Source organism: Streptomyces luteolus (assembly GCF_029968015.1).
Classification (GTDB): domain Bacteria; phylum Actinomycetota; class Actinomycetes; order Streptomycetales; family Streptomycetaceae; genus Streptomyces; species Streptomyces luteolus.
The window spans coordinates 172,046-284,116 of sequence record NZ_JASCIS010000002.1 but is presented as its reverse complement, the minus strand read 5'-3'; the positions used below and the strand labels follow the sequence as shown (position 1 = coordinate 284,116).

Sequence of the window (112,071 nt, the reverse complement as noted above, 5' to 3'; positions counted from 1 at the left end):
GACTCGGCGTGTGTGGACCGGCCGATGAGCGGCCGCTCGCCGATGACGGCGCGCGCGGCCGGCACCGGCAGGTCGCCCTGGCCGAGGTGCAGGACGTCCGCCCCGATGGCGTGGGCGACGTCCGCCCGGTCGTTCACCGCGAGCAGCTTGCCGTGCCGCTTGCAGGCGTCGGCGAAGACCTGGAGGTGCTCCAGCTCCTCGCCGGCCTCCATGCCCTTGTCGCGCAGCTGGACGATGTCGACGCCGCCGGTGAGCGCCGCGTCCAGGAACTCGGGCAGGTCGCCCTGGGCCTTGCGGGCGTCGGTGCAGAGATACAGCCGGGCGTCGGCGAGGGCCTCGCGGGGTGCGCGGGACATGGAAGGACTCCCCCCGTTTCGGTGGCGTACGGGCCAGGCAGGTGCCGTGGTCCGTACGCCGTCGGTTGTCGGACCGGGCGCTGCGGCGCGCCGGCCCTCGGCCCGGGTCGCCGTCGACTGACGGGCCCGGAGCCGGCGGCCAGGCGCCTCACGCCCGGGTTGCTCGGTTCAGGTGCTGCGCCGATTTCTCGGATCAGCCCAGATTTCGGATCGGCCCAGATGCTCGGATCAGACGGCGAGCGCCTGGGCGCGGCGCTTCACTTCCGTGCCGCGATTCTCGCTCAGGGCCTGCGCCGGGGTGCCCGGCAGGGTCGGGTCGGGGGTGAAGAGCCACTCCAGCATCTCTTCGTCGTTGAAGCCGTCGTCCCGCAGGAGCGTCAGGGTGCCGCTGAGGCCCTTGACGACCTTGTCGCCGTCGATGAAGGCCGCGGGCACGTGCAGCGCCCTGTTCTCGCCGCGACGCACGGCGATCAGCTGGCCTTCCTTGACGAGCTGCCGGACGCGCGTCACCTCGACGCCGAGGAGCTCGGCGATCTCGGGGAGGTTGAGCCAGGCAGGGACGAGAGCATCGATTTTTGCGTCAATCTCGGTCACAGGGACAAGCGTGCCATCCCGCACTGACAGTCGGTACCCGGCGCCTCCGACACGGCCTCCACAAGCCGCCCGACCAGGCGCGCCCCACCTGCCGTACGTCCCCCGGTTTCCCTCGGCCCGGCCCGTCAGACCTTCGCCGACTTCAGCGGAACGGCCGGGTCCGCCACCATCTCGGGGTCGAGCGCCACCCCGGACTCGATCAGCTTGCGCCCCTGCGCCAGGTCCCGGGGCCGCCCGACGGCGAGCAGCCCGACCAGCGCACCCTCCCGCAGCCAGCACACCGACCAGGCGGGACCGTGCGGATCGCCGCGCCACACGGTGGCGTCGGCCCCGCCGTGGTCGCCCGCGTACTGGACGAAGCGGCCGAACTGCTCGGACCAGAAGTACGGCACCGGGTCGTACGGGGCGGGCTCCGCGCCGACGATGTGCGCGGCAACCGTGCGCGGGCCCTGCAGGGCGTTGTCCCAGTGGTGCACGAGCAGCCGCCTGCCGTAGCGGGCCGAGGGGAAGGAGGCGCAGTCGCCGACCGCGTACACGTCGGGGGCCGAGGTGCGCAGCGAGGCGTCCGCGACCACCGCGCCGTCGGGCCCGGTCTCGACGCCGGAGCCGGCCAGCCAGCGGGTGGCGGGGCGGGCGCCGATGCCGACGACGACGGCGTCCGCTGGCAGCCGGGTGCCGTCGTCGAGGACGACCGCGCCGGGTTCGACGGTCCGCACGCGCGCGTGGGTCCGGAGTTCGGCGCCCGCGTCGGCGTACCACTGGGCCATGGGGGCGGCGACCTCGACGGGCAGCGCCCCGGCCAGCGGGCCCTCGGCGGCCTCGACGACGGTGACCGCGCAGCCCGCGTCACGCGCGGCGGTGGCGAACTCGGCGCCGATCCAGCCCGCGCCGACGACCACGACGTCATGCTGCTCGGCGAGCACCGGGCGCAGCCGTTCCGCGTCGTCGAGGGTGCGCAGCAGATGCACGCCGGGGACCCCTTCGGCACCGGGCAGCTGGACGGGCTCCGCGCCGGTGGCGACGACCAGGGTGTCGTAGCCGATCGGGCCCCGCGCGGCGTCCAGTGCGTGGTCGGCGGGGCGCAGGCCGGTGATCTCCTCGCCGAGCCTGAGCTCCACGCCGAGCGCCTCGAAGTCGACGTCGAACGCGGAGCCCTCGGCCTTGCCGAGCAGGACGGCCTTGGAGAGCGGCGGGCGGTCGTACGGCTGGTGGGGTTCGGCGCCGATCAGTGTGATCGAACCGGTGAAGCCCTGTTCGCGCAGGGCCACGGCGGTCTGGACGCCGGCCATGCCCGCGCCGACGATCACGACGCGGTGCTGCCCCTCGGGGTGCTCGCCCTGCTGCGGGTCGCTCTGCCTCTGCTGCTCGCTCACCCGGTCACCCTAATCAACTGACGCTCCGTCAGGTACCGCTCCGGCCAAGCCCGCGGCGTGACGTGCTGCACACCTGGGCCCGCCCCTGACCCGTCGGCTCCCTTCAGCCAGGTGCGGCCCGCGAGCTAGGGTGGCGGGAGTAGACCACTCGCGGGAGCCCGGACGCACCGGGCTGAGAGGGAGGCTCAGCGCCTCCGACCGTACGAACCTGATCCGGGTCATGCCGGCGAAGGGAGGGGCTGGAAGCCCATGCAACCACGCACAGCCACGTCCGATGTGCTCATACTCGGCGGCGGCGTCATCGGCCTGGTCACGGCCTGGCGGGCGGCGCAGCGGGGCCTGCGCACCGCGGTCGTCGACCCCGACCCCGGCGGCGGCGCGGCCCAGGTGGCCGCGGGCATGCTCGCCGCCGTCACAGAACTCCACTACGGCGAGCAGACGCTGCTCGCCCTCAACCTGGCCTCCGCCCACCGCTACCCCGACTTCGCCGCCGAGCTCCAGGAGGCGAGCGGCCGCGAACTCGGCTACCGCGCGTGCGGCACCCTCGCCGTCGCGCTCGACGCGGACGACCGGGCCCACCTGCGCGAACTGCACGCCCTGCAGCGGGCGTCGGGGCTCGACTCCGAGTGGCTCTCGGGGCGCGAGTGCAGGCGCCTCGAGCCGATGCTCGCGCCGGGCGTGCGCGGGGGCCTGCGGGTCGACGGCGACCATCAGATCGACCCGCGCCGCCTGGTCGCAGCCCTGGTCACGGCGTGCGAGCGGGCCGGCGTGACGTTCCACCGGCAGTGGGCGCGGCGGCTGACCGTGGCGGGTGGGCGGGCGCGCGGCGCCGTGCTCGCCGACGGCACCGAGCTCGCCGCGGACCAGGTGGTGCTCGCCGCGGGCAGCCTCAGCGGCCGCCTCGACGGCGTCCCGCCGGACGTCGTGCCGCCGGTCCGCCCCGTCAAGGGCCAGGTGCTCCGCCTGACCGTGCCGAAGGCGTACGCCCCGTTCCTGAGCCGGACGGTGCGCGCGGTGGTCCGCGGCGGCGCCGTGTACCTGGTGCCGCGGGTCGACGGCGAGCTGGTCGTCGGCGCCACCACCGAGGACCTGGGCTGGGACACGACGGTCACCGCGGGCGGCGTGTACGAGCTGCTGCGGGACGCCCACGAACTGGTGCCGGGGATCACCGAGCTGCCGCTCACCGAGACCCGCGCGGGCCTGCGCCCCGGCTCCCCCGACAACGCCCCGCTGCTCGGCCCGACCGAGCTGCCCGGCCTGCACCTGGCCACCGGCCACTACCGCAACGGCGTGCTGCTCACCCCGGTCACCGGCGACGCGATGGCGCACGTCCTGACGACCGGCGAACTGCCCGAGGCGGTACGCCCGTTCACGCCGCAGCGCTTCGGCGCGCGCGAGGAGCTGGAGGAGCTGACCGTATGAGCACCCGCCGCACGACCGCTGACCGTATGAGCACCCACCGCACGACCGCTGACCGTACGAGCACCGACCGCACGGGCACCGACCGCACGACCGCTGACCGTACGAGCACCGCGACCCGAGTGTCCGTGAACGGCGAGGAGCGTTCCTTCACCTCCGGCACCACGCTCGACGCCCTGGTGGCGAGTGTCAGCTCCGCCCCGTCGGGGGTGGCCGCCGCCGTCAACGAAACCGTCGTCCCGCGCGGTGACTGGCCGCGCACCGCACTGGCCGAAGGGGATCGGGTCGAGATCCTCACCGCCGTCCAAGGAGGCTGAACCATGGCAGACGATCCCCTGGTCATCGGCGGTACGAGCTACTCGTCACGGCTCATCATGGGCACCGGCGGCGCACCCAGCCTGGACGTGCTCGAACGGTCCCTGGTGGCGTCGGGCACGGAGCTGACCACCGTGGCGATGCGCCGCGTCGACCCGAACGTGAAGGGCTCGGTCCTCTCCGTCCTGGACCGTCTCGGCATCCAGGTGCTGCCCAACACGGCGGGCTGCTTCACCGCCGGCGAGGCCGTCCTGACCGCGCGCCTGGCCCGCGAGGCGCTCGGCACCGACCTGGTCAAGCTGGAGGTCATCGCCGACGAGCGCACCCTCCTGCCCGACCCGATCGAGACCCTGGAGGCGGCCGAGACCCTGGTCGATGACGGCTTCACGGTGCTGCCGTACACGAACGACGACCCGGTGCTCGCCCGCAAGCTGCAGGACGTGGGCTGCGCGGCGATCATGCCGCTCGGCTCCCCCATCGGCTCGGGGCTCGGCATCCGCAACCCGCACAACTTCCAGCTGATCGCGGAGCACGCACGCGTGCCGGTGATTCTGGACGCGGGCGCGGGCACGGCGTCCGACGCGGCGCTCGCCATGGAGCTGGGCTGCGCCGCGGTGATGCTGGCCTCGGCGGTCACGCGCGCCCAGGAGCCGGTGCTGATGGCGGAGGGGATGCGGCACGCGGTGGAGGCGGGCCGGCTCGCGCACCGCGCGGGGCGCATTCCGCGCCGCCACTTCGCGGAGGCGTCCTCGCCGACCGAGGGAATGGCCCGACTCGACCCGGAACGTCCGGCCTTCTGACCCTTCGTCCACGTGCGGTCCCGGCGCCACGGAAATCCGCGGGTCACAGCTGTGCTGCAGTCGTCCCCGGTTTTCCACAGGCGTTCGGGGCTGTCCGTGCCCACTCGTAGACTCTCCCGCGTGGACACGACCCTTCAGGACCCTCTCGTCGGGCAGGTGCTCGACGACCGCTACCGCATCGACTCGCGCGTGGCGGTCGGCGGGATGGCCACGGTCTACCGGGCCGTGGACACCCGCCTCGACCGCGTGCTCGCGCTCAAGGTGATGCATCCGACGCTGGCCGCCGACGCGTCGTTCGTGGAGCGCTTCATCCGCGAGGCGAAGTCGGTCGCGCGCCTCTCCCACCCCAATGTGGTGGGGGTCTACGACCAGGGCACGGACGGGGCGTACGTCTACCTGGCGATGGAGTACGTGGCGGGCTGCACCCTGCGTGACGTGCTGCGCGAGCGCGGCGCCCTGCAGCCGCGGGCCGCGCTCGACATCCTGGAGCCGGTCCTCGCCGCGCTCGGCGCCGCACACCGCGCGGGCTTCGTGCACCGCGACATGAAGCCGGAGAACGTCCTGATAGGGGACGACGGCCGCGTCAAGGTCGCCGACTTCGGCCTCGTACGCGCGGTGGACACGGTGACCAACACCACGGGCGCCGTCCTCGGCACCGTCTCGTATCTCGCACCGGAGCAGATAGAGAACGGCACGGCGGACCCCCGGGTGGACGTCTACGCCTGCGGCGTCGTGCTCTACGAAATGCTCACCGGCGCCAAGCCGCACACCGGCGACTCCCCCGCCCAGGTCCTCTACCGCCACCTGAACGAGGACGTACCCCCGCCCTCGGCCACCGTCCCCGGACTCCCCGTGGACCTGGACGAGCTGACCGCCGCGGCCACGGCCCGCAACCCCGACGTACGCCCGCACGACGCGGTGGCGCTGCTCTCGCAGACCCGCCAGGCGCGCGCGGCGCTGACCGACGAGCAGCTGGACGCGCTGCCGCCGGGCGCCCTCGCGGAGGCGCACGACAACGCGGACGACCGCACCAGCGTGATCCCGCGCGCCCTCGGCACGGTCCCGCGCCCGCTCCCCGCCGAGCAGCAGCAGCTGCCCGAGCGGGCGGACGGCGGCGACGAGGACCGCATGAACCGCACCAGCCGCCTGGAAATGCCGCCGCCGGCCGAGCCCACGCGCGCTTCCGTCGGCGGCCCCGGCAACCGGCGCCGGCCCAGCCGTGCGGTGCTCGCGCTGCTCGTGGCCCTGCTCACCCTCGGGGTCGGCGTGGGCGTCTGGTACATCAACTCCGGGCAGTTCACGCGCGTGCCCGCCCTGCTCACCAAGACCGAGTCGGAGGCCCGCAAGACGCTCTCGGAGGCCGGTCTCGACGTCCGCGAGGTCGAGCGGAAGTACAGCACGAACGACAAGCGCGGCACGGTCATGGCCACCGACCCGAAGGCGGGCAGCCAGATCCGGGACAACGGGCGGGTGACGCTGACGATCTCGCTCGGCCCGCGCATCGTCACCGTGCCGGACATCAAGAGCACCCAGCTGGAGAAGGCCAAGAACGACCTGCGGGACCGCGGGCTCGAACCGGGCATGGTCACCCGGCAGTTCAGCGACGAGGTCGAGCGGGGCGCCGTGATCAGCACAGACCCGGCGGCCGGCCGCAAGGTCAAGCCCGGCACGGCGGTGGCGATCACTGTCAGCAAGGGCAGCCCGGTCGACATCCCGGACGTCGTCGGGGACTCCCTGGACGACGCCCGCGCCGAGCTCCAGGAGGCGGGCCTGAAGGTGGAGGTCGCGCCGGAGCGGGTCTTCTCCGAGGAGGACAAGGGCACGATCGCGAGGCAGCGCCCCGGCGAGGGCGCCCAGCTCGCGCACGGTGACACGGTGACGCTGACGGTCTCCAAGGGCCCGGACATGGTCGAGGTCCCGGACGTGAGCGGCCTGAGCAAGGACGAGGCCAAGGAGAAGCTGGAGGCAGCGGGCTTCAAGGTCGACGTCCAGCGCTGGTTCGTCGGCGACACGGTCTGGGACCAGTCGCCGGGCGCGGGCGAACAGGCCCCGCGCGGCAGTGAGGTCACCATCCGGACGCGCTGACGGGACGGGCTCCTGCCCGTGCCACCCTTGTCGGCGTGAGCAGCACCGTTGTCAGCAAGAGAACCCGCAATCCCGTCGGCGGCCATGTCCCCGTGGCCGGCGGCCTGGCCAAGGTCGGCCTGTCGTACGCCCGTGAGATGGGCGCCGAGACCGTCCAGGTCTTCGTCGCCAACCCGCGCGGCTGGGCCACCCCCGTCGGCAACGCGCAGCAGGACGAGGAGTTCCGCGCGGTCTGCGCCGAGGAGGGCATCCCGGCGTACGTACACGCCCCGTACCTGATCAACTTCGGTTCGCACACCGAGGCCACCGCGGAGAAGTCGGTCGAGTCGATGCGGCACTCGCTGCGCCGCGGCCGGGAGATCGGCGCGCTCGGCGTCGTCGTCCACACCGGCTCCGCGACCGGCGGCCGGGACCGCTCGGTCGCGCTCAAGCAGGTACGCGAGACCTTGCTGCCGCTGCTCGACGAGCTGACGCATGACGACGACCCGTTCCTGCTCCTGGAGTCCACCGCCGGTCAGGGTGCCTCGCTGTGCGCCCGTACCTGGGACTTCGGCCCGTACTTCGAGGCCCTGGACGCCCACCCGAAGCTGGGCGTCTGCCTGGACACCTGCCACATCTTCGCGGCGGGCCACGACCTGGCCGGGCCGAGCGGCATGCACCAGACGCTCGACCTGCTCGTGGACACCGTCGGCGAGGGCCGCCTGAAGCTGATCCACGCCAACGACTCCAAGGACGAGGTCGGAGCACACAAGGACCGGCACGCCAACATCGGCGCCGGACACATCGGCGAGGACCCGTTCCGCGCGCTGTTCAGCCACCCGGCGACCGCCGGCGTACCGCTGGTCATCGAGACGCCGGGCGGCAAGGAAGGGCACGCGGCGGACGTGGCGCGGCTGAAGGAGCTGAGGGACCGGTAGGCCCGCACGGCTCGCCGCCTCGGTCGAGCAACACCTTGAGGAATACCCCAGGGGGGTATACGGTTCCTGTCAGTGGCAGGAACCGCTACCTGACGTTGGGGGCTTACTCATGGAGCACATGGAGCACGAGACCCACTCCGAGCACGAGACCCACTCCGAGCACCGGGGGGCGCACCGGGGGCACGAGGCGCACCACCACGGCCACGCACCCGACCAGCCCCACCAGCACGGTGGCGGCAAGGTCAGCTGGGCCATGGCCGCCAAGGCGACGCTGCACTGCCTCACCGGGTGCGCCATCGGCGAGGTGCTCGGCATGATCATCGGCACCGCGCTCGGCTGGGGCACCGCCCCGACGATGGCCCTCGCGATCACCTTGGCCTTCTTCTTCGGCTACTCGCTGACGCTCTGGGCGGTCGTCCGGGCCGGCGTCGGACTGCGTACCGCGATCGGGGTGGCGCTCGCCGCGGACACCCTGTCGATCACGGTCATGGAGGTCGTCGACAACGGCGTACTGCTGCTCGTGCCCGGCGCGATGGAGGCACATCTGTCGGACGCCTTGTTCTGGGGCGCGCTCGCCTTTGCGTTCGCGATCGCCTTTGTGGTCACCACTCCGGTGAACAAGTGGATGATCGGCCGCGGAAAGGGCCACGCGGTGGTGCACCAGTACCACCACTGAGCACGAGCACGGCCGCCGACCCGACGGCCCGGGGCCGCTACAGCTCCGGGCCGTCGCCCGGTTCTTCCTGGTACGAATAGCGCTGCTCGCGCCAGGGGTCACCGATGTTGTGGTAGCCGCGCTCCTCCCAGAAGCCGCGGCGGTCGGCCGTCATGTACTCGATGCCGCGCACCCACTTGGGCCCCTTCCAGGCGTAGAGGTGCGGCACCACGAGGCGGAGCGGAAAGCCGTGTTCGGCGGTGAGGAGTTCCCCGTCGCGATGCGTAGCGAAGATCGCCTTTTCGGATGTGAAGTCATCGAGGCGAAGGTTCGAACTGAATCCGTATTCGGCCCAGACCATGACGTGGGTGACATCGTTGGCAGGGGGCGCGATCTCGACAAGCGTGCGAGTCGGAACGCCGCCCCATTCGGCTCCGAGCATCGAGAATTTGGTGACGCAGTGCAGATCGGCCACGACCGTGGCGTACGGCAGAGCCGCGAATTCCTCGTGCGTCCAGCAGTGCTTGTCGCCGTCGGCGGTCGCGCCGAAAACCCTGAACTCCCAGCGCTCCGGGCGGAACTTGGGCACCGGGCCGTAATGGGTGACGGGCCAGCCCCGCTGCAGCCGCTGCCCCGGAGGAAGTTCCGACTGCTCCATTTCGCGGCTTTCCGGATGACCCATGCCTCCATGATGACAGCCCCGGAAGGGTGGCCGTGACCAGGTCTGCACCGATTCGGGCAACTCCTACTAAGCATGCACTTACTGGACGGCCACCGGCGCCGGTGCAAGGATTCGGCGCACCTGCCCCCGATACGTACTTGGAAGGAGCCTCTGCGATGCAGGGCGACCCCGAGGTCATCGAGTTCCTCAACGAGCAGCTGACCGCCGAGCTCACGGCCATCAACCAGTACTTCCTGCACGCGAAGATGCAGGAGAACTTCGGCTGGCCCAAGCTCGCGAAGTACACCCGGTCCGAGTCGTTCGACGAGATGAAGCACGCGGAGGTGCTGACCGACCGGATCCTCTTCCTCGACGGGCTGCCCAATTACCAGCGGCTCTTCCACGTCCGGGTGGGCCAGACCGTCACCGAGATGTTCCAGGCCGACCGGCAGATCGAGGTCGAGGCCATCGACCGCCTGAAGCGCGGCATCGAGGTCATGCGGACCAAGGGTGACATCACCTCGGCGAACATCTTCGAGTCGATCCTCGAGGACGAGGAGCACCACATCGACTATCTCGACACTCAGCTGGAGCTGGTGGAGAAGCTCGGTGAGCCGCTGTACATCGCGCAGCTGGTCGAGCAGCCGGAGAGCTAGGCAGCCCGGCGGGAGCCTAGGCGGCTTCGGCGTCCATGAGTTCCGCCGTGGGCGCGAATGCGGGCTCGCCCTGGTCGACCAGGTCACGGCGGGGGCAGGAGCCCCGGCCGAGCAGCGACTGGATCCGGCGCACGCAGGAACCGCAGTCCGTGCCGGCCTTGCAGGCCGACGCTATCTGGCGGGGGGTGCAGGCGCCGCCCTCCGCGTGCTTCTTCACCTGTTCCTCGGTCACCCCGAAGCAGCTGCAGACGAACACGCGGTACACCTCCCCGGAACTCGCGGTCGGGATCGATAGTCGTTGCCGTCCCGATTAATCGGTGAGGCTAACCTAACCTTACCCGTCAGAGGGAATACGCAAAAGCAGAGTGGGGGGGGGGGGGGGGGGGGGGGGGCCCCCGCCCGGGGGGGGCGGGGGGGGCGGGGGGGGGGGGGGGGGGCGGGCGGGGCCCCCCCCCCCCCCCCCCCGCTCCGGGGCTCCGCCCCGGACCCCGATCGCCCTTCGGGCTCGTCCTCAAACGCCGGACGGGCTGGATTTGGGCTCGCTGCCCCTCTCCGGTGGCAGCCGGGCTGGGTTTGGGCTCGCTGCCCCTCTCCATGTGGCAGCCGGGCTGGGTTTGGGCTGGCTCTCCGTGTGGCAGCCGGGCGTGTGGCAGCCGGGCTGGACTTGAACTCGCTCCCCGTGCGTCGGACCGGCTGGGTTTGGGCTCGCTTCCCGTGCGCCGGACCGGCTGGATTTGGGCTCGCTCCCCGTGCGCCGGACCGGCTGGATTTGGGCTCGCTCCCCGCGTCGGACGCGCGAGCTCTGGCCGCTGCTTTCGCTCAGTGCCGGCGCAGGGCTGGTTTCGTCGGTCTGGGGCTGAAGGCGCAGCCAAATCCAGCCCGTCCGGCGTTTGAGGACGAGCGCGTTCAGCGCGATACGGGGTCCGGGGCGGAGCCCCGAAGCGGGTCGGGTGTCTGGGGGCGCAGCCCTCGGAGCTGTCCGCTGAGGCCACGCGGCGCCGGCCGCGCAAGCGGGAAGGGGCGGGGAGAGGGGCGTAAGGGCGCACGCAAGACCCCCGCCCCCCCCGGCCCCCCCGACCCCGCGGACGCGAAAGAGCGCCGAGTCGCGGGACCGTCCGCAACTCGGCGCTCTGGCTGAGGAGTTGATGGAGTCGTCGATCATCGACGTTCCGTTGTTGCCGTCCGACGGCGCAAGGCTGGCGCGACAGGACGTTCGCGCCGCCGGACGGAGTCTGTGGTGCTGGGACCGCGGCGGATGCGATGGAGCCCGGTTTCCCCTCCCTCAGGTCGAGAAGGGCCCGTCGCACCTTTACCACCGCACTGGCTCGCACACCGCCGCGGTCTTAGCTGTCCGCCGGAGCGGACGCCCTGCCCTGGACCACCCCTCATCCGGGTCCCTGGCGAGGGCATACCCGTACGATGCCTGACCTCCCGTCAAACACCGTACGGAGCCTTACGAGCCGAAGCTCGCTCAGTCCTCGCGCAGGGCGCGGACGGCCTCCTCGACGCGCTTGCCGTAGTCGGCGTCGGCGGCGTGGAAGTGGGCGAGGTTCTTCTCGATGACGTCTTCGCGGGTGACCTGCGAGAGGCCGCCGGCGATGTTGGCGACGAGGCGCTTCTTCTCCTCCTCGGACATCAGGCGGTACAGCTCGCCCGCCTGGAAGAAGTCGTCGTCCTTGGTGTGCGCCGGGGCCTCGTGGGTGCCGGTGTAGCCGGACACGGCCAGCGGGGCGGCCAGCGGCTGACCGGTCTCGACGGGGCCGTCGTACGAGTTGGGCTCGTAGTTCTTGGCGCCGCGGCCCTGGGCGTTGGCGGCCATGAGGCCGTCGCGGCCGTAGTTGTTCGCCTGCGTCGCCTTGGGGGCGTTCACCGCGAGCTGGGTGTGGTTGACGCCCAGGCGGTAGCGGTGCGCGTCCGCGTAGGCGAACAGGCGGCCCTGCAGCATCTTGTCGGGGGAGGGGCCGATGCCCGGAACGAAGTTGTTCGGGGAGAACGCGGCCTGCTCGACCTCGGCGAAGACGTTGTCGGGGTTGCGGTCCAGGACCAGGCGGCCGACGCGCTGCAGCGGGTAGTCCTTGTGCGGCCACACCTTGGTGAGGTCGAACGGGTTGAAGCGGTAGTCCGCGGCCTCGGCGGCCGGCATGACCTGCACGTACAGGGTCCACGACGGGTTCACGCCGCGCTCGATGGCCTGCAGCAGGTCCGTCTGGTGCGAGTTGGCGTCCTGGCCCGCGAGCTCGGCGCCCTGCTCGGCGGAGAGGGAGCGGATGCCCTGGTTCGTCTTGAAGTGGTACTTGACGAAGAAGGCCTCACCCTGGGCGTTGGTCCACTGGTAGGTGTGGGAGCCGTAGCCGTTCATGTGGCGGTAGGACGCGGGGATGCCGCGGTCGCCCATGAGCCAGGTGATCTGGTGCGTGGCCTCCGGGGCGTGGGCCCAGAAGTCCCAGACGTTGTCCGCCTCCTGCTTGCCCGTGAAGGGGTCGCGCTTCTGGGAGTGGATGAAGTCGGGGAACTTGATCGGGTCCTTGATGAAGAACACCGGGGTGTTGTTGCCGACGAGGTCGTAGTTGCCCTCTTCGGTGTAGAACTTCAGCGCGAAGCCGCGCGGGTCGCGGACGGCGTCCGCGCCGCCGAGGCTGTCCGCCACGGTCGAGAAGCGCAGGAACGTCTCGGTCTTCTTGCCGACCTCGGAGAGGAAGTCGGCGGAGGTGAAGCCGGTGACGTCGTCGGTCACCTCGAAGTAGCCGTAGGCGCCCGAGCCACGGGCGTGCACCACGCGCTCCGGGATGCGCTCGCGGTTGAAGCGGGCGAGCTTCTCGAGCAGGTGCTGGTCCTGCAGGAGGATGGGGCCGCCGACGCCGGCGGTGGCGGAGTTCTGGTTGTCGGCGACCGGGGCGCCGGACTCGGTGGTAAGCACGCGCTGCGGCATGTTGTCGGGTGACCTTCCGTGCGGGAGCTGCTGGGCGGAGGGAATCCGCTGAGCGGAGAGATTCCGCGGATGCCGCGGAAAGACTTTTCCGCTGTGTGGTGGAGCGTAAGTTCGGGCCGAACCGAACGTCAACAGTTTGTTGAAGAAAGACGAATTCCCGGTTCCCCGCTGGTTCGCCAACCGGTTCCTGGCATGCCTGACCGGGCCCTGGTGGAACTCGTCCAGGGCCCTGCGCAGGCGGCCCGAGGCTTCGGGCCGTACGAGATATGTCCGGGCAGCGCCCGCGCCTGGGCGCGACAGGACAGGTGTCAGCGCGGGCGCCGCCCGGGGTTCTGGGGGACCGGCGAGGTCCCGGCGGGGCAGGGTCAGGCGACCTGCTGGCCCGAGAGGCGCTCGACGGCGCGCAGCAGCGCGGAGTGGTCGAGGCCGCCGTCACCCTGGGCGCGCAGCGAGGCGACCAGCTGGGCCACCACGCCGCCGACCGGCAGCGAGGCGCCGACGTTGCGGGCGGCGTCGGTGACGATGCCCATGTCCTTGTGGTGCAGGTCGATCCGGAAGCCCGGCTTGAAGTCCCGGTTCAGGAAGTTGTCCTTCTTGCGGGTCAGGACCGTGGAGCCGGCCAGACCGCCGTTGAGGACGTCGAGCGCGGCCTTCAGGTCCACGCCGGACTTCTCCAGGAAGACCACGGCCTCGGCGCAGGCCTGGATGTTGACCGCGACGATCAGCTGGTTGGCGGCCTTCACCGTCTGGCCGGAGCCGTGCGGACCGCAGAGCACGATGGTCTTGCCGAGGGTGTCGAGGATCGGCTTGGCGGTGTCGAAGTCCGCCTGCTCGCCGCCGACCATGATGGACAGGACGGCCTCGATGGCACCGGCCTCACCACCGGAGACGGGCGCGTCGATGACGCGGATGCCCTTCTCCTTGGCGTTCTTGGCCAGGTCCACGGAGGTCTGCGGCGTGATCGACGACATGTCGATGATCAGCGCGCCGGACTTCGCGTTCTCCAGGATGCCGTCGGGGCCGTACGCGATGGCCTCGACCTGCGGCGACGCGGGCACCATGGTGACGACGACGTCGGCGTCCTTGACCGCCTCGGCGATCGACTTGGCCGCGGTGCCGCCGGCGGCGGTGAGGCGGTCCAGCTTGTCCTGCTCCAGGGTGAAGCCGGTGACGTCGTAGCCCGCCTTGATCAGGTTCTCGGACATGGGGGAGCCCATGATGCCGAGGCCGATCCATGCGATCTTGGGAAGGTTGGACATGAGGGTGCCTCTTTCAAAAAGCTTGATACGGGGGTGAGTTGCCGCCCGCCGCACAGTCGGGCGGCAACTGGCTCCAGGGGAGGAGTAGCTCAGCGAGCCGCGCGGGCCTCGGCCGGCAGCCAGCCGAAGGCCTCGGCGCTCGGCTTGTCGCCGGGCTTGTACTCCAGGCCGACGAAGCCCTCGTAACCGGCCTGCTTCAGCTGGTCAAGGAGGGACTCCAGGGGCAGGTCACCGGTGCCCGGAGCGCCACGGCCCGGGTTGTCGGCGATCTGCACGTGGCCGGTCTTCTCGGTGTACTTGGCGATGATCTCGTCGAGGTCCTCGCCGTTCATGGACAGGTGGTACAGGTCCATGAGGAACTTGGCGTTGCCGAGTCCGGTGGCGGCGTTGACCGCGTCCACGATCTCGATCGCCTTGGGGGCGCTCACGATCGGGCACTTCGGCGACTCCGGCGCGTTGAGCGCCTCGATCAGCAGGATCGCGCCGACGCGGTCCGCCTCGGCGGCGGCCAGCTTCAGGTTCTCCAGGGCGAGCTCGTCCTGCGCGGCCGGGTCGACACCGTCGACGCGGTTGCCGTACAGGGCGTTGAGCGCCTTGCAGCCGAGCGACTGCGCGAAGTCCGCGGCCACCTTCAGGTTGGCGCGGAACTTGTCCGACTCCTCGCCGGGGATGGACAGCGCACCGCGGTCCGGTCCCGGCAGCTGGCCGGCATAGAAGTTCAGGCCCGTGAGCTGCACTCCGGCATCCTCGATCGCCTTCTTCAGGGCGTCGAGCTCAGCCTGCTCGGGCGTCGGGGAGTCGACCCAGGGCCACCACAGCTCGACCGCGGTGAAGCCCGCCGCGGCGGCGGCCGCGGGGCGCTCCAGAAGCGGGAGCTCGGTGAAGAGGATCGACAGGTTCACATTGAAGCGCTGGTCCGTGTAGCCCATGAGGGGTCTGGCGCTCCTTCCGTATAGCGGAAGTTACTTTCTACTTGATGGAAAGATTGCCCGCAGGTGGGGACGGCTGTCAAGACCGGCAGTGCAAAGAGGCCACCGGCGGTGCGCAGAACGAGGGGACTGCCGGAAATAGCCGGGCGCGCAGTAGGTTGACCGGGTGCGATTGAGAGTGGAGTTCACGACCGAGCCCTTCGACCTCGACGAGGCGCCGGCCCATGCGGTGGTGGCCCGGGACGTCATCCAGGCGGCCGAGCTCGACGCCGTCGACGTGGGTCCCTTCGGCAATACCGCGGAGGGTGGCGCCGACGAGGTCCTGACCGCGGTGGACGCGCTGCTGCGCAGGTCCCTGGCGGCCGGCGCCACCCGCGTCTCGCTGCAGATCAACGTGGTCGGGGAGGGCGAGCGGTGACCGAGCCCCGTGACCACCCCTTCGTCACCGCGGTCAAGCCGCTGGTCGACGCCATGGGCGGCGAACTGCTCAGACCCGACGAGGCCGACGGCGACGACGTCGTCCTCAGCTGGGAGGGCGAGGACGTCCTCGCCGTCCGGCTGCCCCAGCTCGCCGACTCCCTCGACCACATCCTGGCCGCCCAGGAGCGCCGCTACGGACAGCCGCTCGCCGAGCTCGACCGCAAGGCCAAGCAGGAGGTCGTACGGATACTGGAAGGGCGCGGCGCCTTCTCCGTACGGCATGGGGTGGAGACCGTGGCCGGCGCGCTCGGGGTCTCCCGGTTCACCGTCTACAACTACCTGAACAGGGAGAACGCCGCGAAGGCGGATTAACGACCGTTACGCCCTGTAGAGCAGCCGTCGCCCGGTGAACGGGCGGCGGCTTCTTTGTTCAAGATATTTCAACAAAGTGTTGACGCGGTGTTGTTGAGGGTCTTAGCTATTCGCAGCCCGTCCAGCACAGCCACGGAAGGCAATCCCGTGACTTCGAGCACCACACCGGGACTCTCCCGGTTCAACGCTCTCGAGGAGGCTGCGGCCACCGCAGAACTCCACGAGGTGTGCAGCAGTCCGGCCTGGGGCAGCAAGATCCTCGCCCAGCGCCCGTACGCATCGGCCGACCTTCTCTTCGCCGCGAGCGACGCCGCCATGGCCGAGCTGACCTCCGCGGATCTGGAGGAGGCCATGGCGGGGCACCCGCCGATCGGCCGCCCGAAGCCGGGTGACCCGACCTCGGCCCGCGAACAGCGGGGCATGGCCGGGGCCTCCGAGGAGCTCAAGGCCGAACTGCTCGAACTGAACCTGGCCTACCAGGAGAAGTTCGGACACGTCTTCCTCATCTGCGCCACCGGCGCCACGGCCGAGTTCATGCTCGACCAGATCAGGACCCGGATCGAGAACGGGCCCGAGCAGGAGCGCGAGATCGTCCGCACCGAACTGGGCAAGATCAACCGCATTCGGCTCACCCGCCTCGTCGAGGAGCCCGCAGAGGCCCAAGAGGCCGCAGAGGAAGGAAGCAAGGCATGAGCACCGCCACCACGGCATCGGTGTCCACGCACATCCTGGACACCAGCAAGGGCCGCCCCGCAGAGGGCGTCGCGATCCAGCTGTCCGCCCGCAGCGGCGGCACGGCTGAGTTCGTCGCGCTCGGCGGCTCCAAGACCGATGCCGACGGGCGCTGCAAGGACCTGCCGGCCCTGCCGGAAGGCACCACCCACGTACGACTCGACTTCGAGACCGAGGCGTACTTCCTGACCCAGCACAACCAGCAAGCCGAGGCGCAGCAGGACGCCCCCGCGAATCGGGACAGCGGTGCGTTCTTCCCGGAGGTGGCGATCACGTTCGCCGTCAAGCCGGGCGAGCACTACCACGTACCGCTGCTGCTCAACCCGTTCGGCTACTCCGTTTACCGAGGGAGCTAGCAGACATGCCCACGATTCTCGGCCAGAACCAGTACGGCAAAGCAGAGAACCGCGTCGTCAAGATCACGCGGGACGGCGACACCCACCACATCAAGGACCTGAACGTCTCGGTCGCCCTCTCCGGCGACCTGGAGGACGTGCACCTCTCCGGCTCGAACGCCAACTGCCTCCCGACCGACACCACCAAGAACACGGTGTACGCGTTCGCCAAGGAGTACGGCATCGAGTCCGCCGAGCAGTTCGGCATCCACCTCGCCCGTCACTTCGTGACGTCGCAGGAGCCGATCAAGCAGGCGCGCATCCGGATCGAGGAGTACGCCTGGGAGCGCATCGAGACCTCCGAGGCCAACTCGAAGTTCATCGGCTCCGACGAGGTCAAGCACTCCTTCGTCCGCAAGGGCCAGGAGACCCGCGTCAGCGAGATCACCTACGACGGTGAGAACTGGCAGGTCATCTCCGGCCTCAAGGACCTCATCGTCATGAACTCCACCAACTCGGAGTTCTGGGGCTACATCAAGGACAAGTACACGACCCTCCAGGAGGCGTACGACCGCATCCTGGCCACCCAGGTGTCGGGCCGCTGGCGGTTCAACTGGACCGACGACGAGCAGCGCATGCCCAACTGGGAGAAGTCGTACGACCAGGTCAAGAAGCACATGCTGCAGGCCTTCGCGGAGACCTACTCGCTGTCGCTGCAGCAGACCCTGTACCAGATGGGTTCGCGCATCATCAACAGCCGTTCGGAGATCGACGAGGTCCGCTTCTCGCTCCCGAACAAGCACCACTTCCTGGTGGACCTGGAGCCGTTCGGCCTGAAGAACGACAACGAGGTCTACTACGCGGCCGACCGTCCCTACGGCCTCATCGAGGCCACGATCCTGCGGGACGGCGTAGAGCCCCAGATCCCGGTCGACATGACCAACCTCTGACGCGGGACGTGCACGCCCCCGTCCGTCCGCAGCGGACGGGGGCGTGCCACACCGGAGGGAACGCACCGCCATGGCACAGCCTGCAAAAGGGCCGGTAGAAGGCCCGTGTTCCACCCCATCGGAGACCGGCAGCACGGCGACTGCCGACTGCCACCCGGTGGATGAGAAGCTCCACCCGTCGCGGCTCATCCCCGCCGCCCTTCAGCACATCGCCGCCATGTACGCGGGCGTCGTCACCCCTCCGCTGATCATCGGCCAGGCCGTCGGCCTGGACACCGCCGCGCAGACCCGGCTCATCGCCGCGGGACTGCTCATCGCAGGGCTCACCACCGTCCTGCAGACCCTCGGCGTCAAGAACTTCGCCGGCAACCGGCTGCCGTTCGTCAACGCCGCCTCCTCCGCGGGCATCGCACCGATCCTCGCCATCGCGGAGACCAACGCCCAAGGCGAGCAACTCCCCGCCATCTACGGCGCGGTGATGGTCGCCGGCGTCTTCTGCCTCGTCGTCGGACCGTTCTTCGGCCGGCTCCTGCGCTTCTTCCCGCCGCTCGTCACCGGCGTCGTCATCACCCTCATCGGTGTGACCCTGATGCCCGTGCCCGTCGGCTGGGCACAGGGAGGCGACAAGGAAGCCGCCGACTACGGCGACATGAAGTACCTCGCGCTCGCCGCCTTCACGCTCGTCGTGATCCTGCTCTTCCAGCGCTTCGGACGCGGCTTCGTCAAGCAAGTCGCCCTGCTCATGGGCCTGTTCATCGGCACCCTCGTCGCGATCCCGTTCGGCATGGCGGACTTCTCGTCCCTGGAGTCGGCCCCCGTCGCGGCCCTGCCCACGCCCTTCGACTTCGGCGTACCGACGTTCCAGCCCGCGGCGATCCTCTCGCTCTGCATCGTCATGCTGGTCCTGATGACCGAGTCCGCCGCCGGCATGATCGCCGTCGGCGAGATCTGCGAGCGCAAGACCGACGGCAGGACCATCACCCGCGGCCTGCGCACCGACGGCATCGCCACCCTCCTCGGCCCCGTCTTCGGCGGCTTCCCCACCTCGGCCTTCGCGCAGAACGTCGGCGTCGTCTCGCTGACCCGGGTGCGCAGCCGGTACGTCGTCGCCGTCGCGGGCGGCGCGCTGATCATCCTCGGCGCGTTCCCGGTGCTCGGCGCAGTCGTCTCCCTGGTGCCGATGCCGGTCCTCGGCGGCGCGGGCATCGTCCTGTTCGGCTCGATCGCCGTCAGCGGCATCCGTACGCTCTCGGAGGCCGGACTCGACGACAGCTCCAACATCATCCTGGTGGCCGTCTCGCTCGGCGCAGGCATCGTCCCGCTCGCCGCACCGACGTTCTACGCCGACTTCCCCGCCTGGGCGCAGACCGTGCTCGGCTCCGGCATCAGCGCGGGCGCGCTGGTCGCCGTCACGCTGAACCTGTTCTTCCACCATCTCGGCACCCGTGGCCGCGCCCCCGCGCCCGCGGCACTCAAATCCTCCTAGGGTCCTGCCGTGCCCCTCCCCGCCGTCCGCCCCCGGGCGGCGGGGGCACCACCACCGCCACACACAGAAGGAAGCGCACCATGGCACCTTCGGCAGCCCCTCAGCGCATCGTCATCGAGAACGCGGCGATCGCCACCGTCGACAGCCAGGACTCCGAGTACGCCTCGGGCCACCTGGTCGTCGCCGACAACAGGATCGAGTCCATCGGCGCGGGCCGCGCACCCGAGGGCTTGGAGAACGTGGTCCGGCGTATCGACGCCACCGGCCACCTGATCACGCCGGGTCTGATCAACACGCACCACCACTTCTACCAGTGGATCACCCGCGGCCTGGCCACCGACCACAACCTGTTCAACTGGCTCGTCGCCCTCTACCCGACGTGGGCGCGGATCGACGAGCCGATGGTCCGCGCCGCCGCGCAGGGCTCCCTCGCGATGATGGCCCGTGGCGGGGTCACCACCGCGATGGACCACCACTACGTCTACCCGCAGGGCTCCGGCGACCTGTCCGGCGCGATCATCGGCGCCGCCCGCGACATGGGCGTACGCTTCACGCTCGCCCGTGGCTCCATGGACCGATCCGAGAAGGACGGCGGCCTGCCCCCGGACTTCGCCGTCGAGACCACCGAGGGCGCGCTCGCCGCGACCGAGGAGACCGTCAACCAGCACCACGACTCGTCCTTCGACGCGATGACCCAGGTCGCCGTCGCGCCCTGCTCCCCGTTCTCCATCTCCACCGAACTCCTCCGTGAGGGCGCCGCGTTGGGCCGCCGGCTCGGTGTGCGCATGCACACCCACGGCTCGGAGACCGTGGAGGAGGAGAAGTTCTGCCACGAGCTGTTCGGCATGGGCCCCACCGACTACTTCGAGTCCACCGGCTTCCTCGGCGAGGACGTGTGGATGGCGCACTGCGTCCACATGAACGACTCCGACATCGCCGCCTTCGCCCGTACGAAGACCGGTGTCGCGCACTGCCCGTCGTCCAACGCCCGCCTCGCCGCCGGCATCGCCCGCGTCCCCGACATGCTGAAGGCCGGCGTGCCCGTGGGCCTCGGCGTGGACGGGACCGCGTCCAACGAGTCCGGTGAACTCCACACCGAGCTGCGCAACGCGCTCCTCATCAACCGGCTCGGCGCCCACAAGGAAGCCGCGCTCAACGCCCGTCAGGCCCTGCGCCTCGGCACCCACGGCGGTGCCCAAGTCCTGGGCCGCGCCGACCAGATCGGCTCGCTCGAAGCGGGCAAGCTCGCCGACTTCGTGCTGTGGAAGATCGACGGCATCGGCCACGCCTCGATCGCCGACCCGGTCACCGCGATCGTCTTCGGCGCGGCGGCCCCGGTCACCGCGTCGTTCGTCAACGGCAGGCAGATCGTCGAGGCGGGCCGCCTGCTCACGGCCGACGAAGAGGCCATCGCCCGCGACACCCGAGCCGAGGCCCAGCGCCTGGCCAGGATCGCGGCGTCGGCCTGACCCAGAGAGTCCGGCTGAGGGGGACGGCCCTCGGCCGGTCGCCGTGGACCCGAGCGGGGCCCACGGCAGCCGGAACCGGTGGGCGCGGCGCCATCGCCACGCCCACCGGGGACGGTGAACCGTCCTTCGTACGACCCGACTTGAACAACCGAACTGTCCGACTCGACCCGTACGACCGCACAGCGACCGCACATCGCAACCCCCTCGCCACAACCGCACACCGCTCAGCAGCACCCCCCCCCGCAGCACCAGCCGTTTGCACACCATCCGTACGACCTCCTAGACCCCGCGTCGCTGGCGACGCGTAAACAGACCGGAGGAACCGCCGTGGCAGCAACGCCCAGGGTTCAAAAAGCAGTCGCCGTGCCAGAGGACGAAACCGTCCGCGACCAGATGCCCGAAAAGCACCCGGTCGACGAGACGTTGCCCCCTCTCAAGATGATGACCAGCGGCCTTCAGCACGTGGCCGCCATGTACGCGGGTGTGGTCGCCCCGCCGCTCATCGTGGGAGCCGCCGTCGGGCTCTCCGCGAAGGAGCTCACCTTCCTCACCGGGGCCAGCCTGTTCACCGCGGGTCTGGCCACGTTCCTGCAGACCCTGGGCATCTGGAAGATCGGTGCCCGGCTGCCGTTCGTCAACGGTGTCACCTTCGCGGGCGTCGCGCCCATGGTGGCGATCGTCAACCAGACCCCGGACAAGAAGGACGCGCTGCCGATCATCTTCGGCGCCGTGATCGTCGCCGGTCTGCTCGGCTTCCTCGCGGCACCCTTCTTCTCCAAGCTGGTCCGGTTCTTCCCGCCGGTCGTCACCGGCACCGTGATCACCCTGATCGGTATCTCCCTGATGCCCGTCGCCTTCGGCTGGGCACAGGGGCCGGATCCGGCCGCCAAGGACTACGGCTCGTTCAAGTACCTGGGCCTGGCCGCGATATCCCTGGTCATCGTGTTGCTGATCCGCCGCTTCACGCGCGGCTTCGTCAAGCAGATCGCCGTACTTCTGGGGCTCGTACTGGGCACCCTCATCGCCATCCCGTTCGGCGTCGCCGACTTCAGCGCGCTCGGTGAGGCGGACCTGGTCGGCTTCCCGACGCCGTTCCACTTCGGCGCCCCGCAGTTCGCCCTCGCCGCGATCGTGTCGATGACCGTCGTCATGGTGGTCTCCATGACCGAGTCCACCGCCGACATGCTCGCCCTCGGCGAGATCGTCGACCGCCCGGCGGACGAGAAGACCATCGCGGCCGGCCTGCGCGCCGACACCCTCGGCTCCGCCCTGTCGCCGCTCTTCAACGGCTTCCTGGCGAGCGCGTTCGCGCAGAACGTCGGCCTGGTCGCGATGACGAAGATCCGCAGCCGGTTCGTGGTCGCCGTCGGTGGTGGCTTCCTGGTCCTGATGGGCCTGTGCCCGATCGCCGCGTCCCTGATCGCCGTCGTGCCGCGCCCGGTGCTCGGTGGTGCGGGCATCGTGCTGTTCGGCTCGGTCGCGGCCAGCGGCATCCAGACCCTCGCGAAGGCCGGGCTCGACAAGGACAACAACGTCCTCATCGTGGCCGTCTCGATCGCCATCGGCCTGATCCCGATCGCGGTGCCGACGTTCTACCACGCGTTCCCCGAGACCGCGATGATCATCCTGGACTCCGGTATCTCCACCGGCTGTGTGGCGGCCGTGGTGCTGAACCTGGTGTTCAACCATCTCGGCAAGAGCAAGGACGCGGCGGACGTGACGCATCCGATGGAGGGCGGTCACGACATCGCGGGCTCGCCCCCGGCCAAGCGTGCGGAGGAGGCTCCGGCCCACTAATCCCTCCGGGGGTCTGTTGGGCTCAGGCGTGGGGCGTGTGGCAGCAACTGCCGCACGCCCCACGCGTGTTGATTCCCCACCCCGCCCCTTCCCGGCTGTGCCCGATATGCGGCTGGCGCCGCGTGGCTGCGGCGCTTCGGGGGCTCCGCCCCCGGACCCCCTCCTCCAAGCTCTCGGCTTCGCTCGAGCAGGGGGGACCCCCATCTCAAACGCCGGAGGGGCTGAATTTTGCGGCCTCGCCCGCATCTTCAGCCCGTCCGGCGTTTGAGGACGAGCGCCTCAGCGCGATACGGGGTCCGGGGCGGAGCCCCGGGAGCCGTCCGCAGGACTTTCGGGAAGGGGCGGGTAGGGGAGAAGGAGCAGCCCCGACGGACCCGCACCGCAGGACTGATCGTATCGATCGCAAGCGATCGTTATGCTGGCGGGCGCGCCGGACCCACCGGCACGGAGGGGAGAGCCATGCGCCTGCATGTCGACCAGCGTCACGAGCGGGTCCTCGCACTGGTGAGGGAGCACGGCAGCATGCGCGTCGCCGAACTCGCCGCCGAACTGGGCGTCTCCGCCGTAACGCTGCGCCGCGACGTCGAGACCCTGGCAGGACAGGGCCGCGTACACCGGCTGCACGGCGCCGTCGTCTGGCCGGGCGAACGGGACGAGCCCGAGCCGCACCTTCCCGCCCCACGCCGAGCCGCCGAGGGCCTCGTCCTCGGCATGGTCGTGCCGACCACCGGCTACTACTACGCGGACGTCGTCCAGGGCGCCCGCGAGGCCGCCGAGGCGCACGGCGCGCGCCTGGTCGTCGGCCTCTCGCACTACCTGCCCGACGAGGACGGCCCCCAGGTAAAACGGCTGCTCTCCACCGGCGCCAACGGCCTGCTCCTGACGCCGAGTTGGGAACGGAGCGCCCCCGAACCCGGCACCGGCGCCTGGGTCGCCGAACTCGACGTGCCGACGGTCCTCGTGGAGCGCTGGGCACCGCTCGGCCACCCCGCCGCCGCCCTCGACCGGGTCCGCACCGACCACGCGTACGGCGCCGCCCGCGCCGTCCAGCACCTCGCCGGCCTTGGCCACCGCAAGGTCGCCATCGCCGCCCAGGAGAACCCGCACCGGGGCCGCCTCCAGGCCGGGTACGAGGCGGCCGTCGACGCCCTCGGCCTCGAACCCGCCCCGGTCTCCCCCCTCGACGGCAAGCCCGCCGTCCCCCGCGCCGAACGCTTCGACCGCACCCTCGACTACCTCTGCGAGGCGGTCGAGCGGCACGGCGTCACGGCGGCCCTGGTGCACAGCGACGCCGACGCGATCGTCCTGATCCCCCGCCTCCAGGCGCGCGGCGTGCGCGTACCGGAGGACCTGGCGGTCATCGCGTACGACGACGAGGTCGCCCCGCTCGCCGACGTACCGCTGACCGCCGTCGCCCCGGCCAAGCGTGAAGTGGGCGCGCGGGCGGCGCAGTTGCTGATCGACCGGCTGGTGGGGGCGCGGGGCGCGCGGCGGCACGTCGACATCCTGCCGGAACTCAAAGTCCGCGCCTCCTGCGGAGAGTCGGCCCGATAGTGCCCCGACAGGGGCGCGGGGCTGTGACATGAGCGGCTTCGCCGCGGGGCGCGCTCAGCCACGACGGCGCGAAAGCCGAACACGCACCGAAGCGATCGTTTTGATCGAGTTGTTCGTTCGCTCTTGACCAGCGATCGTCAACCCGCCAAAGATGACCTCGTTCGACCCCAACTGCCCCCGCAGCGACCGTCGTAGGAGCCGTGCATGCCGATGCCACGTACGCCCCGAACAGCAACAGCAACAGCAACCGCACTCACCGCCGCCGTCGCCTCCCTCGCCCTGCTCGCCACCGCCTGCGGAGGCGGCGAGGGTTCCGGCGCGGCCGGGGCGGACGGGGAGCCCGTCACGCTCACCTACTGGTCGGCGACCAACGGCGCCAAGGAGACGGTCGAGGCGTTCAACAAGAGCCAGGACCGCATCAAGGTGAAGTTCTCCCTCGTCCCGTCCGGCCCCGAGGGCGTCACCAAGCTTTCCAACGCCGTCAAGGGCGGCAACGCACCCGACGTCGCGACGATGGACTACTCACAGCTGCCCGAGTACGCGAGCGAGGGCAACCTGGAGGACCTCACCGAGGCCGCCGGGGACACCGTCGACAAGAAGTTCCCGGACAACATCAAGTCCCTGGTGAACCTCGGCGGCCGCACCTGGGCCGTGCCCTTCGACGTGACACCGATCGAGCTGTTCTACCGCAAGGACATCTTCAAGAAGCACGACGTGGACGTCCCCAAGACCTGGGAGCAGTACCGCGCCGCCGCCGAGAAGATCCACAAGGCCGACCCCGACGTCACCATCACCAACTTCGGCGGCGGCGACCCGGCCCTGCTCGCCGGTCTGTCCTGGCAGGCGGGCGCCCGCTGGTACGGCACCGAGGGGGAGTCCTGGAAGGTCGGCATCGACGACCCCAAGTCCCGTAAGGTCGCGGCCTATTGGGACGGTCTGCTGAAGGACGGCCTTGCCTCGAAGACGCCGCTGTGGGGCGAGGGCGAGGCCAAGGAGCGCGCCACCGGCAAGGTCGCCACGATCATCGGCGCCGCCTGGAGCGCGGGCAACTTCCCGACCGGCTACCCCGACAGCAAGGGCAAGTGGGGCATCGCCCCCATCCCCACCTGGGACGGCAAACCCGCCACCGGCATGTACGGCGGCACCTCCTTCATCGTTCCCAAGGGCAGCGAGAAGACCGAGGCCGCCGCCGAGTTCATCGAGTGGGCCACCACCGACCCGGCCGCGATGAAGGCCCGGATCACCTCGCAGAAGACCCCGAGCACCGCGCTGCCCGCCAACGAGGCCCTGCGCGAGGTCGCCGCGAAGGAGTACGACGGCTCGTACTTCCCCGGCCAGGACGTGTACGGAATCGCAGGTGAGGCCGCCGACTCGATCGTGCCCGGCTGGACCTGGGGCCCCGTGCACGCCAAGGTCACCTCGGCCCAGACGACGACGGGCGCCGACCACACGAAGGCACTGCGCGAAGGGCAGAGCGCGGCGGAGAAGGTGATCACCGAACGCGGCCTGAAGCTGGCCGACTAGCCGCGGGGCCGCACACCCGTCCGTTCGCCGGAACCGAAGGAGCAAGGAGCCTCGGTGGCTGTTCAACTCGCCCGGCCCGTCAAGTCGCTGGCCACAGGCGGCAGTTCGTCCTCTCGGCGGCGCCATCAGCGCGGTGCCGTCGCCCTGTTCATGGTCCCGTTCTTCGTCCTGTTCGCGGCGGTCACCCTGGCCCCGCTCGGCTACGCGGCCTGGATGAGCCTCTTCCGCGAGGAGTCCTCCGGCCTCGGATTCGGCGGTACGGAGCGGGTCTTCGCCGGGATCGGCAACTTCACGGAGGCGCTCACCGACCCGGCCTTCCTCGGCTCCTTCGGGCACATCGCCGTCTACTGCCTGATCTACATCCCCGTGATGATCGGCGGCGCTCTGGCGCTCGCGCTGCTCGTCGACTCCGCGCTCACCCGCGCCAAGCGGTTCTTCCAGATCGCGTACTACCTGCCGCACGCCGTGCCCGGACTGGTCGCCTCGATCATCTGGCTGTACCTCTACACGCCGGGCCTCAGCCCGGTCACCGAGGCGCTCCAAGGGCTCGGCGTGCACTGGAACTTCTTCGGCGCGGACGAGGCGCTCTACTCCATCGTCAACGTCTCGGCCTGGCAGTGGATCGGGTACAACATGATCATTTTCTACGCGGGGCTGCAGGCCATCCCGCGCGAGACCCTGGAGGCCGCCACGGTCGACGGCGCGGGAGCGTTCCGTACCGCGTTCCAGGTCAAGGTCCCGATGATCCGCTCGACCGTCGTCCTCACCCTCCTGTTCACCTGCGTCGGCGCCATCCAGCTCTTCGACGCGCCCAAGCTGATCCAGCTGCGCGCCACCGAGCTCGGCTCCGAATGGTCGCCGACCATGTACATCTACGCGCAGGCCTTCGAGAGCCGCGACTACGGGCTCGCCGCGGCCGCGTCCCTGCTGCTCGCCCTCGTCGCGGGCCTGCTCTCGTTCGTCGTCACCAAGCTCGGCAACCGGTGGAAGGCGGCCGCATGAGCACGCAGACCGCCCGGCCTGTTCGTACGACCGTCCAGGCGCCACCACCACCCATCCCTCAACCACCGCGCGCACCACGGCAGTTGACGTCCAAGCTCGCCGTCCACGCCGTCCTGCTCGTCTTCGCCCTCTACACCCTGATGCCGCTGACCTGGCTGGTCATCGCGGCCACCAAGAACTACCGGGACCTGTTCGCCACCAACCCGTTCGCCCTCGGCGACTTCAACCTCTGGCACAACCTCGGCGAGCTGCTCGCGTACAACGACGGCATCTACAGCCGCTGGCTCGCCAACAGCGTGCTCTACACCGTCGTCGGCTCGCTGCTCTCCACCCTCATCTCGGTGGCCTGCGGCTACGCCTTCGACAAGTACGAGTTCAAGGGCAAGGAGTCGCTGTTCGGGCTTGTCCTGGTCGGTGTGCTCGTGCCCGCCACGGTCGTCCAACTGCCGCTGTATCTGCTCGCGTCCGAGGCAGGCCTGGTCAACACGTACTGGGCGGTGCTGATCCCGAGCCTGGTCAACCCGTTCGGGGTGTATCTGGCGCGGGTCTTCTCCGAGGGGTACGTGCCGGGGGAGGTCCTGGAGGCCGCGCGGGTCGACGGGGCGGGGGAGCTGCGGACGTTCGTGTCCGTGTCGCTGCCGATGCTGGCGCCCGGCTTCATGACGATCTTCCTGTTCTCGTTCACCGCGTCCTGGAACAACTTCTACGGCGCCCTGATGATGCTGAACGACGAGGAGCTCTATCCGGTCAACCTCGGCCTGTACGCCTGGCAGAAGAGCGTGTACCAGCAGCCCGAGCTGTATCCGCTGGTCATCATCGGCGCGCTCGTCGCCGTACTGCCGCTGATCGTCGCCTTCCTGTGCCTGCAGCGCTTCTGGCGCTCCGGGCTGACCGCCGGAGCCGTCAAGTGACCACAGCCGACCGCCGCCCCCTGCCCACGCGTGACACGGCCGGGCGTCCCCGCACGGTGCTCGCCATGAGCCCGGAGACGCGCGACGCCGTGTTCGGGGCCGCCGCGCTGCGCCGACTGGCCGAGGTGGCGCGCATCGAGCCGGGACGGCTCGTCACGGACTTCGAAAACCCCTTGTCCGCCAGTGAGTTGGGGGAGGCCGAGGTGCTGCTCACCGGCTGGGGCTGCCCGCCCCTGGACCGGGCGGCGCTGCGGCGGCTGCCCCGGCTGAAGGCCGTCGTGCACGCCGCCGGGAGCGTGAAGGGGCATGTCACCGAGGAGTGCTGGCGGCGCGGCATCGCCGTCACGACGGCCGCCGCCGCCAACGCCCTGCCCGTCGCCGAGTACACGCTCGCCGCGATCCTCTTCGCCAACAAACGCGTCCTGGCCGGTGCCCACGCCTACCGCGCCGCCCGCGGCCGCGTGAACCTCATCGAACGCTTCCCCGACGTCGGCAACTACCGCCGCACCGTCGGCCTCGTCGGCGCCTCCCGCATCGGCCGCCGCGTCATCGAACTCCTCGCGCCCTTCGACGTACGGGTCCTGCTGCACGACCCGTACGTCGGTCCGGGGGAGGCGGCGGCGCTCGGCGTCGAGCCGGTCGACCTGGACGCGCTCGCCCTGCGCAGCGACATCGTCTCCCTGCACGCGCCCCAACTCCCGTCCACCCGGCACCTGTTCGACGCCCGCAGGCTCGCCCTGATGCCGGACGGCGCGACGCTCATCAACACCGCCCGCGGCTCGCTCGTCGACACCGAGGCGCTCACGGAGGAGGTGCGCACGGGCCGGCTGCACGCGGTCCTGGACCACACCGAGCCCGAGGTGCTGCCCGCCGACTCACCCCTCTTCGACCTGCCGAACGTCCTCCTCACCCCGCACCTCGCCGGGTCCATCGGCGGCGAACTGCACCGCCTCGCGGACACGGCCATCGACGAACTCGCCCGGTACGCAAGGGGGTTGCCGTTCCTGTACGCGGTCGACCCGAGGACGCTGTCCCGCTCGGCGTGAGCGTGCGTACGGCCGGTCCTGTCAGTCGGACACCAGGTGGAGTAGCGCGGTGCCGTCCGCCCCGGCCGCCACCTGCACGACCACCGCGTCGGGTTGGGCCTCGGGCGCCGAAGTACCCACTCGACCACAGGAGTTGCCGCTGCCGTTCGCGCGGAGGACGGTGATGCATCCCTGCCCCGGCCCGCTCGCGCTGCCCCGCGAGCGGCCGTTCGCGGACTTCACGGTGTACGCGACCTTGTTTGGTCCGACCTCGGTGACGGAGAGGGTGGCCTTCCCGCCGGGCCCGTCGAAGCTCACCTCGACGGGCTTCGACGTGAGGACCTCGCAGTCGGCGTCCGCGCAGGCCTTGATGTCGTGGCCGTCCTCGGCGGTGCGGGAGGGCGTGGGGCTCGGTGTCGGCGTCGGTGCCGGTGCCGGTGTCGTTTTCGGGTTGGGGCTCAGTGGCTTTCCGTCGTCCGTGGGGCCGTTGCACGCCGTGAGTGACACGGCGGCGAGCAGAACGGCGCCTACGGCCCTGCCGTGCAAGGAAGTCGCACCCATGCGGGCACGTTAGTCCACGTCGCCGTACTCCGTACCCACCTTGAGCCCGTCGATCCAGTTGATGACGCGCTTGTCCTTCACCTCGGCCCCGTAGGTCCCGAAGCGGGTGTCGTTGCCGAGGTCGTCCCAGGTGCGGCCGGAGAACTCGGCGACCTTGGTGCCGTTGTAGAACGCGGCCACCCAGCCGGTGGACGCCTCGTCGGAGGTGTGGATGCCGAGCACGATCCGCTTGTACGTACTGGTCGCGACGGGCGTGGACCACTTCAGCGTCCAGTTCTCGCCGGGCTCGATGTGGAACAGCTTGAGCCGCCCGCCCTCGACCTTCATGAGCACCGGGTAGTTCTGCTGGTGCTGGTCGCCCGTGCCGTACGACTTCCACTGGAAGATCGTCCCGGCGTCCGGGGTGTTGGTGGAGGTGTCCCAGCCGATCCAGTACGTGCTGTCGTTCCGGAACGTGTACCGGGAGCCGCCGACCCGGATCCCGTGCGCCTCGCAACGCTCAAGGCCCAGCGGCTTGTTGAACTTGAACACCTGCCCGCGCCCGTCGTTGTTGTCCTGCGCCACCACGCTCCCGGGCGAGTCGCAGAGCGTGGACGAGAACACCCCGGTCCCCTGCCCGGCGTCCCCGTCCCAGATGACGGATGCCTGGGCGGGACTCGCGGTGACGAGCCCGAGAGAACAGGAGGCGGCAACGAGGGCACCGGTACGTCGCTTGCGCATGGGGGCTCCTTGGAGAGGGAGACGCTCTGCGAGGGGGCTGGGGGCCTGGGGGCCTGGAGGCTCGGGGCCTTGCGGGTGCGCTGCGTACGGGGCGTTTCTAGCATGGGGGGATCGAACGCTCAATAGGTGCAGGGGAGTTGAGCGTTTCGATCGGTTGGTGGTGCGGATCCCGGGCGGTCCGGTCCCGTGCGGTCCGGTCCCGCTCGGTCCGGTCCCGTCCGGTCCGGTCTCAGGAGGATGACCGGTGATTCCCGCCGGGCTGCCGTGCCCGCCGGGTGCGTGTGATGTACCACGTGCCACCGGTGATCACGAAGGCGAAGGCGAGGAGCCCGCCGCCCAGTTCGGCGATCAGCCAGGCGCGGTCGTGCAGCGACATGTCGCCGTTGAGGGTGATCTGCAGGGAGCCGACCGCGAAGGCGATCACGGCGGCGAAGAGGGCCACCAGCTCCATCGCGCGGATGGTCGCGGCACGCGTGCCCTCCACCAGCTCCCGCTGGGTCTGTTCCTGGCGTTCCTTGTCCCGCCGGAGTTCCTCCTCCAACTCCCGCCAGCGGCGCTCGTGTTCGCTCTCCAACTCGACCAGTCGCCGCTGGTGCGCGTCCTCCAGCTCCTCCATCCGCCGACGCTGCCGCGCATCGAACCGAGCGCGCTCCCGCCCGTCCAGGATCTCCGCGCGCTTGCTCAGGTACTGCTGCTGCAGCAGTTCGTGGCTGATGCGCGTACCGATCGCCGGGAGCAGTGTCAGCGCGGTCGTGATGCTGCCGAGCGCGGCGTCGTGGTCGCCGCGCATGTGCCGGGCGCAGGCGAGGCGGAAGTGGAACATGTGGTCGAGCGGGTGGTCCCGTACCGCCTCCTGGGCGTGGACGCTCAACACCTCGCCCTGGTCGTCGAACGGGAGCGCCATCTGGATGCCGTTGAGGCAGATGTCGACCACGTGGCGCGTCCGCTCGGGGGAGTTCCAGGCCTCGCTCAACAGGCTCAGGGCGTGGTCGGTGGTGATGCTCTCGCTGCCGAACGCGGCGAAGGAGCGCAGCGCGACGAACAGCGGTTCCTGACGGTGCGAACCGGCGGCCAGGGCGAGCAGGGACGACTCCAGGAACTGGCGCAGCTCGTCGTGCTGGAAGTTCGCGCGCAGTTTCCCGGCGTGGTACAGCGCCGCGAAGTAGGCGACGTCCCCGGCGGCGGTGTCACCGGCCACGATCTCCTCGGTGGCCTCGGACAGTTCGCCGCCGGACTCCCCGTGCTCCCTGGTGATGAACGCGTACCCCAGACTCCACTTCTCCAGGACCTCCGTACGGCAGTCACGCGCGACGTGGGCCATCAGCCACGCCGCGCAGGCGGCGGCCGTACGCACGCTGGGAAGCGCGAGGAACCGCCGTCGCCAGTACCGGTCGGCGCAGATCAGGAAGGCGTCCGTCGCGAAGTCCGCCGAGCCGACGTCGTACGGCGGCTCCCGCCCCGCGTCGAGGAACGCCGCGGCCGCCTCCTCGCAGACCCGGTCGAGCTCCCGCGAGTCCGATACCGGAATCTGCCGCAGCCGTGCGGAAATGGCCGCCACGTCCATGCTTCCCCCTCCACCTCTGCGGTCCCCGCCCTGACTATCACGGCCGCCACCGCCGGATCATATGATCGCGAACATGCAGGTGAATGTCGTCACGGCCGTCCACGCGCCGCACGCGGGGCTCCTGTCCCACGCGTGGCAGTCGCTCCTCGCGCAGAGCCATGACGACTGGACCTGGCTCGTCCAGATCGACGGCCCGGACAGCCCCGTTCAGGAGGCGCTCACGTCCTGCGGCGCCGCGTACGACGGTCGCGTCCGGATCGACACGAACGGTACGAGCGAGGGCCCGGCCGTCACGCGCAATGTCGCCCTCGGGCGGGCCGAGGCGCCCTTGGTCCAGAACCTGGACGCGGACGACGAACTCGAACCCGGGGCGCTGTCGTTGCTCGCGCGGGGGCTCGAAGCCCACCCGGAGGCGGGGTTCGCCGTGGGCCGGGCACGGGACCTGCTGCCCGACGGTTCCCTCGTGGACCACACCCTGCCCGTCCGCCCCGGCCTCCTTCCCCGGGGCGCGCTGCTGACCGACTGGGCCACGGACGGCCCGGGGCCCCGCCGCCTGCCGGTCCACCCGGCGGGCGCGATGTGGCGGCGCACCCTGCTGCTGTCTCTGGGCGGCTGGTCGGCCCTCCGCGGCATGGAGGACACCGGTCTGGCCATGGCCGCCTCCGCGGCCGGCCCCGGACTGCTCATCGACGAGCCGACGCTGCGGTACCGCAAGCACCCCGGTCAGACATCGACGGCGGCCTCGGAATTCCGGGGGGGGGGCTATTCAGATAGCCCTCATACGGCAGCGCGCGGAGCAGTTGAGCAGCACGTCCGGCGGGCCTGACGACGGGCCGCGGCCGTAGCCCCCGGTAGGACTTGTGTCCGGGGAACGCCTGCCGGTCGGGCGGGATGATCTCTACGGTTGGGGGCGCGGGCGCGCGTGCCGGCGTGTGGGGAAAGGGAGTTGCATGGAGGAGATCGCCACGTTGGCGGGGGTGTGCGCGAGCAGCGTGGTCACGTTGCTCGTGTCGGACGGGTTCGGCTGGACCAAGGCCCGGCTCCTCGGACTCTTCCGGCGCGGACGGCGCAACGGCCGCACCGCCGACGAGCGGGACGCCGAGCAGACCGTCGAGCGGCTGCGGCGTGCGCTCCTGGAGGGGCGCGAGGCGGGCGACGAGACCGTGGAGGGCGCCGTCGAGCACCAACTTGCGGACGACTTCGAGGAGTTCATGCGCGAGGACCCGGCATTCGCCGAGCACGTCGAGGAAGTGGTGCGCGACGCCCGCAGGGCGGGTCCACCGGCCGCCTTCGGGGCGAACATCCTGCACTACGTCAACCACGAGAAGCTCCTCGCCGCCATGGAGGCGCACTGGTCCCGGTGCGCGGAAGCCGAAGTGTCCGCGGTGATGTTCCTCGCCGGACTGCGCGGCACCGGCCGCCGTACGACGGCCCTGCGCTGGGCGCACTCCCGTGCCGGGCACTTCGCCACGCCCCCGCTCGAAGCCGACCTGGGCCGGAACGCCGACGGCGCGCACGCCGACCCGGCCGCGGTCCTCGACGGCTGGCTGGCCCAGCTCGCGGTGCCCCCGGCGGACCGGCCCGGCGGCCTGGCCGGGAAAGCGGCGGCCTTCCGGGCGGCGTGCGCCCGGGTGCACCGCGACCAGGGGCCGGTCCTCGTGTTCCTCTTCAACGCCGAGACGCGCGGCCAGATCGAGCCGCTGCTTCCCCGTACCCCCGGCAGTGCCGTCGTCATCACCGGCCGCGAGGCACCCCGGCACCTGGACGGCTCCCCGGACTTCGCACCCCTGCCAGTGCCCCCGCTGGGCCTCGACCACTCGGTGGAGCTGCTCGCCCGGGTCAGCGGCATCGCCACCGAACCGGGACGGCTGCGTCCGCTGGCCCGGAACGTCGGGGGCAACCCCTGGGCGCTGCGGATCGTCGCCGGACAACTCCGCTCCCCGGACCCCGGCGTCCTCGACGACATCGGCGACCTGCTCGCACACCGCGACACGAGGCAGGAGCTCCTGGACATGACCGACGAGCCCTCGCTGTACGCCACCCTCGACCTCGCGTACGACCGTCTCGCCCCGAAGTCCGCCCGGCTGTACCGCGTCCTCGGACTGCTGCCGCCGGGGCGGGTCCAGGTGGACACCCTGTGCGCGCTCCTTCCGGCCTGGAGGACGTCCGAAGTGCGCGGCGCGCTGCGGGAGTTGAAGGACGGCAGCCTCGTGGAGCGCGCCGCGCAGGACGCGTACCGCCTCGAACCCCTCGTCCACGACCACGCCCTGACCCGTGCCGAGCAGGACGAGGAGCCCACGGAGCGCGAACAGCTCCGGGACCGGTTCTTCGCGCACCTCCTGGAGTTCGTGGAGCGCGGCGAGGCGGCGCTCTCGGCACGGTGGTTGTACGACCCGGAGTACGTCGCCCCGCGCAGGGAGAGCGCGCCACGAGCCGAAGCGGCCCGTGCGGAGGGGCGGTTGGCCCGCCGTCGGGACGCGCTCGTGCCCGCCGTGCTCCTCGCGCACGCCACCGGCCGGCACCGGCACGCCTGGCGGCTGTGCCAGGGGCTGTGGAGCTTCTACCTGCGGACGGCGAGCCACACGGAGTGGATCGACTCGCACCGCGCGGGCCTCGCCGCGGCCCAGGTCTGCCTCGACGATCCGCTCGCCGTGGCCCGTATGCGCTTCCAGCTCGGCTTCGCCCACCTGGACCGCTGGAGCCTCGACGAGGACGACCCGCGCCTGGCCCGCGAGCAGTTGGAGGCAGGCCTGAGCCTGGTGCGCGGCGCAGAGCGGGGGGAGGGGTGGCGGCGCACCGAGTCCAGCCTGCTCGAAGCCCTGGGGCTGCTCGCCCTGAAGCTGAGGCACGGCACGCGGGCCCTCGACTGCTTCACCCGGGCCTAGGACGCCCTCGACGGCATCGTCCACCCGCGCGGCCACGCCCTGCTCACCTTCCACGCGGCTCGCGCGTACTCGGCCCTGAGTCGGCACAATGACGCCGAGCGGCAATTCGCCCTCGCGCGAGGGGAGTTCGAGCTGCTGCCGACCGGTCCTGACCACTTCAACATCGCAAAGACCTGGTGGCGTCAGGCCGAGGACCGCCTGGCCTGCGGGCAGCCCGAGTCCGCGCTGCGCTGCCTCAACGAGGCCGACGCGGGCACGTCCGGTGCTACGTATCAGCGAGCGGTGGTCCTGCTGCTGCGCGGCGATGTCCACCAGGAACTCGGCGACCGCGACGCGGCGGAGGCGGACTGGACGCGCGCCCGGGACGTGTTCGCGGAACTCGGCAGCCCCCGGGCGGAGGAGGCCCAAGGCCGCCTCGACGGCTGAGGCCGCGCGGCGTCGCCGGTCAGGCGGGGCGCAACTCCAGTACGCCGACGTCCTGGTGCTCACCCGCGCGCACCCGTACGAGCCGGGCTTCCCCTGTGTGCGGCAGGAGCGTGTGGACCACGGAAGCGGCGACGCCGAAGTCGGCCCAGGGCGGGTGCCGCACCCAACGTGCGTGTAGGGAGCTGGAGTTGAGCGGGACGGCCAGGCATCCGTGGCCGGGTTCCTCGTACGCCAGCAGGTCGTGGTGCGGGAACCGTGCCGCGTACGTCCGGGCGTCCGGGTGCCGGTCGAGCGGCACGAGGAGCACGTCGGCGGTACGGGGCAGGCGCTGGTCGGGGTCGTCGACGTCCGCGGCGAGGTGGGCCGACGCGAGGTGGGCGCCCTGGGTGCGCTGGTGGGCGGCGGGGTAGCGGCGCAGGGTGAGCTCCGCGCCGCCCTCCGATACGCGCACGTCCGCGGTCACGTACCGGGCGGGCAGGTGGGGGAGTGCGCGGCGTGCGGGCGGGCCCGGGGGGACCGGGATCGCGCGCGTGACGGCGGGCTGTTCCGGTTCGGGGAGGTCGAGCCAGAAGTAGAACAACTCCCGCAGAAGCCCGGCGGCCTCGCCCGGCCGTGAGGTGATGGCGTCGTACGTCAGGTCCTGAGCCTGCGCTTCTGCTTCGGCGAGCTGTCGGGCGAGTGGGGTGCCGCGGCGGAGGCGGGGGAGTTGTTCGCCCAGGTGGTGCATCGGGGAATCCGGTGCGGCGGTCGCGCGGTCGAATGCGCCCAGGACGCAGGGAATTCCGAGGGTGTGCCCGTACAGAGTCACCGAACCGTGGTCGCCTATCAGGAAGTCGGCGGCGCACAATGCTGCTTTCCAGGTCTCCGTCTCGGGTGCGGGCAGGAGCAGTCCGGAATCCAGCATCGGGGCCAACCAGTGGTGCCACTGCCAGGGGCTGTGGGCGTAATAGGCGCCGGGATGGGCGGTGACGAGTACGCGGAATTCGTCGGCGGGGAGTTCGGCGAGCGCCCGGAGGATCACGTCGCGCGACGGCGAGCCGAGTATGGAGCCGGGCCCCCACGTGGAGGAGACGACGACGAGCCGCTGTCCCGGTTCGAGGCCGAAGGCGCGGCGGTACCGCTCACGGAACGGCAGGGCGGTTCTGAGCTGGTCGATCACGGGGTCTCCGGCGACCACGGCTGCTGGGAGGGCCTGCGGGCAGCTCTCGGCGAGGCGGTCGAGCTGCTCGGAGTGGGAGAGGACGACGGCCGACGGAATCACCTTCCCGTCGTGCACCAGCCACTCTTCCGTAAGCCCGAAAGCCCCGGTTTCCGGTTTCCGGTTTCCGGTTTCCGGTTTCCGGTTTCCGGTTTCCGGTTTCCGGTTTCTTGCCAGCTTCTTATTGTATCCGGCCCCATGTGGCGTGCTGACCAGGGGAGTTCGGAGACGGTGCAGGTCTCCGCCCCTGCTCGTCGCGATCGCGAGATCGAATTCCCGGGAATCCCTGGCTTCCGGCCACGGCACGTGCACCATTCCGCGTTCCGCGAAGAATTCCGTCACGCCGGAGTCGAGGGCGGAGGAACCCGTGCACGAGAAGACCACCTGCACGCGTTCGTCGCCCTCGAAGGCCGAGAGCAGGTCGAGGAGCCGGGTCGCGGAGGTGATGTTGTGCACCACGCCGAGAACCGTGCGCGCGGGACGGACCGTGGCCCAACGGCCCCGGTCCGCACTGATCGGCAGCGGCAGCCGCCGGTCCTCCCGCACTGCATGACTCCTCGTGGTCCACGTCCCCCTGGCTGCGGCCACCCTAACGGCCGCTCACCGCACCCGGAGCACCACCCGCTGCGACCCCCCGGCGGTCCCGCTCAGGTCCCCGAAGGTGAGGCTCAGGGACGGGCCCGTACGAGCCGAGGTCAGCGTCGACGGCTTGCTGAGGACGGTGCGGACCGGGTGCTTCCAGGTCAGCCGGAGGCCCCGTACCGCACGCCGCGGGTCGCTGACCGTGAGCACCGCCGTGCCGTCGCGCCGCTCCACGATCTGCACGCACACCGGGGCGTCCGCGGTGACCTTGCCGACCGTCTCCGGCTCCCAGAACGTGACGCCGGTGAAGCCGAGCGAGGGGACGCGAATCCCTTGCGCCCGCGCCGAGTTGGCGAGCTGGACCAGCCAGTCGCGGTCCGCCGCCCGGGCCGCGGTGCGCGGGCGGCTCGCGCCCGGGAGGACGACGTACGCGTACGAGGCGTCGTCGGGGTCCGTGCCGTGGTCGGCGGTGAGCGTGACGTACCGCCGGGTGACCGGGTCCGTGGAACCGCCGCCGTTGATGTCCTTCCAGGTGCCGGTGCGGGCCTCGCGGAGCGTGCCGAGCCGGGTGCCGCCGGGGAAGACGTACCCGGCGTGCCCGTCGAGGTGGGCCCAGCGCGCGTCGACCGTGCCGTTCGTCTCGCGGACACGGCCGTCCACCAGGAGGCGCGCGGCGCCGTCCGGGCCCAGGTTGCGATTGTCGATCACCGTCTGCACGCCGCTGCCGTCGGTGGCGGTGATGCCCGCGCCGAGGCAGACGATCGCGTCGTCGAGGAAGAACCAGGACTTCCGGGCCGTCAGCGTGGACGACAGGCCGAGGAGGTGCTGCGCGACCGTGGCGTACGTGCCGTCGCTCGCGCCGCCCACCCAGGTCGTGTCCGGTGTCGCCGCGCCCCACGTGCCGCCCTCGCCGTCGGCCAGCTTCTTCAGCGAGGCGGTGGTGCCGGGCAGCCGGTACGGGTCGACGGTGGGCCAGTAGCCGTCGCTGTACTGGCCGCCGTTCGCGTCCCCGGCCCACCAGTAGAGCATTCCCGAACCGGTGTGCCAGCCGCGGACGTTCTCGCCGTTGCCGTTCTCGTAGTACGTGATCCGCTTGGACGCCATCGACAGCGAGGCGGTGAAGGCGCTGGTGCGGTGGACGGCGCGGTCCATCGACGGGAACAGGCGGTGGCCGAGCGGTTCGGGGGCGGGCTTGACCGCGGCGTCGTCGAGCAGCGCGTTCGCGCGGGAGAGCGCGGCGACGCCGAGGGTGCGGCCGGAGCGCACGTCCGCGTACCGGTCGCGGGTGAACCAGCCCTTCGCGAGCGCCTTCCAGCGCGCCGCCTCCGCCGCGCTCGCGCCCTGCGCGAGGACGAGGACCGAGCCGATGACGGCATGGCCGCGCAGATGGTCGTCCTGCTGGACGCCGAGCGGGTCACCGGCGGTCAGGCCCCGGCTGATCGCCCGGCCCGAGACGCCGTCCATCATCAGCCCGTCGTGCAGGCACGGCGCGTACGCCGCCTCCACCGCGTCGAGGAACAACTGCCGCTTCGGATCGGTGACTTGCCAGCTGGAGCCGTCGAGCAGTGCGAGCAGCCGGCCGGTCCCGTCGATGAGGACCGCGCCGTACGACCCGGTGTAGGGCACGTTGGTGTGCTGGATCAGCGAACCGTCCGCGTAGAGCCCGTCCCCCTTCGTGACGTACGGGAACGTCGGCGACATCGCGTCCCGGGCGAGCGCCACCTTGGCCGCCGTACCGTCGAGGATGCCGCGCAGCGCGAGCACCCGGCACAGGTCGATGCGGTTGGCGCCGGTGCTGGTGCCCGTGTACTCCGCGACCTTGGAGTCCGGCACGAAGTGGTCGACGGCGCGTACGGTCGCCGCGATCTGCGCGGCGTCCAGGTGCTCGTGCATCAGCACCGCGACGTCGAGCAGCGCCTGCGGCGCGCCGATCTCCCAGCTGTACCAGTTCCCGTACGGGGCCTGGTTCTCGTGGTACACGTCCGCGATCAGATGCGCGTACGCGGTGATGATCTTTTCCTTGGCGGCCGCGTCACCGGTGAGTCCCGTGCCGGGCTGGCAGTACGCCTCGGCCATCGTCCGCAGCCGCGCCGCGCTCGCCTGGATCTTTCCGGAGTATCCGTAGGACTCCTGGTCCTTGTCCGGTTCCGGGTCCGCGTAGACCGCGTCCGGCCACACCGAGCCCGGCTTCGGGGCCATCGCGTCCAGGTGGCGGCGTGCGGTGGTGCCGAGGGTGGCGAGCTTGGAGCGGAAGGGCTCGGCGGTGGGGCTGAAGCCCTCGCCGAGGAGCAGCGTGCGCCAGCGGGCGCGCAGGGTCGCGAACTCGTCCTCGTCCGCGATGCGTTGGGCCTGGGCCGAACCGCTGGTCAGGCCGAGCGCGAGGGCGGCGGCGCCGGACGTGGCGAGGAAACCGCGGCGGGACCAGCGGGACGTGGGCGTCGTGGTCATGAGAGGGCTCCGAAGGCAGGGGAGGGCTGCTGGAAGTGAGCGGTTTCTAGCACGCAATCGATCGAACGCTCAATAGATGGAACGGAGTTGAGCGTTTTGATCGAGATGGGGGCCGCGTCGAGAGGCTGTCTGACCGATCGGTTAGATTGCTGTCCAGTCGGTCAGCTCTGCTGTGGAGGTACTGCGATGACCCAGGAACGTACGACGTGCTGCATCGTCGGCGGCGGCCCCGCGGGCATGATGCTCGGGCTGCTGCTCGCCCGCGCCGGAGTGCGCGTGACCGTCCTGGAGAAGCACCGGGACTTCCTGCGCGACTTCCGCGGCGACACCGTCCACCCCTCGACGCTCCGCCTGCTCGACGAACTCGGCCTCGGCGCCCGCTTCGCGAAGCTGCCCGCGCGCCGCCTGCACGAGATGCGGATCCGGATCGGCGCCACCACCGTGACCACGGCGGACTTCGGGCGCATGCCCGGCCGGATACGGCACAAGTACATCGCGATGGTCCCGCAGTGGGACTTCCTCGACCTGCTCGCCGAAGCCGCCGCCGACGAGCCCACGTTCACGCTGCGCCGCAGCACCGCCGTCACCGGTCTGATCACCGACTCCGCGGGCCGCGTCACAGGCGTACGCCTCACCGACGAGCGGGGCACCCCCGGCGAACTCGCGGCGGACCTCGTCATCGGCTGCGACGGGCGCGGCTCCGCCGTCGCCGCGGCGGCCGGTCTGCGGCAGCGGAGCTTCCCCGTACCCATGGACGTCTGGCAGATCCGCGTGCCCGCCCCCGGCCCGGACGCCGCGCACAGCGGGCGGGTCTTCGGACACTTCGGCTCCGGACAGGTCGCCGTCACCATGGACCGCGGCGACTACTACCAGACCTCCTACCTCATCGAGAAGGGCACGGACGCCGCCCGGCGCCGCCACGACGTGGGCGAACTGCGCGAGAGGCTGGCCCAACTCTTCGGCTGGGGGCCGGAGTCGACCGACGCCATCCGCTCCTGGGACGACGTGAAGATGCTCGACGTGACGATGGGGCGGCTGCCGCGCTGGTACACCGACGGGCTGCTCTGCATCGGCGACGCCGCGCACACCATGTCCCCGGTCGGCGGCGTCGGCGTCAACCTCGCCGTGCAGGACGCCGTGGCCGCCGCCCGGATCCTCGCCGGACCGCTGCGCCGCGGCCGGGTCGCCGAGGCCGACCTCGCGCGGGTGCAGAAGCGGCGCGAACTGCCCACGGCCGTCACGCAGAAGTCGCAGCTCGCCGAGCACGACATGCTGATCGGGCCCGCCCTCGACCGCACCCTCGACCACCGCCCGCTGCCCCTGCCGCTGCGCGCCCTGCGCCGCTCCCGGCTCCTCCAGGGAGTGGCCGCGTACGTGGGTGGCATGGGCGTACGACCGGAACACGCCCCGGAGTTCGCCCGCAGAACGCAGTCCTGAGCAGGCGTCAGGCGCCAGGCGTCAGGTGTCGATCGCCCGCAGCGTGAACTCGACCAGCTCGTCGGCCGCCGCGTCCAGGTCGAGATCCGGGTCCGAGAGCCAGGCCGCGACCACCCCGTCGATCGCGCCGCCCACCGCCAGGGCGATCACACGCGGCGCGAACTCCCGGAACGCACCGGCCTGTTGGCCCGCGACGAGCAGCTCCACGAGCCCGTCGAGCCGACCGGTCGCCTCATGCCCGCCCGGTGTCTTCAGACGGGTGCCGCCCGCGTCGTCGAGGAGGGTCTCGGTGATGACGCGGACATGGCTCCGGTGGGCCTGCTGGTAGCCGACCATCGCCCGCACGTACGCCACGATCGCCGCGCGCGGATCCGGCGCGGCGTCCACCCGCTCGTGGACAAAGTCCGCGAACCGGCTCACGACGTGCTCGAACGCGGCCCGCGTCAGCTTGTCCTTCGAGCCGAAGTGGTACAGCACCGCGGCCTTCGACAGGCCCGCGCGCTCGGCGATGGCGGCGAGCGAGGCCGCCGGGTAGCCGCGGCTCGCGATCAGCTCGATCGTGCACGCCACGAGCTGCTCGCGGCGGGCCCGCTCGGTGAAGGTCGGCTCCCCAGCGGATCCGGGGCTCCGGCGCGGGCTCATCGTGGGTCATCTCCCCTGCGTACGGGCGGTTCCTGGCCAGGCGGGGGCGCCGCGACCGGGACCGACCGTACACCGGGACCATTGCTGGTGCCTCAGGCGGAGGCCGCGCCCAACTGCCGCTCGGCCGCGTCCAGGGTCTGCTCCAGGAGCACCGCGATCGTCATCGGGCCGACGCCGCCCGGCACCGGCGTGATCAGGCTCGCCCGCTCGGCCGCCGCGGCGAACTCGACGTCGCCGACGTTGCCCGCGTTGTACCCGGCGTCGATGACCACGGCGCCCGGCTTGATGTCCGCGCCGCGGATGAACTCGGGCCGCCCGACCGCCGCGACGAGGATGTCCGCCTCCCGCACCAGGGAGGAGAGGTCCTGGGTCCGCGAGTGGCAGTACGTGACCGTCGCGTCCCGCGCGAGCAGCATCATGCCGACCGGCTTGCCGAGGATCGCGCTGCGCCCGACGACCACGGCGCGCTTGCCGGTCGGGTCGACGTCGTACGCGTCGAGGAGGCGCATGATGCCGCCCGGCGTGCAGGACGCGAAGCCGGGCAGCGCGAAGCCCATCGCCGCGAACGACCGCATCGTCACGCCGTCGACGTCCTTCTCCGGCGCGATCGCCTCGAACGCGGCCCGCTCGTCGATGTGCTCGCCGCACGGGTGCTGGAGCAGGATGCCGTGCACCTCGGGGTCGGCGGACAGCTCGGTGAGCTTCGCGACCAGCTCCTCGGTCGTGGTCCCGGCGGGCAGCGGCACGTGCAGGGAGCGGATCCCGGCCTTCTCGCAGCGGTTCCGCTTCATCCGTACGTACGTCACCGACGCCGGGTCCTCGCCGACGAGCACGGTCGCCAGACAGGGGGTGGCGCCGGTACGTTCGGTCAGGGCGGCGGCGCGGGCGGCGGTGCGCTCCACGATGCGGCGGGCGACGGCGGTGCCGTCCATGAGCTGGGCGTTCAGGGTCTCGGTGGGCTGTGCGGCCATGGGTGCTCCCGGGCGTCGTCGGCATCAACTGCGGATCTCGCCCAGGCGCGCGGCAGCGTACGCGCCCCTCGCGGGGCGGCACGGCGACGGAGACCGTCGGGCCGCTCCCCGGTGGTACTCCACCTCAGCGCCAGTCACGGCCCGCACCCAGGGTAGAGGAGGGCGCGCCGGGGCCTTCCGCCCGGCCCCCGGCTCGGGTCCCGGCTCGGCCTCCGGCTCAGGTCCCGGCTCGGCCTCCGGCTCGGGTCCCTGCTCGGGTCCCGGCTCGGCCTCCGGCTCGGGTCCCGGCTCGGCCTCCGGCTCGGGTCCCTGCTCGGCCCCCGGCTGGGGTCCCTGCTCGGGTCCTTCAGAGGCCGAACAGCTCCGGCCGCTTCGCGAGCGTACGGAAGTGGTCCTGCGGCTGGGCCACCAGCCTGCGGGCCTTGAGGTCCATCAGGCCGCCCACCCCGGAGAGCTCCGCCGACACCGTGCCGTCGGCCTTGCGGATGGTCTGCGTGATCCGGAAGGACTTGCCCTCGCCCCACTGGAACGCGCAGCTCACCGTGACATCGTCCCCGGCCTGCAGCTCGCGCAGATACCGGATCGTGGTCTCCAGGACGACGGGCCCGACGCCCTGGCCCACCAGGTCGTTCTGCCCGATCCCGGCGGCCTGGAGCAGCGACCAGCGGGCGTGCTCGGCGTACTGCAGATACACGGCCTGGTTGAGGTGTCCCTGGACGTCCGTCTCGTAACCACGGACGGTCACGGGAACGGAGAACGCTTCGGTCACGGTCTTTCCTTCGCTCGACTCCGGTGCGCGTCACCGAGGGGGCGGCGCGCGGCCATCATGCCCAACGGCACTGACAGCGACGGCATTCGGGGCTTCGCCGAGCGCCCGGAACAGCCACGGCACCCGCGGCTCCACCACCGGCCGGAACACCCGCCGCACCGGCGCCGAGCAGAGCAGCGCGATCCCGCCCAACGCCAGCGCTGTCACGGCCAGCGCACCGGGCGGGGTGTGCAGCCACGGCGTGTCGTACCAGTCCCAGAACCGGGCGGCCTTGATCAGGAAACCGTGCAGCAGGTAGCCGTACAGCGTGCCCGTGCCGAGTGCCGTGATCCACAGCCGGCGGCCCGGCACCCAGGCCAGGAAGCAGGCCGTCAGCAGCAGCGCGAGCGCGAACAGCGCCGGTGTCGCCACCAGCCCCGCCCACGCGGGCACGCCGCGCCCGGTGACGTCCCCGCGGTGGTACAGCCAGCCGGTGTCGAACCACGGAGCCACCGCGTACGCCGTGCACAGGGCGCCCGCGAGGACCGGGAGCGCCGCGATCCGCACCCGGCGGCGGCGCAGCCAGGTGAAGTGCTCCGGTCTCAGCACCAGTCCGGCCACGAAACACGGCAGGAACCCGAGCACCCGCTGCAGCGCCAGATCCCCGCCGAGCGAGGGCGAGGCGGAGGCCAGCGCGGCCACGGCGAGGGAGACCGCCACCGGCCACCGGATCAGCAGCCACAGCGGTGTGGTCAGCCGCCAGATGAACAGGGCGAGCAGGAACCACATCACGTACCACGGATCGAGCAGGCTGATCGGGTAGCCGGGGTCGTCCTCCGCCCAGCGGTAGAACAGCGTGTACGCGACCTCGAAGACGACGTACGGCACGGCCACGCTCGCGATCAGCCGCCGCACCCGGCCGGGCCCGAGGTCGAAACTCCGGGAGAAATAGCCGGAGATGAGGGCGAAGGCCGGCATGTGGAAGGCGTACACGAGGAGATACAGCGCGGTGGCGGCGCGGCTGCCGTACGTGAGCGGCTCCCAGGCGTGACCGCAGGCCACCAGGACGATGGTGAGGTACTTGGCGTTGTCGAAGTACGGGTCGCGGTTCGCATCGCGCTTCGGCTCGCGTGGTCGCTGCATCTCCCGCCTCCCCCCGGGTCGTTCGCGCTGCCTCCTCGGTTGCCCAGGAGGCCGGTGGTCATGCGTGCGTCGCGCGGTGCGCGGTTCAGACGCGTCTTGGCGAGGCGAGCAGCAGCCTGCCCCCGCCCCGCTCGCCGTGCGCGCTCACCTGCCAGCCCGCCTGCGCCAACGCGTCCGCGCACGCGGCGAGTTCGGCCGCTTCGTCACGCACGGCCCCGCCGGAAATCCCTCCCGGCCCGGATATCGCCCGGACCGCGACCGCCTCGGGCTGGTCCGTCGCCGTGACGCGATAGCCGGGCGTGGCCGTCGCCCCCGCGCCGGACGCCGGGGTGCCGCCCCCCGCTTCCAGGGCCAGCGCGGCGGCCTGCACGAGGTGGCCGCGCTCCCAGGCGCAGGGGCGGTCCGTCGCGCCGTCGGCGTTCGTCATCCGGCGGAGCTCCAGGAGACCTTGCCAGGCACTGTGCACCTCGCGGCGCCGTGCGGGCCCCGCCGCGGGCGCGTCCGGCTCGGCCCCGGTGCGGGCGGCGAACACCGCGCCGCCCTTGGTGTCGGTGACCGGCGCCGCCGCGGGCGGGGCGGCGCTCGACAGCTCGGCCCGCGCCCGGTGTCCGGCGGGGGTGAGGAAGTGCGCCCGCGGCGGCCGGGCGTGCCGGAACGCCAGGCCCAGTCGGACCAGGCCCGCCAACTGCGCCTCGGAGCCCGTGATCCGGCCCGTCACGTCGTCCGCAGCGGCCACGATCCGCCGCTGGCCCGCGGTCAGCCGTCCCGTCATCGGCGCACCCCTTCCACCGTCTCCCCGTGCAGTCCATGGTGCCTCGCACCACTGACAACGGCCCCTCGGCAGCGACTTCTCGACGGCCCCTCGCCCCAGGTCGACGGCCCCTCGCCCAGGGCGGCTACAACAGCCCCGCCGCAACAGCTGTACCAGCGGCCGGTTCAGGGGCGTGTGCGCAGCCGTCCGCCGCCGAACGCCCCCGAGCCGTCCGCCCGCTGCCACCACTCCTCCAGGCCCCGCTGGTCGAGGGCGGGCCAGTCCGGCGTGCGGGTCACGAGCGCGTCGCCCAGGCGGCGGCCCAGGTCGACCAGAGTCCGGCCGGTGGGCGTGCGCTCGTCGTCGTACGCGCCGAGCGCCGCGCCCAGGTCGGCCGTCCCCGAGAGGGCGCGCTCCAGGGCCGAGGCGTCCTGCAGCGCCTTGACCGCGCCCGCGCCGGTGTGCGGCCTGGCCACGGTCGCCGCGTCGCCGAGCAGCAGCAGCGGTCCCGAGGTGTAGCGCGGCGCGGTGAAGTCGTACAGCGTCTGCACGGCGAGCTCCTCGCGCGCGGTGGCCTTCAGGAGCGTGGCCCAGTATGGCGGCAGCAGCGCGTCGGCGAAGCGGGCGAGGCGCTCGCGCTGCGCGTCGTCGAGGGTGTCGTCGTGCGCGTCCGGGTCGCCCGGCGTGCGGGTCAGATCGGTCGAAGGGGCCGTGTAGAGCACCCAGTTGACGCGGCGGCCCGGCGGGTCGGCCGGGCCCGCGGGGATGCGGTAGACGATCAGATGGCCGCCGGGGAAGACCACGTACGCGCACTCGTCGGCCGGCCAGCGCTCCGGATCCGGCAGCCGCTCCACCGGGAAGGCGCCGCGCCAGGCCGGATAGCCCGCGAACCGCGGCTCCACCTCCGCGAACGCCGCGGCCCGCACCACCGAGCGGTGCCCGTCCGCGCCCACGACCAGGTCGAACTCCTCCGCGCCCGCCGAGGTACGCACCGCCGCGCGGCGGCCGTCGCGGGTCACCTTCGTCACCGGCGTGCCGGAGCGGATCTCCGTCCCGGCGGGCATCCGGTCCCGCAACTCGTGCCAGAGAGAACCCCAGTTGTACGTACGGAAGGGGAAGCCCATCGCCGCGATCCGGCGGCCGAGCGGGTCCGGGCAGGCCGCGTCCCGCACGTACCAGTGCCGGTGGTCCAGCTGCACCCACGGCATCGCGGCGTCCAGGTAGCCCGCCGCCTCCAGCTCCGCGTACCGCGCGTCGTGCAGGGCGATGCCCATGCCGCGCTCGCCGAGCAGGCCCGGCGCGCGTTCGTAGAGCGTGACCGACCCCGCGCCCCCGCGCCCGGCCGCGAGCGCCGCCGCGCATCCCGCGATGCTGCCGCCGACGACGGCGACCCTGCGCTCCCGCTGCTTGTCCATCCCGTACCGCCTTCCCCGTAGGGGGAGCAGTCCATCAACGGCCTTGCGGGAAGGGCAAGTTGGCGCGTCGGCCGGTCGGCTGAAGTGTTGCGGTCGCGGGGCCGGAGACGGGTGTGCCCCCGTAGGCGCCGCTGGGGCGCGCCACGGGGGCACGGTGAGGCTCGGTCGGACTCAGCCGGCCAGCTGCTCGTACGCGGGCAGCGTCAGGAAGTCCGCGTAGTCGGCGTCGAGCGACACCGTCAGGAGCAGGTCGTGTGCCTGCTGCCAGTTGCCGGCCTCGAAGGCCTCGTCGCCGATCTCCTCGCGGATCTTGGCGAGTTCCTCGCCGGCGACCTTGCGGGCCAGGTCCGCGGTGGCGGTCACAGCCTGGCCTTCGTGCTCGAATACAACCCCCGCGTTGATCCACTGCCAGATCTGCGAGCGGGAGATCTCGGCGGTGGCCGCGTCCTCCATCAGGTTGAAGATCGCGACGGCGCCGAGTCCGCGCAGCCAGGCCTCGATGTAGCGGGTGCCGACCTGGACGGCGTTGCGCAGGCCGTCGTAGGTGGGCTTGGCGTCGAGCGAGTCGATCGCGATGAGGTCTTCCGGCTTGACGTCGACGTCCTCGCGCAGGCGGTCCTTCTGGTTCGGCTTGTCGCCGAGCACCGCGTCGAAGGAGGCCATGGCGATCGGCACCAGGTCCGGGTGGGCGACCCAGGAGCCGTCGAAGCCGTCGCCGGCCTCGCGGTCCTTGTCGTTCTTGACCTTCTCGAACGCGACCTTGTTGACCTCGGCGTCCCGGCGCGACGGGATGAACGCCGCCATGCCGCCGATGGCGTGCGCACCGCGCTTGTGGCAGGTGCGCACGAGCAGCTCGGTGTAGGCGCGCATGAACGGCGCGGTCATCGTCACCGCGTTGCGGTCCGGCAGGACGAACTTGGCGCCGCCGTCACGGAAGTTCTTGACGATCGAGAAGAGGTAGTCCCAGCGTCCGGCGTTGAGACCGCTCGCGTGGTCGCGCAGCTCGTAGAGGATCTCCTCCATCTCGTACGCGGCCGTGATCGTCTCGATCAGGACGGTGGCGCGGACGGTGCCCTGCGGGATGCCGACGTAGTCCTGGGCGAAGACGAAGATGTCGTTCCAGAGGCGGGCCTCCAGGTGTGACTCCGTCTTCGGCAGGTAGAAGTACGGGCCCTTGCCGAGCTCGATGAGGCGCTTGGCGTTGTGGAAGAAGTACAGGCCGAAGTCGACGAGCGCACCCGGGACGGCGCGGCCGTCGAACTTCAGGTGCCGCTCCTCCAGGTGCCAGCCGCGCGGGCGCATCACGACGGTGGCCAGCTCGTCGGCGTCCTTCAGGGCGTACGACTTGCCGGACTTCGGGTCGGTGAAGTCGATGTTCCGCGTGTAGGCGTCGATCAGGTTGACCTGGCCGAGGACCACGTTCTCCCAGGTGGGGGCCGAGGCGTCCTCGAAGTCGGCGAGCCAGACCTTGGCGCCCGAGTTGAGGGCGTTGATGGTCATCTTGCGGTCGGTGGGACCGGTGATCTCCACGCGGCGGTCGTTCAGGGCCGCGGGCGCGGGGGCCACGCGCCAGGAGTCGTCCTCACGGATCCGAGCGGTCTCCGGGAGGAAGTCGAGCGTAGAGGTGCGGGCGATCTCGGCGCGGCGCTCGGCGCGGCGGGTGAGGAGCTCGTCACGCCGGGGCGTGAACAGCCGGTGCAGCTCCGCCACGAAGGCGAGGGCGGCGTCGGTGAGGACCTCTTCCTGCCGAGGCAGGGGCTCGGCGTCGACGATGGCCAGCGGGGACGGCGCTGGTGCGGACATGAGCTGTCACTTCCTTCAGCGGGATGAACAGGTGCGGCCCGAAGGCCTCGGAGCCGCTGCGACACCGGAAGACGGGGTGGCCAGAACACGGCACTGAGTGCCGCGAAGGGGCATGACCGGCTTCTAGGCCGCCGGAGCGCGGGGCGCTTCTGACCAGTGGATAGTAGTTTCCTCATAGTGGAAGTTCAAGGTGTGTTGATGTCGAGATTCTCCGAGTCGACAGAACATGGCTCTGAGTGCCATTCCGATCACTCCAGGTTCACTGCCCGATGCGTGGCCGGTTTCACGCTCCTGCACCGGGTCACCGCCCGCGCTCACTCCAACCGCGCCAGGTCCGCCTCCGTGTCGATGTCGTACGCCTCGGCCACGTCCCCGCACTCGACGCGTGTGATCTCCGCCTCGTGCTCGTTCAGGTAAGCGCGCGCCCCGCGATCCCCGGTCGCCGTCGCCGCGATGCCCGGCCAGTGCTCGGCCCCGAACAGCACGGGATGCCCGCGCCCGCCGTCGTACGCGGCACACGCCAGACTCGACGGGGACGTGCAGGCCGCCACCACCCGGCGTACCGCCTCCGCGCCGATGCCCGGCTGGTCGACGAGCGAGACGAGCGCCGCCTGCGCCTGCGCCTGTGCCTGTGCCTGCGCCTGCCCCGCCGCGAGCGAGGCGAGCCCGGCCCGCAGCGACGAGCCCATGCCCTGCTCCCACTCCGGGTTCTCGACCAGGACGCAGCCGTCGAGCGCGGCCTCCTCCCGTACGCGATCGGCCGCCGCACCGATGACCACGTGCACCTCGGCGCAGCCGCCCGTACGCAGCACCCGTACCGCGTGCTCCACCAGGGGGCGGCCCCGGTACGGCAGCAGTGCCTTCGGGCGGCCGCCGAGCCGCCGCCCGCCGCCCGCGGCGAGCAGCAGCCCCGCGACGCGCGGCTCCCTTACCGCAGCCGTCTCGCTCTGTCTCATGGCCCAGCCTCCGCGATTCGGCCAACTCCGTCGTACCGGTCCGGCTCTTCGAGCCGCACCCCGCTCCTACCGCCAGCCTACGAACGCCTGCGCTGTCGCGCGGGACGGAACGGAACACTTCGCTCAGTCCCGGACAGGGGACGAGGCGGTCGAATTCAGTCACGGGAGTGGCGAGCGCGCCGCCGCGTGGCGTTAACTGACCCGCGTCCCCGGCGACCGACCATCGCAGCCAGGCAGGGCCTGGGGGGACCGGGGGCGCGGGGGAACCGCGGTGGGCGTGGCGGAACCGCCAGAACCACCTGAGGCATCAGATCCACCTGAAGCATCAGATCCACCTGACACGAGACACGGGCGCACGACCGAGTGCGAGGGGGATGAGCTGTGTTGCGAAGCGTGCGACAGAGACGACCGGTGGTGGGCGGCGACCTGGATCCGAAGGTGGAGCGACTGAGCTCCGCCGTATCCCGGCTGCGCCGCGAACTGGCCGCGTACCCGTCCGAGTTCCCGGACCGCGGCATCGCCGAGGACGAACTCGCGGCGCTCGCCGCGATGGCCTCCCACGGGGCTCCCGAGCTGCCGCGGCTGCGGCGCTCGCTGCTCCTGATCGCCTGCTCCGTGGGCTCGGTCAGCGCCCTGACCGGTGCGCTCGCCGACGTACGGGAAGCGGTGGACGTCTTCGGGGGACCGGCCCCGGCGTGAACCGGGTGGCGGGTCAGGCCACCCAGTGGCGGGGCCTGCCCTCGCCGTCGGCCGTCGGCAGTCCCGCCGCCAGCGCCCTGGCCAGCCGGCCCACCGCCTCCACGCAGAGCTCGGCGGGCAGCGCGTAGGGGATGCGGAGGCGGTGCTCGTGCGTGCCCGGATCGGCGCCGAAGCGCGAGCCGCCCTCCACGCGTACGCCGTGGTCGAGTGCCGCCGTCGCCAGGGCCGAGGAGACCGGCGCGCCCAGGTCCACCCACAGGCAGAGCCCGCCGGGCGGCAACTGCCAACGCCACTCCGGGAGTTGCTCGGCGAGCGCGGCCGCGAGCGCCGACCGCTGCGAGCGCAGCAGCGGCAGCCGCTCCTTGAGCACCGCGTCCGTACGCTCGATCAGCTCGGTCGCGAGCAGCTGGTCGAGGACGGAACTCGCGATGTCCGTCGGCACGCGGTGGGTGGCCAGCTCGGTGACCAACTGCGTGCTCGCCCGCACCCAGCCGATCCGCAGACCGCCCCAGTGCGTCTTGCTCAACGAGCCGACGGTGACGAGCTGTTCGCCCACACCGTGCCCGGCGAGCGAGGCGAACGGCGCGGGCGGCGGGACGTCGAGCGCGATGTCCGTGAGGGTCTCGTCGACGAGCAGCCAGGTGCCCGTGCGGCGCGCCGTGTCGAGGATCCGCCGGCGCTGCTCGACGGGCATCAGGCGGCCCGTCGGATTGTGGAAGTCCGGTACGAGATAGGCGAGTCGGGGCGCCGCCTGCCGCAGCGTCGACTCCGCCACCTCGGCGTCCCAGCCCTCGTCCGTCACCGGCACGGGGGTCGCCCGCAGTCCGTCCCTCCGGACCGCGTCGAGGACGTTCGCGTAGCTGGGGTTCTCCACCAGGACCCGGTCGCCGGGCCGGGTCAGGAGCGAGAGGGTGAGCGACACCGCCTGCTGGGCGCCGGAGGTGATCAGGATCTGCTCGGGCAGCGTGGACAGACCGCGGCGCGTGAACCGCTCCGCCACCGCCGCCCTCAACTCCGGTAGCCCGTAAGGGTGGTAGCCCGCCGTCGCCGCGTGCCGGGCCATCGAACCCGTCACCGCGGCGAGCGCCTCGGTCAGCACGCCCTGCGGTGCGTACGGAGCGGCCATGGCCAGGTCGATGACGTCGTCCGTCTCCGCGTACGCGACGTTGCTGGGCCGCCGGCCCTCGGGCAGCACGGTCCAGGTGCCCGAGCCGCGCCTGCTGTGCGCGAAGCCGTCCGAGCGCAGCAGGTCGTACGCCGCCGTGACCGTGGCCCGACTGATACCGAGGGCCGTCGCGAGCTCGCGCTCGGCGGGCAGCCGGGTGCGCAGCGCGATCCGGCCGTCGAGCAGCAGGGTGCGGACGCCCTGCGCCAGGGCGCGGTAGCCGGGCCGCTCGCCCGCGGTCGCGGTGAGGAGCCCGGCGAGCCGACGGCTGCCGAGGGTGCTGTCCACGGAACGGACCACCTGCGTCTCTGCCATGCCAACTCCTCGTGATTGGCCCTCCTGGGCTGGCCAATCACTCTACAGACTGGGGGCAGTGGTCGGCCCTGTGGGGGAAGTGGCCTGGATCGGACTGGCTGTGGGAGGAGGCGGCGATGGTGCGGGAGAGCACGGTGGAGTACGTGGACGAGGTGGCCGCGGGAGGTGATCCCGGACGCGTCGTCGTCGGAGTGAGCGGCTCCCTCGCGAGCCTGGCCGCCCTGCGCGCGGGCGCCGCCGAGGCCCGCCGCTCCGGCCGCGTCCTGGTCGCCGTGCACGCCTGGGAGCCGCCCGAGGGCGAGGCCCTGTACCTGCGGTACCCGGACCGGGTCTGGGCCGCCCTGTGGAAGACCCAGGCCAGGATCTGCCTCGACCGCGCCTTCGACGAGGCCTTCGGCGGCAACCCGCGCGGGGTCACGGCGCGCCGTCTCGTCGTACGCGACCGGCCGGGCCCGGCGCTGTGCAAGGTCGCCCACCGGGAGTCCGACGTGCTGCTGCTCGGCACCCGCCCGTCCCGCCGTACGGGCGCTCCGCGCGGCCGCGGCGGGAAGGTCGCCCGGCACGTCCGCCGGCGCGCGGCCTGCGCCTGGCGCCTTGTGCCGGGCCCGGCCCGCCCGAAGGGGGTACGACGCGCGCTGCGCGCTCTGCGCGCGGACGACTTCCGTACGGCGCCCGCGCCGACTGCCGGGCGGGGTACGGGAGTTGCCGGGGACCGGTTCAGCGGCGGATGAGGCCGAGTCCGGTCGCCGTTGCCACCGCGGCGGTGCGGGAGTCGACGTCGAGCTTCGCGTAGATGCGCGCCAAGTGGGACTTGACCGTGCCCTCGGTGAGGTGCAGCCGACCGCCGATCGCCTGGTTGGACAGGCCCTCGGCCACCAGCGACAGGACTTCGGTCTCGCGCCGGGTCAGTGTGGTGGCGGGGGTGCGCAGCCGGTGCATCAGACGGTCGGCGACGGCCGGGGCGAGCGTCGTGCGCCCGGTGGCGGCCGTGCGGACGGCGGCCGCGAGGTCCTCGGGCGGGGCGTCCTTGAGGAGGTAGCCGGTGGCGCCCGCCTCGATCGCGGGCAGGGTGTCCGCGTCGGAGTCGTACGTGGTGACGATCAGGACGCGGGGCGCGTCGGTGCTTTCGGTGATCCGGGCGGTGGCCTCGGCCCCGCCCATGCCTCGGCCGAACCGCAGGTCCATCAGGACGACGTCGATGTCCCCCAGGGCCGCACGCGTGACCGCCTCCTCGGCTGTGGCGGCCTCGGCGACCACGGTGAGGCCGGGCTCGGTCTCCAGAACGGCTCGGAGCCCGGCCCGTACCACCGGGTGATCGTCGGCGAGCAGCAGCCGGATGGGGCTCTCGGTCATCGGTGGGCCTCGGGTTCGCCGTCGGTGCGGGGGTCTGCGGAGGGGGCTGTGCGGGGGTTGGGACGGGGGTCCGTACGGGGGTCGGTACGGGGGTCCGTACGAGGGTCCGTACGAGGGTCCGTACGAGGGTCGGTACGGGGTTCCAGAGGAAGCTCGGCGGTCAGGGATGTGCCCCGGCCGGGGGCCGAGTCGAGGGTGAAGGTGCCGCCGAGGGCCTGCATCCGGGCGCGCATCGCGGCCAGTCCGAAGCCGCCGCGCTCCGGGTCGGGGGCGGGCAGCCGGTCCGGGGCGAATCCGGCGCCGTCGTCCACGACGCCGAGGGAGACGCGGCCGCCGCGATGACGCAGGGTGACATCGGCGGTCTCGGCACCGGCGTGCTGGACCGTATTGGCAAGGGCGGACTGGGCGATGCGGAGCAGCGCCACCTCGTGCGCGGTCGGCAGCGGCACCGGCTCGCCGTCGAGACGGAAGCGCGCGGTGAGCCGGTGCCGGGCGGACGTGGTGGCGCAGAGCCGTTCCAGGGCGCCGGCCAGCGTGGTGTCCTCCAGGGCGGGCGGGGTGAGCGCCGCGACGAAGCGGCGGGCCTCGGCCAGGTTGTCGACGGCGGCCTGCCGCGCCTGGTCCACGTGGCGGGCGGCGTTGTCCGGCGCTTCGGGCAGGGCCCGCTCGGCGGCGCGCAGCAGCAGCTGGATGCTGGTCAGCCCCTGGGCGAGGGTGTCGTGGATCTCCCGGGCCAGGCGTTCACGTTCCGCCAGGACGCCCGCGGTGTGCTGGGCGGCGGCGAGGTCGGCGCGGGTGGCGGTGAGCTCGTCGATGAGCTTCTGGCGCTCCTCGCTCTCCCGGTACAGGGCCTGGTACCCCCACACCACGGCGACGGCCACAGCCGCTCCCAGGGCCGGGCCGATCGCCATGGGCGCGCCGAACGAGCCCTGGTGGGCGGCGTACGCGGCGATCGCCGCCACCGCCGTCGCGAGCACCGCGAGCAGCCCGGCACGGCGGGGCAGCAGGTGGAGTTGGAGGAAGTACAGCGGGAACGCCACCCACACCCCGTCGCCCGACAGGGCGAGCAGGGCCAGCCAGCAGACGCCCACACAGGCCAGCCACCACGCGGCGGCCGACCGGGACCGCCGTATCCGCGGCAGCAGCGGGCCCGCCGCGTACACCAGGGCGCACACCACGGTCACCGTGACGACCGCCCCCGCGTGCGGCCGGCCGTCGGCCACCGCGCGGACGGCGGTCAGGGCGAGCAGGCCGACGATCAGCAGGTGCAGGCACCAGGCCAGGATCCGGGTGGTCGGGGTCAGGGAGGGGGCGGTGGCGTTCACAGTCGTTCCAGCCTAAGGAGACCGGGCCCGAAGCGGCCTCCATCGAAAGTTACAACTCGCCTGGCGCCCTTCGATCCCCGAGGTGCCGTCCTGCGCCAGATGCCCGGGCGGGGGCTCGACGGCGACGGTGGAGTCCTTCCGATTCCACCACCTGAAGGGGCTGGCCGAGCCGTGTTCGTCGCCTGGAGAGACCTGAAGTTCGCCAAGGGGCGCTTCGCCCTGATGGGAACCGTCATCGTGCTGATCACCCTGCTTGTCGGCCTGCTGTCCGGGCTGACGGCCGGCCTGGGGCAGCAGAACATCTCCGCCGTCACCGGCCTGCCCGCCGACAGGATCGCTTTCAACGCCCCCGGCCGCGGACAGGACCTGTCGTACGCCGACTCCACCGTCACGGACGAGCAGTGGCGGGCGTGGGCGAGTACCCCCGGGGTCACCTCCGCCGAACCGCTGGGCATCACCACGACCAAGGCCACGGCCGGCGACCGGAGCGCCGGTGTCTCCGCGTTCGGCGTGCGGCCCGGCTCCTCGCTCGCCCCCGAGAGCGGCAGGATCGACGACACGTCCGCCGTCCTGTCCACCACGGCCGCCGACGACCTCGGCCTGCGGCCCGGGGACACCCTCACGCTCGCCGGGCAGCGGCTGACCGTGGCCGCCGTACGGGGAGACGCCTCCTTCAGCCACACGCCCGTCGTCTGGACCAGCCTGACGACCTGGCGGAAGGCAGCGCCGCCCACCGAGGCCGACGGCCCGGCCGCCACCGTGATCGCTCTGAACGCCGACCCGGCCGCCGACCTCGGCGCCGCGGACCGGGCAGCGGGCACCGAGACCGTCTCCAAGCAGGACTCCCTGTCCGCGATCGGCTCGTACACCTCCGAGAACGGCTCACTGCAGCTGATGCGCGGCTTCCTGTTCGCCATCTCGGCCCTGGTCATCGGTGCGTTCTTCACCGTCTGGACGATCCAGCGCAGCGCGGACGTCGCCGTCCTGAAGGCACTCGGCGCCTCCACGGCCAACCTCCTGAAGGACGCCCTCGGCCAGGCCCTCGTCCTGCTCACCGGCGGCACGCTGCTCGGTACCGCTGTCGCCGCCGGGCTCGGCGCCGTCGTCGCGGGTGGCGCGGTGCCGTTCCTCCTCACGCCCGCCACCGTCCTCGTACCCGCCGCCGTGATGATCCTGCTCGGCGCGCTCGGGGCCGCCCTGTCCATCCGCCGCATCACGTCCGTCGACCCGCTGACCGCTCTGGGGAGCGCCCGATGAGCCTGAACCTGACCGACATCACCCTGACCTACCCCGACGGCGACAGCCGTCTGACCGCCCTGGACGGGGTCGGCCTCGACGTGCCGAAGGGCAGCCTGACCGCCGTGGTGGGGCCCTCGGGCTCCGGAAAGTCCAGCCTCCTCGCCGTGGCCGCCACCCTCATCACGCCCGACACCGGCACCGTGACCGTCGACGGCACCACCACCACCGGAATGACCCGCGCGGAGCTGGCCGAGCTGCGCCGGCACAAGATCGGGATCGTCTTCCAGCAGCCCAACCTGGTGCCGTCGCTCACCGCGGTCGAACAGCTCCAGGTCATGGCCCAGATCGACGGCCGCCGACCGGCCGGTGCCCGCACCCGCGCCCTCGAACTCCTCGACGCGGTCGGCCTGGTGGACCAGGCCCGGCGGCGGCCCCACCAGCTCTCGGGCGGTCAGCGTCAGCGGGTCAACATCGCCCGCGCCCTGATGAACGACCCCACCGTGCTCCTGGTCGACGAGCCCACCAGCGCCCTCGACCACGAACGCGGCGCCGCCGTCATCGAGTTGATCACCCGGCTCACCCATCAGCGGGCGACCGCCACGGTCCTGGTCACCCACGACCGCACCCACCTCACCGCCGTCGACCAGACAGCAGAGGTCCACGACGGCCACCTCCACCTGCCCACCGCCACACACTGACGCACCGGCCCGGCCGTACGCGCGGTCGGGCTCCGGGGTGGGCCGTACGCACGCACCAGCCCGAAGCCGTTCGGAGGCACGGACGGGCCCGAAGCCCGCCGGAGGTGCGGACGGGTCCGAAGCCCGCCGGAGGCACGGACGAGCCCGTAGCCCCCCGGAGGTGCGGACGGGTCCGAAGCCCTCCGGAGGTGCGGACGGGCCCGTAGCCCGCCGGTCGCTTCGGCGTGCTCGGGCCCGTCCGCTTGCGTCAGTCGGTGTCCGGAGACCCGGACTCCGGGCCCCTCAGGACCCGTTCGTGTTCGCCAGGGCCACCGACAGCTCCGCCGCGACCTGCTGGAGGATCGGGACGATCTTCTCCGTGGCGGCCTCGGTGACGCGGCCGGCCGGGCCGGAGATGGAGATGGCCGCCGCCGTGGGGGAGTCGGGGACCGGGACCGCGAGGCAGCGGACGCCGATCTCCTGCTCGTTGTCGTCCACCGCGTACCCCGCCTGGCGGACCTCGGCGAGCGCGTCGAGGAACCCCTCCGGTGTGGTGATGGTCTTCTCCGTCGCGGCGGGCATGCCCGTACGAGAGAGCAGGGCGCGGACCTCCTCGGCGGGCGTGCCGGCGAGCAGCGCCTTGCCCACACCGGTGGAGTGCGGCAGGACGCGGCGCCCGACCTCCGTGAACATCCGCATCGAGTGCTTGGACGGCACCTGCGCCACGTACACGATCTCGTCGCCGTCGAGCAGCGCCATGTTCGCCGTCTCGCCGGTCTCCTCGACCAGGCGGGCGAGGTAGGGCCGTGCCCAGGTGCCGAGGAGGCGGGAGGCGGATTCGCCGAGGCGGATCAGGCGGGGGCCCAGGCTGTAGCGGCGGTTGGGCTGCTGGCGGACGTACCCGGTGGCGACAAGGGTGCGCATCAGGCGGTGGATGGTCGGCAGCGGCAGACCGCTGCTCGCGGAGAGTTCGCTCAGGCCGACCTCGCCCCCCGCGTCCGCCATGCGCTCGAGCAGGTCGAAGGCGCGCTCAAGTGACTGGACTCCACCGCTGGCGGCGGGCTTGGAGGCGCTTTCGGTGGAGGCGTCGCTGGCGTTGGACGTCGGCACGGCGCGGTCCTTTCGGTGCTCAGGAGCAGGCGGACGTGCAGCCTACCCGTCGGTTCCTCGCGTGCGGGTGCCCGGTGGCCCGGTCTTGTACGTAAGTATATTCTGCGTAGCGAAATATAGCTTTCGCTTCATGGAAAGCTCTAGTCTGGGTAGAGAACCGGAACGAAGCCCTCCGGGTGCGCTCGGGGGGTCTTGACTGGGCCGGACGGCGCGGTGAAGATTCGTTCAACAGATTGTTGAATACCAATACCCCCTTCCGTACTCGACAGAGCCGCGGAAGAGGAAGAGAGGGGAAACGGGTGTCCGACGTGGAACTGGTCCTTCGCTCGACGCGAGTCGTCACCCCCGAGGGCACGCGCGCCGCCTCCGTCGCCGTCGCCGACGGGAAGATCGCAGCCGTCCTTCCGTACGAGACCGAGGTCCCCGAAGGCGCCCGGCTCGAGGACTTCGGGGACGACGCGCTGCTCCCCGGCATCGTCGACACCCACGTCCACGTGAACGACCCCGGCCGCACCGAGTGGGAGGGCTTCTGGACCGCCACCCGCGCCGCGGCCGCCGGCGGCATCACCACCCTCGTGGACATGCCCCTCAACTCCCTGCCGCCGACCACGACGGTCGACAACCTGCGGACGAAGCAGGAAGTCGCCGCCGCCAAGGCGCACATCGACATCGGCTTCTGGGGCGGCGCGCTCCCGGACAACGTGGCGGACCTCAAGCCCCTGCACGACGCCGGCGTCTACGGCTTCAAGTGCTTCCTCTCGCCCTCCGGCGTCGACGAGTTCCCGCACCTCGACCGCGAGCAGCTCGCCGCGTCCATGGGGGAGATCGCCGGGTTCGGCGGACTGCTCATCGTGCACGCCGAGGACCCGCACGAGCTGGACTCCGCCCCGCACCTGAGCGGCCCCAAGTACGGCGACTACCTGCAGACCCGGCCGCGGATCTCCGAGGACGCGGCGATCAAGGGCCTCATCGAGACCGCCAAGCGCCTGAACGCCCGCGTGCACGTGCTGCACCTGTCGTCCTCCGACGCGCTGCCGCTGATCGCCGCCGCCAAGGCCGAGGGCGTCAAGCTCACCGTCGAGACCTGCCCGCACTACCTCACCCTGACCGCCGAGGAAGTCCCGGACGGCGCGAGCGAGTTCAAGTGCTGCCCGCCCATCCGCGAGGGCGCCAACCAGGACCTGCTGTGGCAGGCGCTCGCCGACGGCACCGTCGACTGCATCGTCACCGACCACTCGCCGTCCACCGCCGACCTGAAGACCGACGACTTCGCCACCGCCTGGGGCGGCATCTCCGGCCTCCAGCTCAGCCTCCCGGCCATCTGGACGGCGGCCCGCGAGCGCGGCCACTCGCTCGACGACGTGGTGCGCTGGATGTCGGCGCGTACGTCCGAGCTGGTCGGCCTGGACCAGAAGGGCGCCATCGAGGCCGGCCGCGACGCCGACTTCGCGGTCCTCGCGCCCGACGAGACCTTCACCGTCGACCCCGCCGGACTCCAGCACCGCAACAAGGTCACCGCGTACGCGGGCAAGACCCTGCACGGCGTCGTGAAGTCCACCTGGCTGCGCGGCCGGCGCATCCACGCGGGCGGCGAATTCACCGTGCCCTCCGGCCGACTCCTCGAAAGGAAGAACTGATCCCCGTGGCGCAGAATAATTCCGGTTTGGCCACCTTCACCGGCGACGCGAGCCCCTACGGCGGCGGCGAGCCGTACGCCGACTACCGCACCCCTGGTCCGTCGGGGTTTCCCTTCACCCAGTACGCCAACCTGGCCGACCGCCAGCTCGGCGCGGGTGTCATCGCCGCCAACGACGAGTTCTTCGCCGAGCGGGAGAACCTGCTCAAGCCCGAGGCCGCCGAGTTCGACCCGGAGCACTTCGGCCACAAGGGCAAGATCATGGACGGCTGGGAGACCCGCCGTCGGCGCGGTGTCTCGGCCGAGGTCCCGCACCCCACCGACGAGGACCACGACTGGGCGCTCGTCCGCCTCGGCGCCCCCGGCGTCATCCGCGGCATCGTCGTCGACACCGCCCACTTCCGCGGCAACTACCCGCAGGCCGTGTCCATCGAGGGCGCCAACGTCGAGGGCTCGCCCACGCCCGACGAGCTGCTCTCCGGCGACGTGAAGTGGACGACGCTCGTCCCGCGCACCGCCGTCGGCGGCCACGCGGCCAACGGCTTCGAGGTCACCGCCGAGCAGCGCTTCACGCACCTGCGCGTCAACCAGCACCCCGACGGCGGCATCGCCCGCCTGCGGGTCTACGGCGAGGTCGTGCCGGACCCGAAGTGGCTCGCCGCCCTCGGCACGTTCGACGTGGTCGCCCTGGAGAACGGCGGCCAGGTCGAGGACGCCTCCGACCGGTTCTACTCCCCGGCCACCAACACCATCCAGCCGGGCCGCTCCCGCAAGATGGACGACGGCTGGGAGACCCGCCGCCGCCGCGACAAGGGCAACGACTGGATCCGCTACCAGCTGGTCCAGCAGTCCGAGATCCGCGCCGTCGAGATCGACACCGCGTACCTCAAGGGCAACTCGGCCGGCTGGGCCGCGCTTTCGGTGAAGGACGGCGAGTCCGGCGAGTGGACCGAGGTCCTTCCCCGCACCCGCCTGCAGCCCGACACCAACCACCGGTTCGTGCTCGACACGGCGGCCAAGGGCACGCACGTCCGCATCGACATCTACCCCGACGGCGGCATCTCCCGCCTCCGTCTCTTCGGTTCCCTGACCGAGGACGGCGCGGCCCGCCTCGCCGCCCGTCACCAGGAGCTGGGCGGCTGACGACACGCACCGCCCCTGGGGCGCGCCGGGAGGACAGCCCCGGCGCGCCCCATCCGCCTTTCCGGAGGCTTACGCCGCGTGCCCGCCGTCGACGGAGAACTCCGCGCCGGTGACGTACGCGGCCTCCGCGCCCGCCAAGTAGCCCACCATGGAGGCGACTTCGGTGGCCGAGCCGTAGCGGCCCAGGGCCGTCATCGCGCTCTGCGCCTCGGCGAACGGGCCGTCCGCCGGGTTCATGTCGGTGTCGATCGGGCCCGGGTGCACCAGGTTCGCGGTGATGCCGCGCCCGCCCAACTCCCGTGCGAGCGCCTTGGTCAGGCCGATCAGCGCGGCCTTGCTCGTCGCGTACAGCGTCCCGCCGGGGCCCGGTACGCGCTGCGCCATGCAGCTGCCGACCGTCACGATCCGGCCGCCGGGTCCGAGCCGCGCGGCCGCGGCCTGCGAGGTCAGGAACACCGAGCGCACGTTGACGTCGAGGACCCGGTCGACCGTGTCGAGCGCGAGGTCGTCCAGCGGGCCGAGCACGCCGACGCCCACGTTGTTCACGAGCACGTCGAGCCGGCCGAACGCGCCGACCGTGCGCTCCACCACCGCCACGGCGGCTGCCGCGTCGGCCGCGTCCGCCCGGATCGCGAGACCCCGCCGTCCCGTCGCCTCGATCTTGCCGACGACGTCCTGGGCCGCGGCCTCGTCCCGTACGTAGGTGATCGCCACATCGGCGCCGTCCTCCGCGAGCTTCAGCGCGATCGCCGCGCCGATGCCCCGGCTGCCGCCCGTCACGAGTGCCACCTTGCCGCTCATATCCGTACTCCTTGCTGTATCCGCCGTGTTGTTGTGCTTGCGTGTTCAAGTACAGCGGGCGGGCCGCGGGGGCGCTGGCGGGAATCGGACAGGGCATCCCGGGGTGCGGGTGAGCGATGAGTTTCCGGTGGGCGGGCGGTCATTCCTGGTGACAGCGGCGCTCACGAGACAACGGGACGGGTCATGAAGCTCACACTCACCCAGATGGTCACCCTCGACGGCGTGATGCAGGGCCCCGGCGGGCCCGACGAGGACACCGGCGGCGGCTTCACCCAGGGCGGCTGGGTCTGGCCGTACTTCGACGAGGACTTCAGCGGGTTCGTCGACGAGAACTTCCGGCGCGCGGACGCCTTCCTCCTCGGCCGTCGCACGTACGAGATCTTCGCCGCGTACTGGCCCAAGCAGAGCGGCGACCCCGTCTCCGAGGCCCTCAACTCCCTGCCGAAGTACGTCGCGAGCACCACCCTGACCGGCGCCGACTGGGAGGGCGCCCAGGTCATCGGCGGCGATCTCGCGGCAGAGGTCACGGCGCTGAAGGAGAAGCCGGGCCGCGAACTCCAGATGCACGGCAGCGCCGGTCTCGCGCGGGCGCTGTTCGGGCACGGGCTGATCGACACCGTGCACCTCATCACGGTGCCGGTCGTGCTCGGCGCCGGAGAGCGCCTCTTCGCGGCGGGCACCCTGCCCACGGCCTTCCGCAACGCCGACACCCGCGTCACCCGCACGGGAGTCGTCATCGGCACGTACGAGCGCGAAGGCGCCCCGGAGTACGCCTCGCTCTGACCCGGACGACCGCGACAAGGCGGGCGGCGAGGACCACGGACGAGGCGAGAGCCGCCGCGGCCGTGCAGACGACCAGGGCGGGCCAGGCGTACGCGACCTGGCCGAGTGTTCCGGACCGGCGCATCAACAGGCCGACGAGCGCGGCGAGTTGGGTCAGGAGCAGCGGGGGCAGAGCGTACGGCAGGACGCGCGGCGCGAGCCGCCACCACGCCCGACCGGACGTGCGCCGAGCCCACCGTCCGGCGCGGACCGCACCACGGGTGCCGAGGGCGAGCGCGAGGAGGGTGAGCGCGGCGAGGACCCAGTCGGCCGTCATGGAGAACGGCTCGGCCACCTCGGCCCGCTTGCCCTGGGCGAGGTCGACGAGGCCCTGGGTGATCTGGGCCGCGTCGTCCCCGGACAGCATGCCGGTGTTGGTGACGACGGCGATCCCGGTCCCGCTGTCCGGCAGCAGCGTCGCCATGGAGTTGTGCGTGAGCAGCTGACCGGTGTGCTGGATCCGCCGGGGCCCTTCGTGGGTGTTCACCGACCAGCCCATCGCGTAGTCGCTGTCCCGTGGCGTGGCCGGCGGCGTGTGCGTGACGTCGATGGTCCGCGCGGAGGCGATGCGCCGCCCGTCTGCGGAGACACCCTGGTTGCTCTGGACGATCAGCCACCGCGCGAGATCGTCGGCGGTGGTGACCACTCCATGGCCGCCCGCGGCGAACCAGCGGGGGTGGTCGACGGGCACGGTCGTCCCGTACGCGCGCACATGGCCGCGCGCCTGTCCGGGCATCTGCTCCGTTCCGGCGACGGACGACGTACGGGTCATGTGCAGCGGGCGGAAGATCTCTTCGGCCATGTACTCCGCGAACGGGCGTCCGCCGACGACCTCGACGAGGCGTGCGGCCACGAAGTAGTTGGGGTTGTGGTAACTGTGCCGGGCGCCCGGAGCCGTGGCGAGGCGCGCGTCACGCATCGCGGCGACGGCTTCCTTGAGCGTGTGCGGCTGAGCCCGCGTCAGATCCGGGTACGTGGAGTCGGCCATGCCCGAGCTCTGGGTGAGGAGGTGCCGCACGGTGATCTTCTCGGCGCGCGGGTCGGCCAGGGTGAACTCGGGCAGGTAGCGGCGCACCGGCCGGTCAAGCTCCACCAGTCCGTCCTCGGCGAGCTGCATCACGGCCAGGGCGGTCATGGCCTTGGACAGCGACGCCACCGGCACCCGCGTGCTCGCGGTCATGGCCCGGCCGGACGCGGTGTGCCCGTAGCCGGCCGAGTGCACCACCTCCTCGCCCCGGGTCACGGCGACCACCGCGCCCGGCAGTCCCGTCTCCTCGACGTAGTCGTGCAGGAAACGGTCGATCGCCGCCGCATTCAAGGCGGGAGCGCGCTCGGCGGCAGGGACCGGAGCGGCGCCGAGCAGCGTCGCCGCCGTGATGCCGAGCGCGGCCGCGAAGGCGGCGAGACCACGGCGGGTACGGGAGTGGACAGCGGGGATTCTCATGCCGACCAGTGCACCGGCCGGCGCACCCCTCGCACATTGGCGTACAGGGGAGTTCGAAGGTAGTGCGGGCACTACTGCCGCAAGATCCCCGTGCCGCTACCTTCGACGGATGCGCCACCGCAACGCCTGGCAGGCCCTGGCCCAGAACCCGCTGAAGCTGCTCCGCTCCAGCTGGCCCTGGCGGTCCCTGGCCTACCTGCTGTCCGGGGTCGCGTTCGGCGCCGTCGCGACCCTCGTCCTGGTGAGCCTGCTGATCGCCGGGTTCGCCTCGCTGATCGTGCTGGTGGGGGCGGTGCTGCTGCTCGGCGTGGCCCTCTCCGGTGTCGTCGTCACCCGGTTCGAGCGGTGGCGGCTGCGGCTGGTCGACCTGGACCCGGTGTCCGACCCGCACCGGGCACCGGAGCGGCCCGGCGTGCGCGGCTGGCTGCACACGCGGCTGCACGAGCAGGCGACCTGGCGTGAACTCGGCTTCACCGCCGTGTCCTTGACCGCGCTGTGGTGGATGGACTTCCTCGTCCTGGCCTTCGCCCTGGCCGTGCCCGTCCTGGTGATGCTGTCGCCCGTCGACGACCCGGGCGCCTGGCCGCTGCTCGTCGTCGGGCTGTGCCTGCTGCCCGCCGCGCCCTACACCATCACCGCCTGGGCCGGTGCCCGAGCCGCCGTCACCCGCCTCATGCTCGCGCCCCGCGACAGCGAACTGGGCCGGCAGCTCACCGACGTACGTGCCTCACGGACCCGCCTCGTCGACGCCTTCGACCAGGAGCGGCGGCGCATCGAACGCGACCTGCACGACGGGGCGCAGCAGCGGCTCGTCTCCCTCAACGTGCGGCTCGGCCTGGCGCGCCTCGACGCCGAGCCCGGCTCGCCGCTGTCCGCGCGGCTCGCCGAGGCGCAAGCGCAACTCACCCTGGCCGTGGAGGAGTTGAGGGACCTGAGCCGAGGCGTCCATCCCAAGGCCCTGACCGACCACGGTCTGGCCGCCGCGGTCGAGAACCTCGCCGCCCGCTCGGCGCTGCCGGTCACCGTCGACATCCGCCTGCCCGGCCGGCTGCCCGTGCCCCTGGAGACCACCGCGTACTTCGTGATCTCCGAAGCCCTCACCAACGCCGCCAAGCACGGCGGCGGAACCCACGCCCACGTGCAGGCCCGGCAGCACACCAACCTCCTCACCCTGACCGTCACGGACGACGGGGCCGGCGGCGCCGAGCCCGGGGCGGGCAGCGGGCTGACCGGCCTCGCCGACCGGGTCGCCGCCGCGGACGGCAGGCTCCGTCTCTCCAGCCCGGCGGGCGGACCTACACTCCTGCACGTGGAGCTGCCGTGCCGCTGACCGTCGTACTCGCCGAGGACTCCCCGCTCATGCGGGACGGACTCGTCGGGGTGCTCATCCGCTTCGGCCACGAGGTCGCGGCCGCCGTCGGCGACGCCGACGCGCTGGTCGCCGCCGCGCGGGAGCACCGCCCCGACATCGTCGTCACCGACGTCCGCATGCCCCCGCAGCACAGCGACGACGGCCTGCGCGCCGCCATCGCCCTGCGCCGCGAGAACCCGGCGCTTCCGGTCCTCGTCCTGAGCCAGTACATCGAGCAGTCCTACGCCGCCCACCTCCTCGACCTCGGCTCGGACAGCGGGGTGGGCTATCTCCTCAAGGACCGGGTCAGCGCGGTCGCCGAGTTCGTCGACGCCGTCACCCAAGTCGCCGCCGGTGCCACGGTGGTGGACCCTGACGTGGTCCGCCAGCTCCTCAACCGCCGCCAGGACCCGCTGCGGCGGCTCACGCCACGCGAGCGCGAGGTCCTGGCCCTGATGGCCGAGGGCCGCGCCAACGCCGGCATCGCGCGCGAGCTGTACGTCACCGAGGCGGCCGTGAACAAGCACGTCAGCAGCATCCTGCAGAAGCTCGAACTGCACATCGACGGCGAGGGACACCGCCGCGTCCTCGCGGTCCTCGCCTACCTCCGGGCGTGACGCCGGGGCGGCCAGCACGAGTGAACTCACGAAAAAATTGCTGCACTTGATGTTGGTGCGTCAGGCTCTATGCGCGTCATCCTAGGAGGCATGCGAATCCCCGACGAATCGCAACAGGTGTCGCTCTGGCGGCCGCGCTCCTCGTCGGCGGACCGGCCGCGAAACGCGGCCCCGCTCCCGTGACGCCCACTCCGCGACCGTCGCCGCCGTCGGCGACATCTGCTACTCCGCTCTGCCGCCCGAGGCCCACGACGCCCTCGACCTGATCGAGGCGGACGGCCCCTACCCGTACCCGCAGGACGGCACCGTCTTCCAGAACCGTGAGGGGCTGCTGCGCCGGGCAGGGCTCCGGCTACCGGAACTAATCGCAGTGCACCGTCCTTCAGGGCGGTGGTGAAACGATCTTAGAAGTGCTCCAACTCGCAGGCTAGAGCGGGCGGTTTTGCTGCTCGATGTACTGACGGACGATCGACAGCGGTGCCCCGCCGGCGGATCCGGCGAAGTAGGACCCGGACCAGAGGCGTTGTGCTCGCCAGTAGTGCCGCACGAGTTCGGGGTACTCCTGACGAAGCCTGCGGGAGCTGACGCCTTTCAAGCTGTTGACCAGCTTGGACAGAGCGACCTTCGGCGGGAAGTTCACGAGCAGGTGGACGTGGTTCTTCTCGCCGTTGAACTCGACCAGCTCGCACTCGAAGTCGGCGCACACGTCCCGCATGATCTCCTCCATGCGCACCAAATGCCGGTCGGCGAAGACCTTGTGCCGATACTTCGTCACGAAAACCAAGTGCGCGTGAAGGGCGAACGTGCAGTGTCTGCCTGTACGAATCTGGGTCATGTCGGACATAAACCAACGGTACATTAGGGAGGTGAAGGCGGACATGGGGCGCAAGTACCGTGCGTAACCCACCGAGGCACAGGACCAGGTCCTGACCGGGTGGGGACACACCGGGCGCGCTCTGTGGAACGTGGCCCTGGAACAGCGCGTGTACCTGTACGAGCAGCGCGGGTACACGCTGCGGTCCGTCGAGCAGTGCAGGCACCTCACCGCCGCGCGCGCCGATCTGGAGTGGATGGGGGACTTTCCGGCGCAGGCCGGGCAGCAGATCCTCCGCAACCTCGACGCCGCGTACGACAACTTCTGGAATCCGGAGCACCCCGCTGGCTTCCCTGCGCGCAAGAAGCGCGGGCACCGGCTGTCGGTCCCGTTCCCCGGGCAGGCCGTCGGGGTCCGCAAGGTCAACCGCAAGTGGGCCGAGGTACGCATCCCGAAGCTGGGTTGGCTGCGGTTCCGGCTCTCCCGTGCGATCGGGGGGACGATCCGTAACGCCACCGTGTCCCGGGACGGAAACGGGTGGCACATCTCTTTCGGTGTCCACACTGGGGCCAAGCCGGCGCCGCTGAACGGGAAACCGGCATGCGGCGTGGATTTCGGGGTCGCCGCGTCCGCGTACGTCTCCACCGAGAACACGGCGCGTCTCATGCCGCCGTCCCTGACAAAGAACGAGGAGGCCCGACTCAAGCACCTGGAGCAGAAGAAGGCCCGCCAGATCACGCACGCGAAGAAGCACAACCAGGGCAGATACGGGACGCGTCTGCGCAAGACGATCGGCCAGATCGGCAAGCTCAAGACACGACAGGCCAACCGTCGCACCGACTTCACGCACAAGCTCACCACCGGCCTCGCCAAAAACCACGGCATGGTCGGTATCGAGGACCTGCGCGTGAAAAACATGACGAAGTCCGCCAAGGGCACCGTCCAGAAACCGGGCAGGAACGTCCGGCAGAAAGCCGGACTCAACCGGTCGATCCTCGACAACACCCCCGGCGAACGACGGCGCCAACTCGCATACAAGACCAAGCTGTACGGGTCGGTCCTGATCGCGGTCCTGCCCTTCCACACCTCCCAGACCTGCGCCGCCTGCGGCCAGGTAGACCCCGAATCCCGCAAGGGATGCGGCCGGTTGTTCGCCTGTGTCCACTGCGGACACGAGGACGACGCCGACCACAGCGCCTCGGTAGAGATCGAGGCCCGTGCCCGCCGGACGGGCGGCACGGTCACCAACAGCACGCGCAGCACCTCACGGTGCGAGTCCCGGCCACCGGCCGGGGGCGGATGCGTGAAACCCCGAAGCCCGCTCACGCGAACTGAAGGGAATCGCCCCCACCCGCGGGGGCGAGGATCGTCACGAGTCCTTCGACCTGGTCGACCACGGCTGCTGACCCGATCCGGACCCGTCGGCTCCGGTCGCCTCGTACGTACGCGGCGACCGGAGCCGCACACGTCAGCCCCCCTTGCCGCTGCTCTCCGCCGCCGCGAACACGGCCACCGAGAGCACCACGAGCGCGATGCCCGCGTACAGCTCGTACCCCCGCAGGAAGTCCAGGTGCTGGATGACGCCCCAGGTGAGCGGCCAGTCGGTCAGCTCGCGCACGATCGCGAAGGCGCCCTGGAGCAGCAGGATCAGACCGAGGAACTCAAGACCTTTCTTCATGCGTCGATCCTCGGGCCGCCGCCCGCCCCCGCACATCGGCCGCACGGCGAACCCGGGAAGGCGGCGGGGGGCCGAAGGTCGATGCCCCGCAGACTTTCGGCTACGGCCCAGGAGCTTTCGGCTACCGTCCCCGCGCGCGCCGCCCGCACGGCTGCGCGGATGCATAGATTTGTCGACCATGAGAGGTATGGAGCAGCAGCCGCCCCCGGCCCACCCCACGCCAGGCCCCGAGTACCGGTGGCCCAGCCTGCTGCCCGCCGCCGTCGCCGCCGAACTCGACCCCGACCGGATCAGGAACGGCCGGGCCCGGCGCACCGTGCGCGACTGGATCGTCGACTTCGCCTGCTTCCTCACCGCCGTGCTCATCGGCCTGGTCGGCGCCGAGGCGGTCGGCGACAACCCGAACGTGCCCCCGGGCCTCGTCCAGGTCGACCACGCCGTCGGGGCACTGGCCTGCGCCGCGGTCTGGCTGCGCCGCCGCTGGCCGGTCGGCCTGGCCATCGCGATGCTGCCGGTCAGCATGGTCTCCGACACCGCGGGCGGCGCGGTCGTCGTGTCGATCTTCACCCTCGCCGTGCACCGGCCGTTCCGGTACGTCGCCTGGATCGGCGGCCTCTCCGTGGCCGTCGTGCCGCTCTACTACTGGCTGCGGCCCGAGCCGGACCTGCCGTACGTGATGACGGTCTCCTTCGCGGTGCTGATGTCCGTCACCGTCATCGGCTGGGGCATGTTCGTACGCTCCCGGCGCCAGCTCCTCCTGAGCCTGCGCGAGCGCGCCCAGCGCGCCGAGTCCGAGGCCGCGCTGCGCGCCAAGGAGGCCCAACGGCTCGCCCGCGAGGCCATCGCCCGCGAGATGCACGACGTACTGGCCCACCGGCTCACCCTGCTGAGCGTGCACGCGGGCGCCCTGGAGTTCCGGCCCGACGCCCCCGAGAAGGAGGTCGCCCGCGCCGCCGGGGTGATCCGGGACAGCGCCCACGAGGCCCTGCAGGACCTGCGCGAGATCATCGGCGTCCTGCGCACCGACGAGCCCGGTGACGAGGGCGCCGAGGGCGGCCGCCCCCAGCCCACCCTCGCCGCACTCGACGCCCTGGTCGCGGAGTCCCGCGCCGCCGGGATGAAAGTCACCCTCGACAACCGCGTCGCCGACCCGGAGGCCGTCCCAGCCGCCGCCGGGCGCAACGCGTACCGCATCGCCCAGGAGGGCCTGACCAACGCCCGCAAACACGCGCCCGGCGCCGAGGTCACCGTCCAGGTGGCGGGCGCACCCGGCGAGGGCCTGACCGTCGAGGTGCGCAACCCGGCCCCGCCCGGCGACGTGCCCGAGGTGCCCGGCTCGGGGCAGGGGCTGATCGGCCTGACCGAGCGCGCGACCCTCGCCGGGGGCCGCCTCACGCACGGCGCCGAGGGCGACGGCGGGTTCCGGATCGCCGCCTGGCTACCGTGGGCCTCATGACCTCGAACCCGATCCGGCTGCTGCTCGTCGACGACGACCCCCTCGTACGCGCGGGCCTGTCCCTGATGTTCGGCGGCGCCGACGGCATCGAGATCGTCGGGGAGGCCGCCGACGGGGCCGAAGTCCCCGAGCGCGTCGCCGAGTCGAAGCCCGATGTCGTCCTGATGGACCTGCGTATGCCGAGGGTCGACGGCCTCACCGCCACCGAGCGGCTGCGGGCCCGCGAGGACGCTCCCCAGGTCGTCGTCCTCACCACCTTCCACGCCGACGAGCAGGTCCTGCGCGCCCTGCGCGCGGGCGCCGCGGGCTTCGTCCTCAAGGACACCCCGCCCGCCGAGATCGTCACCGCGGTACGCCGCGTCGCCGCGGGCGACCCGGTCCTCTCCCCGACCGTGACCCGCCAGCTGATCACGCGCGCGGCGGGCCCGGACACGTACACCGACCGCAGAAGCCGCGCCGAGGCCCGCCTCGCGACTCTCGCGGACCGGGAACGCGAGGTCGCCGTCGCGGTCGGCCGCGGCCACTCCAACGCGGAGATCGCGACCCGCCTCTACATGAGCGTCGCCACGGTCAAGGCCCACGTGAGCCGCATCCTGACGAAGCTGGACCTCAACAACCGTGTGCAGATCGCGTTGTTGGCGCATGACGCGGGGTTGTTGGAGGGGACGGAGGACGAGCGCTAGACCGCGCGCTGCCTGTTCCCTTCCAGCTCCGGAAACAGGCTGGATCAGCGCTCGGCATTCGTGCCCCGACAGGGGCGCGGGGCTGTGACATTTGCGACTCCGCCGCGGGGCGCGGCCAGCCACGACGGCGCGGCACCGGGGTGTCAGTCCCGCAGTCGGAACGCCAGTTCCGTCTCCCACTTGTTCAGGTCCGGCTCCAGCCGGGGATCCGTCTTGTAGCTCTCCAGGCGGCAGGCCCACACCTCGCCCGCCTCCGTGCGCTCCATGTCCCAGGCGAGCCCCTTCGCCGTGCCCCACTTCAGGACCGTCGCCGTCACCGCGAACAGTTCGTCGGGGTGGCCGATATGACGTACCGTCACATACCGCCCGGCGGGCAGCGTGCCCACGTACAGCTCGCCGTCCGGGACCCGGACCCGCTCGCCGACCGGCACCCCGGCCACCACCTCGAACTCCCGCGTACGGTCGTCCGGATCGAGCAGCTCGTACTTGAAGAACGGGCCGTCGGCGATGGGGATGCCGCGTTCGCCGAGCCAGCCCACGATCTCCGGCAGCCGGTCCGCGAGCAGGCCGAACGTGTCCCAGCTGACCCGGCCCCTGACCCCGACGAAGTGCTGTTCGGGGCGTTCTTCGATCCTCGGTTGGTTCGCCATGCGCCGATCCTGCCGGGCCGCGCCGCGCGCCGCACCCCGGCCGCGCGGACCGCCCCGGCGGATCAGCCCGTCGGAGCCCCCGGCTGAATTCAAGTCGTGAGTTGAGTGATGAGAGAACGGTCCGTCCATACCTCGCGCACATGTTCCCGCCCGGGTAGGTTCGCTCAGGGGAGGGCAGGCGATGGTGGACACGCTCAGCAGCGAGGAGTGCAGAGGAGATCCGTACGATGACGCAGCCGCCCGCCCTCGACCTGGCCGCCGCCGAACAGGCTCTGGACGCGCAGCCGTTCAGCCGCCTCCTCCAGGCCAGGATCACCGCCTTCGGCGACGGGGGCGCCACCCTGGAGATCGACGTCCGCGAGGAGCTGCGGCAGCAGAACGGGCATCTGCACGGCGGCGTCGTCTCGTACGCGGCGGACAACGCCCTCACCTTCGCCGCGGGCACCACGCTCGGCCCGGCCGTCCTGACCGGCGGCTTCTCCATCCAGTACGTACGGCCCGCACGCGGGCGCACCCTCGTCGCGCGCGCCGAGGTCGTGCACAGCGGCCGCCGCCAGGCCGTGGTCCGCTGCGATCTGGTCACCGTCGACGACGCGGGCGAGGAGAAGCTGTGCGCCGTCGCCCAGGGCACCGTCCTGGCGGCGGGAGGCTGAGGGCCGTGCAGCGCAGCATCGAGATCTGCACCGACGTCACCGGCCGTACGGGCGGCGGTGAGGGCTTCCACTACCTCCGCTGGCAGTCCAAGGTGGAGCTGTCCCTCGACTGCTTCATCTGCGAACGGACCGCCCGCACCACGGTGTTGGAAGTCGGCGCCGAGCGCGCGGTGTGCGGCGGCAGCCGCGGCGGCCCCGTCGGCCACTACACCGCCGCCCGCATCGCCGCCTTCGACGTCACCTCGGGCGCCGACCAGCTGGCGCTCAGGACCGTCGTCAGCTTCTGGTGGGCCCCGTTCACCGACTCCGCCTCCGGCCACCGCGCGGCCGCCCCGACCCTGCACCCCTGGGTCCGCCTGCACCTCGGCTACGACTGCCCCCAGGAGGGCGGAGCCTCGGGCTCCTTCGGCATCCAGACGAACATGGAACGCCCGGTCAGCGAGCCTTGCGCCCACTGCGCCCGCCCGGTCGCGACGAGCACTCGTACGCCTACGATCCGGCTCCTCGACTGACGCATCAGCCCCTCCGGCACTTGAGGACGAGCGCGCAGCGCGATCGACGGGGTCCCAGTCGACGGTGCGGGCCGACTACCCCGCAGCGTCCCAGTCGACGGTGCGGGCCGACTACCCCGCCAGACTCACCACCCGCCCCTCCCGCCGAGACACCTCACAAGCCTCCGCGACCCGCAGAGCGGCCAACGCCTCACGCCCGTCGCACGGCGTCTCCCGCTCCCCCCGCGCCACCTCCACGAACGCGGAGATCTCCGCCTCGTACGCCGGGGCGAACCGCTCCAGGAACCCCGGCCACGGCTTCGCGGGCGCCGCGGGCCCCGTCGGCTCGGCGGACGTCAGCGGCGTGCGCTCGTCCCAGCCGACCGCCAACTGGTCCCGCTCACCGGCGAGTTCCATGCGTACGTCGTACCCCGCGCCGTTGCACCGCGTCGCCGTAGCCGTGGCCAGCGTGCCGTCGTCCAGGGTGAGGACCGCCGCGGCCGTGTCGATGTCGTCGGCCTCGCGGAACATCGCCGGGCCCGCGTCCGAGCCGACCGCGTACACCTCGCGCACCTCGCGCCCCGTCACCCAGCGCAGCGCGTCGAAGTCGTGGACCAGGCAGTCCCGGTAGAGCCCGCCGGACAGCGGCAGATACGCGGCGGGCGGCGGTGCCGGGTCCGAGGTGATCGCCCGCACCGTGTGCAGCCGGCCGAGCCGCCCCTCCCGTACCGCCTCCCGCGCCGCCGCGTACCCCGCGTCGAAGCGCCGCTGGAAGCCGAGCTGGAGCACCGAGCCCGCCCGCTCGACCTCCGCAAGGGCGGCCAGGGTGCCCGGCAGGTCGAGGGCGATCGGCTTCTCGCAGAAGGTGGGGAGCCCGGCGCGTGCCGCCCGGCCGATCAGGGCGGCGTGCGCCGCGGTCGCCGCGGTGATCACGACCGCGTCCACCCCGGCCGCGAACACCGCGTCCACGTCGGCCGCGGCATCCGCGCCCGTGCGGCTCGCCAGCTCCGCGGCCCGTGCGGGGTCCGCGTCGGCGACGAGGAGAGCGTCCACCGCGGGGTGCCGGGCGAGTGTCGCCGCGTGGAACGAACCGATACGACCTGTTCCGATGAGTCCGATGCGCATGCCCCCAACCTGGCACCGCTGCCCGTACCGCGTCCAGCATTTGTCAGGACATTCCAACTCCGGGCGGCGTGGTCCCTCCGTCCGTACACTCGAAATCCGCGCGCAGCCAAGGGAGTTGACGCATGACGGAAGCAGCAGGGAGGGACCGGAGCCCGCTGATCGACACCAGCAAGGCACACCCGGCCCGCGTGTACGACTGGTATCTCGGTGGCAAGGACAACTACCCGGTGGACGAGGAGCTCGGCCGCCGGATCGCCACTCTGGAACCGGCCGCCAAGTACGCGGCGCGGCACAACCGCTGGTTCATGCACCGGGCGACACGGCACCTGGCGGGCGCCGCAGGCATCCGCCAGTTCCTGGACATCGGCGCGGGCATCCCCACGGAGCCCAACCTGCACCGGGTCGCCCAGGCGATCGCCCCCGACGCCCGCGTCGTCTACGGCGACAACGACCCGATCGTCCTCGCCCACGCCGCGGCCCTGCTGCGCGGCACCCCGGAGGGTGCGACGGACTACCTCCAGGTGGACGTCCGCGAGCCGCGGCGGATACTCGAACTGGCCGCCAGGACCCTGGACTTCGACCGCCCCGTAGCGGTCTCCCTGAACGCGGTCCTGCACTTCGTCCCGGACGAGGACGGCGCCCGCGAGACGGTCCGCCTCCTCATGGCGGCCGCGGCGCCGGGCAGCCATCTGACGCTCACCAACGTGGCCTCCGACTACGACCCGGAGCGGACGGAGCAGGCCATCGCCATGTACAAGGCGGGCGGCGTGACCCTGGTGCCCCGCTCCCGCGAGGAGTTCACGAGCCTCTTCGACGGCCTCGACCTGGTCGACCCGGGCGTCGTCTGGGTCCCGGAGTGGCGCCCCGAGCTCGCCGATGACGAGGTCAGGGACGGCTCGCCGGTGCCGATGTACGCGGGGGTCGCGCGCAAGGCGTGAGCCCGTCAGCCCGTGAGCCCCGGCCTCCCTCGGCTCACAACTGCCCGGCTCACAACCGTCCGGCTCACAACTGCCCGGCTCACAACCGCTCGGCCCGCGCGTGCACCTGACCCGCGAGCGGGCCGAGCACCTCGCCCTCCATCACCGAACTGCCCTCCTCCGCGTCCCCGAAGCTGTTCACCGACACCAGCGCGCCCCGCCCCGACTTCGCGTCGAACCCCGCCAGCCAGGGCCCGCCGCTCGACCCGCCCTCCATCGGACAGGGCACGCTCTGCTTGCCGTCCGGCGTCGCGGACGTGGTGCCCGAGCAGTGCATGAGGCGCTCGCCGCGCTCCTCCCGGCTGTCCGGGTAGCCGAAAACGGTCACCTTCCCGCCCGGCTTGCGGCCGACGGCGAGCTGCTGCCCGCCGACCGTGTCCGCCAGCGCCTTGCCCGAGCGCGGATCCACGACCACGGCGGCCACATCGGTCGTGGCGTCCTGCTCCCAGCTGCGCGGCATCACCACCGCCCGAATCACGAACACCCCGTAGGGGAGCCGGTTTTCGCCACTCTCCGCACGGCTCTTCTCGCCGCTCTCCGCACGGCTCCTGTCGCCGTTCTTCTCGCCGCTCTTCTCTCCATAGCCGGGCACGAACACCATATTGGTGTGGTGGTTTCCGGGGGACGCGGGCAACTGCACACAGTGCCCGGCCGTCATCACCGTGGACCGGTTGCGGCCGCGCACCGAGGTGGCCGTGCAGTACGAGTCCACCCCCTTCTCGTCGGTGAAGAACAGCCGCCCCACCGTCCTCATCTCCGGCCCGCCCCAGGGCCGTACGGCAGCGGAGTCGTGCCCGAGCGGTGCGTTCGCCCCGACCTCGCGCATCCGGTCGGGCGTCCAGTACGCGAGGGTGTCGCGCCGCTCGGCCGCCGTGAAGGTCACTTCGGTGAGCGCCGCCTCACGGATCGCCGGGCCGGCCAGCGCGCCCGCGGCCACCACCGCCGCCACGGAGGCGACGGCCAGCGCGGGCGGAACGATGCGATGCATGAACGGGCACCTCCTCTGCCCCCGGTCCGACGCTAGGCCCCACGGCGGCCGTCCGCTCGCCGTGCGGCCGGCCCGCCGCTGTCCATGCCCCGTACGAGAGGGCCGTCCGTCAGACGCCCGCCCACGTCGTCGCCGGACTCCACCTGGTCCTCGAACCCCGCCTCGGCATCCGGCACGGCGGACCGTCTCTCCGGTGAATCGGCCCACCCGAACGGACGAGCCTCCCGGCACGGCCCCTCTCACACGCCCCCGGCTGGAGGTAAGCACCCTTCCAACTGAAGTCTCCACGAAAGGGACAGGCCGTGAGCGAGGACCTGCTGCGCCGCAAATTCGAGCACCGGTTCAACCTGCTCGACACCGACCACGACGGATACATCACCGAGGCCGATCTCACCGCCCTCGGCGACCGGCTGATCGCACACCTGCAAGAGCCGCCGACCTCGCCCAAGAGCCGCTCCGTGGCCGACTCCAGAACCCACTACTGGCGCTGCCTCTCCCGGCTCGCGGCACCCGACGCCGACGGCCGCGTATCCAAGGACGCCTTCGTCGCAGGACTGGCCGCCTCAGCCGACAGCCCGCGGGTACGCGAGATGGTCCACCCGTCCATCAAGGCCGATCTCGCACTCGCCGACCGCGACGACGACGGCGTGGTCGACATCGACGAGTTCACCACCCTCTACACCGCCATCGGCGTTCCCACCGGCCAGGCGCGGGACATCTTCCGCGTACTGGACCGCAACGGCGACGGCAGCCTCGACCTGGACGAGTGGCTCGAAGCGGCCGACGAGTTCTTCACCGCCACCGACTCCACCGCCCCCGGCAACCACATCCTCGGCCGCGTCTGAACGCCTCGACCCACCACACCCCACACGTACGACCCACAAGGAGCCGCACCCATGGCAGGATTCCTCGACCGGGCGAAGGAGCAGGCGCAAGGCGCCCTCCAGGCCGGGAAGCAGAAGGCGGACGAGGTCCAGCAGCAGCGTGCCGGGAACGATCTGCTGAAGAAGCTCGGCGCCGCCTACTACGCGGAGCGGCGCGGCACCGGCAGCGCGGAAGCCACCCAGACCGCGCTGAGCGCCCTCGAAGCCCACATCGCCACCCACGGGGACGGCTTCCTGCGCGGATGAGGCGGCGACGCGGCGGCCCGCGCAGTGCCGTTCGCGCGGTGGCGGGTCGCTTCCGTCCGTTGTGACCGGTGCGCGTCCGGTCGAAAGCGCCGGTGAGGCGAAAGCGCCGGTGAGGCGGAAGCGCCGGTGAGGCGGAAGCCCTGGGTTTGTCCGGACAATCGGACCTCAGGACTTCCCGTCAACATGAGCCACCGCTACGCTCGCCCCGTGCCCAAGCCCGCAGCCGATCAGGCCGAGTCGCTTCAGCTCGGCGTGGACCGCAGCAGTCCCGTCCCGCTGTACTTCCAGCTGGCGCAGCAGCTCGAGGCGGCCATCGAGCAGGGCCGGCTCGCCCCGGGCAGCCTCCTCGGCAATGAGATCGACCTCGCCAAGGGGCTCGGCCTGTCCCGGCCCACCGTCCGGCAGGCCATCCAGTCCCTGGTCGACAAGGGCCTGCTCGTCCGCCGCAGGGGCGTCGGGACGCAGGTCGTGCACAGCCAGGTCAAACGTCCGCTGGAGCTGAGCAGCCTCTACGACGACCTCGAAGCGGCCGGTCAGCGCCCCGCCACCCGCGTCGTGCGCAACGCGGTCGAGCCCGCCTCCGCCGAGGTCGCCGCCGCACTCGGTCTCGCGGAAGGCGCCGAGGTGCACCGCGTCGAACGGCTCCGGCTCGCCCACGACGAGCCCATGGCGTACCTCACGAACCACCTGCCCGCCGGCCTGTTCAAGCCGGAGTCCGCGCGGCTCGAAGGCACCGGCCTCTACCGCCTCATGCGTGCCGTCGGCATCTCCCTGCACAGCGCCCGCCAGACCGTCGGCGCCCGCGCGGCCACGGAGGCGGAGGGGCAGCTCCTTGCCGAGCCGCCCGGGGCGCCGCTGCTCACCATGGCCCGTACGACCTTCGACGACACGGGCCGCGCGGTCGAGTTCGGCTCGCACATCTACCGAGCCTCGCGCTACTCCTTCGAGTTCCAACTGCTCGTACGGGCCTGAGCGTGCCGTAGTCCTCAAGGGTCGGTCCGTATGTTCTGACAAACTGACAAAGTCATTGACGGCCCCGCGCGCCTCCGCTAGAACACCCCCAGCCGCACCCGGGCGGCCCGGAGAAGGGGTGGTCCACCCATGCGCAGAGCCCGAACAGCCCGCACGGCGACCGGAGTTGCGGCCCTCGTGGCCGCGCTCGCCCTCGTCGCCGGGTGCAGCGGATCCGGCGGCAAGGGCGCCGAGGACCGCGCCGACGAGGAGTCCGGCGGCAAGGCGTCCGGGCCGCGCCTGAAGATCGGGATGGTGACGCACTCCGGCGAGGGCGACACGTTCTGGGACATCGTCCAGAAGGGCGCGAAGCGGGCCGCCGCCAAGGACAACGTCGAGTTCCTCTACGCCAACAACAAGGAGGCGAAGGAGCAGGCCGAACTCGTCCAGTCGTACATCGACAAGAAGGTCGACGGCCTGATCGTCACGCTCGCCAAGCCCGAGGCGATGAAGTCGGTGCTCGCCAAGGCCGCGAAGGCCGGTATCCCGGTGATCACCATCAACTCCGGGGGCCGGTTCTCGCAGGAGTTCGGCGCCCTCACGCACATCGGGCAGGACGAGGCCGTCGCGGGCGAGGCGGTCGGCGACGAGCTGAACGCGCGCGGCCGGAAGAAGGCGCTGTGCGTCATCCACGAGCAGGGCAACGTCTCCCTGGAGGAGCGCTGCGCGGGCGTCGAGAAGACCTTCGACGGCTCGGTGGAGAACCTCAACGTCAACGGCACCAACATGCCCGAGTCGCAGTCCACCATCCAGGCCAAGCTGGACTCGGGCGCCGACTTCGACGTCGTCGTCACCCTCGGCGCCCCCTTCGCCGAGGCCGCCGCGCAGGCCAAGGAGGACTCGGGCAGCACGGCGGAGATCGACACGTTCGACCTCAACGCCGAGGTCGTCAAGCAGCTCAAGGCGAAGGAGATCGGCTTCGCCGTCGACCAGCAGCCGTACCTCCAGGGCTATCTCGCCGTCGACGGCCTCTGGCTGCACCACGTCAACGGCAACGTCACCGGCGGCGGCAAGCCCGTCCTCACCGGTCCCGCGATCGTCACGGAGAAGGACGTGCCGAAGCTGGAGAAGCTCACCGCGAACGGCACCCGGTGACGGAGGACGAAGGGCACCCGGTGACGGAGGACGAAGGCCGCTCGGTGACGGAGGACGGACGGCACCCGGTGACCCCGCTGCCCGCACCCCTGATCGGCGTGACCGATACTGGGGCGTTCGGGGCGGGCCGGCGGTCCGCCCCACGGCACCACCCGGCAGTACAGCGAGAAGGGCACGACTTCGTGGCAAGAGTTCGGACCTGGGCAGGCATCGCGCTCGCGGCGGTGCTCGGCATCGCGCTCACCGGGTGCAGCAGCACCGGCGGCAAGCGCGCCGAGGACGCCCGCAAGGCCCAGGCACAGGGCAGGGCCGCGGTCGACACCCCGCGCTGGACGATCGGTATGGTCACCCACTCGGGCGACGGCGACACCTTCTGGGACATCGTCCGCAAGGGCGCCGAGCAGGCCGCCGTCAAGGACAACATCAACTTCCTGTACGCCAACCACGACGAGGGCAAGGAGCAGGCCCAGCTGGTCGACTCCTACATCGACAAGAAGGTCGACGGCCTGATCGTCACGCTCGCCAAGCCCGACGCGATGAAGGCGGCCCTCGCCCGCGCCCGCAAGGCCGGTATCCCGGTGATCACCGTCAACTCCGGCTCCGCCGAGTCCAAGGAGTTCGGCGCCCTCGCCCACATCGGCCAGGACGAGGAGATCGCCGGTGAGGCCGTCGGCGAGGAGCTCAACAAGCGCGGGCGGAAGAAGGCCCTGTGCGTCCTGCACGAGCAGGGCAACGTCGGCCACGAGCAGCGCTGCGCGGGCGCGAAGAAGACCTTCGACGGCACGATGCAGAACCTGTACGTCGACGGCACCAACATGCCCGACGTCCAGTCCGGCATCAGCGCCAAACTGCAGTCCGACTCGGCCATCGACACGGTGGTCACGCTCGGCGCGCCCTTCGCCGACACCGCCGTGAAGGCCAAGGAGGACGCCGGCAGCAAGGCGGAGATCGACACGTTCGACCTGAACGCCAAGGTCGCCGCGGGCCTCAAGTCCCGCGCCCTCGGCTTCGCCGTCGACCAGCAGCCGTACCTCCAGGGGTACGAGGCGGTCGACCTGCTGTGGCTGTACAAGTTCAACGCCGACGTCCTGGGCGGCGGCCGGCCCGTGCTGACCGGCCCGGAGATCGTCACCGAGAAGGACGCCGGCCGGCTCGAGGAGTTCGCGAAGCGGGGGACCCGATGAGTGATCCGACGCAAGCGATCGTGACGGAGTCTGTGACGGCAGTCTGGCAGGTGGCCCGATGACCGCCACGGCCCCGGCGAAGAAGGCGCCGGGCGAGCCCGACAAGACCGCGGACGAACGGCTCCTGAAGACCTCGCTGCCGCGCAAGCTGCTCGGCCGGCCCGAGCTGGGCGCGGTCGTCGGCGCCCTCGCCGTCTTCGTCTTCTTCTCGTTCGCCGCGGACAGCTTCCTGCAGGCGTCCAGCCTGTCGACGGTCCTCTACGCCTCGTCGACGATCGGGATCATGGCGGTGCCGGTGGCGCTGCTGATGATCGGCGGCGAGTTCGACCTGTCGGCCGGTGTCCTGGTGACCAGCTCCGCGCTGATCTCGTCGATGTTCAGCTACCAGATGACGGCGAACGTCTGGGTGGGCGTGGGCGTCTCGCTCCTCACCACGCTCGCCATCGGCGTCTTCAACGGCTTCATGCTGACCCGTACGAAACTGCCGAGCTTCATCATCACGCTGGGCACGTTCCTGATGCTCACCGGGCTGAACCTGGGCTTCACCAAGCTGATCAGCGGCACCGTCTCCACCAAGACGATCGCCGACATGGAGGGCTTCGAGTCCGCGAAGGTGCTCTTCGCCTCCCAGATCACCCTCGGCGGTGTCGCCTTCAAGGTGACCATCCTGTGGTGGATCGCCCTGGTCGCCGTCGCCACCTGGATCCTGCTCCGCACCCGCGCGGGCAACTGGATCTTCGCGGTCGGCGGCAACATGGACGCCGCACGCGCGGTGGGTGTCCCGGTCATCAAGACCAAAATCGGGCTCTATATGGGTGTCGGTTTTGCCGCCTGGGTGTCAGGACAGCACCTGCTTTTCTCCTTCGACGCGGTGCAGTCCGGCGAGGGCGTCGGCAACGAACTGATCTACATCGTCGCGGCCGTCATCGGCGGCTCCCTGATCACCGGCGGCTACGGCTCCGCGATCGGTTCCGCCTTCGGCGCGTTCATCTTCGGCATGACCGGCAAGGGCATCGTGTACGCGGAGTGGAACGCCGACTGGTACAAGTTCTTCCTCGGAGCGATGCTCCTCCTGGCGACCCTCCTGAACCACTGGGTCCGCAAGCGCGCGGAGGCCACGAAATGACCACGTCGGACACCTCTGCACCGCTTGTCGGGCCCGCACCCCTGGTCGAGCTGGACTCGGTCAGCAAGTACTACGGCAACATCCGCGCCCTCGAAGGCGTCTCCCTCACGGTGCACGCGGGGGAGGTGTCCTGCGTCCTGGGGGACAACGGCGCCGGCAAGTCGACCCTCATCAAGATCATCGCGGGCCTGCACCGGCACGACGCGGGCACCTTCCGCATCGAGGGCGAGGAGACCAGCCTCAGCAACCCGCGCGACGCCCTGGACCGCGGCATCGCCACCGTCTACCAGGACCTCGCCGTCGTCCCGCTGATGCCGGTCTGGCGGAACTTCTTCCTCGGCTCCGAGCCGACGAAGGGTGCGGGCCCCTTCAAGCGCCTGGACGTCGACCGGATGCGCCGCACCACGCGCGAGGAACTCCTCCGCATGGGCATCGACCTGCGCGACGTCGACCAGCCCATCGGCACCCTCTCCGGCGGCGAGCGGCAGTGCGTGGCCATCGCGCGTGCGGTGTATTTCGGCGCGAAGGTCCTCGTCCTGGACGAGCCGACAGCGGCCCTCGGCGTGAAGCAGTCCGGCGTGGTCCTCAAGTATGTGGCGGCCGCACGTGACGCAGGCCTCGGCGTGGTGCTCATCACCCACAACCCGCACCACGCCTACCTGGTCGGCGACCGCTTCGTCCTCCTCAAGCGCGGCACGATGGCCGGCAGCCACCTCCGCGAGGAGATCGAACTGGACGAGCTGACGCGCCAGATGGCGGGCGGCTCGGAACTGGAAGAGCTCAGCCATGAAATGGAGCGAGCTGAGCGGAAGTGATCCGTCCATGCCGTTTCCCTCGGATCAGGCCCGCGCCCTCCGGCAGGATCCGAAGGAGACGGCCCGGGCCCGGTCCCACCTCACCGGGCCCTGACACACGGCCCCCGTAGAATCGCCCCGATGAGCACCTACCGCGACTTCGCCCACCGCGGCTCCGCGCGCGCCACCGTCCTGCGGACCGTAGGCACCCGCGAGCGCCGCTCCCACCTCTCCGCCCCGCGCGTGCCGACCGTCGGCATCGACATCGGCGGTACGAAGGTGATGGCGGGCGTGGTCGACGCGGACGGCCAGATCCTGGAGAAGGTCCGCACCGAGACGCCGGACAAGTCCAAGAGCCCCAAGGTCGTCGAGGACACCATCTGCGAGCTGGTGCTCGACCTCTCCGACCGGCACGACGTCCACGCGGTCGGCATCGGCGCGGCCGGCTGGGTCGACGCGGACCGCAACCGCGTCCTGTTCGCCCCGCACCTGTCCTGGCGCAACGAACCCCTGCGCGACTCCCTGCAGTCCCGCCTCGCCGTCCCGGTGATGGTCGACAACGACGCCAACACGGCCGCCTGGGCGGAGTGGCGCTTCGGCGCGGGAGCCGGCGAGGACCACCTCGTCATGATCACGCTCGGCACCGGCATCGGCGGCGCCATCCTGGAGGACGGCCAGGTCAAGCGCGGCAAGTTCGGCGTCGCGGGCGAGTTCGGCCATATGCAGGTCGTGCCGGGCGGGCACCGCTGCCCGTGCGGCAACCGCGGCTGCTGGGAGCAGTACAGCTCCGGCAACGCCCTGGTCCGCGAGGCCCGCGAGCTCGCCGCCGCCGACTCCCCGGTCGCGTACAACATCATCGAGCGCGTCAAGGGCCAGATTCCCGACATCTCCGGCCCGCTCATCACCGAGCTGGCGCGCGAGGGCGACGCGATGTGCGTCGAGCTGCTGCAGGACATCGGGCAGTGGCTCGGCGTCGGCATCGCCAACCTCGCCGCCGCCCTCGACCCGTCCTGCTTCGTCATCGGCGGCGGTGTCAGCGCCGCCGACGACCTCCTGATCGGACCCGCCCGCGACGCCTTCCGCCGCCACCTCACCGGCCGCGGCTACCGCCCGGAGGCCCGTATCGCCAAGGCCCAGCTGGGCCCGGAGGCGGGCATGGTGGGCGCCGCCGACCTGGCGCGCCTCGTCGCCCGCCGCTTCCGCCGCGCCAACCGCCGCAGGCTCGAACGCTACGAGCGGTACGAGCGGTACGCGCAGGCGATCCGCACCACCACTCGCCACACCCAGGGAAACAAGTAGATGACCCCGTCCGTGCCCGGCCAGTCCACCTCGCCGGAGGGTTCGAAGCCGCCCGAGGACCACAAGCACATGATCCGCCGCCGCTGGCTCACGGCGATCATCATCGTGCTCCTGATCGGCATCCCCGCCGGCTACCTGGCGATCTCCGCGGGACAGAGCCGGGACAGCGGCCGCGACAAGGAGGAGAAGTACGCCGCGACCGGCCTCACATCGGAGTGGCCCTCGCGGGTGCAGCGCCGCATCTACGAGGTGCCGATCCCGCCGTACTCCCGCCGCGTCGCGTACTACGAGACCAACAACTGGCGCACGAGCAGGCTCTACGTCCAGTTCCTCACCAGCAACAAGGGCCTCGACAAGTTCCTCAAGAGCATGGACAAGGACGTCGCCGACCTGAACGAGGGCGACATGACGCTCAGCAAGCGCGACCGGCAGGTCGTCGGCTGGACGTTCACGAAGTCCGGCCCGTTCTACGGCCTGCAGCACAAGCAGCCGGACCCGCGCCCCAGCCACGACGTCTACGTGGACCGCAGCAACCCGCACCACCCGATGGTCTACGTCGTCGCCACGGCCAACCCCTGACGCTCCGCGCCCGGGGCCGCCTGTGACGGCGTGCCCGGTCGGTTGTCAGTGCCCCTCCGTAGAGTCGTAGACGTCCGATCGACGACCGATCTCCGGAGGGGGTGAGCCGCGCCATGACCGAAGTGCTCGACCGGCGCGAGGCGGGGGCGGACCCGCAGGCCGCGGGGGCGGACCCGCAGGCCGCGGGGACGGACCCGCGCCTGCGCCTCGCCGCCGTCTTCCTGCCCGCCACCCCGCCGCGCGAGGGCCGCGTCGCGCTGTGGAACCCCGTCGGCGGACCACTCCCCGACGCCCCCGGCACACCCGCGGAGCTCACGGTCGTACGCAGCCGCGGCGCCGTCGTCCGCAGGGCCACCGCGCCCGCCCTGACGCTGCCGGTCGACGCGGCGCTGCCGCTGCTCCTGGCCGCGCACCCGTCGGCGCGCCCGCACCCGTCCGCCCACCCCGCCACGGCCTGCTGGGGCGCCGCCGCCCGCCTCGCCCTGCGCCTCGTGGCCCGCGGCCGGCTTCTCCCCGGCCTCACCGCGGACGACCAGGACGCCTGGCGCGCGGGCCCGCTGGAGGGCGGCGACGTCGAGCAGCTGCGGGCGATCGCCGCCGCCCTGCCGTACGAAGGCCATGCCGTCCCCCTGGAGGACGCCGTTCCGCTGCAACTGCCGCAGCCCGAGGCCCTGATGCGCGCGTTCCTCGACGCGGTAGCGGACTCCCTGCCGCGCACCCCGGCCGCGCCGCACTCGGTGGGCGCGCCGTTCGCCGCGCGCGCCCCGCAGCGCCTGCCGCAGGCCCGCGAGTGGGCCGCCGAGGCCGCGGCGGGCATGGACGCGGGCGTGCGGATCTCCCTCCGCCTCGACCTGTCGGGCAGTGACCTGTTCGACCGCAGCGACGAGGACCGCACGGCGGGCGCGGCCGTGGTCCAGGTGCACAGCCTCGCCGACCCCACGCTCGTCATCGACGCGGTCGCCCTGTGGGAGGGCGAGGGCGAGGAGGTCTTCGGGCCCCGCGCGCGCGTGGACGCCGCCCTCGCCCTGCGCCGCGCCGCCCGCGTCTGGCCACCCTTGGAGCGCCTCGTCGAACGGTCGTCCCCGGACGTACTCCCGCTCTCCGAGACGGAGTTGTACGACCTGCTCGGCAGCGCCGCCGCCCGCCTCGGCGCCGCCGGGGTCGCCGTGCACTGGCCGCGCGATCTCGCCCAGGACCTGTCGGCCGCCGCCGTGGTGCGCTCCGCGCCCGGCTCCGCGACGGACGGCACCGGCTTCTTCGAGGCCGATCAACTCCTGGAGTTCCGCTGGCAGTTGGCGCTCGGCGGCGATCCGCTCACCGAGGCCGAGATGGACCAGCTCGCCGAGTCGCACCGCCCCGTCGTGCGCCTGCGCGACCAGTGGGTGCTCGTCGACCCGGCGCTGGTCCGCAAGGCCCGCAAGCGGGAACTGGGGCTGCTCGACCCGGTCGACGCCCTGTCGGTCGCCCTCACCGGCACGGCCGAGGTCGACGGTGAGGAGGTCGAGGCCGTCCCGGTCGGTGCCCTCGCCGAGCTGCGGGACCGCCTCACCACGGGCCTCGCCCCGGCACAGCCGCCGCCCGGCCTGGACGCCGAGCTGCGGGACTACCAACTGCGCGGCCTGGCCTGGCTCGACCTCATGACGTCGCTCGGCCTCGGCGGCTGCCTCGCGGACGACATGGGCCTCGGCAAGACGGTCACGCTCATCGCCCTGCACCTGCGCCGGGCCCGCCGCGAACCCACCCTGGTCGTCTGCCCCGCCTCCCTCCTCGGCAACTGGCAGCGGGAGATCGCCCGCTTCGCGCCCGGCGTCCCGGTCCGGAGGTACCACGGCGCGAGCCGCTCCCTCGACGATCTGGACGGCGGCTTCGTCCTCACCACGTACGCCACGATGCGCACCGCCGCCGCGCGCCTTTCCGAGCAGACCTGGGGCATGGTCGTCGCCGACGAGGCGCAGCACGTCAAGAACCCGCACTCCGCCACGGCCAAGGCGCTGCGCACGATTCCCGCCCCGGCCCGCATCGCCCTCACCGGCACCCCGGTCGAGAACAACCTCTCCGAGCTGTGGGCCCTCCTGGACTGGACGACGCCCGGGCTGCTCGGCCCCCTCAAGGCGTTCCGCTCCCGGCACGCGCGCGCGGTGGAAGGTGGTGGCGCCGCAGGCGAGGACACCGCCGCCGTGGAGCGCCTGGCCCGTCTGATCCGCCCGTTCCTGCTGCGCCGCAAGAAGTCCGACCCGGGCATCGTGCCCGAGCTCCCGCCGAAGACGGAGACCGACCATCCGGTGCCGCTCTCCCGCGAACAGGCCTCGCTGTACGAAGCGGTGGTCCGCGAGTCGATGGCGGCGATCGAGGCCGCCCAGGGCATCGCGCGGCGCGGCCTCGTCCTGAAGCTCCTCGGCGCGCTCAAGCAGATCTGCAACCACCCGGCGCAGTACCTGAAGGAGTCCGCCGGAGCTTCGGGAGCCGTCGGCCGCGCGGGAGCGGTCCGCCTGGACGGCCGCTCCGGCAAACTCGACCTGCTCGACGAGCTGTTGGACACCATCCTCACGGAGGACGGCTCGACGCTGATCTTCACGCAGTACGTCGGGATGGCCAAGCTGATCGCCGGGCATCTGGAGGCCCGCGCGGTCCCGGCCGAGCTGCTGCACGGCGGCACACCGGTGGCCGAGCGCGAGCGCATGGTCGACCGCTTCCAGTCCGGTGGGACGCCGGTCCTCGTCCTCTCCCTCAAGGCGGCGGGCACGGGCCTCAACCTGACCCGCGCGGGTCACGTGGTGCACTTTGACCGCTGGTGGAACCCGGCGGTGGAGGAACAGGCCACGGACCGTGCGTACCGCATCGGGCAGACCCAGCCGGTGCAGGTCCACCGGCTGATCACGGAAGGCACGGTGGAGGACCGCATCGCCGAGATGCTCGCCTCCAAGCGCGCCCTCGCCGATGCGGTGCTCGGCTCGGGGGAGTCGGCCCTGACGGAACTGACGGATCGCGAACTGGCGGACCTGATCTCCCTGCGGAGGCCCGCATGAGTACGTCGAGTACGTCGCCGAGGGGCGACCACACCCCCGAGACTCCGGCCCAGGCGGCCCGCCGTGCGTTGCGCGAGGCGCGCGAGGCGCGCGAGGCGAGGGCGGCGACCGAGGCGAGCGCGGTGGTGGAGGCGGCGGAAGGGGCGTACGAGGAAGGCGCCGAGGCCACTGCCTCCGACACTGCCTCCGGCACCCCCTCCGACACCGCCTCCGGCACCCCATCCGACACGCCCTCCGGCACCGCGACCGCCCCCGTTCCGGATGCCGACCCCGTGTCCGCCCGGCCCGCCGAACCCTCCGCTCCCCGTCCCGGGGACGTGGCCAGGGAGGCGCTGCGTGCGGCTCGTACCCCGTCCGTCACCTCAACCGAAACCGAGACAGCAACCGCAGCGGCGACGGAAACGGCAACCGAGGCAGCAACCGAAACCGAAACAGCAGCCGAAACCGAAGCAGTACCGGAAACCGAAACAGCAGCCGAAACAGCAGCCGAAACCAAAGCAGCAACCGAAACCAAAGCAGCAACCGAAACCAAAGCAGCAACCGCACAGTCCACCGCCGAGTCCACCGCCCCCGCCGAAGCCCAATCGGCCGAAACCGTCGCGGAGTTGAAGCGGATGGCGCGCCTCGGCCGCCGCTCGATGCGCCCGTCGAGCGGGGTGCGCGATGCGGGCGATTTGGGTGAGGTTGGCGAAGGCGGCGAAGTCGGCGAGGGTGAGCCGGTGGCCGCCGAGGCCCCCGTCGAGTCCGACCAGGAGTCCCCGAGTGCCGCCGCGCGGTCCGCCCTGGCGCGGGCGGGTGCCGAGCGAAGGCGGGCGGAACGGGACGGGGCGCAGCCCGTACGCACCGGGCGGCGGGCGCGCCGCAGGCGGCTGAGCGAGGACACCCCGGCAGCCCCGGCCGCAAGCGAGACGCGAACCCGCTCGTCCCGCCCAGAGCCCACGGAAGAGCTCCGGCGCACGTTCCCCGCGGAAGGCCCCGACGCCCCGACGGGGGAGGGGAGTTGGTGGAGCTCGGCCTGGATCGAGGCGCTGGAGGAGTCCGCGCTCGACCCGGCACGCCTCGCCCGTGGCCGGGACTACGCGGGGCACGGCCGCGTGGACGCCGTGACGGTCACGCCCGGCCTGCTCCTCGCGTACGTGCACGGCAGCCGCCCCCGCCCGTACCGCGCGAAGATCACTCTCCCCACGTTCACCGACGAGGAGTGGGACCGCTTCCTGGACGCGGCCGCGGCGCAGCCCGGGCACATCGCGGCGCTGCTGGACCGGGAGATGCCGCGCTCCCTGGCCGACTGCGGCGTGCCGCTGCTGCCCGCGCCGGGCGAGCTGCACCCCGAGTGCTCGTGCCCGGACTACGGCCACCCCTGCAAACACGCGGCGGCGCTCTGCTACCGGACGGCGCGGCTGCTCGACGAGGACCCGTTCGTGCTGCTCCTGCTGCGCGGCCGAGGTGAGCGCGGACTGCTCGCGGAGCTGTCCCGCCGCAACGCGACGCTGGCCGCGCGTTCCGGTCCGCCGTCAACGGCCGTACGCATGCCGGGAGTTCGCGCCCGAGACGCACTCGCGCCCCGCGCCCTTCCCCCGTTGCCGCGCCCGCAGCCGCCGCTCCCGCACCCTGAGCAGCCGCCCGCGTACCCGGCGGCGCCGGGTGGCCCCGATCCGTTCGCCTTGGACCAGCTGGCCACCGACGCGGCCGCCCGCGCGCACGCCCTGCTGGCCACCGGCCGGGACCCGGTCGCCGAACTGACGCTGTGGCAGGACGCGGTCAGAATCGCGGCCGCCCGCCCGGGTTCGGGCCTGACGGTGGCGAGCCGCGCGCAGTACGAGTCGCTGGCCGCGGCCGCCGGACGTACGGCCACGGACCTGGCACGCGCCGTGGCGGCCTGGCGCCAGGGCGGCCGCGACGGCCTCGCCGTCCTCGAAGAGCCCTGGGACCCGCCCGCGGGCCGCTTCGACCAGGCGAGACCCGCCCTGCGCGCCGCCGAGTTCCCCCTGTTCACCCCTCGCCGCAACCACCTCACCCACCCGGAGGGCACCCTCCAACTCCGCCTGGGCCGCGACGGATTGTGGTACGCGTACGAAAGCGAACCGGGCCACGACGACTGGTGGCCCAGAGGCACCCCGGACCACGACCCGGTGGGCGCACTCACAGCACTTGCAGGGGGCGGGCCGTGAGGTCCTGACACTCGGACCGGCCGCCGAGACGAGTCAGGGGATGACCGCCCGTCGGGATCGCGCCTCCGACAGGCAACCACCCGTACCACGCACCGGACGACCAGTGCGTTCGTACAACCTCACCGGGGTCTCGGGGGTCTCCTGTGCACCCCCCGTTTCTCCTGCCCCATGGAAAGGACGTCATGTCCCGCCACAAACGCTCCCGTCGTCTCGCCGTCCTCGGTGCCGGGGTCGTCGCCGCAGTCCTGGGCGGTGGCCTGTTCGTCGCACTGCCCGGTGACGCGAGCGCCGCACCCTCCGGTCTCTCCGACGACTTCAACGGCGACGGCTACCGCGACCTGGCGACCGGCGCCACGGGTGCCGTCGCGAACAGCAAGGAAAAGGCGGGTGCCGTGGTCGTCAACTACGGCTCGTCGAGCGGGATCAGCTCCTCGCGAAAGAAGATCACGTCGCAGAGTTCCTCCGGCGTGCCGGGGGCGTCGGAGACCGAGGACCGGTTCGGCACGGAGCTGGCGCACGGCGACCTCAACAACGACGGCTACGGCGACCTCGCCGTGGGCACGCCGCTGGAGGACGTGCCGGGCGATGTCGATCGCGGCGCGGTCACGATCCTGTGGGGCGGCTCGTCCGGCCTGTCCGGTGGCACGACCATCAGCGACCCGAACGGCTCGGGCCACGACCGGTTCGGCCAGTCCCTCGCGGTCGGCGACTTCACCGGGGACGGGCGGACAGACCTGGCGGTCGGCTCCACCGGCAAGGACATCTGGATCTTCAAGGGCGGCTTCACCAAGTCGGGCGGCGCGGCCGGGAAGCTGCGCTTCGACGCCCAGATCGAGTCCGGGTCGTACCCGAAGGGCGCCGTCGAATTGGCCGCAGGCGACTTCGACGACGACGGAACGGACGACGTGGTGGTGGGTTCTTTCGCGGGCAACTTCGTCTACCGGGGCACCTCGACCGGGCCCACGTTCCAGACCGAGGCCGGCGAGGGGAAGGCGAGCGCGCTGACCACGGCCGACTTCGACCTTGACGGCCACGACGACCTGGTCGTAGGCACCGACACTCCCGCGGTCCTGGACTCGGGGGCCGACGGCGGGTACGTCACCGTGTTCCACGGCGGCGCGGCCGGCGTCGACACCTCGCGCAGCAAGGTCTTCAGCCAGGCCACCGAAGGCGTGCCGGGGGCGGACGAGCACCACGACTCCTTCGGCTACGCCCTGGCCGCGGGCGACGTCAACGGTGACGACTACCCGGACCTCGCGGTCAGCGCCAACTTCGAGACCATCGGCTCCGCCTCGCACGCCGGTAACGTCTGGGTGCTGAGCGGCAGTTCCTCGGGCCTGACGGCGACCGGCGCCCAGTCGTTGAATCAGGGCACGTCGGGCGTGCCGGGCGCCAACGAGTCGTCCGACCTGTTCGGCGGGGCCGTCCACCTCGCCGACCACAACAAGGACGACCGCGCGGACCTTTCCGTCGGCGCGGCCGGCGAGAACAGCGACGACGGCGCGGTGTGGTTCCTGCGCGGCTCCTCCTCCGGCACCACCACGTCCGGCGCGACGAGCTTCACCGGCCCGACCGTGGGGATCGCCCGCTCCGGCGACGACCCCGTGTTCGGCCGCCCGATGTCGGGCTCCTGACACCTGCGCGGAGAGGGGCGGCCCCTGGAATTCGCCGTTCCGGGGCCGCCCCTGCGTGTGGGAGGGGTGAGCGGGTCGCGCTGAACCTCGTCGCGGTCCGGTACGGCAACGCGCAAACGCCATGCGGCAGCTGTTCACAGAACGTCGGCCCGGAATCTGCCGAGGGCAGAACGTAGAGCGGCACCGGAGGCTGGACCGTCACCATGGAGCGATGGCGAATGACGATCACATCGAAAGCCTCCGCGCGGCCGAACGGCGTCTCCAAGCGGCCCAGCTCGCCTCCGACGTCGGGGCGCTGGCCGAACTGATCGACGACGCGGGGCAGTTCACCGGACCGGACGGAAACCTCTACTCGAAGTGGGACGACCTCCGTGCTCACGAATCCGGCCATCAGGTGCTGACCCGCCTCGTGGAGGAGGACCTCCAGGTGCTGGCCACTGAGCACACCGGCGTCACCTGGCTTCTCGCTGCGCTGGAGGGCTCCATCGGCGGGCAGCCGCTGGTCGCCCGGGTCCGCTACACCCGGACCTGGATTCGCGACCGGACCGGGTGGAGGGTCATCGCGGCCCACGCCACGAGCGTCACCGACGACCCCAGCGCCCCCGTTCAGGCGCCATGCCTTCCAGGTGTACCGGGCCCGGGCTCTGACTCCTGACGGCACTGACCGAAGCCTGGGGATCCCTGCCCCGTCCTCCACCCAGGCCTCGACGAGGATCCACCTTCCCTCCTGACCTTGATCACCAAGTCCGGAGTCGGACGAAGATCACCAAGTGGGGCACTTTTGATACGCCGTCAGGCAGAGGGACAGCGTTCGGCCGTCGTCGGGAACCGGGACCGTAGGGCGGTGCGCCCTTTGGGGTCGCGGTCGTCGCCGAAGCTGGGCCGGGCAGGGCGCTGTCGGGGCGGGTGAGTGCGCGGTCGCAGCGGTCGGAGACGTCGGCGGGCCCTCGCCGGGCCGCTCGGCGGGCACGGGGGAGGACCTCCCTCGGGTCGCTGGACCCGGGGCCCCCGCTTGCCGAAGACGCCAACCGGTCCTGCTTCCAGGCAGTGATCAGTGGTTGGGCTGTGCTCATGTCACGTGTACGCCTCACCGTAGTCACCGCGCCCTTGCCGGGATCGCCGCGCTCACCGCCTGCTCCGGCTCAAGCAAGGGGGACGGCGACAAGCCGGTCGCTGCTCCTGCTGCGAAGCCGATCACGGAGGCGCTCGCCCAGGCAGTCATCACGCAGGCCCTGCTCGGTGACGGCGAGACGCTTCCCGGCTGGACACTGCACGGCGACAAGGACGTAACCGACGGGGACGTGGAAGGGCACCGTAAGGCGTGAGCTCTAGTTCCGCCAGGCCATCGCGCTGTACGTCGGGACCCGGGTGGCCGACCCGGCAGAGAGATCAGAGGCCAGGAGCGACGGTTTTGAGAGTGTGATCGTCCTCGACGGCGACGGCTGCCACCTGGTTCAACGGAACTTCTGAGCCCCACGCGGGCACCTTCACGGAGATCGCCGGCCCGCCCGCGCGTCACCTTCTCCTCGCGATCGCATCTGCGCAGCGACCAAGGAGCCTCGGGTCGTAGCCCTGGCGTAGAGGGAATGCCCGCCCGTGGGCCACCCCCTACCGCGGTAGCACCTCCCATTTGGCTCGCGGGTATGACGCCTGGCGCCCAGCCTTCCCCACACGCTCTGCCTGTCGACGGGACGGGCCCTCGCGACGGCGACGGCGGTCTGGGGGCCTTCCTCGCCCGGCCCCTTGACCGCAGCGGACCCACGTCGTGAAAGGCGGGTAGAACACTCATGAGCGCGACCTTGGCTCCAGCGGTTCCCATCGGGAAGGCCGCTCTCGGTGCCCTCGGCCTGTTGGCTGTCGCCACCGGTGCCTTGGAGTCGGTGGTGACACCGACGCTGCCACTCCTGCAGCGCGAGTTGGACATGAGTCCCGCCGAAGGCGCGCTGCTCAGCATCGTGTTGCTCATCACCGGCGCCCTCATCACGCCGGTCGCCGGGAAGTTCGGCGATCGATACGGCGGGAAACGGGTCCTGGTCCGGCTGATGGCGGTCGTCTCCGTGGGCGGTCTGACCTCGGCCCTGGCGCCGAGCCTGCCGGTGCTGCTGCTCGGCCAGTTACTCCAGGGCGCGATGGTGGGCGCGTTGCCCCTGTCGTTCATCATCGTGCGCAAACATCTGCCCGCGGGAGAGTCCAAGGTGGGCATCGGCGTCGTCAGCGGCTTGTTCGTGGGCGGCGGGATGGCGGGCACAGTGACGGCCGGGCCGGTGGCCGAAGGGCTGTCCCGGCACTGGATGTTCGCCCTGCCGACGATCGTGGTCATCGGGGCCACCGTCCTGGTGCACCGGCTGATGCCGGACGACCCGCCGGGCCGGTCGGACGAGTCCGGGATCGACTGGCCCGGTCTGCTCCTGCTGAGCGGGACGCTGACCACGCTCATGCTCGTGTTCTTGCTCGCGCCCGACCTCGCCTCGCAGCCTCTCGTCCTCGGCGCCCTCGTCGCACTGTTCGCCGCTTTCGTGGTCGGCTGGGTGGCCGTCGAGCGCCGTGCGGCCTCGCCGATGATCGACCTGGCCCTGCTGGCCCGGCCGGCGGTGTGGAAGTCGAGCGTGCTGACGTTCGTGATCTGCGTCGGTACGTCGGTCGCCATCCACCTCGTCCCGCAGTTGCTCGACGTCTCCGGCGAGGCGTACGGCTTCGGGGCGAGCGCCACCGAGATCGGGTTCATCCTGCTGCCGGGTGCTGTCGCCGCCTCGCTCGCCGGGCCGCTCGGCGGTATCGGGGCACGGCGTCTCGGTTCGCGTGCGGTGGTCACCTCCGGGGTCGTCATGATGGCCGTCTCGCTTGTCTCCCTGGCGGCCGTGCACTCCGAGGTCTGGCACCTCGTCGTCGGCAAGGCGCTGATCGCACTCGCCAACGGCCTGTGCGTCACGGCGATGGTGACTCGTACCGCCACCTCCGTCGACCAGGGCGACACCGGCATCGCCACCGGCCTCGTCCTGGTGACACGCGTCGTCGGCTTCGCCGTCGGCACGCAGTTCGGCGGGGCGATCCTCACCGCCGGGACCCCTCCCGGATCGAACACCCCGGCCGAATCGGCCTTCGCCACCGGCTTCCTCATCGCCGGCGCGGTCACGGCGCTGGCTCTTCTTGTCACCCGCACCATGAGCAAAGGAGTCAGAGAATGACCCGCACCGAACAGACGGAAAGCCAGTCGGTACACCGGACGGGCCGTCAGACCGGCGGTCAGGCGGGCCGTCAGGCGGCGTTCCGTACCGCGCCGCGGCGCACGGTCCTGATCTCCGGGGCCGGTGTCGCGGGGTCCGCCCTCGCGTTCTGGCTGAACCGCTACGGATTCGCGGTCACAGTGGTCGAGAAGGCACCAGCCCTGCGCGCCGGCGGGTACCCCATCGACGTACGCGGCACCGCGCTCGAGGTGGTCCGCAGGATGGGGATCCTGCCGCGGCTGCGGGAGGCGCACATCGACCTGCGTCGGCTGACCTTTCTCGAAGGGGACGGCCGCGAGGTGGCGTCGGTCCACCCGCACAGCGTCACCGGCGGTGTCGAGGGACGGGACCTGGAGGTGCGGCGCGGCGACCTGAGCGACGCCCTGTACGCGGCGGTCCGTGACGACGTGGAGTTCCTGTTCGGCGATTCCGTCGACACGCTCGACCAGCGCGGCCACGGAGTCGACGTCACCTTCCGCGGAGGCGACAGGCGCACGTACGACGTGGTGGTCGGCGCGGACGGATCGCATTCCCGTACCCGCGAGTTGCTGTTCGGGCCGGAAGACCGGTTCCACCGGTATCTCGGTTACCGCTTCGCCGTGTTCACCCTGCCCAATACCTTCGGGCTCTCCCTCGAGACCGTGATGTGGAACGCCCCCGGCAAGGCCGCAGCACTCTACGCCGTGGGCGACCAGGACGACGTCCATGCCTTCTTGAACTACGCCCACCCGGAACCACCCTCCGACGCGTTCGGGGACCCGCGAGCCCAACGAGCCCTGATGGCTGGGGAGTTCGCCGACGCTGGATGGGAGGTCCCCGGCCTGCTGGCCGCCCTGCGCGAGGCGGAGGACGTGTTCTTCGACGCGGTCAGCCAGATCCGGATGCCCCGCTGGTCGAGCGGCCGGGTCGCGCTGGTCGGCGACGCCGCGTACGCGCCCTCGTTCCTCACCGGACAGGGCACCAGCCTCGCGCTGGTCGGCGCGTACATGCTCGCCGCTTCCCTCGCCGACCGGGACCACATCGCGGGCTTCGCCGCCTATGAGCACCGGACCCGGGAGTTCGTGACCGTGAACCAGGACCTGGTCGGCGAGGGTGGTGCCGCGCTCTTCCCGACCACCGCCCGCGCCCTCGAGCAGCGCAACGACAGGCTGCGCAACCTCAGCGCCGTACCGTCCGGATCGGGACGACCGGCCCATTCGGCCCTCACCCTGCCCGAGTTCACCCCCGTGCCGTGAGTCCGGCCGACCCGGCCGACCCGGCCGACCCGCCGACCCGGGCGCCGGGCGCGCGCCGCCCGAGGGCGATCATCCAGAAGAAGCATCAATGGGCGGGAAGCGCCTGCCCGCTGTCCGCCAGGGTGGCGGTCGGCCGGCGCCCGGTGCCCCCTCGACCGGGCGTCTCACGCGGTCGCGAGCGAGACCTCGGTCGACTTCATCAGTGCCACGACGGTGGATCCGGTCTCCAGGCCGAGGTCGGTGACCGCGTCCTTGGTGATCGCGGCGGTCAGCTCGCCGCCCTCGACCGTGATCCTGACGGAGGCCATGGCGTCGCCGGTGGTGATGCCGACGACCGTGCCGGGCAGTTGGTTGCGGATGGACAGGCCCGCCACCGGGCCGGTGGCCAGGGCGACCTCCGTGGACTTCACGAGTGCGCGGACGGCGGAGCCCTCGGCGAGGCCGAGGTCCTTGACCGACTCCACGGTGATGGCCGCGGTGAGGTCTTGGCCGCCGTCGAGGCGGACCTTGACCGTCGCCATCGCCTCACCGGGCGTGACGGCGGTGACGGTGCCGGGGATCTGGTTGCGGATGGACAGGCTCATGCAGAACGCCTCACGGGAAAAGGGATGGTTTGTCGCTTTCTGTCCTACTCCGGCTCACCGTAGCCGGAGGTGGCCGGTACCGGCGTTGTGCCCATCGCGTCCGCGAGGAGTGTTGTGGGTGTGGTGGGTGTTGTGGGTGTCCACTCGCAGACCGGGCTCAGGTCTGTGGCAGGAGTGATCTCAAGCGGCGTAGGCGTGGGTCTGTATTGCCTTGACCGTGGCCCAGACCTCGGCGCCCGGGTGCAGGCCGAGTTCGGCGGCGGCCGCAGTGGTGAGGTCGGCGGCGAGGGGGAGTTCGCCGGTGAGGTCGGCGCGGATCTGATCGCCGTGGGTCTCCAGGCCCGCCACTTCGCAGCGCCAGAGGTTGCGCGCACTCGCGCCGGTGGGCCGTTGGCGGAACAGGGTGACGGAACTCGGGGGGAAGGCCACGAAGACCGGGCCGGTCAGGTCCTCCGTGGTGGTGATGGCCGGACCCTCGTCGAGGCGGACGGTGTGGCCGTCGGCGTCGCCCCGGTAGAGGTTCAGGCCCACCAGTTGGGCGATGTAGTCGGTGCGCGGGTGGCGGGCGGTGTGGGCCGGGGTGCCTTCCTGGACGACTTGGCCGTGCTCGACCACGACCAGGCGGTCGGCCAGGACCATCGCGTCGAGCGGGTCGTGCGTGACGAGCACGGCGACAGCCTCGAAGTCGGCCAGGTGGCGCCGGAGTTGGGCGCGGATCTCCAGGCGGGTGCGGGCGTCCAGGGCTGCGAGAGGCTCGTCGAGGAGAAGGAGTCGTGGGTTGGTGGCCAGCGCGCGGGCGAGGGCGACGCGTTGGGCCTGGCCGCCGGACAGCTTGCGGGGCTTGGCGCTGCCGTGGGCGCTGAGGCCCATGCGGTCGAGCCAGGCGGCGGCCTGCGTACGGGCTTCCGCCTTGGTGGCGCCGTGGCAGCGGGGGCCGAAGGCGACGTTGTCGAGGGCGGAGAGGTGGGGGAAGAGCAGGTAGTCCTGGAAGACGACGCCGACCGGACGGGACTCCGGCGGCGTACGGTCCAACTCCGCGCCGTCGAGCCGCAGATGGCCGTCGGCCAGTGGGACGAGCCCGGCAAGTGCGCGCAGGGCGGTGGTCTTGCCGGCGCCGTTCGGGCCGAGCAGGGCGACCACCTCGCCGGGCGCGACGGTCAGCGCCACATCGAGGCGGAAGGCGCCGCGGTCCACGACGAGGTGGGCGTCGAGCCCGTCGGCTTCGGATTCGGTGCCGGTTCGGAGGTCGTACGTCTCGGTCATCCTGCTGTCATCCAACGGTCGCGCAGCCCGGCCAGCACTGCGATGGACACCGCGAGCAGGACGAGACTCAGGGCGATGGCCGCCTCCGGGTCGCTCTGCAGGGCCAGGTACACGGCCAGCGGCATGGTCTGCGTACGGCCGGGGAAGTTGCCGGCGAACGTGATCGTCGCGCCGAACTCGCCGAGCGCCCGCGCCCAGGCCAGTACCGCGCCCGCCGCGATGCCCGGTGCGATCAGCGGCAGCGTGACCCGGCGGAACGCGGTGAACTTGGAGGCGCCCAGGGTCATGGCTGCCTCCTCGTAGCGGGGGTCGGCGGCGCGCAGGGTGCCCTCCACGCTGATGACGAGGAACGGCATGGCCACGAACGCCTCCGCGATCACAACTCCGGTGGTGGTGAACGGAAGCGTGATCCCGAACCAGGAATCCAGCCACTGGCCGATGATGCCGTTGCGGCCGAACGCCATCAGGAGTGCCACACCGCCGACGACGGGCGGCAGGACGAGGGGCAGGGTGACCAGGGCCCGTATGAGCCCGCGGCCGGGGAACTCGACCCGGGCAAGCAGCCAGGCCAGCGGCACGCCGATGACCATACTCACGGCCGTGGCCAGAGTCGCGCAGAACAGCGACAGCTTGAGGGCCTGCCACACTTCGGCGCTGGTCAACTGCTCGGGCAGGTTGTGCCACGGGGTGCGTACGAGCAGGGCGATCAGCGGCACGATCAGGAAGGCCAGGCCGAGCAGTGCGGGGAGCAGGAGAGGCAGCGGCACGCCTCGGCCACCGCCGGACCGGACGCGCCGACGCCGCGTCCCACCCCTGAGGGTTTCGGTCGCGGCGTCCGCCTTGTCGTTCGGGATCACGGCTTGCGGAACCCGGCCTCGGTCAGGACCTTCTGGCCCTCGGCCGACTGCACCAGCGCCATGAACGCCTTGGCGGCCTCGGTGTTCTGCGCGTCCTTGAGCAGGGCCATCGGGTAGTCGTTGATGGCGTCGGCGGACTCGGGGAACTCCACACCCTCCACCTTGTCGCCCGCCGCGTGCACATCGGTCTTGTAGACCACGGCTGCGTCGGCCTCCTTCAACTCCACCTTCGTCAGCGCGGCCTTGACGTCCTGCTCGTACGACACCGGCGTGAGCTTGAGCTTGCTCGCGGCGAGGGCCTTCTGGGCGGCGGCGCCGCACGGCACCTCCTTGTCGCACAGGACGACCTTCAGGCCGGAGCCCGTCAGATCCTTGAGAGAGCCGATCTTGTCCGGGTTGCCGGGCAGGGTGGCGATCTCCAGCTCGTTGCGCACGAAGGTGGCGGGCGTACCGGAGGCGTCTCCGGCGTCCGTGACGATCTTCATGGTCTTGGGACTGGCCGAGGCGAACACATCGGCGGGCGCGCCGCCGGTGATGCTCGCCGCGAGGGAGTCGCTGCCGCCGAAGCTGAAGGTCACCTTCGTGCCCGGGTGCTCCTTCTCGAACTGCTTGCCCAGCGTCGTGAAGCTCTCCTTCAGGGAGGCCGCCGCGAAGACGGTCACCTCTCCGGAGATCTTGTCCGACGCGGAGGGGTCCGACTTATTCGACGACGCGTCGCCGGACGAGCAGGCGCTCAAGGCAAGCAGCGCGGCGGCGCCGGCACCGGTCACCTGCAAGGTCCGGCGGCTCCGGCGCGCGGTACGGGTCATCACGGGCTACTCCCTCTGGTCCTGACGGACACGATCACCTTGGTCCTGACGGACACGGACACCTTGGTCCTGACGGACACGGACACCTTGGTCCTGACGGACACGGACACCTTGGTCCTGACGGACGCGGACACCTTGGTCCTGACGGACGCGGACACCTTGGTCCTGACGGACCGACTACGGTCTTTCGACGACCACGTTGGTCGACTTGATCACAGCCACCGCCGGAACACCGGGCTCCAGCTGCAGCTCTTCAGCCGATTCCCGGCTGACAGGGATGATCCGGCGGCCTGACTCGTCGCGTTCAGCGAGGAGTCTGCCGCCGTCCACCAGACGCCGCACGGTGTCGCGGCTGACACCGAGTAAGGCGGCTGCGGCTCCGATCCGGTACGTGTGCATACGCCGATGATACTGCCGCAGATGCAAGGGAAAAGTCTCTAGTCTCTTTGCATGAGCCGGAATTCTGATCTGCCATGTTGGTATGTGCGTTTGCACCAGACGCGAGCGGGGGTACGGTCCGTCGGGAGGTGTAGCCCGTGAGTCAGCCCCGAGCAGTTGCCCCTACGGCCGCCGGACCGGCGGCGGAGCTCGTCCTGACCGGAGATCTGGACCGCCCGGCCCGTCTGGCGGTGCCCGACCTGCTGGCCTGGCCGCAGCGCGAAGCGGACGTCCGCTTCGAGTGCGCCATAAACGGCATGCAGCAGCACAGCTTCACCGGTCCGCTCCTGTACGACGTCTTGGCGGCGGCAGGGCCCGTCTACGATCCGGCCCGCCGCAAGGACCGTCTGCGCTTCCTGATCGCGGTGTCCGGCCTGGACGGCCATCACGCCCTGCTCTCCTGGGCGGAGATCGACCCTGACTTCGGCCGCGCCCCCGTCCTGCTGGCCGTCACGATCGACGGCGTTCCGCTCGACAGCGCCGGGCCCCAGCTCGTCCTGCCGCAGGACCGTTGCGGGGGTCGGCATATCAGCGGCATCAACACGATCCGGGTGGACGGCGGTTACACCGCGTGGGCGTGATGTCGCGTGGAGACTCCGCGGCTGCCACCGGCGAAGGGGTCAGGCTCGCGACGGGGAAGCGCACATACCTGGGTGGGAGATGTGTGGTGCCGACAGGCCGACAGGCCGACCGGGGACGGGAGTTCGGCGCTTTCCACGAGGAGCTGCTGACCCTCTGACCCCGTAGTCCCGCCGGATGGGCTGCTCACGGGTGCGGGGCTGGGTGAAGCGGACGCCGTTCAGGTCCGGTCGATGTGGACGTTCGTCGACTTCACGCGGGCGGTGGCCTCCATGCCGACCTCAAGCCCCAACTCCTCGACCGCCTCCCGTGTCAGCAGGGACACCAGCCGGTGCGGCCCGGCCTGGATCTCCACCTGGGCCGCCACGTCACCCATCTTGATCGCGGTGACAATGCCGGGAAAGGCATTGCGGACCGAGGTGTAGGAGGCATCCAGCTCGCCGCTCGCCCCCTTGGCGAGTTCAACGGAGAAGGCGGCCAGGTCCTTGCCGTCGATGAGGCGTTTTCCGCCCTCGTACCGATGGGTCGCCACCCGCCCCGCGTCTGCCCATCGACGTGCGGTGTCCGGACTTACGCCAAGGAGCCGTGCGGCCTGGCCGATCGTGTAGGACTGCATGGGGATCACGATAGGCAGCCACTCGCCCGTTCACCCGACAGACCCCTGGTTCCGGCACCGATGAGCGACCGCACGGCGCGGTCGCGGCGATGGCGGTGACCGCCCAGGTCGCCACCGACAGGGCGAGCGCCATGAGCTTGTCTTCGCCGAAGGTGTTCCTGACGCCGAGCAAGTAAGCGAGATCGACGTACCGAACCGTCTGGGGATTGCCGCTGCCCCTGGTGGTGCGGAGCAACTCGATCGTGGTCCGTGTGGCTTCCCCATGCTCGGGGAGCAATGACGCCGAAGACATCGCGGAGCAGCAGGCGGACATCACCCGCCTGCTGCTCCGTCCCCCTCCACCGGCCGCTCCCGGGCGAGAGCTACATCAAGGGCGTCTTGCCTGCTCCGCCGCCCGCCGAGGCCATCCGCATCGTCACCGGACCGTCCGGCACTCACGATCCGGATCAGCTGACAGCCTGGCAGATCCCCTCTACGAACCGGCAGCTCCACCCCATCGCCCCGAGCGCGGACGGCAACGCTTTCACCATCCTGCGGACCCTCACCTGCCCTTGGTCCGAAGAGCAACCCGTCCTGCGCCTGCGCGGATTCCTCCACCGCGGCCCGGACCAGATCCACCTGCACCTGGAGACCGACCAGGACACTGACCTGGTTGCCGCCGACGCACGCCCCTCTGGCTCCCTCACGGCACTGCTCGCCGCCCTCCCCTCCCTGATCACCGAGGAAGAACGTCTGCTTCAGCTCACGGGCGAAGCCTCTGCGGCCTGGTCGAGTATGCGTTGTGTGCGTTCCAGGACTGCACTGTCGACCATCCGGTCCGTCGAACGTCGCCACCGAGTCCGCACGCCTCCAGCACACGGAAGCCCCCGAGTTCACTCTGCCTGGCGGCTGTAGCGGACCGCGGGTGCACTGGCTGTTCATCCAGTCCAAGCCCGATCGGTTGGCTCCAGATGGCGCCCTCACCTAACGGTGAGCGCAACTCTTGTCGTCGACGGCGCGACGACAGCAAGACCACGCGGAATCTCGTTCAGCCGTCCTCGAGGAGCCGCCTCATCCCGTGATAGTGGGCGGCGCCGTTGACGACCAGGCCGGGGAGGCGCATGGAGCGTGAGTCGTCTGTTGTCGTCCAGCGATGGCTGGGCGGCATCCGCGGGCGTAGCGATCAGCCTCATCGCCGCACCTGACCGGGCAGATCGATGACCTCAACCAGCGCCTGACCCGGCTCCTCGAAGATCACGCACCGCAGCTGCTCGCGCCGGTGGGCATCGGCCCGGACAGCGCCGTGACGCTCCTGATCACCATGGGCGACTGATCACCATGGGCGGCAATCCCGAACGCGTACACACCGACGCGTCGTTCGCCGCCCTGTGTGGCGTCAGCCTCATCGAGTACTCCTCGGGCCGCCGGAACTCGCGCCGGCTGAACCAGGGCGGCGACCGGAAAGGGAGCGCGGCTCGCCCTGCACCGCATCGTGTTCACTAGGCTGCGGCACGATCCGCGCACACAGGCGTGCTACGAACGCCGCACCCGGGAGGGCAAGACGCGTCGTGAGATCATCAGGTGCCTCAATCGGTATGCCGCCCGTGAGGTATTCAACCTGGTCAAAACGGTATCCAGCGACCCCTTGTTGTAGGGGCGTCCGTGACAGATGAGAGGGTCGGACGGGTGAGCAAGACGCCGAAGAACAGCCTGCAATACCGCTTTGACGGGCCAGAAGACGCCCCCGTCCTGATCCTGGGTCCGTCGCTGGGTACCACCTGGCATATGTGGGACCGGCAGGTTCCGGAGTTGGCGCAGAGCTGGCGCGTGTTCCGGTTCGACCTGCCCGGGCACGGCGGTGCGCCCGCGCACGCGGCCGACAGCGTCCAGGAGCTGGCCGACCGGGTGCTCGCCACGCTCGACGAACTCGGCGTGCAGCGCTTCGGGTACGCGGGCTGCGCCCTCGGCGGTGCCATCGGTGCCGACCTCGCGCTGCGGCACCCGCAGCGCGTCGCCTCGCTCGCGCTGATCGCGGCCTCGCCCCGGTTCGGCACCGCGGACGAGTTCCGGCAGCGCGGCGTGATAGTGCGTACGAACGGACTCGACCCGGTCGCACGGACCTCCCCGGAGCGCTGGTTCACGCCCGGCTTCGCCGCCAACCAGCCCGCGATCACCGAGTGGGCCGTGCAGATGGTCCGCACCACCGACCCCGGCTGCTACATCGCCGCCTGCGAGGCGCTCGCCGCGTTCGACATCCGGCCCGAGCTCGGCCGTATCGGTGTGCCCACGCTCGTGCTCGTCGGCTCCGAGGACCAGGTCACCGGTCCCGCCGAGGCCAGGACTCTCGTCGCCGGAATACCGGACGCCCGGCTCGCCGTCGTGCCCGGTGCCTCGCACCTGGCCCCGGTCGAGCAGCCCGCCGCCGTCACCGACCTGCTCGTACGACACTTCTCCACCGCCTGGACCGAGCAGCACTCGGCGCTCTCCGCGACCCCGCCCAAGCCGGTCCTCGCGCCGCCGATGCCGACCTCGCCCGTGGCCGAGATCGCGCCCGCCGAGCAGGACGAGTCAGCCCCGGCCGGGCGGACCGACCCGTACGACAGCGGCCTGAAGGTCCGGCGCGAGGTGCTCGGCGACGCGCACGTGGACGCGGCGCTCGCCGCGGCCGACGCTTTCTCCGGCGACTTCCAGGACCTGATCACCCGGTACGCCTGGGGCGAGGTCTGGGCGCGGCCCGGGCTCGACCGGCGGATGCGCAGCTGCGTCACGCTGACCGCGCTGATCGCGGGCGGCCACCACGAGGAGCTCGTCTTCCACGTCAGGGCCGCGCTGCGCAACGGCCTGACGCCCAGCGAGATCAAGGAAGTCTTCCTGCAGGCCGCCGTGTACTGCGGCGTGCCCGCGGCGAACACCGCGTTCAAGGTCGCGCAGTCCGTCATCCGCGAGGAGACCACGCCGGAGGGCTGAACCGGCGGCAGGATGGTGCCATGGCACACATGAAGCTCACGAAGCTCACGAAGAAGTCGCACGCCTGCGTTCGCCTGGAGAAGGACGACCGCACCCTCGTCATCGACCCGGGCGGCTTCAGCGAGCAGGACGCGGCGCTCGGCGCCGACGCGATCCTGATCACCCACGAGCACCCGGACCACTTCAACGAGGAGCGGCTGCGCGCCGCGCTCGACGCGAACCCGGCCGCCGAGATCTGGACGCTGCGCGCGGTCGCCGACCAGCTCGCGGCCGCGTTCCCGGGCCGCGTGCACACCGTCGGGCACGGGGACACCTTCACGGCCGCCGGGTTCGACGTCCAGGTCCACGGCGAGCTGCACGCGGTGATCCACCCGGACCTGCCGCGGATCACCAACGTCGGCTTCCTCGTCGACCCGGGCAGCACGGCCGTCTTCCACCCCGGCGACGCGCTGACCGTCCCCGAGCAGCCCGTCGAGACGCTGCTCGTGCCGGTGGTGGCGCCCTGGAGCAAGGTGTCCGAGGTCATCGAGTACGTCCGCGAGGTCAAGCCGCAGCGCGCCGTCGACATCCACGACGCGCTCCTCACCGACCTCGCCCGCCCGATCTACGACACCCTCATCGGCAACCTGGGCGGCGCCGAGCACACCCGCTTCGCTTCGGGCGACGGCACGGAGATCTGAGCAGTCTGTACGGAGCCCTCGGCCCGTTGTCGTACCCGCCCGGTAGGTTGTGAGACATGCGCATCGCGACTTGGAACGTCAACTCGATCACTGCCCGTCTGCCCCGCCTTCTGGCCTGGCTGGAGAACAGCGGCACAGACGTGCTGTGCATCCAGGAGACCAAGTGCGCCGTCGAGCAGTTCCCCGCGGACGAGCTGCGCGAGCTGGGCTACGAAGCGGCGGTCAACGCCACCGGCCGGTGGAACGGCGTGGCGGTGGTCTCCCGGGTCGGCCTTGAGGACGTGGTCAGAGGCCTGCCCGGCGATCCGGGGTACGAAGGGGTGGAGGAGCCCCGAGCCATCTCCGCGACCTGCGACGGCGTCCGCGTCTGGTCGGTCTACGTACCGAACGGCCGCGAGCCCGAGCACGCGCACTACGCCTACAAGCTCCAGTGGTTCGAGGCGCTGAAGGCCGCCGTCGCCGGGGACGCCGCGGGCTCCCGCCCCTTCGCGGTGATGGGGGACTACAACGTCGCGCCGACCGACGACGACGTCTGGGACATCAGCCTCTTCGAGGGCGCCACGCACGTCACCCCGGCCGAGCGCGCCGCCCTGACCGCCCTGCGCGAGGCGGGCCTGAACGACGTGGTGCCGCGCCCGCTGAAGTACGACGTCCCGTTCACGTACTGGGACTACCGCCAGCTCGGCTTCCCGAAGAACCGCGGCATGCGCATCGACCTCGTGTACGGCAACGACCCGTTCGCGAAGGCCGTCTCGGACGCGTACGTGGACCGAGAGGAGCGCAAGGGCAAGGGCGCGTCGGACCACGCGCCGGTGGTCGTGGACCTGGACGTGTAGCGGCAGCCGAGCAGAGCGGGAGGGCCGAGCAGAGCGGGAGGGCCGGGCGGAACCGTGGTTCCCGCCCGCCCCTCCTCCCGCGTCCGGCCTCCGAAGAGCCTCAGCCCCGCGAACGCCTTCAGCCCGGAAGCGCGTTCAGCACGCGAACGCCCTCAGCCCGTGGGCGCCTTCGGCCCGCGCGCGCCTTCAGCCCGCGCGCAGATCGGGCACGCGCTTCAGCCGGTGAGCGTCCTCAGGTCGATCGACTCCGCGAGCGCGGTGAGGCCCGCGTCGCCTGGGTGCAGATGGTCACCGCTGTCGTACTCGGGCAGCATCCGCGCCGGGTGCCCGGGGTCGCGCAGGACCTTGTCGAAGTCGAGGACCGCGTCGTACGTACCGCTGGAGCGGATCCAGGTGTTGACGGCCTCGCGATGGGCGTCGACGCCAGGGGCCGTGCAGAGCTTCTCGCCCTCGCAGGGCGCGATCGTCGCGGCGACCACGCGCAGTCCGCGCGCCCGCGCGCGTTCCGCGATCTCCTCCAGGCCGGCGATGACGTCCCCGGCGCTCGCGCCCCAGCGCACATCGTTGACGCCCTCGAAGACGACCATCGTGCGGGCCGAGGTCTGCGCGAGGACGTCCCGGTCGAGCCGGTTCAGGGCGCTGACGCCGCCGGTGTCGGTGGAGATCCCGTCGCCCGGATACCGGTCGGTGACCACACGGTTCGCTGAGATCCCATGGTTGATCACCCCATAGTGCGGGACCTCGTCCTGAGCGAGCAGCCGCCGCGCGAGCACATCGGGCCAGCGCAGGTTGGCGTCCTGGGTGGACTTCACGCCATCGGTGATCGAGTCGCCGAGCATCACGACGGAACCGGGCCCGCCGCCGACGTCGACCCCGGTGAGGAACGGCCAGGTGGTGATGGTCGAGGTGTACGCGCCGGGCGCGCTGTCGCCGCTGTGGTCACCGGCGGTGCTGAGGTACGAGCGCTGAATGGCCTGGCTGTGCACGGGCGCCGCCGAGACCGCGCCGGGCAGATGGAAGCTCACCAGGAGGTTGCTGTCGGCGGGCACGTCGAAGTCGACGGGATCGCTGAACACCTGTGCCCCGGCCGGGATTTCGGTGCCGTTCGACCCCCTGAACGACAGCGGTACGGGCACCTGCCGAGGCTCGGCCCCGGAGCGCTGCACGGCCACCGTCGCACTGCCGATCCGTACCGGCGTACGTGCGAACGTGTTGTCGAGCCGGATGCGCACGCGCGGTCCGCCCACGGAGGAGTGCACGACGAGCCGGAGGGTGCGGTCGACCCAGGGGCCGACGGCGGTGTAGCCCGCGGTGGACGCGGACCAGGTGCCGCTCCAACCGGTTGCCGCGGGGCGTACGGAGAGGGCGAAGACATGCAGGTCGGGGCCGTGGTCGTCGGGCAGGCGGACCGCGCTGACCTCGCGGCCCCGGTCGAGCGGGACGGTGACGACGTAGAGGCGGGCGGTCTCGGTGCGCTGGCCCTGCGGGGAGTTGATGTGCGGCAGCGCCACGGACTTGGTGGCGAGGGGGCCGGAGCGCCAGTCGGGGGCGGTGAGGCGGTACCTGCTGCGGGAGCCGTCGCGGTAGCGCACGGTGCCGGTGCCGCTCGCGTCGCCGCCGGTGCCCGCGACGAGGAAGGCGAGGGCGTCACCGCGGCCGCGTACCGCCACGGACTGGCCGTCCGCCCTGACGTTGTCGGGCCGGCCGGGCTCGGTGCGGGGTATCCGCAGGCGGGCCGAGTCCACGCCGACGGTGCGGCCCGGCGTCCAGCCGGCGGCGGCCAGGTCCTGGGCGGAGAGCGAGGCGCCCGAGCCGTCGAAGTCCGCGGCCTCGGGGTGCTCGTCGCTGCTCACCGCCCGGTTGTCGAAGAGCCGCTCCAGAGGGAGCGGCTTGTGTCTTGGTTCCGCCGCCGTGGCGTCGGCGACTGGTGCGACTCCGGCAAGGAGTCCAAGGACGACCGTGGTTCCCCAGAAACGTCGGCGCACGGGCTGTCTCCTCCTCCTCACCGGGCGGTGAGGGCCTAGTGACGACAGATGCGCCATGAAGCTAAGGAGAGGTGCAAGACCCGTCAATGACCGGCGTCTGAACTCGCCCTGAATTCAAGGGAGATGAGCAGGGCCGCCCAAACCTCGTGGTCAGACCGGATGCGCGCCCGGAGCGCGACCGGATGCGTGAGCGCATGCGCGCCGGGCCCGGACAAGGGCGCGAGCGTACGCACGCCAGGCCCGGACAAGGGGGCGAGCGTATGCGCGCCGGGCCCGGACAGGTGTCGGCCCCGCACCGGCCGCGTCGCCAGGACAGGTGCGCTCAGGCCGCCTCCACGACCTCGTCACGCACGGCGATCGCCCAGAGGGTGACCAGGCGTGCGTACTCCCGGCGCTGTTCGTCGGAGAGCCGGCCGTCCGCGCGGCTCCACAGCTCGCGTATCTGCGCGTTGATCTCCGCGGCGGAGGGCGTGGTGCCGGGGCGCGCGTCATCGAGGGAGCCATGGCTCTCGTCATTGAGGGACATGGAGTGAAGCTTAGGGGCGCGGTCTGACAATCCGCTACCGCTCGGTCACGGAAGGCTGCTCACGCACGGGTCGCCCACGCGCCGCCTGCCCCACAATGGAACGAGGGGAGCCGTCGTGTCGGGGTTCGGGGCGGCGTCCGGAAGGTGATCTAGTGCAACTACGACAAAGTGACAGCCATTTTGGGCGAAGCGGGCTGATTCGGCGGAGCGTGGATCATGAAGGTGCCTTTTCTGGACAAGTGGCTCGGGCGGCGGACCGACGAGCCGGGTGCCGGCCTCGCGGAGGCTTTCGAGCAGAACCCGGACGGCGTGGCCGAGTTGCTGTCGGAGTGCGAGCTGCTGCGCTCCCAGGCCGCGACCGCAGGTCTTGAACTGGACGACAGCGTGGCCTCGTTGGAGGCCCTCGACCAGCTGACGCCGCACTGGCGCGACGACCCCGAGATGCTGCCCTGGCTCGGCAACGACGCCGGCCTCTATCTCGGAACCGTCCTCGTCCGTACCGTTCCCGGCGCCGTGTGGCACGTGTGGCCCGGCGGTCATCCGGTGGTCAGGCTGGCCTCCGGGCGCGAGATCCACGTGGTGGAGGCGGGCCTCGACTGGGCGGTGAGCGGGGCGCCCGAACTGTCCCAGGTGTACGCGGAAGCGGCCGAGGCCTGAGCCCTGACGGGACCCGTTCGGCCGCTCCCTCAACCCCCTTGAAGCGGAAATACGGTTAATGCCCGCAAGGTGCGTGTCGCCTGTTAAGTCCCGTATTGCTATGGATAGTTTGCGCGGACTGTCATACAGCGATGAGTGAGTAGGGCTGGGCATGGCCGTCGATCCGTTGATCGAACTGCGGGACGTCAACAAGTACTACGGGGAGTTGCATGTCCTGCAGGACATCAACCTCACCGTCGGACGCGGGGAGGTGGTGGTGGTCATCGGGCCGTCCGGATCGGGGAAGTCGACCCTGTGCCGGACGATCAACCGGCTGGAGACCGTCCAGTCGGGACACATCACTCTGGACGGACAGCCGCTGCCCGAGGAGGGCAAGGAGCTCGCCCGGCTCCGCGCCGAAGTGGGCATGGTGTTCCAGTCCTTCAACCTCTTCGCACACAAGACGGTCAGGCAGAACGTTTCGCTCGCGCAGGTCAAGGTGCGCGGCCGCAAGAAGGACGAGGCGGACCAGCGCTCCGGTGTACTCCTGGAGCGGGTCGGCCTCGCCGCGCACGCCGAGAAGTACCCGGCACAGCTGTCCGGCGGCCAGCAGCAGCGCGTGGCCATCGCCCGCGCCCTCGCCATGGACCCGAAGGTGATGCTCTTCGACGAGCCGACCTCGGCGCTCGACCCGGAGATGATCAACGAAGTCCTGGAAGTCATGCAGCAGTTGGCCCGCGACGGCATGACGATGGTGGTCGTCACGCACGAGATGGGCTTCGCCCGCTCCGCCGCCAACCGCGTGGTGTTCATGGCCGACGGCAAGGTCGTCGAGGACCGCACCCCCGAGGACTTCTTCACCGACCCCGAGAGCGAGCGGGCCAAGGACTTCCTCTCCAAGATCCTCAAGCACTGACGGGGGAGTGCACCGATGACACGTAGAGCACGCGGCACACGCATGTCCGCGGACAGGGGCCCCGGGCCCGGCAGGTTCGCGGGGCCCGGCAGGCTCGCCGGGCCCGGCAGGTTCGCCAAGGTGCTCGCCGGGCTGGCGCTCACCGCCCTGGCCGCCACCGCCTGCGGCAAGGAGGGCAGCCCGCCCGTGAAGGGGCCGAGCGCCGAGGATCTGCCCAAGTACCAGGTCGCGCAAGGCTTCCAGCTGCCGGATTCGCCCACCTGGAAGAAGGCGAAGCGGCGCGGCCGACTCGTGGTGGGCGCCAAGGAGGACCAGCCCTACCTCGGCGAGAAGGACCCGGCGAGCGGCGTCTACACGGGCTTCGACATCGAGATCGCCAAGATGATCTCCGCGTCCCTCGGCTTCGACCCGAAGACGATCCAGTTCAGGACGATCGCCTCGGCCAACCGCGAGACCGCCCTGCAGAACGGCCAGATCGACTACTACGTCGGCACCTACACCATCAACGACAACCGCAAGAAGCTCGTCGGCTTCGCCGGCCCGTACTACATGGCAGGCCAGGGACTGCTCGTACGCAAGGACGAGGACGACATCAAGGGCCCGCAGGACCTGGCCGGCAAGAAGGTCTGCTCGGCGGCGGGCTCCACCCCGTACCAGCGCATCGAGGCGGACTTCCCGAAGGCGGACCTCGTCGCGTACGACACCTACTCGATCTGTGTCGACAACCTGCTGACGTACCAGGTCGACGCGGTCACCACCGACGACGCGATCCTCCAGGGCTACGCGGCCAAGGTGCCCGAGGAGCTGAAGCTGGTCGGCAAGCCGTTCTCCCAGGAGCCGTACGGGATCGGCGTGCCGCGGCGGGACAACGCGCTGCGCTTCGCCATCGACGACGCCCTCGCCGAGAACGAGAAGAACGGCAACTGGAAGAAGGCCTACGACGCGACGCTCGGCCTCTCCGGAGTCCCCGCGCCGAAGCCGCCCGCCATCGACCGCTACCCGGCGAGCTGAGGGGGCCGTCATGAACGTACTGACCGACAACTTCTCCACCTACGGCAAAGGGTTCCTCGGGACCGTCGAACTCACCGTCTACGCCTCGCTGCTGGCGCTCGTGCTCGGGTTCGTGATGGCGTCGTTCCGGGTCGCGCCCGTCGGGTCGTTCCGGGTGTTCGGCACCGTGTGGGTGACCGTGCTCCGCAACACCCCGCTGACGCTGCTGTTCTTCGCGGTGCTGCTCGGCCTTCCGCGGTTCGGACTCGTGCTGCCCTTCAAGGTGTTCGCGGTCCTCGCGCTCGGCTGCTACACCTCCGCCTTCATCTGCGAGGCGCTGCGCTCCGGCATCAACACCGTGCCCAAGGGGCAGGGCGAGGCGGCGCGGAGTCTCGGGATGAGCTTCGGGCAGACGCTCAACAACGTGGTCCTGCCGCAGGCCTTCCGCTCGGTGATCCCGCCGGTCGGCTCCAATCTGATCGCCCTGGCCAAGAACTCGGCGATCGCGGGGGCGTTCAGCGTCACCGAACTCCTCGGCACGTACAAGACCCTCAACGAACTCGGCTACAGCATCATCTGGACGTTCATCTGGATCGCCCTCGGCTACCTGATCATCACCCTCACCATCAGCGCCTTCTTCAACTTCCTGGAGAAGCGCTGGGGAGTCGCCCGATGACCGCGACCGCGCACGAAGAGTCCACCGCCCTCTACGACATCCCCGGACCGGTCGCCCGCAAGCGGCACTTCGCGTACGGGGTGTTCTCGACGCTCCTGATCCTGGGGCTCGCGGGCTGGATCCTGTATCTCCTTTTCGACACCGAGCAGTTCACCGCGACGAAGTGGACTCCCTTTCAGTACACGGGAATTCAGGAACTCCTCCTGACCGGGCTCGGCAATACGCTCAAGGCGTTCGCCATGGCCGCCGTGCTCTCCCTTGTGCTCGGCACGGTGCTCGCGGTGGGGCGGCTCTCCGACCACAAACCGGTGCGCTGGCTGGCCACGCTGATCGTCGAGTTCTTCCGGGCGATGCCGGTCCTCGTGATGATCTTCTTCATCTTCGTGGCCCTGAAGGTGCATCCGCTGCCCGCGCTCGTCGCGGGGCTCACCCTCTACAACGGCTCCGTGCTCGCCGAGGTGTTCCGCTCCGGCATCAACGCCGTGGAACGCGGGCAGCGGGAGGCGGCGTTCGCGCTCGGGATGCGCAAGACGCAGGTGATGACGCATGTGCTCGTGCCGCAGGCGGTGCGCGCCATGCTGCCCGCCATCATCAGCCAGTTGGTGGTCGCCCTGAAGGACACCTCGCTCGGTTACCTCATCACTTATGAGGAGTTCCTACACGCGGGGAAACTCATCGCCTCGAATCTCGACTACGATTTGCCGTTCATCCCCGTAGTGATGGTGATCTCGCCGATCTACATCGGGATGTGCATGCTTCTGTCGTGGTTCGCCACCTGGGTGTCCAAGCGGCAGAGGCGCAGTCCCAAGACGGAGGCCGTGGACGTCGCCCCGGCCGAACCAGGGACGCTGCTGCCGGGTGCGCAGTAGCTCTTGGGGCACGGGAGCCTGAGCCCGCCCGGCAGCAGCCGGAGATCACTGCTCGCGCAGCGGGACCGACACGTGAGACGGGTCGGCCGCGGGGGAGGAGAAGGTCAGCTGCGCGCCGGTCGGGTTGTGCTCGATGTAGAGCGGGTCGACCGTGTCGACGACCACGGCGAGGCGATGCCCGGCAGGTACGTCGTAGGCGGTGGAGAACAGCTCCAGGTCCACGCCGAACGGCTTGCCGGGCGCCTTGTCGTGGAAGGTGAGGGGTGCGTGACTCACCAGCTTGCCGAGGCCGAGCGGCCCCACGTCGTACAGGTACGCGACGAGGGTGCCGCTCGACTTGTTGCTGGTGACCGTGGTGTGCACCTTCGCGGTGCCGCGCACCTGCTTGTCGGTCGCGTACCGCTCGGACTGCCAGACCGCCGCGCGGGACCGGGGGAGCAGCGGGATCGACGCCATCGGCGGGATCTTCGCGAACTGGTCGAGCAGGCCGGTCAGCATGACGATGCCGCCGTTGGCGCCCGAGTCGGCGTTGGCGCGCACGGTGCGGGTGCCGTCGAGCGCGATCCTGGCGCTCTTCGCGCCGACGGACTTCCAGTCCGCGTATCCCTCGTAGCCCTCGTCCCCGCTGCCCGTACGGGACTTGAGCTGGACCGGGAGTTCCTGGTCGATGCCGTTGCGCTCGCCCTTGAGGTAACGGTCGAACCAGCGCTGGGAGTTGCTCCACACGTCGTTGGGCAGGCCGAGCAGGCCCGTCGCCTCGGCCGTGGCGTGGTCGCCGGGGCGGAACTCCAGACGCTTGGGGCCGGTGAGCTTCTCGTAGAAGTCGGCGTACTGGTTGGGCGGGAAGAGGGAGTCGCCCCAGGCGTTGCCGAGCAGGACGGCGGTGTCGTTCTTGTTCAGGGCGTCGACGTAGGTCGCGGGGGAGCGCTTCGCGCCCCACGCGATCATCTCGTCCTCCTGGTCGAGGTTGGAGGCGAGGAAGTCCTTGAGGGTCTGCTTGAGTTCGGGGCTCGGGCGGCCGGTGAGCGCGCCCGCGCCGCCGAGCAGCCCCGCGGCCTGCTTGTGCTGGGTGCGGCCGGAGTAGATCGAGTCGATCAGGTCGGCCCAGCCGCTGAGCGCCGCGACCGCCTTGACGCGCGGGTCGTGGGCGGCGGCGAGGAGGCTGATGCCCGCGCCGTAGGAGACGCCGGCCATGCCGAGGCGGTCCGGGTCGGCCGGGGTGTGGGCGAGGGTCCAGTCGACGACCTTGCGGGCGTCGGCGATGTCCTCGGGGCCCGCGGTCTCGATCTCGCCGCCGGACTGCCAGAAGCCGCGCGAGTTGTAACCGACCACGACGTAGCCGGAGTCGGCGAGCTTCTTGGCCTGGGCGACGTACTCGATCTGCGGCATGGCCCAACTCGTGGGCAGCACGATCGCGGGGTAGCGGGCGCCGGGCTTCGCGCCGGACGGGGTGAAGACGTTGGCCTTCAGGACCGTCCCGCCGTCGCCCTCGATGTCGACGAAGCGGGGCCCCGCGGAGTCGGCGGCGGCCGCCGGGGCGGGTGCCGCCTGGGCCGCCGGGGCGAGGCCGAACGCCGCGCCCGCGACGAGGGCCGCCGAGAGTGTGCCTGCGGCGGTGCTGCGGAACGCCTTGCGGCGCGGTTCTCCCACGGGTACCACGGGTCACTCCTCACGGCCGGATGCAAAGTGACCCGACGGTAACCTTGGGGGTTTACCCGAGGTAACCCGTCGGTAAGTTACGCGCGCGTAACGATTACCGCGTCACGGTCAGCCGGTGACGCGTCGGGATCAGCCGGCCGAACCTCCGCCCCGCAGCGCGCTCTTGGCCTGCCACGCGTCCCAGCTCAGGTTCCACAGCCCGTAGCCGTTGCCCACGTCCGCGTCGCCCTTGTGGCCCGAGCCCTTCGTCACGAACGGGTCGCCCACCTGCACCGCGTCGTACAGCCAGCCCGCGTCGCCGTCGCTCATGCCGACGCAGCCCGAGCTGTGGTTGGTGTTGCCGAAGTACGCGGCGTTCCACGGCGCGGCGTGCGCGTACATGCCCGACCAGGTCAGCCGCATCGAGTAGTCGACCATCTTGTCGTAGGAGGCGCCCAGGCCGACCGTCTCCGAGTTCATCCGGATCGTGCCCTCCTTCGACATCAGGACGTTCACGCCGCCCCAGGACGCCTTCTGGCTGCCCGGCGTTCCGGCCGACATCGGGACCGTACGGACCGCCTCGCCGTTCCGCAGCAGGGTCAGGCGCTTGCTGTCCAGGTCCACGTCGACCTGCTGGTCCTTGCCGACGGTGAACGACGTGTCGTAGTCGCGTACGAACCAGCCGCCGCCCTCGCCGGAGTTCACGCCGTTCAGGTCCGCGTCGAGTTTCAC

At 71.4% G+C, this 112,071-nt stretch carries 106 protein-coding genes, 2 pseudogenes and 1 riboswitch (2 of these 109 only partly in view); of the genes and pseudogenes, 66 read left to right on the top strand and 42 right to left on the bottom strand.

Annotated elements, in window-relative coordinates:
- The 3 genes from thiE to QIT00_RS03020 form a co-directional block, all read right to left on the bottom strand.
- A protein-coding gene (gene thiE, locus QIT00_RS03030) for a thiamine phosphate synthase (protein ID WP_282533453.1) crosses the window boundary here: on the bottom strand, window positions 1-356 show its 5' portion. 298 nt of this gene lie to the left of the window's left edge; the window shows 356 of its 654 coding nt (coding positions 1-356); it begins with the start codon at window positions 354-356; the stop codon falls past the left edge of the window.
- Window positions 357-584: 228 nt separating this feature from the next.
- On the bottom strand, window positions 585-950 hold the full coding sequence (locus QIT00_RS03025) for an Rv2175c family DNA-binding protein (RefSeq protein WP_282533452.1): 366 nt from the start codon (window positions 948-950) through the stop codon (window positions 585-587).
- A 125-nt stretch (window positions 951-1,075) separates the two neighbouring features.
- Window positions 1,076-2,323, bottom strand: coding sequence for an NAD(P)/FAD-dependent oxidoreductase (locus tag QIT00_RS03020; RefSeq protein ID WP_408909709.1), 1,248 nt, complete (start codon window positions 2,321-2,323; stop codon window positions 1,076-1,078).
- Between the two features lie 140 nt (window positions 2,324-2,463).
- Window positions 2,464-2,575: riboswitch (TPP riboswitch) on the top strand.
- Here QIT00_RS03020 and thiO point away from each other — a divergent pair.
- From thiO to QIT00_RS02990, 6 genes are all read left to right on the top strand, one after another.
- Entirely contained in the window at window positions 2,573-3,745 is a 1,173-nt protein-coding gene (gene thiO, locus QIT00_RS03015; RefSeq protein ID WP_282533451.1) for a glycine oxidase ThiO, read from the top strand. It overlaps the preceding riboswitch by 3 nt.
- Before the next feature lie 119 nt (window positions 3,746-3,864).
- On the top strand, window positions 3,865-4,059 hold the full coding sequence (gene thiS, locus QIT00_RS03010) for a sulfur carrier protein ThiS (RefSeq protein ID WP_282533503.1): 195 nt from the start codon (window positions 3,865-3,867) through the stop codon (window positions 4,057-4,059).
- A 3-nt stretch (window positions 4,060-4,062) separates the two neighbouring features.
- Complete coding sequence (locus QIT00_RS03005; RefSeq protein ID WP_282533450.1) at window positions 4,063-4,857, top strand: thiazole synthase; 795 nt, start codon at window positions 4,063-4,065, stop codon at window positions 4,855-4,857.
- A 120-nt stretch (window positions 4,858-4,977) separates the two neighbouring features.
- Complete coding sequence (pknB, locus tag QIT00_RS03000; RefSeq protein WP_282533449.1) at window positions 4,978-6,942, top strand: Stk1 family PASTA domain-containing Ser/Thr kinase; 1,965 nt, start codon at window positions 4,978-4,980, stop codon at window positions 6,940-6,942.
- 35 nt (window positions 6,943-6,977) lie between these two features.
- Window positions 6,978-7,859, top strand: coding sequence for a deoxyribonuclease IV (locus QIT00_RS02995; protein ID WP_282533448.1), 882 nt, complete (start codon window positions 6,978-6,980; stop codon window positions 7,857-7,859).
- Between the two features lie 118 nt (window positions 7,860-7,977).
- The gene (locus tag QIT00_RS02990; protein WP_408909708.1) at window positions 7,978-8,535 is read left to right on the top strand and encodes a DUF4396 domain-containing protein; all 558 of its coding nucleotides are present in this window, start codon (window positions 7,978-7,980) and stop codon (window positions 8,533-8,535) included.
- A gap of 37 nt (window positions 8,536-8,572) precedes the next feature.
- Here QIT00_RS02990 and QIT00_RS02985 read toward each other — a convergent pair whose 3' ends face one another.
- Window positions 8,573-9,196 carry a sulfite oxidase-like oxidoreductase gene (locus tag QIT00_RS02985; protein ID WP_282533446.1) on the bottom strand — a complete coding sequence of 208 codons (624 nt, stop codon included), beginning with the start codon at window positions 9,194-9,196 and terminating at the stop codon, window positions 8,573-8,575.
- 155 nt (window positions 9,197-9,351) lie between these two features.
- Between QIT00_RS02985 and bfr the strand changes: the two genes are divergently transcribed.
- Complete coding sequence (bfr, locus tag QIT00_RS02980; RefSeq protein ID WP_282533445.1) at window positions 9,352-9,831, top strand: bacterioferritin; 480 nt, start codon at window positions 9,352-9,354, stop codon at window positions 9,829-9,831.
- A 16-nt stretch (window positions 9,832-9,847) separates the two neighbouring features.
- Here the strand turns inward: bfr and QIT00_RS02975 are convergent, their stop codons facing one another.
- From QIT00_RS02975 to QIT00_RS02960, 4 genes are all read right to left on the bottom strand, one after another.
- Window positions 9,848-10,096 (bottom strand): (2Fe-2S)-binding protein, encoded by a 249-nt coding sequence (locus tag QIT00_RS02975; protein ID WP_282533444.1) that lies wholly within the window; start codon window positions 10,094-10,096, stop codon window positions 9,848-9,850.
- A 1,206-nt stretch (window positions 10,097-11,302) separates the two neighbouring features.
- Complete coding sequence (locus QIT00_RS02970; RefSeq protein ID WP_282533443.1) at window positions 11,303-12,760, bottom strand: catalase; 1,458 nt, start codon at window positions 12,758-12,760, stop codon at window positions 11,303-11,305.
- Between the two features lie 365 nt (window positions 12,761-13,125).
- Window positions 13,126-14,019, bottom strand: a complete 894-nt coding sequence (locus QIT00_RS02965; RefSeq protein ID WP_282533442.1) for a 2-hydroxy-3-oxopropionate reductase — start codon at window positions 14,017-14,019, stop codon at window positions 13,126-13,128.
- A gap of 89 nt (window positions 14,020-14,108) precedes the next feature.
- Complete coding sequence (locus tag QIT00_RS02960) at window positions 14,109-14,948, bottom strand: TIM barrel protein (protein ID WP_282533441.1); 840 nt, start codon at window positions 14,946-14,948, stop codon at window positions 14,109-14,111.
- Between the two features lie 166 nt (window positions 14,949-15,114).
- On the opposite strand from QIT00_RS02960, the gene QIT00_RS02955 reads away from it, so the two are divergent.
- The 13 genes from QIT00_RS02955 to QIT00_RS02895 all read left to right on the top strand — a co-directional run bounded on the left by QIT00_RS02955 (window position 15,115) and on the right by QIT00_RS02895 (window position 28,546).
- The gene (locus tag QIT00_RS02955; RefSeq protein ID WP_282533440.1) at window positions 15,115-15,366 is read left to right on the top strand and encodes a thiamine-binding protein; all 252 of its coding nucleotides are present in this window, start codon (window positions 15,115-15,117) and stop codon (window positions 15,364-15,366) included.
- Window positions 15,363-15,740, top strand: coding sequence for a helix-turn-helix domain-containing protein (locus QIT00_RS02950; protein WP_282533439.1), 378 nt, complete (start codon window positions 15,363-15,365; stop codon window positions 15,738-15,740). The genes QIT00_RS02955 and QIT00_RS02950 overlap by 4 nt, the downstream gene beginning before the upstream one ends.
- A gap of 147 nt (window positions 15,741-15,887) precedes the next feature.
- Window positions 15,888-16,433, top strand: a complete 546-nt coding sequence (gene uraD / locus QIT00_RS02945; RefSeq protein ID WP_282533438.1) for a 2-oxo-4-hydroxy-4-carboxy-5-ureidoimidazoline decarboxylase — start codon at window positions 15,888-15,890, stop codon at window positions 16,431-16,433.
- Window positions 16,430-16,828, top strand: a complete 399-nt coding sequence (gene uraH / locus QIT00_RS02940; RefSeq protein ID WP_282533437.1) for a hydroxyisourate hydrolase — start codon at window positions 16,430-16,432, stop codon at window positions 16,826-16,828. The genes uraD and uraH overlap by 4 nt, the downstream gene beginning before the upstream one ends.
- 5 nt (window positions 16,829-16,833) lie before the next feature.
- Window positions 16,834-17,757, top strand: a complete 924-nt coding sequence (gene pucL, locus QIT00_RS02935; protein WP_282533436.1) for a factor-independent urate hydroxylase — start codon at window positions 16,834-16,836, stop codon at window positions 17,755-17,757.
- 70 nt (window positions 17,758-17,827) lie between these two features.
- Entirely contained in the window at window positions 17,828-19,243 is a 1,416-nt protein-coding gene (locus QIT00_RS02930; RefSeq protein ID WP_282533435.1) for a nucleobase:cation symporter-2 family protein, read from the top strand.
- An 80-nt stretch (window positions 19,244-19,323) separates the two neighbouring features.
- Window positions 19,324-20,712 (top strand): 8-oxoguanine deaminase, encoded by a 1,389-nt coding sequence (locus QIT00_RS02925; RefSeq protein WP_282533434.1) that lies wholly within the window; start codon window positions 19,324-19,326, stop codon window positions 20,710-20,712.
- A gap of 327 nt (window positions 20,713-21,039) precedes the next feature.
- On the top strand, window positions 21,040-22,509 hold the full coding sequence (locus QIT00_RS02920; protein ID WP_408909707.1) for a nucleobase:cation symporter-2 family protein: 1,470 nt from the start codon (window positions 21,040-21,042) through the stop codon (window positions 22,507-22,509).
- A 459-nt stretch (window positions 22,510-22,968) separates the two neighbouring features.
- Entirely contained in the window at window positions 22,969-24,063 is a 1,095-nt protein-coding gene (locus QIT00_RS02915) for a substrate-binding domain-containing protein (RefSeq protein ID WP_282533433.1), read from the top strand.
- 210 nt (window positions 24,064-24,273) lie between these two features.
- Window positions 24,274-25,587, top strand: a complete 1,314-nt coding sequence (locus QIT00_RS02910; RefSeq protein ID WP_282533501.1) for an ABC transporter substrate-binding protein — start codon at window positions 24,274-24,276, stop codon at window positions 25,585-25,587.
- Between the two features lie 150 nt (window positions 25,588-25,737).
- A complete protein-coding gene (locus tag QIT00_RS02905) occupies window positions 25,738-26,589 on the top strand; it encodes a carbohydrate ABC transporter permease (RefSeq protein ID WP_282533500.1) in 852 nt (283 codons plus the stop codon).
- The gene (locus QIT00_RS02900; RefSeq protein ID WP_282533432.1) at window positions 26,586-27,500 is read left to right on the top strand and encodes a carbohydrate ABC transporter permease; all 915 of its coding nucleotides are present in this window, start codon (window positions 26,586-26,588) and stop codon (window positions 27,498-27,500) included. Before QIT00_RS02905 ends, QIT00_RS02900 begins: the two co-directional genes overlap by 4 nt.
- A gap of 65 nt (window positions 27,501-27,565) precedes the next feature.
- Entirely contained in the window at window positions 27,566-28,546 is a 981-nt protein-coding gene (locus QIT00_RS02895) for a hydroxyacid dehydrogenase (protein WP_282533499.1), read from the top strand.
- 21 nt (window positions 28,547-28,567) lie between these two features.
- On the opposite strand, the gene QIT00_RS02890 is transcribed toward QIT00_RS02895, so the two are convergent.
- From QIT00_RS02890 to QIT00_RS02880, 3 genes are all read right to left on the bottom strand, one after another.
- Window positions 28,568-29,086, bottom strand: a complete 519-nt coding sequence (locus QIT00_RS02890) for a hypothetical protein (protein WP_282533431.1) — start codon at window positions 29,084-29,086, stop codon at window positions 28,568-28,570.
- A 9-nt stretch (window positions 29,087-29,095) separates the two neighbouring features.
- On the bottom strand, window positions 29,096-29,806 hold the full coding sequence (locus QIT00_RS02885; protein ID WP_282533430.1) for a heparin lyase I family protein: 711 nt from the start codon (window positions 29,804-29,806) through the stop codon (window positions 29,096-29,098).
- Between the two features lie 229 nt (window positions 29,807-30,035).
- Window positions 30,036-31,370 carry a hypothetical protein gene (locus QIT00_RS02880; protein ID WP_282533429.1) on the bottom strand — a complete coding sequence of 445 codons (1,335 nt, stop codon included), beginning with the start codon at window positions 31,368-31,370 and terminating at the stop codon, window positions 30,036-30,038.
- 73 nt (window positions 31,371-31,443) lie between these two features.
- Between QIT00_RS02880 and QIT00_RS02875 the strand changes: the two genes are divergently transcribed.
- The 3 genes from QIT00_RS02875 to QIT00_RS02865 all read left to right on the top strand — a co-directional run bounded on the left by QIT00_RS02875 (window position 31,444) and on the right by QIT00_RS02865 (window position 34,681).
- On the top strand, window positions 31,444-32,196 hold the full coding sequence (locus tag QIT00_RS02875) for a glycosyltransferase family 2 protein (protein ID WP_282533428.1): 753 nt from the start codon (window positions 31,444-31,446) through the stop codon (window positions 32,194-32,196).
- Between the two features lie 124 nt (window positions 32,197-32,320).
- The gene (locus QIT00_RS02870) at window positions 32,321-34,255 is read left to right on the top strand and encodes a hypothetical protein (protein WP_282533427.1); all 1,935 of its coding nucleotides are present in this window, start codon (window positions 32,321-32,323) and stop codon (window positions 34,253-34,255) included.
- A 282-nt stretch (window positions 34,256-34,537) separates the two neighbouring features.
- Window positions 34,538-34,681, top strand: coding sequence for a hypothetical protein (locus tag QIT00_RS02865; RefSeq protein WP_282533426.1), 144 nt, complete (start codon window positions 34,538-34,540; stop codon window positions 34,679-34,681).
- Window positions 34,682-34,700: 19 nt separating this feature from the next.
- Here QIT00_RS02865 and QIT00_RS02860 read toward each other — a convergent pair whose 3' ends face one another.
- Entirely contained in the window at window positions 34,701-36,425 is a 1,725-nt protein-coding gene (locus QIT00_RS02860) for a hypothetical protein (protein ID WP_282533425.1), read from the bottom strand.
- A gap of 54 nt (window positions 36,426-36,479) precedes the next feature.
- The gene (locus QIT00_RS02855) at window positions 36,480-38,909 is read right to left on the bottom strand and encodes a polysaccharide lyase 8 family protein (RefSeq protein ID WP_282533424.1); all 2,430 of its coding nucleotides are present in this window, start codon (window positions 38,907-38,909) and stop codon (window positions 36,480-36,482) included.
- A 186-nt stretch (window positions 38,910-39,095) separates the two neighbouring features.
- Between QIT00_RS02855 and QIT00_RS02850 the strand changes: the two genes are divergently transcribed.
- Window positions 39,096-40,346, top strand: a complete 1,251-nt coding sequence (locus QIT00_RS02850) for an FAD-dependent oxidoreductase (RefSeq protein WP_282533423.1) — start codon at window positions 39,096-39,098, stop codon at window positions 40,344-40,346.
- A gap of 21 nt (window positions 40,347-40,367) precedes the next feature.
- Here QIT00_RS02850 and QIT00_RS02845 read toward each other — a convergent pair whose 3' ends face one another.
- The 8 genes from QIT00_RS02845 to QIT00_RS02810 all read right to left on the bottom strand — a co-directional run bounded on the left by QIT00_RS02845 (window position 40,368) and on the right by QIT00_RS02810 (window position 48,775).
- On the bottom strand, window positions 40,368-40,988 hold the full coding sequence (locus tag QIT00_RS02845) for a TetR/AcrR family transcriptional regulator (protein ID WP_282533422.1): 621 nt from the start codon (window positions 40,986-40,988) through the stop codon (window positions 40,368-40,370).
- 92 nt (window positions 40,989-41,080) lie between these two features.
- On the bottom strand, window positions 41,081-41,959 hold the full coding sequence (locus tag QIT00_RS02840) for a bifunctional 5,10-methylenetetrahydrofolate dehydrogenase/5,10-methenyltetrahydrofolate cyclohydrolase (RefSeq protein WP_282533421.1): 879 nt from the start codon (window positions 41,957-41,959) through the stop codon (window positions 41,081-41,083).
- 346 nt (window positions 41,960-42,305) lie between these two features.
- Window positions 42,306-42,728: an acyl-CoA thioesterase gene (locus QIT00_RS02835; protein ID WP_282533420.1), complete on the bottom strand. Its 423-nt coding sequence runs from the start codon at window positions 42,726-42,728 to the stop codon at window positions 42,306-42,308.
- Window positions 42,729-42,758: 30 nt separating this feature from the next.
- Complete coding sequence (locus QIT00_RS02830) at window positions 42,759-43,850, bottom strand: acyltransferase family protein (protein WP_282533419.1); 1,092 nt, start codon at window positions 43,848-43,850, stop codon at window positions 42,759-42,761.
- An 85-nt stretch (window positions 43,851-43,935) separates the two neighbouring features.
- Entirely contained in the window at window positions 43,936-44,622 is a 687-nt protein-coding gene (locus QIT00_RS02825; RefSeq protein WP_282533418.1) for a hypothetical protein, read from the bottom strand.
- Between the two features lie 164 nt (window positions 44,623-44,786).
- Complete coding sequence (locus tag QIT00_RS02820; RefSeq protein WP_282533417.1) at window positions 44,787-46,016, bottom strand: FAD-dependent monooxygenase; 1,230 nt, start codon at window positions 46,014-46,016, stop codon at window positions 44,787-44,789.
- Between the two features lie 171 nt (window positions 46,017-46,187).
- Window positions 46,188-47,819 (bottom strand): malate synthase A, encoded by a 1,632-nt coding sequence (gene aceB, locus QIT00_RS02815; protein WP_282533416.1) that lies wholly within the window; start codon window positions 47,817-47,819, stop codon window positions 46,188-46,190.
- 314 nt (window positions 47,820-48,133) lie between these two features.
- Window positions 48,134-48,775: a nucleotidyltransferase family protein gene (locus QIT00_RS02810; protein ID WP_282533415.1), complete on the bottom strand. Its 642-nt coding sequence runs from the start codon at window positions 48,773-48,775 to the stop codon at window positions 48,134-48,136.
- Window positions 48,776-49,186: 411 nt separating this feature from the next.
- On the opposite strand from QIT00_RS02810, the gene QIT00_RS02805 reads away from it, so the two are divergent.
- Window positions 49,187-49,474, top strand: a complete 288-nt coding sequence (locus QIT00_RS02805; RefSeq protein WP_282533498.1) for a DUF5955 family protein — start codon at window positions 49,187-49,189, stop codon at window positions 49,472-49,474.
- A gap of 13 nt (window positions 49,475-49,487) precedes the next feature.
- Here the strand turns inward: QIT00_RS02805 and yczR are convergent, their stop codons facing one another.
- Window positions 49,488-50,954, bottom strand: coding sequence for a MocR-like transcription factor YczR (yczR, locus tag QIT00_RS02800; RefSeq protein ID WP_282533414.1), 1,467 nt, complete (start codon window positions 50,952-50,954; stop codon window positions 49,488-49,490).
- Window positions 50,955-51,070: 116 nt separating this feature from the next.
- On the opposite strand from yczR, the gene QIT00_RS02795 reads away from it, so the two are divergent.
- On the top strand, window positions 51,071-51,685 hold the full coding sequence (locus QIT00_RS02795; RefSeq protein ID WP_282533413.1) for a universal stress protein: 615 nt from the start codon (window positions 51,071-51,073) through the stop codon (window positions 51,683-51,685).
- Here QIT00_RS02795 and QIT00_RS02790 read toward each other — a convergent pair.
- Both QIT00_RS02790 and QIT00_RS02785 read right to left on the bottom strand, forming a co-directional pair.
- A complete protein-coding gene (locus QIT00_RS02790; RefSeq protein ID WP_282533412.1) occupies window positions 51,672-52,307 on the bottom strand; it encodes a response regulator in 636 nt (211 codons plus the stop codon). The genes QIT00_RS02795 and QIT00_RS02790 overlap by 14 nt on opposite strands.
- Entirely contained in the window at window positions 52,304-53,632 is a 1,329-nt protein-coding gene (locus tag QIT00_RS02785; protein WP_282533411.1) for a sensor histidine kinase, read from the bottom strand. Before QIT00_RS02785 ends, QIT00_RS02790 begins: the two co-directional genes overlap by 4 nt.
- 171 nt (window positions 53,633-53,803) lie before the next feature.
- On the opposite strand from QIT00_RS02785, the gene QIT00_RS02780 reads away from it, so the two are divergent.
- Complete coding sequence (locus QIT00_RS02780; RefSeq protein WP_282533410.1) at window positions 53,804-54,889, top strand: ABC transporter permease; 1,086 nt, start codon at window positions 53,804-53,806, stop codon at window positions 54,887-54,889.
- Window positions 54,886-55,569, top strand: coding sequence for an ABC transporter ATP-binding protein (locus QIT00_RS02775; RefSeq protein ID WP_282533409.1), 684 nt, complete (start codon window positions 54,886-54,888; stop codon window positions 55,567-55,569). The genes QIT00_RS02780 and QIT00_RS02775 overlap by 4 nt, the downstream gene beginning before the upstream one ends.
- Before the next feature lie 282 nt (window positions 55,570-55,851).
- On the opposite strand, the gene QIT00_RS02770 is transcribed toward QIT00_RS02775, so the two are convergent.
- The gene (locus QIT00_RS02770) at window positions 55,852-56,658 is read right to left on the bottom strand and encodes an IclR family transcriptional regulator (protein ID WP_282533408.1); all 807 of its coding nucleotides are present in this window, start codon (window positions 56,656-56,658) and stop codon (window positions 55,852-55,854) included.
- 299 nt (window positions 56,659-56,957) lie between these two features.
- Here QIT00_RS02770 and allB point away from each other — a divergent pair, with 299 nt between their 5' ends.
- Entirely contained in the window at window positions 56,958-58,295 is a 1,338-nt protein-coding gene (gene allB / locus QIT00_RS02765) for an allantoinase AllB (RefSeq protein ID WP_282533407.1), read from the top strand.
- 26 nt (window positions 58,296-58,321) lie between these two features.
- On the top strand, window positions 58,322-59,437 hold the full coding sequence (alc, locus tag QIT00_RS02760; RefSeq protein ID WP_282533406.1) for an allantoicase: 1,116 nt from the start codon (window positions 58,322-58,324) through the stop codon (window positions 59,435-59,437).
- 69 nt (window positions 59,438-59,506) lie between these two features.
- On the opposite strand, the gene QIT00_RS02755 is transcribed toward alc, so the two are convergent.
- Window positions 59,507-60,238, bottom strand: coding sequence for an SDR family oxidoreductase (locus tag QIT00_RS02755; protein ID WP_282533405.1), 732 nt, complete (start codon window positions 60,236-60,238; stop codon window positions 59,507-59,509).
- A gap of 183 nt (window positions 60,239-60,421) precedes the next feature.
- Here QIT00_RS02755 and QIT00_RS02750 point away from each other — a divergent pair, with 183 nt between their 5' ends.
- The gene (locus QIT00_RS02750) at window positions 60,422-61,021 is read left to right on the top strand and encodes a dihydrofolate reductase family protein (RefSeq protein ID WP_282533404.1); all 600 of its coding nucleotides are present in this window, start codon (window positions 60,422-60,424) and stop codon (window positions 61,019-61,021) included.
- On the opposite strand, the gene QIT00_RS02745 is transcribed toward QIT00_RS02750, so the two are convergent.
- Window positions 60,972-62,504 (bottom strand): serine hydrolase domain-containing protein, encoded by a 1,533-nt coding sequence (locus QIT00_RS02745; RefSeq protein ID WP_282533403.1) that lies wholly within the window; start codon window positions 62,502-62,504, stop codon window positions 60,972-60,974. The genes QIT00_RS02750 and QIT00_RS02745 overlap by 50 nt on opposite strands.
- Window positions 62,505-62,613: 109 nt before the next feature.
- Here QIT00_RS02745 and QIT00_RS02740 point away from each other — a divergent pair, with 109 nt between their 5' ends.
- From QIT00_RS02740 to QIT00_RS02730, 3 genes and pseudogenes are all read left to right on the top strand, one after another.
- Window positions 62,614-63,834, top strand: a complete 1,221-nt coding sequence (locus QIT00_RS02740; protein WP_282533402.1) for a sensor histidine kinase — start codon at window positions 62,614-62,616, stop codon at window positions 63,832-63,834.
- Window positions 63,825-64,472, top strand: coding sequence for a response regulator (locus QIT00_RS02735; RefSeq protein WP_282533401.1), 648 nt, complete (start codon window positions 63,825-63,827; stop codon window positions 64,470-64,472). Before QIT00_RS02740 ends, QIT00_RS02735 begins: the two co-directional genes overlap by 10 nt.
- A gap of 107 nt (window positions 64,473-64,579) precedes the next feature.
- Window positions 64,580-64,806: pseudogene (locus tag QIT00_RS02730) on the top strand (ribonuclease); the annotation flags it as partial.
- Between the two features lie 93 nt (window positions 64,807-64,899).
- Here the strand turns inward: QIT00_RS02730 and tnpA are convergent.
- Window positions 64,900-65,316, bottom strand: coding sequence for an IS200/IS605 family transposase (tnpA, locus tag QIT00_RS02725; RefSeq protein WP_282533400.1), 417 nt, complete (start codon window positions 65,314-65,316; stop codon window positions 64,900-64,902).
- A gap of 82 nt (window positions 65,317-65,398) precedes the next feature.
- Between tnpA and QIT00_RS02720 the strand changes: the two are divergent.
- Window positions 65,399-66,445 (top strand): annotated as a pseudogene (locus QIT00_RS02720) (RNA-guided endonuclease InsQ/TnpB family protein); the annotation flags it as partial.
- A 309-nt stretch (window positions 66,446-66,754) separates the two neighbouring features.
- Here QIT00_RS02720 and QIT00_RS02715 read toward each other — a convergent pair.
- Window positions 66,755-66,964 carry a hypothetical protein gene (locus QIT00_RS02715; protein ID WP_282533399.1) on the bottom strand — a complete coding sequence of 70 codons (210 nt, stop codon included), beginning with the start codon at window positions 66,962-66,964 and terminating at the stop codon, window positions 66,755-66,757.
- A gap of 187 nt (window positions 66,965-67,151) precedes the next feature.
- On the opposite strand from QIT00_RS02715, the gene QIT00_RS02710 reads away from it, so the two are divergent.
- A complete protein-coding gene (locus tag QIT00_RS02710; RefSeq protein WP_282533398.1) occupies window positions 67,152-68,420 on the top strand; it encodes a sensor histidine kinase in 1,269 nt (422 codons plus the stop codon).
- Entirely contained in the window at window positions 68,417-69,103 is a 687-nt protein-coding gene (locus tag QIT00_RS02705) for a response regulator (RefSeq protein ID WP_282533397.1), read from the top strand. Before QIT00_RS02710 ends, QIT00_RS02705 begins: the two co-directional genes overlap by 4 nt.
- Before the next feature lie 143 nt (window positions 69,104-69,246).
- On the opposite strand, the gene QIT00_RS02700 is transcribed toward QIT00_RS02705, so the two are convergent.
- The gene (locus tag QIT00_RS02700; RefSeq protein WP_282533396.1) at window positions 69,247-69,753 is read right to left on the bottom strand and encodes a GyrI-like domain-containing protein; all 507 of its coding nucleotides are present in this window, start codon (window positions 69,751-69,753) and stop codon (window positions 69,247-69,249) included.
- A 227-nt stretch (window positions 69,754-69,980) separates the two neighbouring features.
- Between QIT00_RS02700 and QIT00_RS02695 the strand changes: the two genes are divergently transcribed.
- Window positions 69,981-70,406: a PaaI family thioesterase gene (locus QIT00_RS02695; RefSeq protein WP_282533395.1), complete on the top strand. Its 426-nt coding sequence runs from the start codon at window positions 69,981-69,983 to the stop codon at window positions 70,404-70,406.
- A gap of 5 nt (window positions 70,407-70,411) precedes the next feature.
- Window positions 70,412-70,918, top strand: coding sequence for a hypothetical protein (locus tag QIT00_RS02690; RefSeq protein ID WP_282533394.1), 507 nt, complete (start codon window positions 70,412-70,414; stop codon window positions 70,916-70,918).
- A gap of 111 nt (window positions 70,919-71,029) precedes the next feature.
- Here the strand turns inward: QIT00_RS02690 and QIT00_RS02685 are convergent, their stop codons facing one another.
- A complete protein-coding gene (locus tag QIT00_RS02685) occupies window positions 71,030-72,022 on the bottom strand; it encodes a Gfo/Idh/MocA family protein (RefSeq protein WP_282533393.1) in 993 nt (330 codons plus the stop codon).
- 122 nt (window positions 72,023-72,144) lie between these two features.
- Here QIT00_RS02685 and QIT00_RS02680 point away from each other — a divergent pair, with 122 nt between their 5' ends.
- The gene (locus QIT00_RS02680; RefSeq protein WP_282533392.1) at window positions 72,145-72,960 is read left to right on the top strand and encodes an SAM-dependent methyltransferase; all 816 of its coding nucleotides are present in this window, start codon (window positions 72,145-72,147) and stop codon (window positions 72,958-72,960) included.
- Between the two features lie 79 nt (window positions 72,961-73,039).
- On the opposite strand, the gene QIT00_RS02675 is transcribed toward QIT00_RS02680, so the two are convergent.
- Window positions 73,040-73,987, bottom strand: a complete 948-nt coding sequence (locus QIT00_RS02675) for a trypsin-like serine peptidase (protein WP_282533391.1) — start codon at window positions 73,985-73,987, stop codon at window positions 73,040-73,042.
- A gap of 302 nt (window positions 73,988-74,289) precedes the next feature.
- On the opposite strand from QIT00_RS02675, the gene QIT00_RS02670 reads away from it, so the two are divergent.
- From QIT00_RS02670 to QIT00_RS02595, 16 genes are all read left to right on the top strand, one after another.
- On the top strand, window positions 74,290-74,832 hold the full coding sequence (locus tag QIT00_RS02670; protein ID WP_282533390.1) for an EF-hand domain-containing protein: 543 nt from the start codon (window positions 74,290-74,292) through the stop codon (window positions 74,830-74,832).
- A gap of 51 nt (window positions 74,833-74,883) precedes the next feature.
- Window positions 74,884-75,117 (top strand): hypothetical protein, encoded by a 234-nt coding sequence (locus QIT00_RS02665; protein WP_282533389.1) that lies wholly within the window; start codon window positions 74,884-74,886, stop codon window positions 75,115-75,117.
- A 207-nt stretch (window positions 75,118-75,324) separates the two neighbouring features.
- Entirely contained in the window at window positions 75,325-76,089 is a 765-nt protein-coding gene (locus QIT00_RS02660; protein WP_408909706.1) for a GntR family transcriptional regulator, read from the top strand.
- Window positions 76,090-76,218: 129 nt separating this feature from the next.
- On the top strand, window positions 76,219-77,223 hold the full coding sequence (locus QIT00_RS02655; protein WP_282533387.1) for a sugar ABC transporter substrate-binding protein: 1,005 nt from the start codon (window positions 76,219-76,221) through the stop codon (window positions 77,221-77,223).
- A 182-nt stretch (window positions 77,224-77,405) separates the two neighbouring features.
- Window positions 77,406-78,407, top strand: coding sequence for a sugar ABC transporter substrate-binding protein (locus QIT00_RS02650; protein WP_282533497.1), 1,002 nt, complete (start codon window positions 77,406-77,408; stop codon window positions 78,405-78,407).
- Between the two features lie 58 nt (window positions 78,408-78,465).
- Window positions 78,466-79,533 (top strand): ABC transporter permease, encoded by a 1,068-nt coding sequence (locus tag QIT00_RS02645; protein WP_282533386.1) that lies wholly within the window; start codon window positions 78,466-78,468, stop codon window positions 79,531-79,533.
- On the top strand, window positions 79,530-80,348 hold the full coding sequence (locus QIT00_RS02640) for an ATP-binding cassette domain-containing protein (protein ID WP_282533385.1): 819 nt from the start codon (window positions 79,530-79,532) through the stop codon (window positions 80,346-80,348). The genes QIT00_RS02645 and QIT00_RS02640 overlap by 4 nt, the downstream gene beginning before the upstream one ends.
- 120 nt (window positions 80,349-80,468) lie before the next feature.
- A complete protein-coding gene (locus tag QIT00_RS02635; protein ID WP_282533384.1) occupies window positions 80,469-81,626 on the top strand; it encodes an ROK family glucokinase in 1,158 nt (385 codons plus the stop codon).
- Window positions 81,627-82,205, top strand: a complete 579-nt coding sequence (locus QIT00_RS02630) for a sugar kinase (RefSeq protein ID WP_282533383.1) — start codon at window positions 81,627-81,629, stop codon at window positions 82,203-82,205. It begins immediately after the preceding gene.
- 113 nt (window positions 82,206-82,318) lie between these two features.
- On the top strand, window positions 82,319-85,231 hold the full coding sequence (locus QIT00_RS02625; protein WP_282533382.1) for a DEAD/DEAH box helicase: 2,913 nt from the start codon (window positions 82,319-82,321) through the stop codon (window positions 85,229-85,231).
- Window positions 85,228-87,402, top strand: a complete 2,175-nt coding sequence (locus QIT00_RS02620; protein ID WP_282533381.1) for an SWIM zinc finger family protein — start codon at window positions 85,228-85,230, stop codon at window positions 87,400-87,402. Before QIT00_RS02625 ends, QIT00_RS02620 begins: the two co-directional genes overlap by 4 nt.
- A 182-nt stretch (window positions 87,403-87,584) precedes the next feature.
- The gene (locus QIT00_RS02615; RefSeq protein ID WP_282533380.1) at window positions 87,585-89,036 is read left to right on the top strand and encodes an FG-GAP-like repeat-containing protein; all 1,452 of its coding nucleotides are present in this window, start codon (window positions 87,585-87,587) and stop codon (window positions 89,034-89,036) included.
- A gap of 211 nt (window positions 89,037-89,247) precedes the next feature.
- Window positions 89,248-89,691 carry a nuclear transport factor 2 family protein gene (locus QIT00_RS02610; protein ID WP_282533379.1) on the top strand — a complete coding sequence of 148 codons (444 nt, stop codon included), beginning with the start codon at window positions 89,248-89,250 and terminating at the stop codon, window positions 89,689-89,691.
- Window positions 89,692-90,094: 403 nt separating this feature from the next.
- Window positions 90,095-90,361, top strand: coding sequence for a hypothetical protein (locus QIT00_RS02605; RefSeq protein ID WP_282533378.1), 267 nt, complete (start codon window positions 90,095-90,097; stop codon window positions 90,359-90,361).
- Window positions 90,362-90,823: 462 nt separating this feature from the next.
- The gene (locus tag QIT00_RS02600; protein WP_282533377.1) at window positions 90,824-92,221 is read left to right on the top strand and encodes an MFS transporter; all 1,398 of its coding nucleotides are present in this window, start codon (window positions 90,824-90,826) and stop codon (window positions 92,219-92,221) included.
- The gene (locus QIT00_RS02595; RefSeq protein ID WP_282533376.1) at window positions 92,218-93,495 is read left to right on the top strand and encodes an FAD-dependent monooxygenase; all 1,278 of its coding nucleotides are present in this window, start codon (window positions 92,218-92,220) and stop codon (window positions 93,493-93,495) included. Before QIT00_RS02600 ends, QIT00_RS02595 begins: the two co-directional genes overlap by 4 nt.
- A 164-nt stretch (window positions 93,496-93,659) precedes the next feature.
- Here QIT00_RS02595 and QIT00_RS02590 read toward each other — a convergent pair whose 3' ends face one another.
- The 5 genes from QIT00_RS02590 to QIT00_RS02570 all read right to left on the bottom strand — a co-directional run bounded on the left by QIT00_RS02590 (window position 93,660) and on the right by QIT00_RS02570 (window position 97,407).
- On the bottom strand, window positions 93,660-94,079 hold the full coding sequence (locus tag QIT00_RS02590) for a TOBE domain-containing protein (RefSeq protein WP_282533375.1): 420 nt from the start codon (window positions 94,077-94,079) through the stop codon (window positions 93,660-93,662).
- 180 nt (window positions 94,080-94,259) lie between these two features.
- Window positions 94,260-95,342 (bottom strand): ABC transporter ATP-binding protein, encoded by a 1,083-nt coding sequence (locus QIT00_RS02585; protein ID WP_282533374.1) that lies wholly within the window; start codon window positions 95,340-95,342, stop codon window positions 94,260-94,262.
- Window positions 95,339-96,199 (bottom strand): ABC transporter permease, encoded by an 861-nt coding sequence (locus QIT00_RS02580; protein WP_282533373.1) that lies wholly within the window; start codon window positions 96,197-96,199, stop codon window positions 95,339-95,341. The genes QIT00_RS02585 and QIT00_RS02580 overlap by 4 nt, the downstream gene beginning before the upstream one ends.
- The gene (gene modA, locus QIT00_RS02575; protein ID WP_282533372.1) at window positions 96,196-97,008 is read right to left on the bottom strand and encodes a molybdate ABC transporter substrate-binding protein; all 813 of its coding nucleotides are present in this window, start codon (window positions 97,006-97,008) and stop codon (window positions 96,196-96,198) included. The genes QIT00_RS02580 and modA overlap by 4 nt, the downstream gene beginning before the upstream one ends.
- A 177-nt stretch (window positions 97,009-97,185) precedes the next feature.
- Window positions 97,186-97,407, bottom strand: coding sequence for an excisionase family DNA-binding protein (locus tag QIT00_RS02570; RefSeq protein WP_282533371.1), 222 nt, complete (start codon window positions 97,405-97,407; stop codon window positions 97,186-97,188).
- Between the two features lie 137 nt (window positions 97,408-97,544).
- On the opposite strand from QIT00_RS02570, the gene QIT00_RS02565 reads away from it, so the two are divergent.
- On the top strand, window positions 97,545-98,027 hold the full coding sequence (locus QIT00_RS02565; protein ID WP_282533370.1) for a molybdopterin-dependent oxidoreductase: 483 nt from the start codon (window positions 97,545-97,547) through the stop codon (window positions 98,025-98,027).
- 218 nt (window positions 98,028-98,245) lie between these two features.
- Here QIT00_RS02565 and QIT00_RS02560 read toward each other — a convergent pair whose 3' ends face one another.
- A complete protein-coding gene (locus QIT00_RS02560; RefSeq protein WP_282533369.1) occupies window positions 98,246-98,641 on the bottom strand; it encodes a TOBE domain-containing protein in 396 nt (131 codons plus the stop codon).
- Between the two features lie 1,317 nt (window positions 98,642-99,958).
- Between QIT00_RS02560 and QIT00_RS02555 the strand changes: the two genes are divergently transcribed.
- The 4 genes from QIT00_RS02555 to QIT00_RS02540 all read left to right on the top strand — a co-directional run bounded on the left by QIT00_RS02555 (window position 99,959) and on the right by QIT00_RS02540 (window position 103,103).
- Window positions 99,959-100,123 (top strand): transposase, encoded by a 165-nt coding sequence (locus QIT00_RS02555; protein ID WP_282533368.1) that lies wholly within the window; start codon window positions 99,959-99,961, stop codon window positions 100,121-100,123.
- A 183-nt stretch (window positions 100,124-100,306) separates the two neighbouring features.
- Entirely contained in the window at window positions 100,307-101,587 is a 1,281-nt protein-coding gene (pcaDC, locus tag QIT00_RS02550; protein ID WP_282533367.1) for a bifunctional 3-oxoadipate enol-lactonase/4-carboxymuconolactone decarboxylase PcaDC, read from the top strand.
- Window positions 101,588-101,616: 29 nt separating this feature from the next.
- On the top strand, window positions 101,617-102,267 hold the full coding sequence (locus tag QIT00_RS02545; RefSeq protein WP_282533496.1) for an MBL fold metallo-hydrolase: 651 nt from the start codon (window positions 101,617-101,619) through the stop codon (window positions 102,265-102,267).
- Between the two features lie 56 nt (window positions 102,268-102,323).
- On the top strand, window positions 102,324-103,103 hold the full coding sequence (locus QIT00_RS02540) for an exodeoxyribonuclease III (RefSeq protein ID WP_282533366.1): 780 nt from the start codon (window positions 102,324-102,326) through the stop codon (window positions 103,101-103,103).
- Window positions 103,104-103,318: 215 nt separating this feature from the next.
- On the opposite strand, the gene QIT00_RS02535 is transcribed toward QIT00_RS02540, so the two are convergent.
- The gene (locus QIT00_RS02535) at window positions 103,319-105,145 is read right to left on the bottom strand and encodes an SGNH/GDSL hydrolase family protein (RefSeq protein ID WP_408909705.1); all 1,827 of its coding nucleotides are present in this window, start codon (window positions 105,143-105,145) and stop codon (window positions 103,319-103,321) included.
- A gap of 265 nt (window positions 105,146-105,410) precedes the next feature.
- Window positions 105,411-105,614 carry a hypothetical protein gene (locus tag QIT00_RS02530; protein ID WP_282533364.1) on the bottom strand — a complete coding sequence of 68 codons (204 nt, stop codon included), beginning with the start codon at window positions 105,612-105,614 and terminating at the stop codon, window positions 105,411-105,413.
- Between the two features lie 216 nt (window positions 105,615-105,830).
- Between QIT00_RS02530 and QIT00_RS02525 the strand changes: the two genes are divergently transcribed.
- The 5 genes from QIT00_RS02525 to QIT00_RS02505 all read left to right on the top strand — a co-directional run bounded on the left by QIT00_RS02525 (window position 105,831) and on the right by QIT00_RS02505 (window position 109,701).
- Window positions 105,831-106,271: a DUF6278 family protein gene (locus QIT00_RS02525; RefSeq protein ID WP_282533363.1), complete on the top strand. Its 441-nt coding sequence runs from the start codon at window positions 105,831-105,833 to the stop codon at window positions 106,269-106,271.
- Window positions 106,272-106,422: 151 nt separating this feature from the next.
- Window positions 106,423-107,166 (top strand): amino acid ABC transporter ATP-binding protein, encoded by a 744-nt coding sequence (locus tag QIT00_RS02520; RefSeq protein WP_282533362.1) that lies wholly within the window; start codon window positions 106,423-106,425, stop codon window positions 107,164-107,166.
- 15 nt (window positions 107,167-107,181) lie between these two features.
- Window positions 107,182-108,177 (top strand): glutamate ABC transporter substrate-binding protein, encoded by a 996-nt coding sequence (locus tag QIT00_RS02515; protein ID WP_282533361.1) that lies wholly within the window; start codon window positions 107,182-107,184, stop codon window positions 108,175-108,177.
- Between the two features lie 10 nt (window positions 108,178-108,187).
- Window positions 108,188-108,832, top strand: coding sequence for an amino acid ABC transporter permease (locus QIT00_RS02510; RefSeq protein WP_282533360.1), 645 nt, complete (start codon window positions 108,188-108,190; stop codon window positions 108,830-108,832).
- Window positions 108,829-109,701: an amino acid ABC transporter permease gene (locus QIT00_RS02505; RefSeq protein WP_282533359.1), complete on the top strand. Its 873-nt coding sequence runs from the start codon at window positions 108,829-108,831 to the stop codon at window positions 109,699-109,701. The genes QIT00_RS02510 and QIT00_RS02505 overlap by 4 nt, the downstream gene beginning before the upstream one ends.
- 45 nt (window positions 109,702-109,746) lie before the next feature.
- Here the strand turns inward: QIT00_RS02505 and QIT00_RS02500 are convergent, their stop codons facing one another.
- Together QIT00_RS02500 and QIT00_RS02495 are read right to left on the bottom strand one after the other, a co-directional pair.
- Entirely contained in the window at window positions 109,747-111,351 is a 1,605-nt protein-coding gene (locus QIT00_RS02500; RefSeq protein WP_282533495.1) for a CocE/NonD family hydrolase, read from the bottom strand.
- Between the two features lie 138 nt (window positions 111,352-111,489).
- Window positions 111,490-112,071, bottom strand: the final stretch of a protein-coding gene (locus QIT00_RS02495) for a L,D-transpeptidase (protein ID WP_408909704.1). The gene runs 633 nt beyond the window's last position; only the last 582 of its 1,215 coding nucleotides appear in the window; the start codon falls outside the window, past its right edge; the stop codon is at window positions 111,490-111,492.

Excerpts from the sequence above, each read along its gene's own strand:
- thiO (WP_282533451.1), top strand. The coding sequence starts at position 2,573 with ATGCAACCACGCACAGCCACGTCCGATGTGCTCATACTCGGCGGCGGC.
- QIT00_RS03005 (WP_282533450.1), top strand. The coding sequence starts at position 4,063 with ATGGCAGACGATCCCCTGGTCATCGGCGGTACGAGCTACTCGTCACGG.
- QIT00_RS02990 (WP_408909708.1), top strand. The coding sequence starts at position 7,978 with ATGGAGCACGAGACCCACTCCGAGCACGAGACCCACTCCGAGCACCGG.
- QIT00_RS02985 (WP_282533446.1), bottom strand. The coding sequence starts at position 9,196 with ATGGGTCATCCGGAAAGCCGCGAAATGGAGCAGTCGGAACTTCCTCCG.
- bfr (WP_282533445.1), top strand. The coding sequence starts at position 9,352 with ATGCAGGGCGACCCCGAGGTCATCGAGTTCCTCAACGAGCAGCTGACC.
- QIT00_RS02970 (WP_282533443.1), bottom strand. The coding sequence starts at position 12,760 with ATGCCGCAGCGCGTGCTTACCACCGAGTCCGGCGCCCCGGTCGCCGAC.
- QIT00_RS02965 (WP_282533442.1), bottom strand. The coding sequence starts at position 14,019 with ATGTCCAACCTTCCCAAGATCGCATGGATCGGCCTCGGCATCATGGGC.
- QIT00_RS02960 (WP_282533441.1), bottom strand. The coding sequence starts at position 14,948 with ATGGGCTACACGGACCAGCGCTTCAATGTGAACCTGTCGATCCTCTTC.
- uraH (WP_282533437.1), top strand. The coding sequence starts at position 16,430 with ATGAGCACCGCCACCACGGCATCGGTGTCCACGCACATCCTGGACACC.
- pucL (WP_282533436.1), top strand. The coding sequence starts at position 16,834 with ATGCCCACGATTCTCGGCCAGAACCAGTACGGCAAAGCAGAGAACCGC.
- QIT00_RS02930 (WP_282533435.1), top strand. The coding sequence starts at position 17,828 with ATGGCACAGCCTGCAAAAGGGCCGGTAGAAGGCCCGTGTTCCACCCCA.
- QIT00_RS02925 (WP_282533434.1), top strand. The coding sequence starts at position 19,324 with ATGGCACCTTCGGCAGCCCCTCAGCGCATCGTCATCGAGAACGCGGCG.
- QIT00_RS02915 (WP_282533433.1), top strand. The coding sequence starts at position 22,969 with ATGCGCCTGCATGTCGACCAGCGTCACGAGCGGGTCCTCGCACTGGTG.
- QIT00_RS02910 (WP_282533501.1), top strand. The coding sequence starts at position 24,274 with ATGCCACGTACGCCCCGAACAGCAACAGCAACAGCAACCGCACTCACC.
- QIT00_RS02905 (WP_282533500.1), top strand. The coding sequence starts at position 25,738 with ATGGTCCCGTTCTTCGTCCTGTTCGCGGCGGTCACCCTGGCCCCGCTC.
- QIT00_RS02900 (WP_282533432.1), top strand. The coding sequence starts at position 26,586 with ATGAGCACGCAGACCGCCCGGCCTGTTCGTACGACCGTCCAGGCGCCA.
- QIT00_RS02895 (WP_282533499.1), top strand. The coding sequence starts at position 27,566 with ATGAGCCCGGAGACGCGCGACGCCGTGTTCGGGGCCGCCGCGCTGCGC.
- QIT00_RS02890 (WP_282533431.1), bottom strand. The coding sequence starts at position 29,086 with ATGGGTGCGACTTCCTTGCACGGCAGGGCCGTAGGCGCCGTTCTGCTC.
- QIT00_RS02885 (WP_282533430.1), bottom strand. The coding sequence starts at position 29,806 with ATGCGCAAGCGACGTACCGGTGCCCTCGTTGCCGCCTCCTGTTCTCTC.
- QIT00_RS02880 (WP_282533429.1), bottom strand. The coding sequence starts at position 31,370 with ATGGACGTGGCGGCCATTTCCGCACGGCTGCGGCAGATTCCGGTATCG.
- QIT00_RS02875 (WP_282533428.1), top strand. The coding sequence starts at position 31,444 with ATGCAGGTGAATGTCGTCACGGCCGTCCACGCGCCGCACGCGGGGCTC.
- QIT00_RS02870 (WP_282533427.1), top strand. The coding sequence starts at position 32,321 with ATGGAGGAGATCGCCACGTTGGCGGGGGTGTGCGCGAGCAGCGTGGTC.
- QIT00_RS02855 (WP_282533424.1), bottom strand. The coding sequence starts at position 38,909 with ATGACCACGACGCCCACGTCCCGCTGGTCCCGCCGCGGTTTCCTCGCC.
- QIT00_RS02850 (WP_282533423.1), top strand. The coding sequence starts at position 39,096 with ATGACCCAGGAACGTACGACGTGCTGCATCGTCGGCGGCGGCCCCGCG.
- QIT00_RS02845 (WP_282533422.1), bottom strand. The coding sequence starts at position 40,988 with ATGAGCCCGCGCCGGAGCCCCGGATCCGCTGGGGAGCCGACCTTCACC.
- QIT00_RS02840 (WP_282533421.1), bottom strand. The coding sequence starts at position 41,959 with ATGGCCGCACAGCCCACCGAGACCCTGAACGCCCAGCTCATGGACGGC.
- QIT00_RS02830 (WP_282533419.1), bottom strand. The coding sequence starts at position 43,850 with ATGCAGCGACCACGCGAGCCGAAGCGCGATGCGAACCGCGACCCGTAC.
- QIT00_RS02825 (WP_282533418.1), bottom strand. The coding sequence starts at position 44,622 with ATGACGGGACGGCTGACCGCGGGCCAGCGGCGGATCGTGGCCGCTGCG.
- QIT00_RS02820 (WP_282533417.1), bottom strand. The coding sequence starts at position 46,016 with ATGGACAAGCAGCGGGAGCGCAGGGTCGCCGTCGTCGGCGGCAGCATC.
- aceB (WP_282533416.1), bottom strand. The coding sequence starts at position 47,819 with ATGTCCGCACCAGCGCCGTCCCCGCTGGCCATCGTCGACGCCGAGCCC.
- QIT00_RS02810 (WP_282533415.1), bottom strand. The coding sequence starts at position 48,775 with ATGAGACAGAGCGAGACGGCTGCGGTAAGGGAGCCGCGCGTCGCGGGG.
- yczR (WP_282533414.1), bottom strand. The coding sequence starts at position 50,954 with ATGGCAGAGACGCAGGTGGTCCGTTCCGTGGACAGCACCCTCGGCAGC.
- QIT00_RS02795 (WP_282533413.1), top strand. The coding sequence starts at position 51,071 with ATGGTGCGGGAGAGCACGGTGGAGTACGTGGACGAGGTGGCCGCGGGA.
- QIT00_RS02790 (WP_282533412.1), bottom strand. The coding sequence starts at position 52,307 with ATGACCGAGAGCCCCATCCGGCTGCTGCTCGCCGACGATCACCCGGTG.
- QIT00_RS02775 (WP_282533409.1), top strand. The coding sequence starts at position 54,886 with ATGAGCCTGAACCTGACCGACATCACCCTGACCTACCCCGACGGCGAC.
- QIT00_RS02755 (WP_282533405.1), bottom strand. The coding sequence starts at position 60,238 with ATGAGCGGCAAGGTGGCACTCGTGACGGGCGGCAGCCGGGGCATCGGC.
- QIT00_RS02750 (WP_282533404.1), top strand. The coding sequence starts at position 60,422 with ATGAAGCTCACACTCACCCAGATGGTCACCCTCGACGGCGTGATGCAG.
- QIT00_RS02745 (WP_282533403.1), bottom strand. The coding sequence starts at position 62,504 with ATGAGAATCCCCGCTGTCCACTCCCGTACCCGCCGTGGTCTCGCCGCC.
- QIT00_RS02740 (WP_282533402.1), top strand. The coding sequence starts at position 62,614 with ATGCGCCACCGCAACGCCTGGCAGGCCCTGGCCCAGAACCCGCTGAAG.
- tnpA (WP_282533400.1), bottom strand. The coding sequence starts at position 65,316 with ATGTCCGACATGACCCAGATTCGTACAGGCAGACACTGCACGTTCGCC.
- QIT00_RS02715 (WP_282533399.1), bottom strand. The coding sequence starts at position 66,964 with ATGAAGAAAGGTCTTGAGTTCCTCGGTCTGATCCTGCTGCTCCAGGGC.
- QIT00_RS02710 (WP_282533398.1), top strand. The coding sequence starts at position 67,152 with ATGGAGCAGCAGCCGCCCCCGGCCCACCCCACGCCAGGCCCCGAGTAC.
- QIT00_RS02705 (WP_282533397.1), top strand. The coding sequence starts at position 68,417 with ATGACCTCGAACCCGATCCGGCTGCTGCTCGTCGACGACGACCCCCTC.
- QIT00_RS02700 (WP_282533396.1), bottom strand. The coding sequence starts at position 69,753 with ATGGCGAACCAACCGAGGATCGAAGAACGCCCCGAACAGCACTTCGTC.
- QIT00_RS02695 (WP_282533395.1), top strand. The coding sequence starts at position 69,981 with ATGACGCAGCCGCCCGCCCTCGACCTGGCCGCCGCCGAACAGGCTCTG.
- QIT00_RS02685 (WP_282533393.1), bottom strand. The coding sequence starts at position 72,022 with ATGCGCATCGGACTCATCGGAACAGGTCGTATCGGTTCGTTCCACGCG.
- QIT00_RS02680 (WP_282533392.1), top strand. The coding sequence starts at position 72,145 with ATGACGGAAGCAGCAGGGAGGGACCGGAGCCCGCTGATCGACACCAGC.
- QIT00_RS02675 (WP_282533391.1), bottom strand. The coding sequence starts at position 73,987 with ATGCATCGCATCGTTCCGCCCGCGCTGGCCGTCGCCTCCGTGGCGGCG.
- QIT00_RS02665 (WP_282533389.1), top strand. The coding sequence starts at position 74,884 with ATGGCAGGATTCCTCGACCGGGCGAAGGAGCAGGCGCAAGGCGCCCTC.
- QIT00_RS02655 (WP_282533387.1), top strand. The coding sequence starts at position 76,219 with ATGCGCAGAGCCCGAACAGCCCGCACGGCGACCGGAGTTGCGGCCCTC.
- QIT00_RS02645 (WP_282533386.1), top strand. The coding sequence starts at position 78,466 with ATGACCGCCACGGCCCCGGCGAAGAAGGCGCCGGGCGAGCCCGACAAG.
- QIT00_RS02640 (WP_282533385.1), top strand. The coding sequence starts at position 79,530 with ATGACCACGTCGGACACCTCTGCACCGCTTGTCGGGCCCGCACCCCTG.
- QIT00_RS02635 (WP_282533384.1), top strand. The coding sequence starts at position 80,469 with ATGAGCACCTACCGCGACTTCGCCCACCGCGGCTCCGCGCGCGCCACC.
- QIT00_RS02630 (WP_282533383.1), top strand. The coding sequence starts at position 81,627 with ATGACCCCGTCCGTGCCCGGCCAGTCCACCTCGCCGGAGGGTTCGAAG.
- QIT00_RS02625 (WP_282533382.1), top strand. The coding sequence starts at position 82,319 with ATGACCGAAGTGCTCGACCGGCGCGAGGCGGGGGCGGACCCGCAGGCC.
- QIT00_RS02620 (WP_282533381.1), top strand. The coding sequence starts at position 85,228 with ATGAGTACGTCGAGTACGTCGCCGAGGGGCGACCACACCCCCGAGACT.
- QIT00_RS02615 (WP_282533380.1), top strand. The coding sequence starts at position 87,585 with ATGTCCCGCCACAAACGCTCCCGTCGTCTCGCCGTCCTCGGTGCCGGG.
- QIT00_RS02610 (WP_282533379.1), top strand. The coding sequence starts at position 89,248 with ATGGCGAATGACGATCACATCGAAAGCCTCCGCGCGGCCGAACGGCGT.
- QIT00_RS02600 (WP_282533377.1), top strand. The coding sequence starts at position 90,824 with ATGAGCGCGACCTTGGCTCCAGCGGTTCCCATCGGGAAGGCCGCTCTC.
- QIT00_RS02595 (WP_282533376.1), top strand. The coding sequence starts at position 92,218 with ATGACCCGCACCGAACAGACGGAAAGCCAGTCGGTACACCGGACGGGC.
- QIT00_RS02590 (WP_282533375.1), bottom strand. The coding sequence starts at position 94,079 with ATGAGCCTGTCCATCCGCAACCAGATCCCCGGCACCGTCACCGCCGTC.
- QIT00_RS02585 (WP_282533374.1), bottom strand. The coding sequence starts at position 95,342 with ATGACCGAGACGTACGACCTCCGAACCGGCACCGAATCCGAAGCCGAC.
- modA (WP_282533372.1), bottom strand. The coding sequence starts at position 97,008 with ATGACCCGTACCGCGCGCCGGAGCCGCCGGACCTTGCAGGTGACCGGT.
- QIT00_RS02570 (WP_282533371.1), bottom strand. The coding sequence starts at position 97,407 with ATGCACACGTACCGGATCGGAGCCGCAGCCGCCTTACTCGGTGTCAGC.
- QIT00_RS02560 (WP_282533369.1), bottom strand. The coding sequence starts at position 98,641 with ATGCAGTCCTACACGATCGGCCAGGCCGCACGGCTCCTTGGCGTAAGT.
- QIT00_RS02555 (WP_282533368.1), top strand. The coding sequence starts at position 99,959 with ATGGGCGGCAATCCCGAACGCGTACACACCGACGCGTCGTTCGCCGCC.
- QIT00_RS02545 (WP_282533496.1), top strand. The coding sequence starts at position 101,617 with ATGAAGCTCACGAAGCTCACGAAGAAGTCGCACGCCTGCGTTCGCCTG.
- QIT00_RS02540 (WP_282533366.1), top strand. The coding sequence starts at position 102,324 with ATGCGCATCGCGACTTGGAACGTCAACTCGATCACTGCCCGTCTGCCC.
- QIT00_RS02535 (WP_408909705.1), bottom strand. The coding sequence starts at position 105,145 with ATGGCGCATCTGTCGTCACTAGGCCCTCACCGCCCGGTGAGGAGGAGG.
- QIT00_RS02530 (WP_282533364.1), bottom strand. The coding sequence starts at position 105,614 with ATGTCCCTCAATGACGAGAGCCATGGCTCCCTCGATGACGCGCGCCCC.
- QIT00_RS02525 (WP_282533363.1), top strand. The coding sequence starts at position 105,831 with ATGAAGGTGCCTTTTCTGGACAAGTGGCTCGGGCGGCGGACCGACGAG.
- QIT00_RS02520 (WP_282533362.1), top strand. The coding sequence starts at position 106,423 with ATGGCCGTCGATCCGTTGATCGAACTGCGGGACGTCAACAAGTACTAC.
- QIT00_RS02515 (WP_282533361.1), top strand. The coding sequence starts at position 107,182 with ATGACACGTAGAGCACGCGGCACACGCATGTCCGCGGACAGGGGCCCC.
- QIT00_RS02510 (WP_282533360.1), top strand. The coding sequence starts at position 108,188 with ATGAACGTACTGACCGACAACTTCTCCACCTACGGCAAAGGGTTCCTC.
- QIT00_RS02505 (WP_282533359.1), top strand. The coding sequence starts at position 108,829 with ATGACCGCGACCGCGCACGAAGAGTCCACCGCCCTCTACGACATCCCC.